Below are 114887 nucleotides of genomic sequence, written 5' to 3' on the forward strand. Positions count from 1 at the left end.
TGCTGATGAATATCCTCTACTTCCTCTCCGTCTACCCCATCCTGTTGGTGTACTCGGTAACCATCACCAACACGGTCAATTCCTTTTTGGAACACCAATTAGGCATCACCTCACCGGATCGGTGGCTTACCTCGCTGGTTCTCGTAGGCGGCCTCATCCTCGTCGTACGCATGGGCAAAAGCGTGGTCGTCCACGTCATGTCCTACTTGGTCTACCCGTTCATCGGCATCCTAGTCCTACTCTCGCTGTACCTCATCCCCAAGTGGAATACCGCACTCTTTGATAGCTTCGACCTCGACGTCGCGCGCGAAGCCTCCGGCCACGGCATGGGCATTACCTTGATGCTCCTAGTCCCAGTCATGGTCTTTTCCTTCAACCACTCGCCCATGATTTCTTCCTTCGCCGTTGACCGCCGCCAAACCTACGGCAAGTACGCGGAATACAAGTCCCGCAAGATATTGCTCCGCGCGGAAATCCTCATGGTCGCCGTCGTGATGTTCTTCGTCTTCTCCTGCGCGCTCAGCCTATCGCCTGCGGATATGGCCGAGGCCAAGGAACAAAACATCACCATCTTGTCTTACCTGGCCAACCACTTTGATAACCCCGTCATCCAGTGGATTGCCCCTATCATCGCCATGATTGCCGTAGCCAAGTCCTTCTTAGGTCACTACCTCGGCGCTGCAGAAGGCTTCGAGGGCCTCCTGGTCAAAGGCAGCAAGAATGCCAATAAAGATGACGCAGAATCCAGCCACAAGCTCGACACCATCACGCTTGTCTTCATGCTGGTAACCGCATGGCTCGTTGCCTGGGCAGATCCTTCCATCCTCGGCATGATTGAAACCCTCTGCGGCCCGACCATCGCCATCATGCTGTTCCTCATCCCGATGATTGCCATCCACAAGGTTCCAGCACTCGCCCGCTTTAAGGGCAAGGCCTCCAACTACTTCGTGTTCATCATGGGTCTTATTGCCCTCGCCACCATCATCTACTCCATCGTGCAGGCTTTCTAAGCAGCACTTGCTTCTCAGGATTTTCCAGGAGAAAACCATGTTCATCAGCATCTTCGATATGTTCAAGATCGGCATCGGCCCCTCAAGCTCACACACCCTTGGGCCAATGAAAGCCGGCAAGGCCTTCGTTGACGAGCTCAAAGAAAAAGACCTCATGGATAAGGTCACCCGCGTCCAAGCCAATGTCTACGGCTCCCTGTCTTTGACCGGTGTGGGCCACTCCACCGATAAAGCCATCCTGTTGGGACTGGCCGGCGAAGAACCAGAAACCGTCGATATCGACGGCATCTCCGCCTTCATGAAAGAGGTCAGCCAGAGCGAAACGCTGCTTCTCGGTGGTACGCACAAGGTGAGCTTCCCCAAAGACGGCGGATTATACTTCCACGATGAATACCTCCCCATGCACGAAAACGGCATGTGCCTTATCGCCTTTGCCGGCGAGGAAGACATCTTGCACAAGACCTACTACTCAGTGGGTGGCGGGTTCATCGTCAAGCAAGAAGACTTCGCCATGCGCACCCGAGATACCGTTGACATCCCATTCGCTTATGCCAGCGCGGAAGAATTACTGGCGCTGTGTGAAACCAATAATATGACGCTCCCGGAGCTCGGCAGGGCCAATGAAAAGGCGCTGCGCAGCGAGGGGGACATCGACGAGCACCTGCGCAAGGTCCGCGATGTCATGTACACCGGCATCAAGCGCGGCTCCACAACCGATGGCCCGCTGCCCGGTGCCCTGCTCGTACCGCGCCGCGCCGCAGCCCTGAAGCGCAGGCTGGAACAATCCGACCCCCACGATGGCCTCAACATTTTGAGTTGGGTACACATGTTTGCCCTGGCCATTTCGGAGGAAAATGCCGCCTGTGGCCGCGTCGTCACCGCACCTACTAACGGCGCATGCGGCGTCGTGCCTGCGGTACTGGCCTATTTCGATGAATTCGTCGAGCCAGTTACCCCGAGCATGTTCGCGGACTATATCTTCGCCTGCAACCACATCGCCGCGCTCTACAAGATGAACGCCTCCATTTCCGGTGCGGAAGTAGGCTGCCAAGGAGAAATTGGCGTCGCCTGCTCCATGGCAGCGGCCGGGCTGGCCCAACTGATGGGGGCAACACCGGAACAGGTCTGCGTCGCGGCTGAAATCGGCATGGAACACAAATTGGGCCTGACCTGCGACCCGGTCCTAGGCCAAGTGCAAGTCCCCTGCATCGAGCGCAATGCCGTGGCTGCGGTAGACGCCATTACCAGCGCACGCATGGCCTTGGACCGCGAAAGCAAGCCATGTGTCAGCCTCGATGAGGTCATCTGGACTATGTACAACACCGGTAAGGACATCAACGCCAAATACCGGGAAACCTCACAAGGCGGCCTCGCCCTAGCGGTGCACCCGCCCATTCCGGTATGTGGTTAATGTCGGCACCCTAGGCTCCGGAAAGAGCGCCATATAAGGAGGTGAGTACTTGGCCACGGCCGGTTACTCGCCTCCTTTTGTCGTTACTTTGTGGTACCTTATCAATAATCTGACAGGAATTATAAGGACATGCTTCAGCTAATGAACCTTTCTAGCAGCCATGCCCCCGAAGAAAACTTCCTCGAGCAGTACATACCACTCGTCGATTTCCTCGGTCAGGCCATGGGCCCTAACACCGAAATCGTGCTTCATGATCTCGATGTACCCGATAAATCCATCATCGCCATTGCCAACGGCCACATCTCTGGACGCGAACTAGGCGGCCCGGTCACAGACTTTGCCCTCTGGTTCATGAAACAGGGCGACGCGGCGGCCGTTCCAATGATGACGGGATACCGCGCGGTCAATGGCGAGGGGAAAGTGTGCCGCTCCTCAAGCTATTTCCTGCGCGATACCACCGGCCATATGCGCGGCATGCTTTGTATCAATGTGGAATTATCCGAGCTGATCCAAATCCGCGATGCCGCTAACGCGATGATCGGTGGCACCGAACCGGCCATCGATAAGGCGAAGGCCTTCGGTGGCTACCCCGACACCACCACACCGCCAAAAACTCCGGCATCTGAAGCGACGGCGAATAAAAAGCCGGAAGCGCCCTATAGCGAATCACTGCGTTCCAACGTCGAGCACCTTCTGGACTCCATGCTGGATTCCGCGATTTCCACGCACTCCACTCCGGTCGAGGCGATGCAGCGCAACGAACGGCTCGAAGTCATCGCTTCCCTTGAAGACGCTGGCTTCTTCCTGCTCAAGGGTGGCATCGCCGCCGCGGCCGCAAGGCTCGGCGTATCTGAACCCACGGTATATCGCTACCTCGTACAAGTCCGCGGCTAAAACTCCCCCGCCACGTGGACATGGCAAACTTCTTGCATCCACGTGGCGCATGCGCTTGCCGACGCCCCCAAAAAGGTGGAGCAAAGCGCCCGGCACGTCGCCGTTTTAAACATTTCAGGATCCGTGGGAACTAATTGCGTTCTCACACCGTTGTACTTCTTGAAACAGGCGACAATTTCAGGAGGCTGAAAAGATGACGAATCCATCTGCCAACACCGCCAATGGCACTTCGACTGCCACTACTGATGAGGAACAGGAAGTAGACCGCGGGTCTCGCCGCAATCAAACCAATGACAACCCCTCCGCTGACTTGGTACGTGTCTACCTCAACGGAATCGGCAAGACCGCCCTGCTCAGTGCTGAGGACGAGGTTGAACTCGCGCAAACCATTGAGGTGGGCCTGTATGCAGAGTACAAGCTCAATAACGCGGAGAAGCTGACCCGTGCAGAAAAGCGCGACCTGAAGATCTTGGCCCGCGAGGGCAAGAAGGCCCGCTCCCACCTGCTGGAGGCAAACCTGCGCCTCGTAGTCTCCTTGGCCAAGCGTTACACCGGCCGCGGAATGCCGCTATTGGACCTCATTCAAGAGGGCAACCTTGGCCTTATCCGCGCTATGGAAAAGTTCGATTACGCCAAGGGCTTTAAGTTTTCCACCTACGCCACGTGGTGGATCCGCCAGGCCATTACCCGCGGCATGGCAGATCAGTCGCGCACTATCCGCCTCCCAGTCCACCTTGTGGAACAGGTAAATAAGCTTTCCCGCATCAAGCGCGAGATGTATCAGTCCTTGGGCCGCGAGGCGACCAATGAGGAACTGTCCGAGGAATCTGGCATCGATGAGGACAAGATCGAGATGCTGCTGCGCCAGTCCCGCGATCCCGTCTCACTCGACATGCCTGTCGGCACTGACGAGGAAGCCCCATTGGGCGACTTCATCGAAGATGCTGAGGCTACCGATGCTGAGACCGCCGTCGTGGCCTCTATGCGCCACTCCGATATCCGCGGTGTCATCGATACGCTAGAAAAGCGCGAGCAGGACGTCATCCGCCTGCGCTACGGCTTGGATGACGGCGTGCCACGCACCCTTGACCAGATTGGTCGCCGGTTCGGGCTCTCCCGCGAACGCGTACGCCAAATCGAGCGTGAGGTCATGGCGAAGTTGCGCGATGGCAACCGCGCCGATCGCCTCCGCGAGTACGCGCAATAGAACTCTTCGCCTCCTGAACCTTCTTTAATCGCGACCTCGACTGTGCCGCCGAGAATTTTCCCAGTGCGCTTTCGAGGTCGCGTTCTCTATGCAAGCGGCGAGCGCAAACTCGTCTCCTTAAAATCTCTCCAGCAAACTTAGGGCAACTTAAGCTAGTCTGGATACAGAATGTAAAAAGCGCTGTCTGCTTTGCGCACGGCACGCATTACTGTTTTCAAAGAAAGGTATGCCCACGTGAGGGACCTCGTTGATACTACTGAGATGTACCTTCGGACCATTTATGAATTGGAAGAAGAAGGCATCACTCCCCTGCGCGCCCGGATTGCGGAACGCCTAGAGCAGTCCGGACCTACCGTATCCCAAACCGTTGCTCGCATGGAGCGCGATGGCCTCCTCCACGTTCGTTCGGACAGGAGCTTGGATCTAACCGAAAAGGGACGCGAATTGGCCACGGCGGTTATGCGCAAGCACCGACTCGCGGAGCGTTTGCTTACTGATGTCCTCGGGCTCGATATCAGCAAGGTCCACGATGAGGCCTGCCGCTGGGAGCACGTAATGAGCGAAGAGGTAGAAAAGCGCATGGTATCGGTCCTCGATGACCCCAGCCGCTCGCCTTTTGGTAACCCCATTCCGGCGCTGGCGCAACTGGGCTTCCAGGTCCCCGAACCAGCGATTGGGACGCGGGCTATCGATCTCCCGGATGGCGAAGAGAAGTCCGCCAAGATTATCCAGATCAATGAGATTCTGCAGGTAGATGAGGCTACCTTCCGGGACCTCGCAGAGGCTGGAATCCGCATCGGCACCGAAGTTACCGTGGTTAATAATGGCGGCACCATTTCGCTTACCACTCCCTCGGGTAAGGTCATCACCTTGGCAGATGATCTGGCGCACGCTGTGCGCGTGGAGGTCTAGGTCATGAAGCTTTTGGTTACTGGCGGCGCCGGCTATGTCGGCAGCGTGTGTTCCGCAGTCCTCGTTGAGCAAGGCCACGACGTCACCATCATCGATAACTTTTCTACGGGCAACCGCGATGCCGTACCGGACTCGGCCCGTGTGGTAGAAGGCGATGTGGCAGACAAGGCCGCAGAGGTACTGGGTGAAGGCGGCTTCGAGGGCGTTCTGCACTTCGCCGCCCGCTCTCTCGTCGGTGAATCCGTGGAAAAGCCGGACGAATACTGGCAGCACAACGTCGTGACCACGCTGCGCCTGCTCAACGCCATGCGCGATAACGATGTGAAAAGCCTCGTCTTTTCTTCCACCGCGGCCACCTACGGCGAACCGGCTCAGGTACCTATTACTGAGGACATGCCGACCCAGCCCACGAATCCCTATGGCGCTAGCAAACTAGCTATCGACTACATGATTTCGTCTTTTACCCAGGCGTTTGGGCTCGCCGCTACGTCCCTGCGCTATTTCAACGTCGCCGGCGCCTACGGTTCCATCGGAGAAAACCGCGAGATTGAAACCCACCTTATCCCCATTGTCCTGCAGGTTGCTCTGGGGCACCGCGATAAAATTTTCATGTTTGGCACGGATTGGGATACCCCGGATGGAACGCCGGTGCGCGACTACATCCATATCCGCGATCTTGCCGATGCCCACGTGCTCGCCCTGCACAGCAATACCCCTGGGACCCACCGAATCTATAACTTGGGTTCCGGCGAGGGATACTCGGTCAAGCAGGTCATCGAGATGTGCCGGAAAGTCACCGGCCACGAGATTCCAGCGGAGATTGCCCCACGCCGTGCCGGAGACCCAGCCACGCTCATTGCATCCTCAGAGAAGATCAAGCGGGAGCTGGATTGGAATCCTCAGCGCACGGACTTGGAAACTATCGTGACCGATGCGTGGAATTTCACTCGGCAGCTGGGAGACCGGGCGCATTCGGCACGGCGCTAAAACGCGGGGCTAAACAAAACCATCGGCATCAATCCCCGCTGCCTCCCGCGCGGCGTCGCACCCGCGGCTCAAGCTAGTAATGAGGCGCTCTCCCATGCCGCTGCGATAGGCCCGGGCGATGAGCTGGCTCAAATTGTGCCCCGGCGCCTCATCGATGGCGACGGTCAGCGCCGGGCCGGCGTAGAGTCCGAACCTCTGCGCCACCTGGGTCGCTGCGTATAACGCTAGGGCGTTATAGCGGATGGTTCCGCCAAAAGTGCGCGCCGTGGCCAAAAGCAAGGTGCCGGCCGCGTGCGGGGATTCGACGAGGTCCCGGATGACCAAGTCGCGCATCCACGTCGTCGACATCCACATTGCTCCGACGCAAAGTAATTCTTCGTTATCCAGGGTCTCTTCCAGGGTTTCTACCTCGCTTAATACATACTGCACATCCGCGATGAGATGCTGAACCACCCGGGTTGGATCCGTTGTTCCATACCCGTGGCCGGCGCGCATCTGCCGGGACAATTCCTCGGCGCAGCGCTGCATGGACACGATTTCTTCTTGGCCGAAGTTCGGGTTATGCGGGGCGAATTGCTGCACCAGTTCGTCTCGGGAAAGCTCCGGCAAAGTGCCGTTTTCTACGCAGGCGCGCATGGAAGAGCTGGTGGAAATAGCGGGAATGGTCCCTTCGGTCCAGGCTTTCATCGGGCCCTTCCCGTTCCCAGTGCTAAAGCCGAATACGAGGTCGTAGGCGGTGGATGTGGCGATTTCTTCCACCAGCCAGCAGGCATCAATTCCGGTGCCCCTGTCATCTTCGAAGTGGTAGAGCGCCTCGATCATCTCCCAGAGCTCTACTTCCTCGCGCTGAGAGATAATAAAGCCTAGAACGACTTCGGGATTACCGCAGTGAAAAGCGCTCATGATCTCTGCGAGGGCTGCGGGGACATCGGAAAGGTCTACGCGCGCGACTGGCCCCATGGTGCGGCCTTCTGAGGTTGGTTCGATGGAGATGAGGACGATTGATTCTGCTGGGAAGAATCCGAGGATTCCTGGAATATTGGCAAGGATATCGCCGGGTGTACGGATGGGCTTTTGTGGTGTTGTGATCTTCATGGCTTCTAGCTTCGGGGCCTGCGGCAAGTACCGAAAGCCCATCACAGGCAGAGGGCCGAAATCTGTGGATAAGGTGGGCGGAAAGGGGCATCGGCAAGCAGTTATGCACAGGCCCACCGCACCGGGCCTAGCGCGGGTTTCCTCGTTAGGGCATAATGGGTTATTTAACTACTCCGCGAACACTGAACTGAGTGCGTGTGGGAATAGTGCGGTCCTGGCGGTCGTTGATCTAGATTAAGAGACCAAGGAGGTAACACATCATGCACGAAGAAGAGCGCAGCATGTACGAATTGGAGTACCCCGCTCCGGTGGTTAAGGACAATTCCGGTGAAGGAAAAGGCCCCACCATGATTGTTGCCATGCACGGCTATGCCGATGCAGGCCAGGCCATTGAGTCGAGCGCCGATCATCTCAAGGCCGCGCTGGAAAACCGCCAGCTAGCCTCCTTTAACTCTGATGAGCTCATCGATTACCGCTCCCGCCGCCCCGCCATCACCATCGATAATGACCGGGCCCTAGAGGTAGAACCCATGGATTTGGGTTTGAAGGTCCTCCGGGATAATTCCGGCAAGTCTTTCCTTCTTCTGTCTGGCCCAGAGCCGGATATGCGCTGGGAAGCGTTTACCACGGCGGTAGTGAAGCTGGTGGAGAAATTCGATATTGAAGACACCATCATGCTCTACGCCGCGCCGATGCCCGTGCCGCACACCCGCCCCACCGTGGTCACCGCGCACGGTACTACCTCCCGCCTGACGGAAGGCATGGTCAAGATGGATTCGACGATGATGGTTCCTGGTGCCGCGGCGCTCTATATAGAAAAGGCCTTGGCGGATAAGGGCCGGACGGTAGCGGGCTATACCGCGCACGTGCCGCATTACTTGGCCGCGTCCCCGTACCCGCAGGCGACCCTGGAGCTCCTTGACTCCGTGGCTAAGGCCGCCCGGCTGAATATTCCGCTGGGCAGCATCGAGGCGGATATTTCCCGCGTCGAGGGCCAGCTGGATGAGCAGGTCAATGGCTCGGAAGAGATTGAGGGCGTGGTCCAGCAATTGGAGCAGCAGTACGATGCCTTCATGGAACGCTACCGTCAGGAGCACCCGCAGGCCATCATGCCGGGCGAGGAAGCCGTGCCCAGCGCTGAGGAAATCAGCGAAGAATTCGAGGCCTTCCTCGCCTCGCTCGATGAGGCCGATAGCGAAGAGATTATCCATACCGATATTGATGACCGCGAAGACTCTGCTGATGACGATGACAGAGACTTAGGCGACGATATCTAACGAACCCGCCCCCATCGCCGCTAAGGTGGTGGGGGTGAACTTATCTCAACAGCTGCCAGATTTAACGGAAGTCCCCGAGTCCCTCATCGATGAGGCCATTTGGGATACTTTTAACTCGTGGACCGCCAGCAAGGGAATCAATCTATATCCCGCGCAAGAGGAGGCCTCGCTCGGCATCCTGGCCGGAGATAATGTCATCCTCGCGACCCCTACGGGTTCGGGCAAGTCCATGGTGGCCAACGCCGCACATTTCATCGCCCTCGCCCGCGGGCAGCGGAGTTTTTATACCGCGCCCATTAAGGCGCTGGTAAGCGAGAAGTTCTTTGCGCTGTGTGAAATCTTCGGCGCAGAGAACGTGGGCATGATGACTGGCGATGCCACCGTAAACGGCAATGCCCCCATCATCGCCGCCACCGCTGAGATCGTTGCCAATATCGCGCTTCGCGATGGCGCCGAGGCCAACATCGACCAGGTGATCATGGATGAATTCCACTACTACTCCGATCCTGACCGCGGCTGGGCATGGCAGGTGCCGCTCTTGGAACTGCCCAAGGCGCAATTCCTCTTGATGTCGGCCACGCTCGGTGATACCGACTGGCTGCAAGAAGACCTCACCCGCCGCACGGGGCGCGAGACTAATCTGGTGGCCGGCTCTACCCGCCCGGTGCCGCTGGATTTTTCTTATGTTTTCAGCGCGGTACACGAAACTATCGAAGAGCTGCTCGCCGATAACAAGGCCCCCATTTACGTTGTGCACTTTTCCCAGCGCGAGGCGGCCGAGCGGGCCCAAGCCCTGACCTCGCTTTCTGGCATCATTAGCAAAGAGGAAAAAGCGGAAATCGCTGAAGAAATCGGCGGATTCAGGTTTACCACCGCCTTTGGCAAGGATCTCTCAAAGTTGCTTCGCAAGGGCATTGGCATCCACCATGCGGGAATGCTGCCCAAGTACCGGCGACTTGTGGAGCGCCTTGCACAACGCGGCCTCCTCAAGGTTATTTGCGGCACCGATACCTTGGGCGTGGGCATCAACGTGCCCATCCGCACCGTGTTGATGACCGGCCTGGCCAAGTTTGATGGGCAACGCCAGCGCATCTTGAAATCCCGCGAATTCCACCAGATTGCGGGGCGCGCTGGGCGTGCGGGCTATGACACGGAAGGCACCGTCGTCGTCGAGGCCCCCGAGCACGAGATTGAAAATGCCAAGGCCCGCAGGCGCATTGGCGATGACCCGAAGCGGCTGAAAAAACTCAAGAAGAAATCCGCACGCGAGGGCGAGGTCTCCTGGTCCGAGAAGACCTTTGCGCGGTTGACGGAAGCAGAACCGGAGCAATTGACCTCGCAATTCCGGGTCTCGAATTCGATGCTGCTCAATGTCTTAGCCCGCCACGGCGATGGTTATGCGCATATGCGCCACCTCTTGCGCGATAATCACGATCCCCGCAGCAAGCAGAACAAGGATATCCTCACCGCCCTCGACCTCTTCCGCGGATTGCTAGATTCCGGTGTGGTCCAAAAATCCACCAAGGGGCTGGATATCTACGGCCGCCCCTACCACCTCGTGCGGGAATTGCCGCGCGACTTTGCTCTGAACCAGCCCCTCGGCCCCTTTGCCTTGGCCGCGCTCTCCTTGTTGGATCCGGAGGCGGAGAGCTATCACCTTGATGTGATCTCGGTCTTTGAGGCGATCCTCGATGATCCCCGGCAGGTACTGCAAGCCCAGCAGAAGAAGCGGCGCGGGGAAGAAATTGCCGCCCTCAAGGCGGACGGGGTGGACTATACCGACCGCATGAATATCGTGGAAGATATTACCTGGCCCAAGCCTCTAGAGGAGCTACTCGAGCAGGCCTACGATACCTTCGCGGAGACCAATGCGTGGGTAAAGGAATTCGAGCTGCGGCCGAAATCCGTGGTGCGCGACATGGTGGAAAATGCCATGACCTTCTCGGACTTGGTGGCCACTTACGGCTTAGCCCGCTCTGAGGGCGTTATCCTCCGCTACCTTACCGATGCCTGGCGCACCCTTAAGCAGTCCATCCCCGATGAATATACGACGCCCCAAATTGAAGACATCATTGTCTGGTTGGGCGAGCTCATCCGCCAGGTGGATTCCTCGCTTGTCGATGAATGGGCGCAGATGGCCGGCGAAGACTCCCCCATTGATCAAGATACGCTCGACCGCGAGCTGGCCTTCGGCGTCGAAGATCCTACTGCCCTCACTGCTAACCGTCGCGCCTTTGGCATCATGGTGCGCAATTACATGTTCCGCCTCGCGCAGCTTTTCGCATTGGAGGAAGAAGACCGCCTGGCCGAGGTATTGGATTATCTGGACGAGGTCCCCGATTTTGGCGCCGTCTTGGATGACTACTTTGACGAATACGACGATATTGATACCGGCCCTGAGGCGCGCGGACCAGAGTACTTCCGGTTGGAAGAATCAAGCTCCCGCAGCTGGCCCGTGCGGCAAATTATCAAGGACCCAGCAGGCGATCGCGCCTATCAATTCGTCGCCACGGTCGATCTGGATGCCTCCGATGAAGCCGGTGAAGTCCGCTTGTCGGAGTTGCGCGTCGAGTATTAGGCACGCGCGAGTTGGGTAAAACGATAAAAGCCACCCCCTGCGCTGCAACCGGTATCCTATGGGAAACCGGGAGCAGCGCGCGGGGGTGGCTTATTCTAAAGGCTGATTAAGCAGCGCTTTTAGCGCGCAGCCTCAATCTGGACGGCCTGTGCGACTGCCTGAATGACAGAAGCAACCTTGATAGCCTCCCAGACCTGCTCCTTGGTCGCGCCAGTATCGTTGAGCTTCTGGGTATGTGCGCCCAAGCAGTGCTCGCAACCGTTGATGGCGGAAACTGCGATATTCCACAGCTCGAAGTTAGCGTCCTCCACGCCAGGCTTGGAGATGAAGTTCATCCGCAGGCCGAACTTAACCTGTGCGTAGTCATCGCCCAACCAACCCTTGGCTCGGTAGGCTACGTTGTTCATTGCCATGACGGTGGCAGCGCCGTAAGCGGCGTTGATAGCTTCCTCAGAGAGGTGCTCTTGTGCCTCTTCCGCGATTTCAGAAATCACGGTGTCATTGCGGGTAGCTGCCGCCGAAGCCAACAGGGTGCCCCACAGCTGCTCTTCATTAAGTTCAGTCGTGCGGGTCAGCGCGCCGAGATTGAGCTTCTGGTCCTTGGCGTACTCGGGTAGCGATGACTTCAAGTTCTCGATAGACACGGTCTTTCTCCTTCTAAATCTTTTCTCAGTAATTTAAATTGCAGGGCAAGTGCATGCCCCGCCAGAAAGCGGGGAAAGCACCTACTGATAACTAAGGCTTAAAGCTGGGACTGAACAACGTCCATCTTGTCGATGTTCTTGGTTGGGTCGTTCTTCTCCCAGTTGCAGGCGCAGACCTCTTCGGACTGCAGTGCGTCGAGGACGCGCAGAACCTCGTCAACGTTGCGGCCCACAGCATCCGGGGTAACGGAGACGAACTGAATAACTCCATCTGGGTCGATGATGAAGGTTGCGCGGTCAGCAACGCCGTCAGCGTTTTCTACGCCCAGTGCGCGGATCAGGTCGTGGCGCACGTCGGAGAACATCGGGAAAGGAACTTCCTTCAGGTCCGGGTGGGTTGCGCGCCAGTTGAAGTGAGCGAACTCGTTATCGGTGGAGCCGCCCAGCACCTGGGTATCGCGGTCTTGGAACTCTTCGTCCAACTTGCCAAAGGCAGCGATCTCGGTCGGGCAAACGAAGGTGAAGTCCTTGGGGTAGAAGAAGACGACCTTCCACTTGCCCTCGTACTTGTCTAAGGAAACCTGCTCGAAGTAGTCCTCTGGCTGGCTAGCGTTAACGTCGTGCAGGTCGCCGCCGGTCAGGGCGGTGAGGTCGAATTCTGGGAACTTTTCGCCAACGGTCATGATAGGCATGTTCTTCAACTCCTTCTTAAAAGGGTAATCTTTTTCAAGTTTCCGACAGTCCCGTACCGAGGACCACGGGCCGGACCCTCTCCGGCCCAACACCAAAGACAATACCATTAATTTCGGTCACGTCAATAGCTAATCCTATAGATAAATGTTAGAGTGATAGGCATGCATAATAAAGAGTATCGACCAACACTTGCCCAGCTGCGCACGTTTGTCACCGTGGCGGAAAACAAGCACTTCGGCACCGCTGCCGCCAAGCTGGAGATCTCTCAGCCTTCCCTCTCCCAGGGGCTGGTGGCGCTCGAGCAGGGGCTCGGCGTGCAACTCATCGAGCGCTCCACCCGCAAGGTCATCGTGACCTCGGCCGGCGAAACCCTACTGCCCTATGCCAAATCCACCCTCGAGGCCGCCGATACCTTCCTCGCACATGCCCGCGGCGCCCACGGCACCCTGTCCGGCCCGCTGACCATTGGCGTCATCCCAACCATCGCCCCGTATATCCTCCCGGACTTGCTGGCGAAGATTACGGAGACCTACCCGGAGCTTGAGCCGCGCTTTGTGGAGGAGCAAACCCAGCACCTCATCGCGCGCCTGCGCAACGGCAACCTCGATTTAGCCGTCCTCGCCTTGCCTTCAGAGGCCACGGGCATGGTCGACAGCCCGCTGTACACCGAGGACTTCGCCATCGTCAGCCCGCCCGATCACCCCATCGCCGGGCGTACGGACGTCCAGGTTGCGGAGTTGCGGGACTTGGATTTGCTGCTGCTTGACGATGGCCACTGTCTCCGCGACCAAATCGTCGATCTCTGCCGGCACGCCCACGTCAACCCGGCAGAGGCAACGAATTCCGTCACGCGCGCCTCATCACTGACCACCATTATGCAGTTGGTCATGGGCGGGCTCGGCTGCACCCTTATCCCCAAGTCCGCTTTGGCCACCGAATGCCACGGCAAGAACCTCGGCATAGCCTACTTTGACCCCGATGTCACCGCTGAGCGCGAAATCGGCCTCGTCTTCCGCTCCTCTGCCGCACGCAGTGAAGAGTTCCGCGAATTCGGCACCCTGATTACCGCTGCTTATGAAAATGCCCTCGCCCGCTCGCTGGAGGGCTAAAATCGCCACGCACGTTTAAGGCCACCGGAGCAATGCCTCGGTGGCCTTAAATAAGGGTAAAGCGCTTACGCAGCTTGGCTGGTCGCGCGGCCTGCGCACTGTCGGAACAAATAAGCCGTAGCCAGTAAGGTAACCGGTACGGCGACAATCAAGCCAACCAGGAGCAGGATGCCGCCGGCAATCACAATCAGCGCGTTGAGCACCGTCAGCAGCAAGAGCTGGCCGTAGTTTCCCTTACCGGCCTTAAATCCGTTCTTGATGGCTTGGCCAATCCCGTCACCGTCGGCAGCAAACCACTGCATCAGCATATAAAGCGGTTGGATGAATAGGCTGATGAGAGACACTACAGCTAAGACTCCGAAAAAGCTCGCTATGGCCTCTAACGCCTCTTCCTCGGTGGCGTCGGCGCCCGCGTCTGGGCCGAGGAAAATCGAGCCCCCAACGAAGATGAACATGACTACCGAGGTAATAATGCCGATGATGATCATAATCACCAGCGGCTGCCACCACCGCACGTCTTTGCCCACATAGCTCCATCCAGTGCGCGGATCATCAATCTGGAAGAGCGCCAGTCGCATCGCCAACAAGCTAACGACGACCGTGATGATGTAGGACACGATTTGCACAATGGATCCCGCACCGGAGGCATCCGCACCCTCTGAAGGAGCAACGGCCATACTCACGCCGGAGATAGCTACGACAATGACGCCAACGAGCAAGGCACCAAGGATCCATAGTTTCCAGTTCTTAAATACCGTGCGAAAGGCCCAAGAAATCGAATCAATGGCCGAGGGCTTTCCGGTAAAACCGCCAGGATTTACGGTATTGTCCTGTGCTTGGTAGCCCGCATATCCTTGGTTGCCGGAGCTTTCGTAGCTGCCACTCTCGTGGCTGCCGCCGTAGGAAGGCAGGCTTCCGTAGCTCGGCTGGTCTTCTGGGTGGTCAGTCGGTTCATAGCGCGGAAAATCGTCATTTCCACCGGATTTATCGCCGTTCATCAGCGGTGCCTTCCTTCTACATTCGGGTTGGGCGCAACGAAAAAGTATCTTTTAGACAAGTGTTTTCACAATAGCAACTTTTTCCACTCCACGTAACCGGGGTAAGCTCATAGACTAGCCATGACACAGCATGAAACAACGACGTCGCAGGCCCCTAGCCGCGATGAACTTTTTGCCGCATTAGACAACGTCACCATCGCCGAGGCCCGCAGCTTCCGCCGCCGCCTGTCGAAGACACGCGCCCCCAAGGCCCTGCGCGAAATCGGCCAGGATATCCAGGCTGCCACAGATCGCCTGGCGCTTGTCGATGCCGCCGTCCCCCAACTCACCTACCCCGATTCCCTGCCGGTCAGCGCCCGCAAGGACGATATCGCCGCCGCAATTGAAGAAAACCAGGTCATCATCATCGCCGGCGAAACCGGTTCTGGTAAGACCACGCAGATCCCTAAGATCTGCCTCGACATCGGCCGGGGCCGCCGCGGCCTTATCGGCCATACGCAGCCGCGCCGCATTGCCGCGCGGACCGTCGCCGAGCGCATCGCCTCCGAGCTGGACCAAAATATCGGGGAATCGGTAGGCTACGCCATCCGCTTCGACGACCAAGTCTCTGATACCACCGCCGTAAAGCTTATGACGGACGGCATCCTGCTAGCAGAAATGCAGCGCGATCGCTTCCTTAATAAATACGACACCATCATTATCGATGAGGCGCACGAGCGCTCGCTGAATATCGACTTCCTCTTGGGGTATCTGAAGCGGCTGCTGCCCAAGCGGCCCGATCTCAAGGTGATCATCACCTCCGCGACGATCGATCCGGAAAGTTTTGCCGAGCACTTCGCCCAGCCCGATGGCACCCCTGCACCCATCATCGAGGTATCCGGGCGCACCTATCCTGTGGAGATTCGCTACCGCCCTCTCGAATTCGAGGCAGGTGGAAAGCTGGTGGATCAAGACCCGCTCGATGGCTTAACCGAGGCCATCGAGGAGCTCATGGCAGAAGGCGAGGGCGATATCCTTTGCTTTTTCCCAGGCGAGCGCGATATCCGCGATGCCATGGAAGCAATCGAGGCCAAGAAGTGGAAAAACGTCGAGGTCGCTCCCCTCTTCGGGCGCCTGTCCAACCAGGAACAACACCGCGTATTTAGCAATCACCGCGGAAGGCGCATCGTTTTGGCCACCAATATCGCTGAAACCTCTCTAACCGTGCCTGGAATACGCTACGTCGTGGATACCGGCACCGCGCGTATCTCGCGCTATTCCACGCGTACCAAGGTGCAGCGCCTGCCCATCGAGCCTATTTCGCAGGCCTCTGCCAATCAGCGTTCGGGTAGGTGCGGCCGCGTGGCCGATGGCATCGCCATCCGCCTCTATAGCGAGAAAGACTTTCAAAGCCGCCCGGAGTTTACTGACCCGGAAATCCTGCGCACCAACCTGGCCAGCGTCATTTTGCAAATGGTCTCGCTCAAGCTCGGCGATATCGAGAAATTCCCCTTCCTCCAGCCCCCCGAGTTCAAGGCCATTCGCGATGGTCTCAACCTCCTCCACGAGCTCGGGGCGCTCCAGGATAAGCACGAGAAGCCTAAGCTAACAGAAACCGGCCGCAACTTGGCCCGCATCCCACTCGATCCACGCATGGCGCGCATGCTTATCGAGGCCCATACCAACGGCTGCCTCCACGATGTCATCGTCATCGTTGCCGCCATGACCATCCAAGATGTGCGCGAACGTCCGCTGGACTACCAAGCGCAAGCCGATCAGGCGCACGCGCGCTTTAAGGACAAGACCTCTGACTTTTTGTCCATGCTGAAGTTGTGGGATTACATCAAGCAGACCCGCAATGAGCAATCGGGCAATAAATTCCGCAAGCGCATGAAGCAGGAGTTCCTCCACTATATGCGCATCCGCGAGTGGTTCGACTTGGTCCGCCAACTCAAGGACGTCTCCAAGCAGCTGGGGTGGGATTACCAAGAAGGCACCGAACGCCGCTCCGACGATATTCATATCGCGCTGCTTTCTGGCCTGCTATCCAATATCGGCGCCCGCGACGGCAATTCCAAGGAGTTCCACGGCGCGCGCAATACCCGCTTCCTCGTCTTTCCAGGCTCCGCCTTGGCCAAAAAGCCGCCCGAATTCCTCATGGCGGCTGAGCTCGTCGAAACCTCTCGGCTCTGGGCCCGCGACGTTGCCGCCATCGATCCGGCGTGGGTGGAAAAGCTCGGCGCGGACCTGCTCAAGCACAACTATTCCGATCCCACGTGGTCCCGCAAGCGCGCGGCCGCCATCGCGCACCAAAAATCCACGCTCTACGGCGTGCCAATCGTTGCGGATCGCACCGTGCCCTACCACCGCGTGGATCCCGTCGCTGCGCGCGATATGTTCATCCGCAACGCCCTTATTGCCGGCGAGTGGAACGTGCACCACGACTTCCTCAAGGCAAATGCGCAGGCCCTTGATGAGGCCGCAGAATACGAGGAAAAGGCCCGCCGCCGCGGTCTCATCGTGGATGAGGATACCCTCTTTGATTTCTATGACCAGCGCATTCCAGACAAGGTCACCACGGGCCGGCATTTCGATTCTTGGTGGAAGAAAAAGCGCCGCCAGGAACCCGATCTGCTGAATTTCGATCCAGCCACGCTTGTCGATGACTCCCACGACGTCACCGAAGTCTCCTTTCCCGATCACTGGCGCAAGGGCTCCATCGATTACGAGCTGACTTATAAATTCGAACCCGGCGATCCCCTCGATGGCGTCACCGTCATGGTTCCCGTTCCCATGCTTGCCGGTCTCAATACCGAGGGCTTCGATTGGCTCGTCCCCGGCCTGCGGTTCGAGCTCGTCAACGAGCTTATTCGTTCCCTTCCCAAGGCTCTGCGGCGCACCGTCGTGCCCGCGCCGGAATTTGCCGAGCGCGCCATGGAACGCCTCATCCCCTTCGAAGGCCCCCTTACCCAGCAGCTTGCCGATGTCCTGCGCGAGCTCGGCGGCCACGGCATCAACGCCTCCGATTTCCAACCGGACAAGCTGCCGGAACATTTGCGGATGAACTACGCGGCCATCGATAAGCGTGGCACCATCATCGACTCTGATAGGGACCTTGCCGCCCTGCGCGAGCGCCAGGCCGGCCACATTAAATCATCCGTCTCGCGGGTAAGCCGCACCGCCGAATCCACCGCGGTCAGCGAGTGGACCGACGATACCCTCGGCACCGTTGACGAGACCGTCACCACCACCGTCGATGGCCACGAGGTCACCGCCTACCCAGCGTTGGTGGCCACCAAGGAAGGCGTTGAGCTTAAGGTTCACCCCACCAAGGCGGCTGCCGATGCCGCCATGGTCACCACCACCCTCACGCTTTTGATGCGCGAGATTTCCGTCTCGACCGCGCAAATGGTCAAGGGGCTTCCCTTGCAGCAACGCGTCGCCGTGGATTCTTATCCGCATGGCGGCGCCGACGGGCTGGTCAATGACGCCCGCGTAGCGGCAATCCGCGACCTCATGCTCGAGGCCGGCGGCCCCGTGCGCTCGCCAGAGGCGTTTTCCGAGCTCAAGGATACCGTGAAACCGCAGGTTCCCGGCCGCGTGCGACAATCAATCGTCTCGATCGCGCCAGGCCTAGCTGAGTACTCCAACCTCCGCGCCGAGCTTTCCCAGTGGGATGGTCCCGCCATCGACGATATGGAAAAGCAACTTAATTTCCTTCTTCCGCCGAATGCCATCACCGTGCACGGAGCCGCGCACCTGCGACATCTCCCCCGCTACATCCAGGCAATGCGCATCCGTCTAGAGGACATGTCGCTCGATCCGGATCGCGATGCGGACCGCCAAGCGGAAGTCGATAATGCCAAGGCCTACCTGGCCAATCGCCTACGAAACCTCCCCGCGGGCCGCGAAAAGACCCGCGAAGTCAAGGACATTCATTGGATGATCGAGGAACTGCGGGTCTCCCTATTTGCCCAGCGCCTCGGCACGGCGCACGCAGTGTCCCTGCGGAGAATCCAAAAGGCAGTGGATAAGCTGCGCTGACGTTCCTATCACCGCATTCCCGGCACTCGCCGGGAGCTCCGCTCCCACCATCGCTGGCTGGTTGGCCGGCCAAACCCCACCAGCTAGCCAAAGCTGCTGCCCAGCCACATCTGCTGCCCAAGCACTGCTAGCGCCCAAGCACCACTGTCGGCAAGAAACCGCTGCCAGTCACCAACAAGGAAATCTGTTCTCTCGGCCGCCAGTGACGTCAGAATTAGGCGGCCTCACCAAAATCATGGGCCCAAAACCCCAGTTAAAGCTGCTTCGAGCCTGCCCTAAACCCCCGCAGTTTAAAGGTCCCCGCGATCGCGTCGCCGCATCAGTCGAATCTCCGATTCAAAGTCATCCGCGCTCTCGAAAGATTTATATACCGAGGCGAAGCGCAGATATGCGACCTCGTCTAGGTCACGCAATGGCTCAAGGATCGCTAACCCGATTTCGTTGGCATTAACCTGTGAAGACCCATGCCCCCGCACGGTTTCCTCAACTTCTTGCGCCAACTTTTTAAGGGCGTCATCGCTAACATCTCGGCCTTGGCAAGCGCGCCTGACACCCCGAATGAGTTTATCCCGGCTAAATGGTTCTGCAAGGCCATTTCTCTTAACGACCAGCAGTACAGCTTTTTCCACAGTGGTAAAACGCCCTTTACACGAAGCACACTCGCGACGCCGCCGTATCGATGCGCCTGCATCTACCACGCGAGAGTCGATAACGCGGGATTGTTCGTTATGGCAAAACGGGCAGTACACACTAGTCCTTTCGCTAATTTAGCTTCTCGGCTTAGTTTACTCCCGAGGCCAAGCCAAGAATCGGACGCCGCTACTCCAGACTCGTGCTGCCCGCATGCCTGCCTCCTTAAGCGAGCAAGGTCACCCCTGCCCTAGGAGGCAAGCTGATGGCAGATAAGACGCCCAACCTAGAGCCTTCCCAGCGCCCGCTTAAGTACTAGATGCATTACTTAACGATCGCTGCTTCTACTTGCTGTACCGAAGTACCAGGTTCAGTCGGTGCCTCAGCGCTCGTGCCCATCAATCCACCGACGACCGTGCCAAAAAATACCGCAGCGCCGAACACAGCACCAAGCAGGTAGTTTTTGCGTGAACTCTGTGTATCGTCTTTTTCAATCGCGTTGTTTGCCACATTAAGCAGCGAATATTCGTCAGTCCACATATTCGAATCCTCTTTAGGATTCGTTCGATATTCAGAATCTAGCGTCCTAATTTTTTCTATTCCAGAGCGGGGATGCTGCGCACCCCACCTACGATCATCGATATCCCAGATGGCGGCTGAAGGTACGATCTGTGGACGTGCCGAGTGCTGTTTAACCATGTTATTGCGAGAGTTAAGTAGTTGAGACATTTTTTCCTTTCGACGACCGCAATAAGTCTAAAGCGGCCCCTTGACACGACAGGAGCACAATGTCGCTCCTGTGTTCGAGATTGATTCTATGTTCGATTTATAGCACCCTTTCGAAAACCTGTCCAGTTTTCGGCGCAAATCTCGAACGCCTGTACTTTTCGTGCTACAAATGGGTTATGGCACGCAGCTGCCACCCAGTCCCTTTTCAAGCTACGACCGCAGAATCTCAGACCCCTAGCTAGGAGCCGCACATGGGCCGCAAAAAAGCAAGCAATGCAAAGAACGATTACGCTTCCCTTTCCGAAAGGCAACGCCGCATCCTTAACGTCATCAGCGATGCGGTGATGCTACGCGGATACCCACCCAGCATCCGCGAAATCGGCGATGCCGCAGGCCTGCAATCCACTTCGTCCGTGGCCTATCAGCTCAAGCAGCTTGAAGAAAAGGGTTTCTTGCGCCGCGATCCTAATAAGCCACGCGCGGTCGATGTGCGTCACCTCAATACTGACGACGGCGAAAAGAAACCGGGGCGTAAATCTAAAGAGGCCACCGATACCTCTGCCCGCAGCGCTGAAGAGTCCGCTGCCGTAGCTTATATTCCCGTCGTGGGACGCATTGCTGCCGGTGCACCGATCACCGCAGAGGAAAATATCGACACGTATTTCCCCATGCCAGACGAGGTCGTCGGCGGAGGCGAGCTTTATATGTTGCAGGTTGTGGGCGATTCCATGCAGGATGCCGGCATCCTCAACGGCGACTGGGTCATCATCCGGTCACAGTCAGTGGCTGAGGAAGGCGAGTTTGTCGCCGCGCTTCTCGATGGCTCCGAGGCCACCGTCAAGGAATTCCACCGCGACTCCTCTGGCGTTTGGCTCCTTCCGCACAACGATGCCTATCCGCCCATCAACGGCGATGATGCAGAGATTATGGGAAAGGTGGTATCCGTGTTCCGCAAGCTCTAGGCCTCGGCAAGCTACTTTAACCAAGCCGCACGCGAGTTTTCGCCTGCAGTTCTTGTCGCCGCCTGCACTCTGCGCCCGCTTTCTTGAAACCCGCTCTTTGCACGTCGTACGCTGCCCTGTTCCCTTGCTTGGGGAGCAGGGCCGTTCGAGTTTTAACGCATTCCACGCCTTTCTGCCTCGCAAGCGCGCCCCAAAAAGCCAACTTAAGCGCGCGGGGCCTATTGATAAAGCACCCCCAAAATAACGGATCCGTAAGTAAAGCGCTAACAGGGCCGACTTTCATCTAGGGGAATTAGAACTTACTGACCAGCAATTTTTGTTCAAACCAGACAACGGAACAAATCTGGATTTTTGTTTTCGTCCGATTACCGCCGAATTTTGACACAATGGAGGGAGAAACCCCACATGATTTAGCTTTCACCGCGCGCGTGCATTCGCAAATAGAGTTCACGCTCGGCCGAAGGCGAGGAGCAAGGAGGATCCGTGTACGCAGAGGAGCGACGCCGCCAAATCGCGTCCCAAACTGCTGTCGAGGGTCGCGTCAACGTCACCGATTTATCAGAGCGTTTCGACGTGACTGCCGAAACCATCCGCCGCGACTTGGCCGTACTGGATCGAGAGGGCGTTGTCCACCGCGTTCACGGTGGCGCCGTTGCTTCGCAAGCGTTCCAGACCGCGGAGCTCACGCTTGATACCCGCCAGCGTTCCGCATCTGGGGCCAAGGCCGCCATCGCGCACGCCGCGCTCGACTTCCTTCCCCCTGGCGGCGGCAGCATATTCCTGGACGCCGGCACCACGATTAATACCTTTGCCGAGCTCATTAGCCAGCAATACCCGCAAGCGCAGTTCAATATCGTCTCCAATAGCCTGCCCATCGCACTGTCGCTAGCCAATAGCGGCGTCCCCGATGTCCAGCTCCTCGGCGGCACCGTACGCGCTATCACCCAGGCCGTCGTCGGCGATACCGCCCTGCGCACCATGGCGCTCATGCGTGCCGATGTCGCCTTCATCGGCACCAATGCCCTGACCCTCGATCACGGCTTGTCGACGGCCGATTCCCAAGAAGCAGCCATCAAATCCGCCTTCGTCACAAATGCCCACAAGGTCGTGGTCATGTGTGATTCCAGCAAATTGGGAAACGACTACTTGGTGAGCTTCGCCTCCATTGCCGATATCGATGTCGTCATCACCGATTCCGGCGCACCGGAATCCTTCGTCGATGCCCTGCGCGAGCGAGAAATCGATGTCGTGCTCGCCAGCGAATAGCTCCATTACGCGCACGACTTCGCCCTCCCTACCCCGGTGCCATTTCCAACCGAGGTAGGGAGGGCGAAACCTTATGCCGCTAGTTGAACTTTTCTATCTGCTCCATCGCTGCGGCACGGGCGGCGGAGGGGCCTTCGGAGTTGAGGGCGGCATCGGCAAGCTGCTGGCACTGATCGAAGGTCAGCTCGGCCAATTGGGCACCAACGCCGGCGACTGCGGTCGACGCCGCCGACAAGGAGTTGACGCCAAGGCCGGTCAATACGCAGGCCAATAGCGGATCGGCCGCGGCCTCACCACACACGCCAACCGGTACGTTGTATTCGTGTCCGGCGATGCAGGTGTGCTGGATAAGCCGCAGCACGGCCGGCTGCCACGGGTCGGTGAGGTACGCCAGCTGCGGCGACAGGCGGTCAGCGGCCATCGTGTACTGGGTGAGGTCATTGGTGCCGATGGAAACGAAGTCCAGATGCGGCATGATCTTATCTGCCATCAGCGCTGCTGCGGGCACCTCAATCATCGCGCCCGCGGTCAGGCCGCGCTCCCGGCACAGCTCCGCAAACCACTGGGCTTCCTTCGACGTCGCCACCATCGGTGCCATGACCCAAGTCTCGGCATCGCCGCCGCGGGACTCCGCGGCCTGGGCGATGGCGTCCAGCTGGCGGGTTAACAGGGACTCGTTATCGCGGGCAATGCGCAGACCGCGTACACCCAACGCCGGGTTCTCTTCCGAGGACAACGTGGCATAAGAAATCGGCTTATCGGAGCCAGCGTCCAAGGTGCGCACCACGACCTTGGAATCGGGGTAGGCGTTAAAGACCTTGCTGTAGATCTTTGCCTGCTCGTCAACGGAAGGCTCCTCGCTCGCGGACAGAAACGACAGCTCCGTGCGGTAGAGGCCAATCCCCTCTGCCTGCGAGTCGGAGGCAATGCGGGCGGCGTTGCCGTCGGCCACGTTGGCCAAAAGCTGCACGCGGTGGCCGTCCTTGGTTTGCGCTGGTCCAGTCCATTCGGCAACGCGGGCGGCGCGCTCGCGATATTCTTCGACCGCCTTGGTGGATTCTGCCTCGTCCGCGCCCAGCGTCACGGTTCCAAGCGCACCGTCGACGAAGACGAGCGTGCCGCTTTCAATCTCGCGCAGCTTGTTTCCCACGGCAACGATGCACGGAATATCGAGCTGGCGAGCGATGATCGCGGTATGGCTGGTGGGCCCGCCCAACTCGGTAACGAGCGCACGGATATGCGCGGTATCCAGGGTGGCTGTATCGGCAGGCGCGAGGTCATCGGCAAAAAGTACCGCTTGGCCCTCCACCATGGGCAAACCGGGCTCCTGCTCGCCGCGCAGCTGGGCGATGACGCGGTCGCGCACGTCCTTCAGATCGGTGGTGCGCTCAGCCATAACGCCGCCGGCCGCCTCAAACATGGTGACAAACTTGTCCGTGGCTCCCACCGTAGCGAACTCGGCATTCTTGCCGGAACGGATGTTTTTGCGCACGGCCTTGTGCCACCCGCGGTCCTTGACCATGCCGGCTGTCGCCGTCAATACTTCCGAGGCTTGGCCCTCGGCAGCTGCGGCACGGTTTTCCAAGCGGCTGGCAACGACATCGACTGCCTCGAGGAAGCGATCGTATTCGGCTTCGCTGCTGGCCTCCTGGTCAATACTTCCTTCAGTGGGCAGGTCTGGGCGAGGGCGCACCCAGATGGCTTCTGCATAGGCAACTCCAGCGACAACGCCGGTTCCTTTAACAGTAGACTGAAGCGTATTTTCCATGGCGATACTTCCTTCGAAGATAGCGGCTTATTTATTTCCAGATCATCACAAATCCAACAGAAATGCAATGTATGCCACACGGTTTCTATTGATTTTCCAACACAATCGGGCAAGAATAAACATTAACGGCGGGCTTAAGCGCGAGTTCCAATCGGACCGACTGCGTGTGGCCCCCAATATACGCACACTGCGAAAGGGATAAGTTCTCGATGCTCCTCACGCTCACCCCAAACCCAAGCATTGACGCCACCCTGGCGCTCAATCAGCAACTGACCTCAGGCGATGTCCACCGCGCCGCCAGTGTTACCCAGGTCGCCGGCGGCAAAGGCGTCAACGTCGCCCACGCGGTTCACCTCGCCGGGAAAGAAACCCTAGCCCTCTTCCCTGCCCGCGCGGCCGATCCGTTCATCAACCTCATCCACGACGTCGACCTCCCCTACGCCAACGTGGACATGGATGGCGGCGTGCGCGTCAATACCACCATCACCGAGCCAGATGGCACGACCACCAAGGTCAACGGCCCGGGCCCGCTGCTTTCCGATGCCACCCAAAACCACCTCATCGCCACCCTTACCCGTCATGCCCAATCCGCCGATTGGGTAGCCCTTGCCGGATCGCTGCCCAAGGGCGTAGACGCTGGCTGGTATACCGACCTCATCAAGGAGATCCGCAATGCCGCCCCGCAGGCGCGCATCGCCGTGGATACCTCCGATGCTCCGATGAAGGCCATCGCCATGCAGCTCGCTACCGCAGCCCCGGATCTCATCAAACCCAACGGCTTCGAATTAGGGCAGCTAACCGGCCAGGATGGCCTCGCCCTCGAGCGCGCCGCTGCGGCCGGGGATTATAGCCCGGTCGTGGAGGCCGCGAGGGATGTCGTGGGGCGCGGCATCAAGGAAGTGCTCGTCACCCTCGGCGGCGCCGGCGCCGTGCTGGTAAGCGCAAAAGGCGCATGGGCTGCCACCCCGCCTCCCGTCACGGTGAAATCGACCGTTGGCGCAGGTGATGCCGCATTGGCTGGATACCTACTGGGGCGCACGCAGGGGCAGGGGCCAGCAGATTCCCTCGCGCTCTCGGTGGCTTATGGCACCGCCGCGGCAGCAAAGCCCGGCACCCAATTCCCCCGCCCCGAAGAACTCGATACCGCCCGAACCTCCATCTCCGCTCTCTAGCTAAAGGAGCCTTCCATCATGGCATCCGATCTCATCACCACAGACCTCGTCGCGCTTGACGCCGACTTTGGCGATAGCGTCGACTCCGTTATCACCAACCTTGCCACCATGGTGCACGATACCGGGCGCGCGACCGAGGTCGCAGGCCTCGCCCAGCCCGCCATCGACCGCGAAGCCAAGGCCGGCACCGGCGTGCCAGGCGGCGTGGCCATCCCCCACTGCCGTTCCGAGGCCGTCACCGAGCCGACCCTGGCTTTCGCCCGCCTTACCCGCGGCGTGGATTTTTCCGGCCCCGACGGCGATGCCCAGTTGGTCTTTCTCATCGCTGCCCCCGCCGGCAGTGGCAAGGCCCACCTGCAGATTCTTTCTAAGCTCGCCCGCGCCCTCGTGCGCAAGGACTTCCTAGAGGCTCTGCGCACCGCGTCGACGAAGGAGGAAATCGTCCAGGAAATCCTCGCTGTCGTCAACGCGGAAAAGCCGAAGAAGAAAAAGCAGGACACCGCGGAGGCTGCAGCTGGGGCTGCGGAAGGGGCATCGGCAAGCGCAGGTGCTTCGGCGCAAGCTACCCGCATCGTTGCCATTACCGCCTGCCCAACCGGCATCGCACACACCTACATGGCTGCCGATGCCCTCACCCAAACCGCCGGCGAGCACGACGACGTCGATCTCACCGTCGAAACCCAGGGCTCGTCCAATAATGAATCGGTCTCGCAGTCCACCATCGACGCTGCCGACGCGGTCATCTTTGCCACGGACGTTGGCGTGCGCGACCGCGAACGCTTCGCGGGCAAACCCGTCATCGAATCCGGCGTCAAGCGGGCCATCAACGAGCCCGGCAAGATGCTCGATGAAGCCATCGCGGCGGCGAAGAACCCGAATGCCCGAAAGGTCTCTGGCACCGCCTCTTCCTCCTCCGCCGAAGAAGAAGGAAAATCGCTGGGTTGGGGCAAGCGCATCCAACAGGCGATTATGACCGGCGTGTCCTACATGGTGCCGCTCGTTGCCGCCGGCGGCCTGCTGCTCGCCCTCGGATTCCTCTTCGGCGGCGCCGATATGGCCAATGGCTGGCAAGCGCTTTCTACCGATTATTCCCTGTCCAACCTGCCGGGCAATGACATCGTCGTCGACGGTGAGACGATGTCGTTCGAACATTCCGGCTACTCGCTTTATATAGGCGCGGTGCTCTATGCGATTGGCCAGGCCGCGATGGGCTTTATCGTTGCCGCACTTTCTGGCTATATCGCCTACGCCCTGGCCGGACGCCCGGGTATTGCGCCGGGCTTTGTCGGCGGCGCTATCGCCGTAACGCTCGACGCGGGCTTTATCGGTGGCTTGGTTACCGGTTTGTTGGCCGGCTTTATCGCCCTGTGGATTGGCAATTGGAAGGTCCCGCGCTGGCTCGGTTCCCTCATGCCGGTGGTCATCATTCCGCTTTTGACCTCCCTGGTCGTTGGCTTGGCGATGTACCTGTTGCTGGGCGCCCCACTGGCCGCGCTGATGGAGGGCCTGCAAAATTGGCTGTCTTCCATGTCTGGCTCATCTGCCGTAGTGCTCGGCATCATCTTGGGCCTGATGATGTGCGTCGACTTGGGTGGCCCAGTCAACAAGGCCGCCTACCTCTTTGCCACCGCCGGATTGTCCACTGGCGACGCAGCCTCCATGCAAATCATGGCCGCTGTCATGGCCGCCGGCATGGTCCCGCCCATCGCGCTGTCCTTGGCAACCTTCATCCGCAAATCGCTATTTACCCCTGCTGAGCAGGAAAACGGTAAGTCCGCCTGGCTACTCGGCCTGTCCTTCGTCTCCGAAGGCGCCATCCCCTTCGCCGCGGCCGATCCGTTCCGCGTCATCCCTTCCATGATGGCCGGTGGTGCCGTAACGGGTGCTATCTCCATGGCGCTGTCGGTCGAGTCCCGTGCCCCGCACGGTGGTGTCTTCGTCGCCTTCGCCATCGATCCGTTCTGGGCCTACCTGGTCGCAATCCTTGCCGGCGTGGCGGTGTCCACCGTCGCGGTCTTGGCCATGAAGCAATTCTGGCCCAATAAAACCGTCCAGCAAGCTGCTCAAAAGGCTGCTCCAGAGTCCAAGACCGGTTCCCAGAACGTGGCGGCATAAACCAAACACTCGTACACTGGATCACGATAAATTAACCACAGAAAGGATAATTTCCATGGCTTCCAAGACTGTAAAGGTCGGCTCCTCCGTAGGACTGCACGCACGTCCTGCCTCCATCATTGCTGACGCTGCCGGCGAATTCGACGAGGATATCTTCCTGAACCTCGTTGGTGAAGATGACGATAACGAAACCGACGCCGCTTCTTCCCTGATGATCATGGCCCTCGGTGCCGAGCAGGGCGACGAAGTCACCGTTACCTCTGATAACGAAGAAGCCGTTGAGAAGATCGCCGGCCTCATCGAGCAGGATCTCGACGCTTCCTAAAGGCTGCTGCTTCTTACTAGCGCTTAAGCACGACTAGTACGCTCCTCGCCGTGATGGCGGGGAGCTTTTGCGATCCACAACCAGTTTCCCGTTGCTCTGTAGGCCGGCTCGTTGTCGAGTTAGTGCAGCGCTTGATTCCAGCCAGCGGTCGGCGGCCTGTCGATTCAGTTCCGGCTGCTAGGGGTCGTGGCCCACGGAGGAAGCCAGCGAACCTTTCCTTGTATTCGGGTCAATCGCCCGCGCCGCGGCGGTGCCTTCGGGTCATCATCGTTGACGCCGTTATGGTACGGGCAACACGTGGCGAGATTTGCGGCATTGGTATTGCCACCGTGCCGCCAGCTTTCTAGGTGGTGGATTTGGCACTCATCCGCAGGATAATTGCACTTTTCCCAGGGGCACACTGGGTTTACGGCGGCAGCCATCAATCGCTGCTTCGCGTTGGCGAACCGGGAAGTACGGTACAAATTAACCGGCCCTTCAACGGGATGTACTAGCGTGATGTACCCGTGATCGCTTAAGACTCGGCTCACGAGGTCTGCGCCGCTGATTCGCGAGCCGTTGGTGAGCTGCAGGGTTATTTCCTCGCCATCGCCATCGACGATGCGGTCGAGCTCGTCCAAAGTGATGACCACCTGCGTGCTCGCGGTGGTGCGCGCCCCAGATTTTCCGCCGAAGAAGATGGATTTAACCGACTCCAGTGGGCTCTGGTTATCAAGGGCGGCGTGCATATCGGCGACGTCGGCGGATTCCCCGGTAATGGTCAACGACCACGGTCCGCGCGGCCGGCCGGTGATCCGCACGCCTTTCTTGGGAGTGCGGGGCGGCTGTAGCTCCCGCAAGAGGTCGCGCGCCCGCTTACGCAAGGCAGTGGCGCTTCCGCGGAACTCACATAACTCGGAGCGTACGGCCCAAGCATCGCGTTGGGTGCGAGCGCGCAGCGCGAACTTTTCGATGAGGCTGAGCACGTCGAGCGGGTGCGTCGTCGAGCGCGCCGTGCGTTGCTTGGCGCTAAAGGCACAGCGGCCAAAATAGACATCGCAAAGATGCACCACCTCGCGCGCGGCGATGTCGCTGGCGCCGCGCTGCACCAAGTCGCGCTCGCTTAAGCCCCGGGCGGCGGCGATGATATCCATACCTTGGCCCAGCGCGGTTAAATAACGGTCGAGTGCGTTCATGCCGCCTAGTACAACGCACAATCCGGCGCAACGGCGACCGCACGCACGAAGGCCTGTGGATTACGCTGCGAACCTTACCGCCACGGCGCTATTTCGCGGCGGGGTCAACAAAGTTATCCACAGATTTTAGTATTTCGCGTCGTGGCCTTCGCCCACGGTTTCGTACAGCCGCCGCATGATCGGATAGGCAATGATGATGCCGACAGAGCCCCAGGCGATGCCCTCCAGGCTCACCCCGCCCACGGTCAGGGTCAGGTTGCCGATGCCCGCGATCAAGGCCACCGCGGCCGCCGTCAGGTTCACCGGGTTGTTGAAGTTGACCTCATTATCCATCCAAATGCGCACGCCCAACATGCCGATAAGACCGTAAAGCACGAGGGTGGCCCCGCCGAGCACGCCGGTGGGGATGGAGAAAATCAGCGCACCGAACTTCGGGACGAAGGCCAGCAGGATGGCGGTGAAGGCGGCGACCCAATACGCGGCGGTGGAATAGACGCGCGTGGCGGCCATAACGCCGATATTCTCTGCAAACGTTGCAACCCGATTCCACTACCAGTGGTTTCACAGTTCCGCAGGTCAGAACCGTCCGAGCATTCAGGTTATTCCGGCCATTCCAGGGGTTCCGGCGTGGCTTGCGGGATTTTTGCGGGATCCTGGGGGTGTCCCCCCCGCTACCCGCGTTGTGTTCTGCCTTGCGAGCTGGGCGGCTTAGGATACTTTCGTACCCCCTGTGACACGAGATACTGGGAGTTGAATTATGGCTGAGCAGCATAAACCGCCAACCTGGAAAACCGTCCTGGCCTGGGCCTCCATCATCCTCGGGGTGCTGTTGGTGCTCGGAGGTCTCCTCAGCATCGGGAAGGGCGGTGTTGGAACCTTCATCGGTGCGGTCATCATGGGGGTCGCGATCATCTTGCCTGGCGGCTGGTGGATGTACTGTGAGAAGCACGACAGGGACGCTCTGCGGAAGCCGCGAAGGGGGTTGAGAATTACACGTTCTTGTCCGAAGCGGATCGTACCTGCTTGGTAAGCCGCCCGCCGCTGAGAAGGTCAACCGGCGGTGGCCTGTCATTGCCATCGGGTCCATCGTGGGGCTGGTTGTGGGGTCTGCGATTGTCCCGGCGACAGAGAGCGACGTACCCGAGAAGGAGCCTGTGGTGGAGACTCCTACGGCGATGCAGACCTGCGTTGTGGAGGTGACCTCAGAGGGGGCTGTGACCGCAGAGGTCACCCTGACCGAGGTGGTCACCCAGGAGGAGGAGCCAGAGCAGGTTGAGGAGCCGGTGGAAACCGCTGTCGAGGAGAGCAACGACACAGCTGCGGGGGACGTGGAGGAGGCTAACGCTCCGGCCCCTGTGGCGGATCCTGCTCCCGCCTATGAAGCTCCTGTCGCCCCGCCCCTGCAGCATCCACCTACTACAAGAACTGCGCAGCCGTGCGTGCTGCCGGTGCTGCTCCGCTCTACACAGACAGCTCCGGTAACAGCCGCGATCTCGACAAAGACGGCGACGGCGTGGCCTGCGAGTAGCCCCACCTAGAAAGGAACCCATCATGCAGTGCACCACTATCCGGCCCCTGGGCGTCTTGATCCCCGCTGCCCTGCTCCTGTCCGCGTGCAGCAGCGCTAATGAGGCCAAGGAGGACATCACCACGACTGCGGAAGCCGCTCCTTCCACCGAGGTGGCTGCGTCCTCGGACCCCACACTGGACACCATCAATGAAGGAGAGCCTTTCACCATCACCTGCGATGGTGATCGGACCTGCGACATTGACGTCACTATCAGCAACGTGGCTCTACATGACCAGTGTCCCCGAGTCGCCAGCTACGTAGACGCCCCACCGAGGAGCAGACCTATCTCACCTTTGACGCGGAGATCGCCGTCAATGAGTACTCCTGGTCGGATAACTTCTCCTTCACCACCGGCGACGCGAAAGTGCTCACGAAGGACGGATATTCGGAGCCGCTGGGCATCGCATTCGATTGCGAATCTTTGTCCCCCACAGGGGATAGCCTCACCCGCGTGGGTGAAAACAGCGCACGCAGAACGTCTACGCGGTACCTGCGAACGCGGAAAATCTCACCATCTCACCCCGAGGTGCGACGAAGGCTTGGGTACTGGATCTTCCGGGGGCTCCGGCCCCTGCTCAAGGTGATGACAACACCTCAAAGCTACCCGCGCAACCCGCCCAGCCGGTCGATGACGCCACGGCACCGCCTGCCCCGCCCGTACAGGACACCGGGCAGACCACCTCCCACTGCCTCACCGACCACACCCTTTACCAGCGTGGCACCACGGTATTCACCGACGGCACCACCGGATGGACGAAACAGTGCGCAGCGAAGTTCGACGCCGCCCTGTAGCCCCCTGCAAAACTCCTTACCTGCCCCTGACCTCATGCAAGCCAGGGGCGCTTTCGTACATATCTGACGTGAGGGGAATCTCTTCTTCTCGGTTGTGAAACCTGCGGCGCTACCCTACCATGATTGATATCCCAGTCACACTAGTTAAGGAGGGGACATTAGAATCAAAAGACTACTTGCGGTCAGCCTTAGCGCAGCGGTATTCGGCCCACTCACTACGATCCCCGCGCAGGCTGTTGACATGCCAGATCCTGCGGTTTGGGGCGCTTGCCCACAAGACGGAGCAAAAGACATTGGCAAGGTGATCCGCACATGGCACGGTGGCCCCTACGGGCCGCCAGAAAACCAGCTTGGCGCTGGCGACATCACCCTGAAATGCGGAACTGAGAACGTCGGATTCCGCCACATTGTCAACCGCCACGGCCCGCAGTGGCAAACACTCGCCGACATCGAGGGATGTAACTGGCGCGACATCGCAGACATGGCGCTCACCAAGAACATCACTAATCCCGATCAAACTGCCCCGCAAGATGGTGGCAAATGGTGTGTCAGCTCAGAGATCTATCTCGTCAACAAGGACTCTGGAGAAGTCGTCAAGACAAAGCGAACAAGGACGATCCTGACCGACAAGCATGAAGTGCTCACCACTTTTCCGACGGATGACGGGTGCAACTGATGTCACCCCAGGCCAACTCCATCAAGGAGCAACTCGTGGCATACTTTGCTAACCACAAGCGGCTCCATCTTATGGAAGATGACGATGGGTTAAGGGTCAATATAGTCCGAGGTCACGCCAAGAACGTAGTCAGTTCCATTCCGATAGCACTAATCGATTCAGAGTGGATAGACTACTTTGAGAGATGCGCTAGGGATGACAACCATCCAATCTCTCTCATGGCTGTACATCTTGACGAAGCCGTATCCATAGCAGTTGAAGCGAAAATGAGTCCAGCAAAAATAGTGCTAGACGGAACCTTCGCTCCCATACCAAAAGAATAAACCCAGCACAGTGGGACACGGGAACATCACCCGTGGCCCTCCGTGCTATGCTTGGATCCCAATGAGAAAATCCCCGATGGCCTGCGCACCACCGGGGAAACAACGGGCCTGTCCCCCACCACGAGGATCAAACACCTCCAAGGAGCATAGCACGGCTATCCAACGCCGCGTCACCAAACCCCGCAAGAAGGCCGACAGCACCTACACCAAAGGCCGCACCCGCTGGGTAGCCCGCTACCGGAACAACATCGACCGGGAGCACTCCAAGACCTTCGACACCGAGAAGCAGGCCAAAGCCTGGCTCCAGGAGCAAGTGCGCGCGCTTCACCGCGAGGAGTGGATCGACCCCAGCCCGCAAGCGCACCGTCCAGCAGATCATGGAAGCCTGGGCTGCCCGGGCCGTGCGCAAGACCCCCGAGACCTCTACCGGATCACCATCAACAACCTTGGCCCTTGGCCTCTACAGGGTGTACCAGCGTGATGTACCCGTGGGAGCTTAGGACCCGGGTGACGAAGTCAGCGCCCCTGATTCGCGAGCCATTGGTGAGCTGCAAGGTTATTTCCTCGCCATCGCCATCGACGATGCGGTCGAGCTCGTCCAAGGTGATGATCACCTGGGTGGTAGCGGTAGTGCGCGCTCCGGACTTCCCGCCGAAGAAGATGGACTTGACCGATTCCAATGGGCGCTCGTTATCGAGGGCAGAGTGCATATCGGCGACGTCGGCGGATTCCCCGGTGATGGTCAACGACCACGGTCCGCGCGGCCGGCCGGTGATCCGCACGCCTTTCTTGGGAGTGCGGGGCGGCTGTAGCTCCCGCAAGAGGTCGCGCGCCCGCTTACGCAAGGCAGTGGCGCTTCCGCGGAACTCACATAACTCGGAGCGTACGGCCCAAGCATCGCGTTGGGTGCGAGCGCGCAGCGCGAACTTTTCGATGAGGCTGAGCACGTCGAGCGGGTGCGTCGTCGAGCGCGCCGTGCGTTGCTTGGCGCTAAAGGCACAGGTTGAGTCCACTAGTGTGGTGTATCTGTAACCCGTGGTAAGCCTCGTGCCGGTGCACAATAAGGCGACCATCACGGGTACCTTTCGAATCAACTTCTACTTATCCTCGAAAGGAATGTAACCGCGATGGCCGCTAACCCCCATCATATCGATCCCACTGCGTATCTGGAAGAATTGCTCACCCAAGCCTCCCCAGACTTGATGCGCCAGATGCTGACAGACTTCATTAACCAGATACTTTCGGCCCAGGCTGACACTGTCTGCGGCGCTGATTACGCCACGGTATCTCCACAACGGACTAATACCCGCAATGGCTACCGCCACCGTCCCTTAGACACCAGGGTAGGAAGCATTGACGTTGCTATCCCGAAGCTACGTCACGGCGCATTCTTTCCCGACTGGCTCTTAGAAAGGCGCACCCGCACCGAAAGAGCCCTGACTACCGTGATAGCCACGTGTTATCTCAAAGGGGTCTCCACTAGACGCATGAATGATTTGGTGGCCACGCTGGGCATTAACAATCTGTCGAAATCACAAGTGTCTGACATGGCCAAAGAACTCGACGAGATGGTCGCTGACTTTAGAACCCGCCCACTGGATTCAGGGCCGTATTACTACCTGTCCTGTGACGCATTGACAATGAAAGTCCGCGAAGGCGGGCGTGTCGTTAAAACCAGTGTGCTTATCGCTACCGGCGTTAACAAAGACGGCTACCGTGAACTACTAGGCATGCAGGTCGCAACATCAGAATCCGTGGAATCATGGACCGGATTCTTCCAAGACCTCAAAGCCCGTGGTCTTGGCGAAGTCTATCTCGTCACCAGCGATGCGCACCTAGGAATCCAAGCTGCTGTTGGTCAAGTACTACCTACAGCCAGCTGGCAACGCTGCCGGACACATTTTGCTAAGAACCTGTCCTCAAAAGTGTCAAAACGCCAGTGGACAACACTATCGGGAATGTTTCACTCCATCTTCCAGCAAACCGACGCGCAAGCTACCTGGGACCAAGCCCGCCAGGTCGTAGATTTCTGCACCGAGCGTTTTCCCGACGCAGCCGACTACCTGGAAGAATCATTAGATGAGATACTCGCGTTTACAGCCACGCCCAAAGCTGTATGGACGAAGGTATGGTCCAATAATCCAACAGAGGGACCTGACCCCCATTCGGTGGACACCTGATATCCAGCCCAGTCGAGCTGGGAAGAAAGGTAATCTACCACCATGTCCAGGTACTCCGAACAGTTCAAACGCGATGCCGTAGCCCTCTATGAGAACAACGAGGATCTCTCGCTGAACTCAGCATCAGCTGAGCTCGGTATCAACCGTGCCTCGCTACATTCTTGGGTCAAAAAGTACGGCACTGGCAAACGTGCCCGCACGAAGGCCGTGCACGATCAAGCCCAAGCGGCGAATGATTCTGCGCGAATCCGTCAGCTGGAAAAAGAAGTCTCTAAGCTGCGCGAAGAACGCGATATTCTGCGTAAGGCCGCGAAATATTTTGCCGAAGAGACTCACTGGTGATCCGCTTCCAGTTTGTCGATGACCACCGAACCGAGTACTCGGTCAAGCGGATGTGCCACGTGTTAAAGCTCAATCGCTCCTCGTTCTACAAATGGGTCAAAACCCGCGAAAAACGCAGGTTAAAGATGTATTCTGATGCCGTTATTGGTGCAAGGATCACAGCCATCTTTGATGATGAGCATGGTCTTTATGGGGCTAAACGCATCGCTGCAAGCCTTAAGGAGGACACGACGTATACCCCGATCAATCACAAGAAAGTTGCACGCATCATGAAATCCATGGGGCTAAAAGGCTTTACTAAACGGCGTCGATGCATTACTACCAGGCGTAAGCCTGGTCACCGTGTCATGCCAGATCTAGTAGGCCGCAAGTTCACAGCTGACGAGCCAAATCGTGTGTATGTCGGTGACATTACTTACCTGCCGTGTAGGGGAGGCAAAAACATGTACCTTGCCACAGTCATTGACACGTATTCACGCAAACTTGCAGGTTATGCACTCGCAGACCACATGCGGGTCTCACTAGTTATCGATGCTCTAGCCCACGCACATGGTGTGCGTGGCAGTCTTGACGGGACTATTTTCCATTCCGATCACGGCAGCGTGTACACCTCACAAGCCTTTAGGAACTACTGCTCGTCGTTAGGTGTGCGCCAGTCCATGGGCGCGGTTGGAACGAGTGCCGATAATGCCCTGGCAGAATCCTTTAACGCCACCTTAAAGCGGGAAGTGCTGCGTGATAGGAAACTCTTTGAAAGTCCAATCAGCTGCCGCCAGGAAGTCTTCCGGTGGTGCATGCGCTATAACACGCGCCGGCGGCACTCCTGGTGCAATCTCGTAGCTCCTGATGTCTTTGAAGCCGAGACTTCGGCTATACTGACCAAAGCAGCATAGCTAGCCCTCGATGTGTCCACTTTCCGGGGGTCGGGCCCGAGCGTTTGAACCGTGAAATCAGGCGGCGTACCGACGTTGTAGGAATATTTCCCAACCGCGCAGCAGTCATCCGCCTCGTCGGCGCCGTACTAGCTGAACAGCATGACGATTGGATTCAGCAGAAACGTTATATGTCACTAGCAAGCTTGGAACACACCCGACGAGCTACCAATACCATCCACGCCAACGACGCAGACACCATCAAGGCAGCCTCCTAATGAACCAACATCAACCCCGAGACGGACCCCAACACCGCCCCTGACACTGTCCCCCGATCCACCGATTCAGAAAGGACAGATACACCACTCCACCGGACTTGACCAAGGCACAGCGGCCAAAATAGACATCGCAAAGATGCACCACCTCGCGCGCGGCGATGTCGCTGGCGCCGCGCTGCACCAAGTCGCGCTCGCTTAAGCCCCGGGCGGCGGCGATGATATCCATACCTTGGCCCAGCGCGGTTAAATAACGGTCGAGTGCGTTCATGCCGCCTAGTACAACGCACAATCCGGCGCAACGGCGACCGCACGCACGAAGGCCTGTGGATTACGCTGCGAACCTTACCGCCACGGCGCTATTTCGCGGCGGGGTCAACAAAGTTATCCACAGATTTTAGTATTTCGCGTCGTGGCCTTCGCCCACGGTTTCGTACAGCCGCCGCATGATCGGATAGGCAATGATGATGCCGACAGAGCCCCAGGCGATGCCCTCCAGGCTCACCCCGCCCACGGTCAGGGTCAGGTTGCCGATGCCCGCGATCAAGGCCACCGCGGCCGCCGTCAGGTTCACCGGGTTGTTGAAGTTGACCTCATTATCCATCCAAATGCGCACGCCCAACATGCCGATAAGACCGTAAAGCACGAGGGTGGCCCCGCCGAGCACGCCGGTGGGGATGGAGAAAATCAGCGCACCGAACTTCGGGACGAAGGCCAGCAGGATGGCGGTGAAGGCGGCGACCCAATACGCGGCGGTGGAATAGACGCGCGTGGCGGCCATAACGCCGATATTTTCGGCATAGGTGGTAGTACCGGAGCCGCCGAAGCCGCCGGCGAGGGAGGAGGCGAGGCCATCGGCAATCAGCGCATCGCCGGCAAGATCGTCTAAGTCGCGATTGGTCATCTCGGAGACGGCCTTGACGTGCCCGACGTTTTCCGCAATCAGCACCACGAGCACCGGCAGGGCCACGGCGATGGCCGAAAGATGGAACTCTGGGACGTGGAATTCGGGCAGGCCTACCCACGGGGCTGCATCTATGGCATCCTTGGCGCCCTCGCCCAAGTTGCCGGTCAGGGCGGCGAAAACCCAACCGACGACCACGCCGATAAGGATGGACAGGCGCGAGACCATGCCGCGCCCGGCCACGGTGGCCAGGAGGATAACCAGCAGCGTAATGCCTGCTACCAAGGGCTGGCTGGCGAAGTTTTCGGCCGCATTCGGCGCCAAGTTGAGCCCGATGAGCGCGACGATGGCGCCGGTAACCGCCGGCGGCATCACCGCATCGAGTACCCGCTTGCCGGCAGCCTTGACCACGATTCCGACCGCCACCAGCACCAAACCGGTCACCAAAATGGATCCGGCCTGCGCCGCAATCCCGTATTGCTGCGAGGCGGTCAGCGGGGCGATGAAAGCAAACGACGACCCAAGGTAGGACGGCAGGCGATTGCGCGTAATCAGCAGGAATAGGATGGTGCCGATGCCGGAAAATAGCAGCGTGGTATTGACCGGAAATCCGGTCAGGGTGGGCACCAGCAGCGTGGCACCAAACATCGCCACCACATGCTGCATGCCGATGCCAATGGTTCGGCCCCAACTTAGTCGTTCCTCGGGCGCGACCACGGCGCCTGGTGCAATCTTCTTACCGTCGCCATGGACAGTCCAACCTAGTATGCTCACGAACCACCATTATGGGCTATGGAACACGAATTTTAAGAATCGTCATCCACGATGAATTCGGCGAGCTCGCGGGCGGTGGTGGCGGGCAGGCGGACATCGACAAGCGTGCCATTTTCGGTATATTCCTCGCTGCGCACGGTGCCCTCGGCGTGCACGCGGGAGACGACATCGCCCCGGGTGAAGGGAACCTGCAGCTTAACGTGGCTATCGCGGGAGTTGAGAAAGAGCTCCACGCGCGCGCTCAGCTCGTCGATGCCCTCCCCCGTGCGCGCCGAAACATAGACGACGTCCTCATGATCCAGGACGTGGCGCAGCTCCGCGAGCACGAGCGGGTCGGCCTGGTCGATCTTATTGATCACGATGATTTCCGGCGGGGCCTGCTCACCAGTCTCGCTGACGATATCGTAGATGACCTTATTGACCGCCTCGATTTGCTTGAGCGGGAACGGGTCCGATCCGTCCACGACATGCAGCATGATATCGGCGGCGAGCACTTCTTCCAGGGTGGATTTGAAGGCCTCCACCAGCTGGGTGGGCAGGTGGCGGACGAAGCCGACGGTATCGGTGAAGACGACCTGGCGGCCATCGGCAAGCGAGGCGCGCCGCGTGGTGGGATCCAGGGTGGCAAAAAGTGCGTCTTCCACAAGCACGCCCGCGTTCGTCATGGCGTTAATGAGCGAGGATTTGCCGGCGTTGGTGTAGCCGGCGATGGCGATCTGGGCGATCGTGGAGGACTGGCGCCTGGAGCGCTTGACCTCGCGGGCGGTTTTCATCCCGCGCAGTTCCTTGCGCAGGCGCGCCATTTCGGTGCGGATGCGCCGGCGGTCGGTCTCGATCTTGGTTTCACCGGGCCCGCGCAGGCCGACGCCGCCATTGGAACCGGCGCGGCCGCCGGCCTGGCGCGAAAGGTTGCCGCCCCAACCGCGGGTGTGGGTATAGAGGTATTCCAGCTGTGCTAGCGAGACCTGCGCCTTGCCCTCCTTGGACTTTGCGTGCTGGGCAAAGATGTCCAAGATGAGCATGGTGCGGTCGATGACCTTGGTATTTAGCGCGCGCTCGAGCGCCGTGAGCTGGCCGGGATTCAGCTCACCATCGCACACGACGGTATCGGCCCCGGTCGCCTCGACAATATCGTGGAGCTCTTTGACCTTGCCCGAACCGATGAAGGTGCCCGGGTCGGGTTTATCGCGCTTTTGGTAGATCATTTCGACGACGTCGGCGCCGGCGGTCTCGGTTAGGGCGGCCAGCTCGTCCATCGTGGCCTCGACCTCCGCTACGGTGCCTTCGGTCCACACACCCACGAGGATGACGCGCTCGAGGCGCAGTTTTCGGTATTCCACCTCGTAGCCATCGGTGGTGTCCTCGGCGCGGATGGAGGTTTCGCGGGTAACGCGGCGGAAGGCGTTGCGCTCGGCCAAATCTAGATCGCCGCTGGTCGGCGTGGTTTCCTGTGGGGTATCCGCGTGGTCGCGGAAGGCCTGGGCGAGAAGTTCGTCCTTGCTCGCGGAGCTATCAGAATTCTGCGGGGAAAATTTGTTCATATTGCAATCTATTTTGGCACGTTAGGCGGCAAAACGGGAATTGCGGTTTCCGGGCTTACTGGACAAAGCGATACAATGGTGCCTATGGAAACGACGCAGGCTAAGCCAACGACTACTACCCAGAAAAAGAATACCGAAATGCAGGCCATCGGCCTGGATTTCGAACGCTGGCAGGACGCGGTCGAGGCAGCCATCGCCACGGACCGCCTTGCTGTAACCGGTGAGGTGCGCGGCGGCCAGCTCATCCAATACGGCGATCCTTCGGGTGCCCAACTTAATATCTTGGCGGTTGAGCCCTACGCCACCTTTATCGGTTTCGATGCGGTTACGCAGGGTTTTGCCCACGTGGAGATGTTTAATGACGTGCTGGCGATCATGGATATCATCGATCCGTTCGGCACGCCGCTGGCGCAGGTCACGGCGAACCTCGCGCAGGGACCGTTGTTGGCAGAAGAACCGCGGCAGGAATGGCAGCAGGTATCGCTGACCGCCATGGGTCTTGATATCACCACCTACGAGTCCCCGGCCGCATTCGAAGCCGAAACCGGCGAGTACCCCGCCCTTTTTGAATCCGAAGGCGCCCGCGTCATCGCTTCGGGCTCGGGCGCACAGGCCCCCACTCCTGCGGCCACCTTTGCCGCCCGGGTGATGGAAGCCGAATGGCGCACCAATGAACTCACCGGCGAAAAGTTCGCGCACCTCGTCATGGACGGGCTATTCCCCTTCGATCTCTGCCTGCCAGCGGACCGTGGCGAATTGCCGGCCAAGGATACCGTGATTTCCGGTACGGCCCTGCTCACCGCCGCTATTGACATGCCGTCCGGCGGCTGCGGTGATGGCGGATGCGGATCCGGCGGTTGCGGCTGCGGTGGGCACTAAATTTTTAGGCCATGGCATTCCATAACGATCCGCAAAACCGGAGGACACTTGTCTTTATCCTCTTGGTCCTTTGCGCGATCGCGATTGTTGCCACGTTAAAACTGCCCGGCCTCATCATCGCCGCCATGCTGGTGGGCGCAGGGTGGTTTATGCTGCGCACGCGCCCCGATACCGCGGAACGAAGGGCCTTGCGCAGTTCTATTTCCCTCTCGGCGGACGATATCCAGGACGTCATCGCCGAATTCGAGGAATTCGAAACCTCTACAGAGGCGGAGCCACTGGCGGATCGCACGCTGTATCGGCCGGCACTGCTCGACCTCGACTGCTCCCACCCCGCCATCGATGCGTTCCACTACGAATTAGCCGGGGCGCGCCGCTTCCTCCGCCGCCTCAATGTCAGAATCCACGCCCACGGCATGCGCACGCAGGACTTAGAAGCCCTCCTCCGCGTCACCGATGAACGTGCCCGCGAGCTGAAAGAATCCTGGCTGGCGGCCCGCCGCGCGGCCTTCCAGCTCGGCCCGGATTACCGCACGCGACAGATCGACGACGGAAACTAACGCCTCTACAAGCTCGTTTCGCCCGTAGCCACGATGGCGGACGGGCCCGTCAACCGCGTGCCGTTGTCATAAACCTCGACGGTGACCTCGCCGCCAGGAACGTGGACATGGACGGTGCCGAGGGCTTGGGCGGCATCGGCAAGCGCGGCGGTAGCTGCCGCAACCGTGCCCGTGCCACAAGACTGCGTCTCCCCAACCCCGCGCTCGAAGACGCGCATATGCACGTGTCCCTCCCGCAGCGGGGTAACCAGCTCAAAGTTCACGCCACCCGGGAAGAAGGACTCATCGTAGACCGGCGCCGTGAGTTCCTTGGTAGCCAAAGCTTCCGGTTCCAGGCCTGGAATGACGGCCGCAAGGTGCGGGTTGCCCATATCCACCCCGAGGCCGGCGTAGGACTCACCGCCTACGGAGGCCGTGGACACCCCGGTCACGCGCGCGGGCCCCATCTCCACAGTGACGCTAGCGGCAGTGGCATCGCAGGAATGCACCGTTACCTGCTTGGCGCCCGCCCGGGTGCCGATGGTGAATGCGTCCTCGCCAACCAAGTCGTGCGAGCGCAACCAATGGGCAAAGACGCGGGTGCCGTTGCCGCACATTTCCGCCACGGAGCCATCGGCGTTGCGGTAATCCATGAACCAATCGGCAGCATCCACCCCGTCCGGCAAGGCCGCCAGCTCGCCCGCGTCCACGAGGGCGCCGGCGCGAACCACCCGCAGCAGGCCATCGCCGCCGATTCCTGCCCGGCGGTCACACAGCGCCGCCACGCGATCCGGTGAGAGCGGCGTTTTGGCGTCGAAGTCTTCTACGATGACGAAGTCATTTTCAGTTCCATGGCCTTTGGCAAATTTCATACCCTCTACCCTAGCGCCGCAGCACATACAAAGCCTCGGCGGTAGTATCGCCCGCGGCATCGAGCCAGGTAATGCGCTTATCGCGGTTGAACCAGGAACGCTGGCGGCGCACGTACCGGCGGGTGCCAGTAATAGTGCGCTCTACCGCATCCTCCCACGTCAGCTCGCCGCGCTGGGCTTGTAGCACCTGTGCATAGCCAATGGCGCGGCCGGCGGTGGAATCGGCCACAAGCCCCTTGTCCTGCAGGCGCTCGACTTCCTCGACGAGGCCTTGCTCAAACATGAGGCGCGTGCGCTTTTCGATGCGCGGGTTTAACCACTCGCTATCGGTGCGCAGCCCCAGCAGCTTGGTTCCCCACCGGGGCGGGCCATTTTTCGGCGGCTGGCTGGCCTTGAAGGGCTTGCCGGTCAGCTCGATGACCTCGAGTGCTCTGACGGTGCGGCGGGGGTCTTTGTCCTCAATGATTGCGGCTGCGGCTGGGTCGACGCGCGCCAACTCGGCGTGGAGGGCGTCGGTTCCGATATCGGCGCGGCGGGCCTCGTATTTGGCCCGCACCTGCGGATCGGTGGGCGGGAATTGCCAATCATCCACCAACGCCTGGGCATAGAGCATGGATCCACCGACGAGGATGGGCGTCTTACCGCGGGACATGATGTCCTCGATATCGCGCAAGGCCGCCTGCTGATAGCGCGCCACGGAAGCGGTCTCCGTCACGTCCCAGACATCGAGCTGGTGGTGCGGAATTCCTTCGCGCTCTGCGGGGGAAAGCTTCGCGGTGCCGATATCCATGCCGCGGTATAGCTGCATGGAATCGACATTGACCACTTCCCCATCCAGTTCATGGGCTAGGGCCAGCCCGAGGGCGGATTTGCCTGAGGCGGTGGGGCCAACTACTGCGATGGGGCGCATGTTACCTCCCAGCCAGCTACGTAGCGTCCGACCCCGAGGGTGGCATCTGTCGCCCGCACCTGCGCGCGCTTAGGTGCGCAACCGGAAAGCTCCAACCAGAGCTCCGGCTCTTCCACGCCGCGTTGCTTAAGCCACTCGGCATCGCTGCTTGCCGATGCCCCCATCAACACCTCCTCGCACCACCGGTGCGCCTCCTGCGCGCCGGGGATAAGGGCCAGCGGTGCCCTCTCGGTAAGGCCCGCGCTGCCGTCTGCGACCACGATGGTAAGGACCTTTGGGGCTGGTGTACCCAGGTAATCGCGGCTATCGCGAACCGTTATCTGTGGGACCGTGGATAAGACGTAGTGGGCCATGATCTCTGGCAGGTAGTTTCCGGCGCCCACGTGCACTTGGTCGGCTCCCCAGGCGCGCAGGCTTCCGGTATGGCGGGTATGCCACCGTAGGGAGCGGGATCCAATAATTTCTGCCTCGCTAATGCCGGCGGCAGCGGCTTCGACCGCGAGCGTGCGCGCCGCCGCGAGCAGTGCCCGCGAGGCGGCGTCGTTGGGGGCTAGCTCGACTGCCAGCGCCGGCGAGGCGGGCATAACCATGAGATTGAACATTATTCCTCTATACTATCTACCCAAGAGGAGGTAATTAAATAGATTCTAGGCACACGGCGATTTTTCGCGGTAATGTAACCAGTGATTTCATCCGGCAGCCGTGACGCGCGGCGATATATGTCTAGGAGGGCTTTCCATGTCTCCCACCCCTACCCCAGGTTCCATGCCCAAGAAGGGCCCCCGCCCCACAGCCAAGCCCGTGCCCGTGCAATCACCGAGCAAAAACGATCCGGCCAAGTGGGGGCGCGTCGATGCCGATGGGTCCGTCTTCGTGTCCGCCCCCGAGGGCGAGCGCAAGATTGGAGAATGGCAGGCAGGCTCTGCGCAGGAGGGCCTCGAGCACTTCGGCGCCCGGTATGATGACCTAGCCACCGAGATCGAGCTCCTGGAGGCTCGCCTGCGCGCCAATCCCAGCGAGGCCACAGGAATCAAGCAGACCGCCGCCGAACTCCGCGAGACCCTGCCTACCGCTGCGGTCATTGGCGATATCGCGGCGCTGGATCGCCGCCTCGCGGCGGTTATTGATCACTCGGTCGTGGCCGGTGAACAGGCACAGGCGGAGCGGGAAAAGCGCCGTCAGGACGCGATTGCGGCGAAGGAAAAGCTCGCCGCCGAGGCCGAAGAGATCGCCGAAAATTCCACGGAATGGAAGGCCGCCGGCGACCGCATCCGCGCCATTTTGGAAGAGTGGAAGCAGATTAAGGGCATCGATAAGAAGACCGATGACGGCCTGTGGAAGCGCTATTCGCGCGCCCGCGATTCCTTTAATAGGCGCCGCGGGTCGCACTTTGCGGATCTCGACCGCGCCCGCGCGGCGGCGCGAAAGAAGAAGGAAGAGCTCGTCGAGCGCGCTGAAGCCATCCAGGACTCCACCGATTGGGGCCCCACCGCACGCGCTTACCGCGATCTGATGGCGGAGTGGAAGGCTGCCGGCCGCGCCCCGCGCGAGGTCGATGACCAGCTGTGGGCGAAGTTCCGCGCCGCACAGGACCGCTTCTTTGATGCCCGCAATGCGGTCAACGACGAGCGGGACCGCGAGTTCGCCGAAAACGCCAAGGCGAAGGATGCGCTGCTTGCGGAATACGATAGCCTGATCGATCCGTCGCAAAGCATGGACAAGGCCAAGGCTAAGCTGCGCGAGCTGCAGGAAAAGTGGGAGGAAATCGGCTTCGTGCCCCGCAACCAGGTGCGCGAGTACGAATCCAAGATTGAGCAGCTAGAAAAGCGCGTCACCCAAGCAGAAGAATCCGAATGGCGGCGCACCGACCCTGAAGCGCAGGCTCGCGTGGCCCAATTCCAGGCCAAGGTGGAAGACTTCAAGGCCCAGTCCGCGGCCGCGGAGGCTAAGGGCAAGGAGAAGAAGGCCGCGGAGCTGCGCGCGCAGGCGGAGCAATGGCAGGAATTTGCCGATGCCGCTGCCAATGCCGTCAACGATAAATAGTGCACCTCGTTCAGATTGCGCGCCCGACCCAGGTAGCCGAGGCTGAACCGGCGGATTGCATCCGATCCTTTGTTTTCTGGGCAAACCTGGCGGCGCAGGAAGCAAGCGGCGATGCGGCGGCCTCGACCTCACCTAGCCGCGTGGTGCACCGCCTGCAGGGTTCGGGCGAATCGCAGACCTACCTTTTCGCGGTGGTCGATGGCCCGGCGACGCTCGGGCCCGTCTCCGAGCTCGGTCTGCCCCAGATCCCCGCCACCGCACCGAGCCCCGAGCTGGACTACGTGGGATTTATCCACATCAGCCTGCCACTTTTAGAAGAGCGCAATGCCGCGGAAATCGAGTGCGTCCTGTGCGATCTGCCGCTGCCAGGTGAACCCCTTGATGCCGAGGGGCAAAAGGTGGCTACCTGGATGGGAGATACCGCCTTAAAAATCACCCAGCAGCTTGGCCGCAGCGTCGCGCACGTGGGCTTGCTGCACCCGCCGGAGACAGCGCCGGAATATGACGCAATGGCGGAGGTCTACCAATCCCTGGGCTTTACGCAGCGCCATAGCGAGCGGCAATTAGCCATCGATATTCCCGAGCACCCAGCTGCCGCTCTCTTTCCGCCCGGGCTTTCGGCCGCGGTCTGGCAGGACTATGCCATTCCGGAAGAACATATCGACGATGTCATGCGCCTTTTAACGGTTGCCTCCGCGGATGCCGATACCGGCACTTTATCCACCGAGCCCATCGTGTGGTCCCGGCAGCGGTTGGAGGAGGCTCACCAACGCCTGCGCTCGCGGCGCGGGCATACGCTGCTCGTAGCACTCGTCGATGATGCTGGGGACGTCGTAGCGCTCACGGAGCTGGCGCGGCACGAGGCCGCAGATCCGGAGGTCTGCGAATGGGCCCTCACCGTCACCGACCGCGACCACCGCCGGCAAGGACTGGCGCAATTGGCAAAACTCACCGCCCTGCACGAGGTCAACCAAGCGTGGCCACAGGTGCGCCGCTGCTATTGTTCCGTCGCAGCCGGCGACGCCGCCATGAACGCGCTGTATGCGCGGCTCGGGGCGCGGGAAATCTCCCAGTCTTCTGCCTGGGAGCTCCACCTTTAGCCTTCGTGTTGGTGGCGGTGGCGCTCGGCGGCCTTTTTCCGGCGGTCATCGACAAGCATCTCCTGCGGCTGCGGGGACGCAATATCGGACTGGAATTTGCCTACCTCATCCAGCTGGCCCGCCGAGGCGCGAACCTTTTCTTCTGCCGCGCGCTGCTCTGGGCTGCGGCGCAGGGCGACGAGGCTAAAGCCTAAGAAGGCCAAGAAGGTCGCCAGCATGCCCACCCACATGCCAATGGCCGGGGCATCCGCAGTAGAGCCGCGGTACCAAAAGCCCCACAGGTTAACGAAGAAAGAAACCGTCACCATCATCCACGCAATCAGCCCGAGCGTGGCGCGGCGGGTCAGCAGGGTTGCCGTCGTCAGCACGCCCACGCCAAGTAGCGCGAGCCACGCGGAGACGGTCTCCATCAACGAGATCTTCACCCCGTCCTCGGTGGTGCCAAAGCTTAAGGCCTGCCACCCGTGGGCGGAGCCGGCATAAGGAACGATGAGGTAGACAATATAGGCCGCCACAGCGATCCACAGCGTCACCTTCTGCCCACGCAAATCCATGGTTTGTGCTGCTCGGCGTTCCGCCTGTGCCGCCTCCTGGGCGGCGTTGGTGGTATTTCGCTCTCTCATGGCACCCTAGCCTACTCCCCGGTTAGCAGCCGCAAGAATCCGCTGCAGCAGCGCCAGCAGGCTTGCCGATGCCCGGCAGTCCCAAGCCCACCCCAATCGGAGCGGTAGTGGGGGTTTGGCCTGCTGCCGACATGTCGCCGGCCTTGGTGCGGGTGTGGGCAGCTACTGCGGCATCGGCAAGCAGGAAGAACGAGCCTGCACCCGTGACCTTGGTGCGCACGACGTCGCCGGGGCGAATCTCGGCGGAGATGTCCGCGCCGTTGTCATCAATGGGGCTAAAGTGCACGAGGCGCCCATCGCGGGCTCGACCCGACATGCGGTGGGTCTCATCGTTCTTGCGTCCGCCCTCTGCCTGGACCAAGAGCTCCACCTCAGTGCCCACGAGCTTCTGGTTCTCTTCCGCCTGGATGCTATCTTGCAACGCAACGAGCCGCTCGAAGCGATCCTGGACGACTTCCTTAGGGATCTGGTTGTCCATCTCCGCCGCAGGGGTGCCAGGGCGCGCGGAGTACTGGAAGGTAAATGCCGAGGCGAAGCGGGCGCGGCGGACCAAGTCCATGGTAGCCTGGAAATCCTCTTCGGTCTCGCCCGGGAAACCAACGATGATATCGGTGGTAATCGCCGCGTTCGGAATCTTCTCACGGACCTCATCGAGGATGCGCAGGAACTTCTTCGTGCGGTAGGAACGGCGCATGTCCTTCAAGACCTTATCCGAGCCGGACTGCAGCGGCATGTGCAACTGCGGGCACACCGCCGGGGTTTCCGCCATGGCATCGATGACATCCGAGGTAAATTCCGCCGGGTGCGGGGAGGTAAACCGCAGGCGCTCGAGGCCATCGATCTTGCCCACTTCGCGCAGCAGCTTCGAGAAAGCAAAGCGGTCGCGTGGCATTTCTGGATCGGCGAAATTCACGCCATAGGCGTTGACGTTTTGGCCCAAGAGGGTGACCTCAGAAACTCCCTGATCCACCAGTGCCTGTACCTCGGCCAGAATATCGCCCGGCCGGCGGTCCTCTTCCTTGCCGCGCAGGGAGGGAACGATGCAGAAGGTACAGGTGTTATTGCAACCCACGGATACCGATACCCAACCCGCGTAGGCGGATTCGCGCTTAGCGGGCAATACGGAGGGGAACGCCTCTAGCGAATCGACGATCTCGACCTGAGCTTCCTCGTTATGGCGGGCGCGCTCAAGGAGGGTGGGCAATGCTGCCATATTGTGGGTTCCGAAGACGGCATCCACCCACGGTGCATTGTCGAGGACGGTGTCCTTATCCTTTTGTGCAAGGCAACCGCCCACGGCGATTTGCATGCCGGGATGGTTCTCCTTTGTCTTCTTCAATGCACCCAGCGTGCCGTAGAGGCGCTTGTCGGCATTTTCACGGACAGCGCACGTGTTAAAGACGATGAGATCCGGCTCCGTGGCCTCGTCTGCGGCCGCGTAGCCAGCTTCCTCCAGCAGGCCAGAAATGCGCTCGGAATCGTGCACATTCATCTGGCAGCCGAAGGTTCGGACTTCATAGGTACGGGTTTCAGGAATTGTCTGCTCCACGTCGGCATAGTCTAGCCATCACCCAGAACAACTCATAACCGTCGCGACTCGGCGCCCGTGCAGGCGGGCAGGCGGAATCGGGCGCATAGTGCGGCGCGTCGGGGCGCGGGTCAGCGATGGGTGGGGCGCGTGTGCGAGTCACTAGGATGGAGCCAACAAGGCACTAAGCCCCATTCGCCGGATTTAAGGAGACGACAGCTCCTCGCACCGTTCCTCGAGGGCACTAATGGCAATGTTTAAGGACATCCCCTCGTTGAACCCGCGGCGCGCCAATACGCCCACGATCCTGCGCAGGGCCTTATCCCGTTCCTTCCTATCTACAGGAACGGATTTCACGCTGCGCGCCTTCTTTTCCGCCAAGGCTCGGGCCATTGCCGCTTCATCGGCGGCGTCAATTTGGGCAAGGGCTTCGTCTCTGTCTTCTTGACTTACGCCCTTTTCCCGGAGCTCGCGGTCGAGGACGCTGCGCGATTTCCCTCGCCGCTTATGCCGCTGCCGCACCCATTCGGCGGCAAAGGCGGCATCGTTAATGAGGCCCGCATGCGCTAAGTCATCGAGGACCTCGTCAACCACCTCAGGGTCGAATTCGGCTTGTACTAAGCGGTCGCACAATTCCTGGCGGGACCGCGAACGCTGGTCAAGCAAGCCCAATGCGCGGGACCGAACCTTTGATTTAGCCTCTTCGGCCTCCCGATCAAAAAGCCCGCCCCCGGCTTCTCCTTTTTCATAGGCTTCAAGGGCCTGGCGGAGTTGCTCTAGTTTTTCAGGGGCGGGTTGATTCATAGCGCGGGTTTTAAGCGGTGGGAGTGTTGGTGGACAGGACTAGTCGTCATCGAAGTCGACGTTCGGGACCAAATCTACGGATTCATCCGTCAATGGGTCATCGGAGCCGGGGACATCCATGGCGGTAGCTTCTTCACCATTTGCCGCCTCTTCCCCAATGCCGAGCTTCTGGAAGATCTTCTTTTCGATCTCATTGGCAAGGTCAGGGTTGTCCTTCAAGAAGGAACGCGCCTTTTCCTTACCTTGGCCCAGCTGATCGCCTTCGTAGGTAAACCAAGAACCGGACTTGCGGATGAAACCGTTTTCTACGCCGAGATCGATGATGGAGGACTCGCGAGAAATGCCCTCGCCGTACATGATGTCGAACTCGGCGATCTTGAACGGCGGGGAAACCTTATTCTTTACCACCTTGAGCTTCGTGCGGTTACCGATGGCGTCTTGGCCATCCTTCAGCGTCTGGATACGGCGGATATCGCAGCGCACGGAGGAGTAGAACTTCAGCGCTTTACCACCGGTGGTGGTCTCCGGGGAGCCGAACATCACACCGATCTTCTCGCGCAGCTGGTTAATGAAGATTGCGGTGGTGCCGGAGTTATATAGCGCACCGGTCATCTTGCGCAAGGCTTGGGACATCAGGCGGGCCTGCAGGCCGACGTGGCTATCGCCCATCTCGCCTTCGATTTCCGCCTTAGGGGTCAATGCCGCCACGGAGTCCACGACGATAATGTCGATGGCGCCGGAGCGCACCAGCATATCCGCGATTTCCAGGGCCTGCTCACCGGTATCTGGCTGGGACACAAGGAGGTTATCGGTGTCGACGCCTAGCAGACGTGCATATTGGGGGTCGAGGGCGTGCTCGGCATCGATAAACGCTGCAATGCCGCCATCTTTTTGCGCTGAGGCAATGGCATGCAACGCCACCGTCGTCTTACCGGAAGACTCTGGGCCATAGATTTCCACAATTCGCCCGCGCGGAAAGCCGCCGATGCCCAGCGCCACGTCGATTGCTGTGTTGCCAGAAGAAATGGCCTTGATGGGGGGGCGGTCATCATCGCCCAAGCGCATGACGGCGCCCTTGCCATAATCCTTTTCGATCATGGCCATCGCGGCATCTAGCGCCTTCTTGCGGTCATCTCCCTTGGTTGCGGCGGAGGATGATTTCTTTTTTGTTGCCATTGTTATAAATCCTTATCTCGTACGACGCTGCGTGAACACTTAATTAGACTGCTGCAGAACCCTAAATGGTTCCGCCCTCATCGCGATCCCACTGTAGTCGCCCACACCGACACCCCAACTAGAGTACATACATCTGTTCGAATGTCGAAAATAACACGCCTTTTCGGCTTCTCTGAGTCCTTATAAGGTTGGGTAATCTACGCCGAGACGGCGTTCTTGGGGAACATCGAAGTCATTGCACAGCCCTATCCAAACACGACGGGGATCGACGCCACGTTCGATAAGCTCATCCGGCGTTCCATTAAGCTCTGATAAAACATGCGAATGGCTAATCCACGCCCCTTTTGATTCGCCAAATTCATCCACAACCAGTTGGTGGTACTCCGTCAATCGCATGCGCGCAATCCTACCCACCACCACGGAAATATTTCCAAAACTTTTACCAGGACTCCAGAATTAGCCTCCTTGAACGTCGTTCAAATTGGTGTGTCTACAGCGTTTTTCTCCAAGGTGCTAATCTTTTTCCATGCAGAAGAACTCCGTGGCAACCACCATTGCCTATGTAGCGGTATTTACCGCCCTCGTTATCGTTTTAGCCTTCGTTTCTATCCCCGTAGGCACCGCCGGCGTGCCCATCGTCTTGCAAAACGCCGCGCTCATTTTGTCCGGCCTCATCTTGGGCGGAAAACGCGGCGGCTACGTTGGCTTGCTATTCCTCTTTATCGGTTTGGCATTGCCCGTTTTGGCAGGCGGTGGCACCACGCTCCGCGCGCTTGCCGGCCCCACCGTGGGATATATCATCGGTTATGTGCTCTCCCCCATCGCCGCCGGCGCCATTGCCTACCGCGCCCCGCGCGGAAAGGGCGGCATGACCGTGGTTTTCGCTATCGCCGCCATCGTAGGCCTTCTCGTGCAATACACCTGTGGCGCGATCGGCTTGATGCTTCGCTCCGGGTTGGAGGTCGGCCCGGCCATCGCGGCGCAAGGCCCGTTCATCCTCGTTGACACCGCAAAGCTCATCGTGGCGGTTATCATCGCCGTTGGCGTTCACTCCGCATTCCCTGACCTGATGGGTAGGAAGGCCTCCTAGTGCCCACCATCGACTTTTCCTCGGTCACGGTAGCCTTTGATGAGACGGTGGTCCTCGATGACATCAACCTCTCATTAAGCGAGCAGCGGATCGGCGTCATCGGTCAAAATGGCGGCGGAAAATCCACGCTGACCCGGCTTATCAATGGCCTGGGTGAGCCCACCGCGGGCACCGTCACTGTCGACGGCATAAATCCCAGCGAGCAGGGCAAAAAGGTGCGCGAAAAGGTGGGGTTCGTCTTTTCTGATGCCGAAAATCAGATCGTTATGCCCAATGTGCGCGATGACATCGCTTTTTCCCTGCGCCGCTTCAAGCTATCTAAGGACGAGCGCACTGCCCGAGTAGACGCCGCCTTGGAACGATTCGGGCTTTTAGAATTTGCCGAGCGCTCCCCACACACTCTTTCTGGTGGACAAAAGCAATTGCTCGCCTTAGCCGCAGTGCTGGTCATCGACCCGGTTCTCATCATCGCCGATGAACCAACGACGCTGCTTGATCTCCGCAATCGCGACCGCATCAAGCGCGAGTTCGCGCAGCTTGACCAGCAGCTCATCGTCGTTACTCACGATCTGGAGTTCCTCACGGATTTCGACCGTGTCATCTGCATCGATGACCACAAGGTTGCCGCCGATGGCGCTCCCCAAGAAGTCATCGATTTTTACAGAGATCTCATGGCGCAGCGGCCACTTTAGAAAGCCACCTCTAATGACCCGACGCAGAACCAATATTCCGCTTTCCGTGTACGTTCCGGGCACGACGGTAATCCACCGGATGAAGCCCAGCTGGAAGATACTCATCTTGCTGGTATTTATCCTAGTTACCAGCATATTTTTCAACTCTCTGCCGTGGGCAGGCGGTTCGGTGATCGCCGCAGCGCTAACCTATGTCATCGCCCGCATCCCCCCACGAATTGCCTGGAGCCAACTCTGGCCACCCCTGGTCATCCTCATCCCCCTCGCCGGTTTCCAATGGTGGGCCAAGGATTTTGACTACGCCGCGGTGATGTTCCTCAACATCTTGGCGGCCATGATTCTGGCCTTTTTACTAACGCTCACCTCGACCGTCGACGCCATCATGGAGTCGCTGGAAGAATCCCTCCAGCCGCTGAATCGTTTCGGCGTCCCAGTAGAAAACATCAGCTTGGCGATGTCCTTGACTATCCGCCTCATCCCCCTCATGTTCGAAACGGTCTACGAGGTTCTCGATGCCCGGAAGGCTCGCGGCGCTGGCTTCTCCCCCTCAGCCTTTGTCACGCCCGTCATCATTCGCTCCATTCGGCGTGCTCGGGCCATTGGCGAAGCCCTCCAGGCCCGCGGCGTCGGTGACTAAGACGACTAAGGCACATACCCGGCTTGCGCTACAAAACCTCCGACTTTCCCCACCGCTCAACGCGGCAAAGGAAAGATCGGAGGCTATTTTTCAATTAGCGCTATGAAGAGCGCGGGATGAGAGAGTTACTCTCCGCGCAGCTCTCGCAAGCGAGCTTGGACGGCATCATCATTCGAGGTCGGCTGCGTCGGCTGCGCTGCCTGGTCTGCAGCGGACCCAGAGGCCTTATTGCCCTCGATGGCCTGGGTGCGGTTTCCTTCCACCGACTTCGTGGAGTTCATCTCGCTTCGGATCTGCTCCAAGCGGGAGTGGCCGGCCATCTGGACGCCCGCCTGCTGCACCTCGGCCATGCGATTTTCGACAGAATTTTCCGCCAACTCCGCCTGACCCAAAGCCTTGGAATAGCGGCGCTCAATCTTATCGCGCACGGAATCGAGCGAAGGCGTGTTGCCGCCGGCCGAAAGCTCGTTCATGGAGTTCAAAGACTCAGAAACCTTTTCCTGCATCTTTGCCTGCTCCAGCTGCGATAGCAACTTCGAACGCTCATCAACCTTCTGGCGCAGGGCGGCATTATTGCGTTCTACAGCGCGCTTAGCCTGCTCTGCCTGTTGCAACGCCTGGTCGTGGAGCTTCTTCGTGTCCTCCACAGACTCTTCTGCGGTCACCAACTGAGCGGCAAAGGCCTCGGCGGCGTTTTCGTACTCCACGGCCTTGTTTTCATCACCATTGGAGCGTGCCTTATCCGCAAGCTCGAGCGCCTGGCGGGTATTGCCCTGCAGCTTTTCGACCTCGGCTAAGCGACGGTTAAGTTGCATCTCCAGCTGGCGCTGATTGCCAATGACCGCCGCCGCTTGCTGCGAAAGCTCTTGGTGCTGACGTTGGGCATCTTCGATGGCCTGCTCAATCTGCACCTTCGGATCGGCGTTCTCTTCGATTTTATTATCGAACAGTGCCATCAGGTACTTCCAACCCTTAACAAATGGATTCGCCATTATGCTCTAGACCTTTCTAGGGAATGTGGTAATGCGTCGCGTTGTCGTGTTCATAGTAACCCAACGCCTAGGGCTCTGCCGCCACTAATCGCAGGTATCCACCGCGGCAATTCTTCTCAGAATCGCGCACGCGTTAAAGCTCAGAAGCAGCCGGCGCGGTATGCGCGAGCTCTTCATCCATCGAGGGCAACGCCATATAACCGGCAGCCTCAATCAGGACGTCCGACACAGACGCGTCAAGTGCGTGGCACACGGAGGCCAGTAGCTCAGAAGAAACTTCCTTGCGGCCCCGCTCAAGCTCCGACAAGTAGCCCGGTGACACGCGGGCAACGCTAGCCAATTCGCGCAGGGTAACTGACTTATCCGCGCGGAATGCACGCAGGGTCAAGCCCAAAGCTTCACGCAAAAGTGGCTCGGGGGCGCGGGCAGGTTGTGGCGCCGATGGTGCCGCTGCCGCAGGTTCCGCGGCAGTCTGCGCCGAGTGGTCGAGGACTGCTGTAGAAATGTTCATCGTAAGTTTTAACGCTCCTTCGATGAAATTTGTTCCCCACTGATAGGAAAATTTTTGATGACCGCACCAAGTTGGGCGATGGCTGCTCCTACCGTGGCCTTTCTGATGCCGTTGCGTTCAGTGCCCAAGTCGCGCAAACAATAAGACTGCGCTATGCGGCCGGCGGAATAAATTCCTAAAAATACCGTGCCGGGGTCTTTTCCTTCTTGTTTATCCGGCCCGGCAACGCCGGTAAGCCCTATCCCCCAATCGGCCTCGGTTTCCGCGGCGGCGGCGCGAGCCATATCAACTGCAGTTTCGCCAGAGACGACGCCCACGCGCTCGATCTCGGAAACTGGTTTATCCAAAAAATGGGACTTGATCTCTGTGGCATAGGTTACAAGACCACCGCGCAGGACGGCCGATGCTCCAGGCACCGAAGCGATGGTAGCGCTGGCTAGGCCGGCAGTCAGCGACTCGCAGAAGGCCAAGGTTTCGTGGCGCTCTGTTAATAAGGCAACGAGGTCAGATTCTGTAAAGGTCATTGCGTTTAGCTATTTTGCTTCTGTCCATCGATGAGATACTGCACGCCGGTAACGACCGTTACCACGACGGCCATCCACATGATGAAGGAGGTAGGAATATCCATCCACGCGGGAAGCGGCCACAAGTATAGGCCCACGGCGAAAGACTGCAGGACGGTCTTTAGCTTGCCGCCTTTAGAGGCTGGGACGACTTTTCCGCGGCGCAGCAGGGCCATGCGCCAGATGGTGATGCCGAATTCGCGAATCAGAATAATGACGGTGACCCAGACCGAAAGCTGATCGACGATATTGAGGCAGACAAGCGCTGTGGTCATGAGCGCTTTATCAGCAATGGGGTCGGCAATCTTGCCAAAATCGGTAATCAACCCGCGGGCGCGGGCAATATCGCCATCGAGCTTATCCGTGAGCATTAAGGCGGCAAAGACGCCAAAAGACCACCACTGGTGGCCACCGATGACCAGCCATGCAAAGACCGGAATGAAAACGATACGCAGGCAGGTAAGGACATTCGGCAGATTCCAATTAGAGACCTGCGGATTCACATCCGAGGACTGCGCTGACTGTGCTCCGGGTTGATTCACCCTATACATACTACCCGCTAAGGTTATGGTCTCGCGGCACACTCCCCCGAGAATTTATACTGTCCGGTATGAAATATTTTGCAGTCAATTACGAATACAACCCGGCCAACCCAGAGATAGCGAAGGTCCGCCCGGCCCACCGCGAGTTCACTGGGAAGCTGTTTGATGAGGGCACCATCGTGGCCTCAGGACCGTTCACGGATTCCCAAGGAGGCGCGCTCATCATCGTGCGCTTTGACAATGATGACACCCAAGTGACCGATGTCATCCAGCTGATGAACGAAGATCCCTTCTATCAAGAAGGCTGCCTCCAGGGCCGCAGCTTCCGCGAGTGGAATCCGGTTAAAGCCCGCTTCTAGGCTCCCCACTAGTTGGGTAGGTCTTCCTTGGACAGATCCTCGGCCCTGCCCAGGTAATCGCCGCGCGTATTGCGCACGATCTTATTTCCTTCCTCATCCCAGTCGTAGTGGTTGTGGGATACAGCCACTGCGCCTTGGGTTTTATCGCGCATGTTCTTGATAACCGATGCAACAACCGTGATGACCAAGACTCCAACGATGACCACCAGCGAGCCGATGGTGGAGATTTCCGGCACAGATTCGATATTGTCGCCACCATTGATAAACGGCAGGTTATTCTCGTGCAAAGCGTGGAAAAGCAGCTTGACGCCGATGAAGCCCAGGATGATGCCCAGGCCGTAAGGCAGGTAGACAAGGCGGTCCAAGAGGCCATCGATAAGAAAGTACATTTGGCGCAGACCCATCAGCGCGAAAGCGTTGGTGGTAAAGACCAAAAACGCCTCCGAGGTGATGCCATAGATTGCCGGAATGGAATCGAAAGCAAACATGACATCGATTAGCCCAATGGACACCAGCGCCACAAACAGCGGTGTGAAAGCAAACTTGCCCTTCTTTGAGCCATCGTCCATGCGGTGGGTGAGCTTATCCCCGTGGTACTGCGGGGTAACATCTACGGCCTTGCGCACGAGCTTGATGATGGCCATATCGTTCGGGTTGGTCTCCGGCGCGTCCCGAATCTCATCGATGACCAACTTGATGGCGGTGTAGAGCAAGAAGATGGCAAAGAGGTAGAAAATATCGGACCACGCCGCGATAACCGCCGCGCCCAGCAAGATGAATACCAAGCGGAATACGAGGGCGATGATGATGCCGATGAGCAGCACCTTTTGCTGGTACTTGCGTGGGATTTTAAAGGACCCCATGATGAGCGCGAATACGAAGAGGTTATCCACGGAAAGCGCTTGCTCTGTGACATAACCGGTAAAGAATTGAATGCCGTGCTCATGGCCCCACACGGCCCAAACGACGCCGCCAAAAACTAGGGCGACGGCAATGTAGAAAAGGGTCCACAGGCCCGACTCTTTCAAAGTGGGCTCATGTGGACTGCGCACGTGAGAATAAAAGTCGAATATAAAAAAGGCTAGAATCACCGCACCGGTGACCAGCCACACCCACAATGGGACGTTCATCCGAGATCCCTCCGGTCGAATTTACTTTAAGAAAGTGACCGGAGGTCTCCCCCGCCCAGCGGCTATTCCTCGCTGGGCCGACACGACCGGGAGCGCACAGCTACCGTGTTGACGATCTATGCCGAATGTGGGGTACTCCCCTCCAAGACCGTGACCATCTTACACTACTTAGAATGCCCCGGACGATGGGTTATAGGTCGCTTGCACCGTCCGCGTATCGGAATTGGGCGCATCGGAGGAATCGGAAGTAGCAGACTCTGCAGAATCGCCCGCATCATCGTCTGCTTCTTCCTGGTTCAACTCGTCCTGGATTTCCTTGGGAGCCTCGGCAGGATCGGCGCCCTTAATCATCCACAGGATGGTATCGAGCTCTTCCGGTTTGACCAGCACCTCGCGCGCCTTGGAGCCTTCCGATGGCCCGACGACGCCGCGCGATTCCATCAGGTCCATCAGGCGGCCCGCCTTGGCAAAACCGATGCGCAGCTTGCGCTGCAGCATTGAGGTGGAACCCAGCTGAGCGGTGACCACCAGCTCGACGGCCTCGAGGAGGTCATCCATGTCCTTGCCGATGTCATCGTCGATTTCCTTCTTCGCCTCGGACTGCTTCTCCTCGGTCACACCCTCGGTGTAGTTCGGGGCGGCCTGGGATTTGGCGGCCTCGACAACATCCATGACCTCATCATCGGAAACGAATGCACCCTGCATGCGCACTGGGCGCTTGCCCTGCGGGATAAATAGACCATCACCCATGCCGATGAGCTTTTCCGCACCGCCTTGGTCCAAGATAACGCGGGAGTCGGTCAAGGACGAGGTGGCAAAGGCCAAGCGGGAAGGCACGTTGGTCTTGATGAGGCCGGTGACCACATCGACGGATGGGCGCTGGGTGGCAAGCACCAAGTGGATGCCGGCCGCGCGGGCCTTCTGGGTGATGCGGACGATGGAGTCCTCGATTTCCTTTGGGGCGGTCATCATCAAGTCCGCCAGCTCGTCTACCACGCAGACGATATAAGGATAAGGACGAACCTCGCGCTCGGACCCCGCCGGTGCCTGGTACTCGCCGGAGACTACCTTGCGGTTATAGTCCTCGATCTTGCGCACGCGCGCGGCCTTCATATCCATGTACCGCTGCTCCATCTCTTCCACTAGCCACTGGAGTGCCGCAGCGGCCTTCTTCGGCTGGGTGATGATGGGCGTAATCAGGTGCGGGATGCCTTCATACGGCGTGAGCTCGACCATCTTTGGATCGACGAGGATCAGGCGCACCTGCTCCGGGGTGGCGCGGGTAAGCAGCGAGACCAGCATGGAGTTCACAAACGCGGACTTACCGGAACCAGTAGCGCCGGCAACCAACAGGTGCGGCATCTTCTGCACAGAAAAGGACGTATATTCGCCCTCAATATCCTTGCCCAAGCCAATCAACATTGGGTCCGGGGAAGACGTCATGCTGGGCGCGTCCAAGACCTCGCGCAGGTGGACCATTTCGCGGTCCGGGTTAGGAACCTCAATACCCACCGCGGACTTGCCCGGAATCGGCGTGAGCAAGCGCAGGTTATCGGTAGCCACGGCATAAGCCAGGTTGGACTGCAGGTTCGTGATTTTCGAAACCTTCACGCCTGGTCCAAGCTCAATCTCATAGCGAGTCACCGTAGGGCCACGGCTAAAGCCAGTTACCTGAGCATTGACGTTGAACTCTTCGAAGACATCGGTAATGGCCTCAATGATGCGGTCATTGATCTCGGTGCGTTCCTTCGCAGGCGTGCCTGGGGTCAGCAGATCGGTAGAGGGCACCGCATAGTTGTCGTTGCCAAATTGCGCAGGCGCGGGCGCTTGGGGCTGTGCGGCAGGCTGTTCCGCCGCCGCGGTGGATTCCACCTGTGCGCCGGTGGCCGCATCGCGCCCAGAGCGCTCGCGGAATAGGCGCCGGGCTTCCTTGTGCGCCGAAGACACGGCATCGGAACCGGCCTTGGCGGCACCAGCGGCAGCGGCTCCGGCGGCAGCTCCAGCAGCACCGGCAGCAGCGCCCTTGGCCTTGCCGGCTGCGCCCGCGGCACCAGCCGCACCAGAAGCAGCGGCAGCACCGGCGCCAGCGGCTCCAGTGGCTCCAGCACCAGCGGCGCGGGCAGCCCGCGACTTGCGGCCGACGGAAGACCCAACGCTGGCAGAACCCAAGACGCGGGTGGGCTCGCTTTCTGGCAGGGCCGGTTGGGTGGATTCGGAGCCCTCTGCGTAGTCAGCGCCATCTACTGCCGGGAAGGCATCGGTATCCCCCACCTGGGAGTCCGCGCCGTATCCCAACTCTTCGTCGCTGCGGTCTACGGGCTCATAACCCGCACGGACTGGGGTGTTGAAGGCGACGGTGTGGTCGTCCTCGGGGGCATCGGCAAGCGACTGCACTGGATAAGAGCTGCCAGTCTTGCGCGGAGTAGACGTGCTGCGGCGCTTCGGGGCGGGGCGCTCGGAACGCTCGCGGCCGTGCGCAATATCGTCGATATCGCCAGACACGTGGCCGTAGAGATCGTCCTCGTCCGCATCATCGTATTCTGCATCGCTGCCGCCAAAGCGGGAAAATGCCGAGCGCAGCGAATCCGCCACGAGCTCGTAGGCCTCGCGGATGGTAATACCCGTAACCAGCAGCGCGCCGTAAATGATGACCAAGAAGAGCAGGGGTACTGCGACATACGAGGTAAACGCGGCATCGAGGATCCCACCGATGGCAAAGCCGACGACACCGCCGGCCCCGCCCGCAGTATCGGTGGTAAACCCAAGCGGCGGATTGCCGGCAAAGATGTGGATGAGGCTCAGCATCGCCAGCACGATGATCGTCGTGCCGCCCGCAATGCGCGGATTAATGCGCCCGGATGGACCATCCATTTCCATCATGAGCGAAATGGCCAGCGCGACGAGCGCAATGGGAAGTACCCACGCGCCGGCGCCGATGACGTAGCGCACCAGGTTTCCCACCCAGGCACCCACCTGGCCGGCGACGCCAAACCACACGGTGGCGGCGAGGACGATGGCTACGCCGATGAGCACCAGGGCAACCGCATCTGGATTATTGACTCGCAACCCGCCCTGCGAGGAAGCCGCTGCCTCCTCGGCAGCCTGTGCCTCCTCTTCGGCTGCGATATCGCGCGCGCGAGTTACCTTACTTTTCTTCTTTTTCCCGGCGCTATCAGAAATTTCCTGTGGCTCCCTTGTTCTCTCGAAATCCTCCGTGCCGTCAGCAGTTACATCCTGGCTCGGCTTCAGGCCCGCAAGGCCATTGCCTAGGCCGCGGGCAACATTGCCCATTCCGCGCGCGGTGGCACCAAAAGCGGAGCCAAGCCCCTTGCCGACGGCCCGGAATGCACTCCCCGTACGCTCTTGCGTCGTTCCTGCCGCGCGCCCAGACGAGGTCATCTCCAGCGTCTCTGGCACACCGGCGCTGGACTGGCTGCGGCCAGACGGCCGCGACCGATTCGCTTTCCGGCCAGGCGCGCTTTTCGATGCTCGCGTCTGGTTCCGGCGCGATCCGCGAGAGGAGGCATTTTTGACAGACATGTCATTTACCTTAACCGGAAAACCCCACAAATCACATACGCCACACGCGTGGCAGAGCTAGTTAACCGAGAAATGTCCCGAGTTCGGGCTAAAAAGGTGCAGCACGGGCCGCAAAAGCGGCTTTTTCTAGTCTACAGGGTTGACATCTTGATAGCTGACTCGTCGCCATTGATGGTGACTTGTACGACATCGCGCCCGTATGCCCACAGGAGGAGTTCGCCAACCTCCCCGCTTACGCGGACCACGCGGTCGCCGCGATCGGCTACCCCGTGCTTATCCGCCACGACGATGCGCGGCATCCCGTCCGGCTGCAGGATCACCGGCTGGGTGGATTTACGCAGGCTCAATTTGGCCCAGATCTTCAAAAAGCGGTGCAGCTTCTTCTGCACGGCCACAGAGAAATCGCGGGGTTCGGTCTGGCCATTGGCGCGGCGGATATCCTCGTGGTGGATGAAATGTTCGCCCAAATTTTGCTGGGCATCGAGAAAACGTGCGGGGTTGAACTTTGCCGGCCCCCTCCCCCAGGCATCGACAAGCTCATCGAAATCGCGGCGGGCGACCTTAGCGGATTCCTTTTCCAAGTGGGGCTGCAGGACCGAAAGGAACATGCCCGCTGCGGCATCGGGACGGTTTTCGCGCACCCACAAGTGGGCAACTAAGTCGCGCGTGGTCCAGCCCTCACACAGCGTGGGGGCGTCTGGACCTAGCTGATGCAAAAGCGCGACCATCTTGGCGCGTTCGGAAGATGGAAAAGACATGTGCCCCAGCATACCGAGGTCCTCGAAATGCTGGGGCACAGAAACTATGCCGGAATTAAATCCTTTTGTAGGAGAACCTACAGGGACTCGCGGCTGGCGTCGACATCGGCGTCATCGGCAAGCAGCATGCCTGAATTCGTCGGCACGATGGTGGGCAAAATAACCGGCTCGCGCTTGTACTTGGAATCCATAAGCTTGGAGACCTTGCGGCGCAGCTTTTGCACCATCCGGTAGGTGTCATTCTCGCCCTCTGCGGCGAGATCGTTCATGGTGTTTTCCACCATCTCCGCCACCTCGGGCACAACACCGCGGTCATCATCGGAGAAACCGGTGGTTGCCACAGTCGGGTGCTCGAGCAGGCGGGAGGTGCGGTTATCAATCACACAGGTAATGGATACCACGCCGCCCGCACCCAAGTTGGTGCGGTCTGCCAAGGTATCGGCATCGACATCGCCCATGGACACACCATCGACGTAGAGGTGGCCAACCTGCAGCTGGCCGACGACCTCCGCGCGGCCCTTGCGCAGATCCACCACGACGCCGTTTTGCGCCAAGACCGTCCGGTCGCGAGCCACGCCGGTGGAAATCGCCAATTCCTTATTGGCGCGCAGGTGGCGCCACTCACCGTGGACCGGCATGGCATTGCGCGGGCGCGCCGCGTTGTACAGGAAGAGCAGCTCGCCGGAGTAACCGTGGCCGGAAGCGTGGACCTTGACGTCCTGGTTGGTGATGACGTTGGCACCAATCTGGGACAGCATATTGATAACGCCGAAGACGGCCTCTTCGTTGCCCGGAATGAGCGAGGAAGAGAAGATGATGGTATCGCCATCGCGCACCGTGATCTGCCGGTGCTCGCGGCGGGCCATGCGGGACAGCGCGGCCATCGGCTCACCCTGCGTACCAGTGGTAATGAGCATGGTCTTGTGCGGGGCCATCTTCGCAGCCTCATCGATGGGGATAATGGTGCCGCGCGGGACCTTCAAAAAGCCCATCTTTTCCGCAATTTCCATATTGCGCATCATCGAACGGCCATTAAAGGCCACCTTGCGGCCATTGGCCACAGCGGCGTCGATGGCGGCCTGCACGCGGTAGACGTTCGAGGCGAAGGAAGCCAAGATGACGCGCTGCTTCGCGTTAGCTACCAAGCGCTTGAAGTTGGCCGGGATATCGCCCTCCGAGGCGGATACACCCGGCACGGTGGCGTTGGTGGAATCGCACAGCATGAGGTCGACGCCCTCGTCGCCGTAACGAGACAACGCCGGAAGGTCCGTCGGGCGATTGTCCAACGGGGTTTGGTCCAGCTTGATATCACCGGTGTGGATGATATTGCCTGCCGGGGTGCCCAGCATGATGCCGAGCGCATCCGGCACGGAGTGGTTGACCGCCCAGAAGCGAACGCGGAAGCAGCCGTAGGTCACGTCGGACTTTTCGTTGACCTCAACAAACTTCGGCTTCTGGCGGTGTTCCTTACACTTCGCCGCAATAAGCGCGATGGTGAAACGGGAGGCCACAATGGGGATATCCGGGCGCAGCTTCAGCAGCCACGGGATGGCACCGATGTGGTCTTCGTGGGCGTGGGTGACCACGAGGGCCTTGACCTTGTCGATCTTCTTTTCAATCGGCCCGAAGTCCGGCAGGATAAGGTCCACGCCGGGCTCGCCAGACGATGGGAAGAGCACGCCGCAGTCAATGATGAGCAGCTCATCGCCGTACTCAAAGACGGTCATGTTGCGGCCGATTTCGGAAATACCGCCCAAGGCGTAAATGCGCAGGGTATCCTTCGCCTGCTTTGGCGGTTCCGGCAGGCGCTTGGTCAGATCCGCACCCTGCATCGACTTCGGCACATTGCGGCGGCCGCGATTATTGTTATTGCGGCCACGGCCCTTGCCGTTGCCGTTCTTTCCGTTGCCACCGTTGTTGATCTTGTTATTGCCGCCGTGGTTATTTCCCTGGCCATTGCCATTATTGCCGTTTCCACCACGGCCACGGCCGCGGCCGCCACGGGAACGCGAGCGGCGGCCGTTGTTATCGCCGTCGTTCTTGTTATCGGCAGAGTTATTCTTGCCAGAGTTGCCCTGCTCCTCATTTCCGGCAGTGCCGGCGTTATTGGCAGGGGCCTGAAATACGGGCGAAGCCGCCTCATTGGAGGCGGTCTCAGTTTCCGAAGGTGGACCCGCCTTACGGGTGACCTTGCGGGAACGGTTACGGGGTTCAGTCATTCTTAAAGGACTCCAGATTGTTCCAAATCACGGCGAAGTACCTCGCGTTCCTCCTCGCTTGCGGCGGTAACAGGAAGGCGGGGATCGCCAACTTCAAAGCCCTGCAGGCGCAGAGCTTCCTTTGCAAATGTCGCTCCGCCCAACCGCGCCTGAGCGCGGGTCAGTGGAAGAAGCGTTGAATAATTTATTTCTTGCGCGCGGGCCAAATCGCCCGCATCGAAAGCTTCATAGAGTTCTACCAAGGCTCGCGGTTCAGCGTGGCCGATGACGGAGATGAAACCCGAAGCGCCGAGGGATAGCCACGGCAGATTTATCGGATCATCACCGGAATACCACGCCAAGTCGGTTTCTTGGATGAGTTCTGCGGCCGCGGAAAGATCGCCCTTGGCGTCTTTCACGGCTTGGATAGTCGGCAATTCCGCAAGGCGGCGGAGCGTATCCGACGCCACTGGGATGCCCGAGCGGCCAGGGATGTCATAGACGCAAATCGGCAGATCCGTAGAATCAGCAACTGCGGCAAAATGCTCGTAGACGCCCTTTTGGGAGGGCTTGGAGTAATACGGGGTCACCACGAGCAAGCTATCGGCTCCTGCGGCGGCGGAAGCTTGGGCAACCTCAATCGAGGTTGCGGTGTTATTCGTTCCGGCGCCCGCACAAATCCGGACGCGGTCTCCCACTTCCTCTTTTACGGCCTTGAGCAGCTCCAACTTTTCGTCCAAGGACGTGGTAGGAGACTCGCCCGTCGTTCCACCCAAGATGAGTGAATCCACGCCGTTGTCTACGAGATGAGCTGCCAGGCGGCGACCCGCTTCTACATCCAGCGCACCGTCACGATCAAACGGAGTGACCATGGCGACGCCAATGCGACCGAAGGTGTCAACGCCAGTCTTTGCTGTCATACCTGTGCTCATAGCCGTCAAGGTTACCCGCTAGGGCACCTTTTGGCCGCATCGGGGTGGCGCGTGTTAAGCGTAAGGGCTTGCGGCCATCTGCGTTCCATCGGCCAACGTGGTGATATGGAAGTCATCGAAAAGCGCTGGTGCTTGCTCCTGCAAATGCTTCAAGCACTCCACCGCCACTTCGCGCAATTCCGTATCAGCGTGCTCGGCCGCCCGCGCCCCAATGAAGTGGCGCCACGCGCGGTAATTGCCGGTAACGACGAGCCTGGTTTCCGTCGCATTGGGCAATACCGCGCGCGCCGCCTGCCGCGCCTGCTTCTTTCGCAGCAGCGCATTCGGTTCATCCAGCTTTTCTTCCAAGGCCTCTAGCAGCTCATCGTAGACAAAACGGGTTTCATCCACGGCTTGCATGACCAACCGGCGCAATTGTTCATCTTCTTCCACCAGCTTGGGCAGCGCTACGTGCATCTCATTAGGGTGCACAAAGCGCTGGGATAGCTGTGAAAAGGAAAAATGCCGGTGGCGAACCAATTCATGGCTGGCTGAGCGCGAGAGCCCCGTGATGTACATCGTCGCCGTGGCGTGTTCCAATAGCGCCGTATGGCCTACCTCCATGATGTGGTGCAGGTAGGCGGAATTCGTCGCGGTCCGTGGGTTGGGCTTGTCAAAAGACTCATAACACGCTCGCCCCGCGAATTCGACGAGGGCCTCGCCATCGGTCGCCGTCTCATCGGCACGCCACTGCGTTCCCTGAGGCGGGTGAAACTCGGTGGCGGCAATGAGCTGGATATTTAGCTCACTCGCAGTGGCCATACCGCTACAGCCCCAGGTACTTGTCTAGCCCGACAACCAATCCCGAGTGCTGCGCAATCTCCCGCACGCCGACCAAAACGCCGGGAGTGAAGGAGGAACGATCGTAGGAATCCTGGCGGATGGTCAGGGATTGCCCCTGCGCACCGAAAATAACCTCTTCGTGGGCCACCATGCCGCGGGTACGCACGGCATGCACTGGGATTCCGTCTACATTCGCGCCGCGCGCGCCCTCGAGGGACTTTTCCGTCGCATCCGGCATCTCGCCCAACTCGGCGTCGCGGCGCGCCTGAGCAATGGCCTCTGCGGTGTGGATGGCGGTACCGGAAGGCGCATCCAGCTTGGTGGGGTGGTGAAATTCCACGACCTCTGCGGTCTCGAAGAACTTCGCCGCCTGCTTAGCAAGCACCATGGTCATCACGGCAGAGATGGCGAAATTCGGAGCGATCAGCACGTTTCCAGCGCCCTCTTGGCGGGTCCACTGCTCCACCTGGTCCAAGCGCTCTTTATCAAAGCCAGTGGTACCCACCACGCAGTGAATGCCGTTCGCGATGCAAAACTCCAGGTTTCCCATCACCGAATCAGGCTGGGTGAAGTCCACGATGACCTCTGCGTGATTATCAACCAATTGCTGCAGGTCATCCCCGCGGCTAATTTCCGCTACAAGCTCTAGATCATCTTCGGCATTAACGCCTTCAACAATCGCCTTGCCGACGCGCCCTTGCGCTCCCAAGACTCCTACTTTGATCGCCATTGCGGGCCTCACTTTCTTAACAACTTTGAGTTAAACCTTTGTTTCCTTCCCATCCTATCGCGCTCGCCCATCCGCGGCGGGCGAGCCTCCGAACGGCAAAAATACCACTGCTAGACTGGGCGGCATGCAGATTTATATTGCCTCCGTTCCAGTAGATGACGTTGCTCGCGCCCACGATTTTTATGTCAATGTCCTTGGCTTCCGGGTCAAAGATGACGTCACGCACGGCGATTTCCGGTGGCTTACGGTCGCCAACGCGGACGGCGATGGCAGCGTTGAATTGCTCCTTGAGCCCAAGGGACATCCGGCCGCCAAGACGTACACCGAGGCGCTGAAGGCGGATAATATCCCGGTCACCCAATTCTTATCGCAGGATGTGGAGAAAGAATACGCCGAACTCAAGGACAAGGGCGTGGACTTTACCATGGAGCCCACCGACGTTGGCCCCTCCATCATTGCGGTCTTTGACGATACCGTGGGTAACCTCATCCAGCTCGTCCAATTGAAGCGTTAGGCCCACGCCTTCGCTACTTTCCCTTGTACAACAATTGCATCACTTCCCCAGTTGGGCCACTTGTGTACCGGTAGAATTGAAAGAGACAACAAGGTAGACAACCTAGGAAGTGGTCAGAATGTCTCGATCTACTCTCACCCGCGTTATCGCTGCTGGCGCCGGCATGAGCTGCATGCTCTCGCTGGCTGCTTGCGCTAGCCCCAGCGATGACGAGGCCGCCGATGCCTCATTCGCTACGCAGGAGGAATCAACCAGTTCCACGGCGGAATCGACCACGTCTGCGGCAAAGAAATCAGAGCCTTCCACCACGACCACTGCCGATGACCCAACCAAGACGGTAGAAGACACCGCCCCTTTAAGCCACCATCAGCAACAAGCGCAGGGTAATGATCCAAAACCTGCTTTCGGCGGCATGGGCACGCCCTCCCTCGAGGATCAGCGCCACCTGCCTCCTGGCCTGGGTGGCCTCGTTCCCACCGGGATCCGCGTAGCCTCGCATGACTCTTTTACCCGCGTCGTGGTTGATCTTGAAGGCGACGGAGAAGCAGGGTGGTTTACTACCTATACGGATCAACCCGCCCACCAAGCATCGGGGCTTCCGGTCGAGGTCAAAGGCACCACTTTCCTCAACCTTGGCATCGAGGGCACCCCGTGGCCATCGACGCCGGAGTTAGAACAAAGGTTTATGGATACTGGCATCACCCCAGGTGCCGGTGTCGTACAAGAGATCAACTACACCACCACCTTCGAGGCGCAAACGCAGTTGATCATCGGGCTAAAGAAACAAACGCCTTATTCCGTGACCTTCCTGCAAAACCCCAAACGCCTCGTGCTCGATTTCCAAAATTAGGTGATTATAGCGAAGGCATAGAAAATGGCCCTGTTTCCCCACCATCTTCGGGAAACAGGGCCATTGCTCTGAAGAGCGCCTGAGGGATTAGTCCTCAACGGGCACCAGGGAGATCTTGCCGCGGTTATCAATATCCGCGATTTCTACCTGTACCTTATCGCCAACATTGACTACATCTTCGACCTTCTCGATGCGCTCGTCCCCACCCAGGTTGGAGATGTGGATCAATCCATCGCGGCCTGGGGTCAAGGAAACGAAGGCGCCGAATGGAACGGTCTTGACCACCGTGCCGAGGAAGCGCTCGCCCACCTTGGGCAACTGCGGGTTGGCAATGGAGTTAACCTTTTCAATCGCAGCGTCTGCGGCTTCGCCGGTGACCGCAGAGATGTAGACCGTGCCATCGTCTTCGATCGAGACATCAGCACCGGTATCTTCGGTGATCTGGTTGATAGTCTTGCCCTTAGGTCCGATGAGCTCACCGATCTTGTTGACGGGAATCTTCACCGAGGTGATCTTCGGGGCCAGGCCAGACATCTCATCTGGGGAATCGATGACCTCTGCCATGGTTTCCAGAATGGTGGCGCGAGCATCGCGGGCCTGCTCGAGTGCCTGAGCCAAGACCTTAGAAGGAATGCCGTCGAGCTTCGTGTCCAGCTGCAGCGCGGTAATAAATTCGGAGGTACCCGCAACCTTGAAGTCCATGTCGCCGAAGGCGTCTTCGGCACCGAGGATATCCGTCAGCGCCACGAACTTTTCCTTGCCCTTAACCTCACCGGAGACCAAGCCCATGGCGATGCCGGCTACCGGCGCCTTAAGCGGAACACCCGCGTTGTAGAGGGACAGGGTGGACGCGCAGACAGAACCCATGGAGGTGGAACCATTGGAGCCGAGCGCCTCAGAGACCTGGCGGATGGCATACGGGAAATCCTCGCGCGACGGGATGACCGGAAGCAGGGCGCGCTCTGCTAGAGCACCGTGGCCGATTTCGCGGCGCTTAGGCGATCCAACGCGGCCGGTCTCACCGGTAGAAAATGGCGGGAAGTTGTAGTGGTGCATGTAGCGCTTGGACTCAATGGGAGTAAGAGAATCGATCTGCTGCTCCATCTTCAACATATCCAGGGTGGTGACACCGAGGATCTGCGTCTCACCGCGCTCGAACAAGGAAGAACCATGTACGCGTGGGACCAAGTCAACTTCAACGGACAGGTCGCGGATATCGGTCAGACCGCGGCCGTCGATGCGGAAGCCATCAGTCAAGATCTTGCGGCGCACGATCTTCTTCATAACCTCGTTATACGCAGCGCGAATCTGCTTGGAGGCCACTGCCTCTTCCAGGTCAGCAAACTGCGGCAGCAGGTCTTGTTCGACCTGCTCCATGTGTTCATTCGTAGCCTCGTCGCGCTCCTGCTTGCCCGGGATCGTCAGCAAGCTCTCCAACTTCTTGGAAGCAGCTTTTTCCACGGCGGCGAAGACATCGTCTTCATAGGCCGGGAAGAGCGAGAACTCCTGGGTCTCCTTGGCGGTGCGCTCTGCCAGGCCGTTCTGGGCCTCGCACAGGGTCTTAATGAACGGCTTAGCCGCCTCAAGGCCCTCGGCGACGGCGGCTTCTTGCGGTGCCGGAGCGCCATCGGCAATGCGTTCTGCAACGTTGGTGCCAGCGCCGGCCTCGACCATCATGATGGCGACGTCTTCTTTGCCGCCCTTAGTAACGATGCGGCCGGCCACGACCATCTCAAAGAGCGCGCGCTCGTGCTGCTCGTGGTTCGGGAAGGCCACCCACTGGCCTTCTGGGTGCTTGTCATCGGCGATGAGCGCCATGCGCACGCCGCCGACGGCGCCGGAGACCGGCAGGCCGGAAAGCTGGGTTGCCGCAGACGCACCATTGATGGCTACGACGTCGTAGTACTCTTCTGGGTCCTGAGATAGGACGGTGATGACCACCTGCACTTCATTGCGCAGGCCCTTGACAAAGGTGGGGCGCAGCGGGCGGTCGATGAGGCGGCAGGCCAAGATGGCCTCGGTGGAGGGACGCCCCTCGCGGCGGAAGAAGGAGCCGGGGATCTTGCCGGCTGCGTACATGCGCTCTTCCACGTCCACGGTGAGTGGGAAGAAGTCAAAGTTCTCGCGCGGTTGGTTCGAGGCGGTCGTGGTGGCCAGCAGCATCGTGTCATCGTCGAGGTACGTGGTTACGGAACCATCTGCCTGACGGGCCAACTGGCCGGTTTCGAAACGAACGGTGCGGGTGCCAAAATCCCCATTGTCGAGGACGGCGATAGCTTCGGTAATACCGAATTCCTCATCGATATTGAACTCTACGGAGTTCTGAACGCTCATCTAGTAATTCTCCTTGAGTGCTTTAGGCGATCGTCGGTGCCGCCTTTTCCACATTGTTTTTGACAACGGTGAAAATTCTAACAGAGATTCCATACTTTTGAGCTACGGTAACCGCAATCGCCCCTGCTCCCTACAAGGATTAAGAGGGCATAAAACCACTAATTCCCCTTGCCGCAGAGCAAGGGGAAAAATTCGGCCGCAGCCGCGTCGCAATTAGCGGCGCAGGCCCAGACGGGAAATCAGATCACGGTAACGATCCACGTTGTTTTCTGCCAAGTACTTCAGCAGGCCACGACGACGACCAACCATCAGCAGCAGACCACGACGGGAGTGGTGATCGTGCTTGTGAAACTTCAGGTGCTCCGTCAAAGTATTGATGCGGGAGGTCAGCAGGGCAACCTGTGCCTCGGGGGAACCGGTGTCGGTCTCGTGCAGGCCGTACTCCTTGAGGATTTCGGCCTTCTTCTCAGTGGTCAATGCCATGAGTATTTCTCCTTTATTTCAGTCCACACTATTCTTCAACGCGCAGCGCCGCCGTGGCGAGCTCCGCGTGCCGCAACTGTCGTGAACCACAGTCGCTAAGCCAACTGGTCATCTTACAGCCAATTAGCACGGCAAATCAAAACGCTGCGCTACTTGGCGCCCACCGTGCGGAAAAGCTCTTCGAGGCGGTCTACAAATGCACTCACAAACCGCTCGTTATCCACGCCCACGGCGACCTTCGCGGTCGGTTCCTGGCTCAGCCTAGTTTCATCCGCGATGGTGCGCCCGCGGGTGGGGCCTTCGGTATCGGTTTTCATATTGGTCTCGATGACTTCCACCAACGACGGATCGGCGGCTACCGCCACGGCCAGCGGATCGTGCAGGCCGCAGCCGCCCAGGTGAGGAGCCGTGGTGGCATAAGCGCGAATATAGTAATCCACCATATCGGCGAAAACCTCGCCCGCGGCCGTTCCGGTTGCCCGCCAGCGCGCGGTTTCCTTTTCCGTCAAGAGGGTGCGCAATGTGACATCAAGGCCCACCATGGTGACATCCTGGCTGTGGCGGAAGAGGTAATCGGTGGCATCCGGGTCCTGGGAAATATTGGCCTCTGCCCACGCGGATACGTTGCCGGGAACGGTCAGCGCCCCGCCCATCATGACGATGTGGGCGTTGGTGGCAAAGGTGGCATCGGCAAGCATAGCCTGGGCGATGGTCGTGGACGGGCCCGTGGGGATAATGACGAGGTCATCACCGTAATCGCGCACGGCCTGCACGAGGAAATCCGTGGCCGGCTGATTTTCCTCAGGCTTATCGGACGGGGTAAGAAGCACCTCACCCACGCCATTGTGGCCGTGGATGAAGGCCGAAATCTCGCTGGGCTGGAAACCGTCCGGGCTGGGGCCGGCAAAGACCGGGATATCGGGCCTATCCAACAAGTCCAGCAGCGCCAGGGTATTGCGCACCGCAAGCGGAACCGTGACGTTACCATAAGTGCAGGTCACGCCGATGAGCTCAAGATCGGGGTGGGCCAGGGCATACGCCAAGGCCAAAGCATCATCAATGCCGGTATCAAGATCGAGGATGGCCTTCATTTACTTCTCCTTTAAGAAATAGTCTTCGCTATTGCAGCCCTGCGCGCGGGCATCGGCAGCCAGCACCTTGCGGGCGGCAGCGACGTCTTGGGCCATGGCGTCCAAAAGCTCATCGACGGAATGGAATTTCACCATATCGCGCAGGTGGCCCACGAATTTCACGGTTGCCTCATAGCCATAAAGATCGGCATCGCGGTCCAAGACAAAAGACTCCACGGATCGCTCTTCATCACCAAAGGTGGGATTCGTGCCAACAGAAATCGCCGCGGCGTAGGCCACTTCGGGCTGCATATCCCCATCGAGGGGCGAATCAGAATGCACAATGAACCATCCCGCATACACCCCATCTGCGGGAATGGCTACAGTATCTGGAAAGTACTGGTTGGCCGTGGGAAAGCCCAGCTCTTTACCGCCGCGCCCCGCGCCGCGCACCACGGGACCGGTCACCGTAAAGTGCCGGCCAAGCGCCCAATTCGCCGATTCTATTGCGCCCTGGGACAGGCTCTGGCGAATATAGGTGGAACAAATCTGCACGCCATCTTCATCCAGCAGCGGGATGATATCGACGCTAAACCCAAACTCTTCCCCCAGCTGCCGCATGGCTTCTGCGGTGCCGCTGGCCCCAGCGCCGAAGGTGAAGTTCTCCCCCACCACCACGTGCTGCGCATGGAGTTTGCCCACCAAGAGGTCGCGCACATAGGGGCGCGGCTCCACGCCATCGAGTTCTTTGGTGAAGTCAATGACAAGCACCATCTCGATGCCCATTTCTTCCGCGAGCTCTAGCCGGCGCTCGAAGCTCACCACGGACAGCGGCGCGCGTTCCGGCAAGAAAACCGAGACCGGGTGCGGGTCAAAGGTCACCATGACGGGGACCTGATTATTCGCCCGCGCATGCTCCACGCAAGCAGAAACGAGCTGCTGATGGCCGCGGTGCAAGCCATCGAAGACGCCAATGGTTACCGAGGTCGGCCCCACATCCGCGGGGATGTCATCGATTCCGTAACAAATATCCACGGAATCCATCGTAGAGCATAGACTTGTACCCTATGACTGATGCGCTCGCACATTCCGGACTTGTCATCGTTGATAAGCCTGCCGGCATGACCTCCCACGATGTTGTTAGCCGCTTACGCAGGTATTTTCACACCAAAAAGGTCGGCCATGCCGGCACCTTGGATCCCATGGCGACAGGGGTGCTGGTCCTCGGCATCGAACGCGGCACCAAATTCCTCGCGCACATGGTCGCCTCCACCAAGTCTTATTCAGCCACCATTCGCCTCGGCGCTTCTACCACCACCGATGATGCCGAGGGCGAATTTAGCTGGGGCAAGCCTGCGGCCGCGCTGCACCGTTCCGCCATCGAGGCCGAAGTTGCCACATTGACCGGTGAGATTATGCAAAAGCCCGCCGCGGTTTCCGCCATCAAGATCAAGGGCAAAAGAGCGCATGAATTGGTGCGCGAGGGCAAAGAGGTAGATATCCCCGCCCGCCCGGTCACCGTGCACAGCTTTGACATTCATAGCATGCGCACCGAGGGCGATTTTATTGACCTCGATGTATCCGTGGAGTGTTCCTCCGGCACCTATATCCGCTCCTTGGCGCGCGATATGGGCGAAGCACTTGGCGTCGGCGGGCATTTAACCGCCCTGCGCCGGACTACGGTGGGGCCCTTTGCGCTTGCCGATGCCCACCTGCTCGACGATCTTGCCGAAGACCCCCGCCTGTCCTTAAGCCTTGACGAGGCGCTCAAGCGCAGTTTCCCCGTCCTGCCCGTCACCGAGGACGAGGCCGCCGCTTTAGCGATGGGCAAATGGTTAGAGCCGCGCGGGCTGTCCGGGGTTCATGCGGCGGTAGCCCCCAATGGCCAGGCCATCGCGCTCATTAAGGAGAAGGGCAAAAGGCTGGCCACGGTCTTTGTGGCGCGGCCGTCCACCCTCTAAGTCGGTGGCTGAGGGCATTGCTCGAGGAGATCTGAGCGGGTTTCTGTTCAGGCTGAAAAATCAAGGGCCGGAACCAGCGTAGAGACCACGACGTAACCGCCTTCTAGAATCCACTTGCCGGTGATAAACGGCACGGGCGTGGGGCGGGCCAGGATATAGGAAATGAAGGTGCCATCCTCGCGGATATCGATCTCTGCTTGATCGAAATCCAGCCACCGATGCGTCATGGGAAACCACGCCTTATAGGTGGCCTCCTTGGCGCAAAACAGCAGGCGGTCTGGGCAGTGCACCCCAGCCTTTTCTAGGCGGGGCAGCTGCGGCATTTCCCCGGCCCGAGCGATCATGGTCAAGACGTGATCGGGCAGGCGCTGCGCCGGCTCCGCATCAAGGCCAATGGAGCGAAAATCCGTGGTGGAGGCCACCACCGCTGCGCGAAGGCCCTCCGTATGCGTCATGGATCCAATGAAACCTTCGGGCCACAGCGGCATGCCCCGCTCCCCACGCAGGATCGGGTTCGAGCCTGTAAAGCCCAGCTCGCACAGGGCCTGGTGCGCACACCAGCGGGCATCGCCAAATTCGGATTTCCGGATATCGACCGCGTGCGAGACTATGGACTGTTCTTTGGGATCGAGGTGCTCATAGTTGAGCAGATCGGACTCGCGGGTGTCCGTACGCACATAGCAATACCGGGTAGTTTCTGGGAATAGGTCGGGATAATGCATTAATCCACCTCCCCAAAGGTTGAGGTAACTGGGTATGGCCAGGCAATACGGTGCGGCTGATTACGCCATTCGCGCGGGTAACCTAGAGAGACTTCGATGTGGTCTACCCCATCCACATTCATCTTGGAAGGCATGTGCAAGTGGCCGTAAATGACAGCTTCTGCCTTGTATCGTCGCGGCCACGAGCGCGTATGGCGCGAGCCGCTCCACAGGGCGATTTCCGGGAAGCGCAGCACCATCGTGGGCTCCTGCACCAGCGGCCAGTGGTTGACCAAGATGGTTGGTCCCTGCACTCTGGATAAACGCTTAATGGAATACGCCAAGCGGTCCCAACACCAGGCGCGCACGTCTACAAAAGGGGCGATAGCTACCTCATCGGTCATGACAAGCTTTTTGGAGCGTGCCTGCTGCACCGCCTCTTCTACCGAGGTCCCCGATGGGCGGAAACTATAGTCATACAGGGTAAAAAGCGGCACAATCGTTATCCCATTAAAAACCGGATAGGGATCCTCCGGCGTGATAACGCCGATTTCCCGGCAGGCGGCAACGAGGTAATCGTATTTTTCGCGCCCCTTGTATTGGTCTTGGGAACGAGAAAATAACTCGTGGTTGCCCGGCGCCCAAATGACGGTGTCATAGCGTGCGGCTAAATCCCGCAAGATGCGCACGATAAGTTCGCTGCGCTCTGCGATATCGCCCGCCACAATGAGCCAATCGGCGGGATCTGGTGGAACTAATTCTGCAATGCGCGCAAAATTATCACTAATCGCGCCGTGCAAGTCTGCTACCGCCCACAACGTTGGCATTACCGCTCCGACCCGCCTTCTTCATCATCGTACGGAGCCCACTCTAGCTAAAATCTGGAGTGCGCTTTTAATCGTTACAGTCACTGTAGCGCAGGTACTACTCTGCTACTACAGCCCATTTCATGGAATAAAAGCGGTAGACCACGCCAATGAGGCGGAAAGTAATGAATGCGGCCAAACCGCACCACACCCCGGTCAATCCCGTACCCATGGCATGCGCCAAAAGCACCCCGGGTAAAAATCCTAAAAGCACCGAGGCAATGGTCAGGCTGCGCAGGAATGCCGCATCCCCTGCCCCCAATAAGACGCCATCGAGGGCGAAGACCACGCCGCCCGCGATGACCATGCCAACAAGGATCCACCACGGTTGGCTCATGGCATCGATGACTTCCTGTGAGGACGTAAAGACGCGCGGAATAAACCCGGCCCCGGCAGCGAAAACCACGGCGAGGAAGGCAGAAAAAATAGTGGAGTACATCACTACCTTGCTTCCTACGCTGCGTGCGTGGCGCGCCGAACCAGCGCCCAAGGCGGCCCCAGTCAAGGCTTGGGCGGCGATAGCCAAGGAATCCAAAATCAGCGACATGAAATTCCACAGCTGCATCATGATTTGGTGGCCACCCAACGCCGCAGTGCCCACGCGGGAAACAACGGCCGTTGCGGTAAGAAAGGCCACCTGAAAGCTAGCGGAGCGCAGGATGAGATCGCGGCCCAAGACCAGCTGGTGGCGCACGATATCCCACCGAAATGCCCAGGAGCCGTGGTGCTGTTTATACAGCTCGCGCACGAATAGGCTCGCGATAATGCTCATGCCGAATACGGTGGCGATGGCAGATCCAGCAAGGCCCCACCAGTACACGAACGCAGGAACGGCAATGGCGCCAGGAATCATTCCGGCGAGGGTGAAATAGAGAGGCTTCTTCGTGTTTTGTACGCCGCGCATCCACCCATTTCCAGCCATTTCCACCAGCGTCACGGGGATGGCCAGAGCAGCGAACCGCAGCCACAGCGCGGTTCCTGCCGCGGTTGTGGGATCCCCGGTAAGCCACTGGGCAAAAACGCCACCGAAAATCCACATGATGACGGCCAAAATGCCGCCAACCCCCAGAGCCACGTACGTGGCTTGCACGCCTTCTGCTACGGCCTCGTCGCGTTTTCCAGCGCCAAAAAGGCGGGATGAACGAGCCGTGGTGCCATAAGACAGGAAAGTCAACTGTGTGGTCACCACGGTATGAATCGTGGTTGCTGCAGCAAGCGAAGCCAGCTCTTGGGCACCAAGGCGCCCCACCACTGCGGTATCGAGCAAGAGGTAGAGCGGCATCGCGGCCAAGACTCCAAGCGCAGGAAACGCGAGGCCAAAGACCTCGCGTGCGCTTACTGTCGTAGGTGTTGACTGCCTAGTGCTCATCGATGGCACTCACCAGCTCCGCGACAATGCTTTCTTCGCTTCCCGATGTCATGTACCCGGCAGCGGGAACGTGTCCGCCGCCGCCAAAAGTTGCTGCTAGGGCTGCGCAATTGATCGTCGTCGAACGCAACGATACTGCCCATATCCCGGGCGACTGTTCTTTAAAAACAACGCCCAATTCCGTGCCCTCAAGGGCGCGCACGAAATCCACCAGGGACTCGACTGCGGAGTCTGAATGACCTTCGATATCGGCTAAGCCCGCAACGAGGATGCCCACGCCCAATTCACCGGCATGTTCAATGCGAAGTCCTGCGAGCACACGGCCGACCATCTGCAGATCATCAGGGGTCGTGGCATCGAGCAGATCCGTGGCAATCTGTTTGGTATCCAGCCCATAGTGCATCAAACGCGTAGCCACGTCGTGCATGGCGGGCCTGCCCCAACGGAAGCTGCCCGTATCGGTCAAAAGCCCAGCGTACAGGCAGTGCGCGATGCTGCTTTCGATTTGTACCGACAGCATATCCAGGATGGTCAAAATGGCCACCGTGGTGGACTCACACGCTGGGTCCACCAAATTTACAGAGCCAAATCCGAGATTGGACGAGTGGTGGTCGATGCACAGCACGCGCCCTGCCGTCGCCAGCTGGGCGATATCTGCGGAAAATAGACCGGTGCGATCGATCGACCCGCAATCCACGGTGACATAAAGGTCATAGCCCTGCGGTAGCTCCCGCATGACCTCGACCTGGTCTGCGCCGGGAATGGAGTAAAGATTAGGCGCAAAATCCTTATCCTGGCCAATGACCGCGCAGGCTTCTTTCCCACTTTGTTGTACGGCTAAGAGCAAAGCCGTAGCCGAACCAATGGCATCAGCATCCGGGCGCAAGTGGGTGATAATACAGATGCTCTGCGCGCCAGAAATGGCGTCGACGGCGCCCTGATATTCCTTGCGGGTCACTTAAGCCTCGTCTTCATCGGAGGTCTTATACGGATTCGCCTCGCCCGCGGGCTGAGCGTTTTCCTTCAACTTTGCTAGCTCTTCATCGCGAGCACGAGCGCGCGCCAAGAGTTCTTCCATGTGCGCGGAGGCCTCTGGGACAGTATCGAGCTCAAACGTCAGGGTTGGGGTAAAGCGGACGGAGAGCTGATCGCCAACGATCTTGCGCAACTGCCCCTTCGCGCGCTTAAGTGCTTCCTCAGCCTGGTCATAATCGGGTTCTGCATCGATTTCGTGACCGCGCACCGTGTAAAAAACGGTAGCGTCGTGCAAGTCACCGGTGACGCGGGCATCGGTCACGGTGACCATCTCCAGGCGGCGATCCTTAATCTGCAGCTCAATGGCACTAGCCACGATTTCCTGAATTCGTTTTGCTAGCCGCGCCGCGCGTGCGTGATCGACCATGAGAACCTCCAAGCTAAAGGGGAAAATTTATTCCTAAATTACCGTGTCGCGGTATCAGAAACTACCAGTTTAGTTACTCACCGCACCCAATGGAAACCGCTTGAAAGCCTCACCGCGAAAACGCTAAACGGCCCGCCCTACCTACCGCACCTCGTGGCCTAACTCCAAGGAGAAAGGCCCTCAAGGTGGGCACGTACAGCGGGCCGACACTAGCAGCGACTAGTCGCGCGGAACCTCGACTTCTTCATAAGCCTGGATGATATCGCCTACCTGGATATCCGGGTAGGACAGCACCATACCGCACTCATAGCCGGCCTTGATCTCGGTCGCGTCGTCCTTCTCGTGACGCAGGGACTCGATCTTGGCATCGGTAGTAATGACGTTGTTATCGCGGAGCAAGCGAACCTTGCCGTTGCGGACAACCTTGCCATCGGTGACCATACAGCCTGCGATGGTACCCACCGAGGAGGACTTGAACAGTGCGCGGATTTCGGCCGCACCGGTGTCGCGTTCCTCGTAAATCGGCTTGAGCATGCCCTTGAGAGCGGCCTCGACTTCCTCGATGGCCTTGTAGATAACCGTGTAGTAGCGGATATCCACGCCCTCTTGGGTAGCAATCTCCGTGGCCTTGCCTTCCGAGCGCACATTGAACGCAATGATTACGGCATCGGAAGCGGCGGCCAAGGAAATATTGGTCTCCGTTACGGCACCAACACCGCGGTCGATGATGTTGAGCTCGACTTCGTCCTCGGTCTTGATATCCAGCAGGGCATCTTCCAGCGCCTCGACGGAGCCGGCGTTGTCGCCCTTGAGGATGAGGTTGAGGGTCGAGGTCTCCTGCAATACCTTGTCCAGATCTTCCAGGGACACGCGCTTGCGCTGCTTTGCCTGCAAGGCAGAACGCTTACGAGCATCGCGCTGGTTGGCAATCTGGCGGGCAACGCGGTCATCATCGACCACGAGCAGGTTATCGCCAGCACCCGGCACGCCGGACAGGCCTTGTACCTGTACCGGGCGGGAAGGCCCGGCTTCCTTAACGTCCTCACCAAATTCATCGAGCATGCGGCGCACGCGACCGTGCGCATCGCCTACCACGATGGAATCGCCGACGTGCAGGGTACCGCGCTGGACGATAACCGTAGCCACAGGGCCGCGACCGCGGTCCAGGTGGGCCTCGATGGCCACGCCCTGGGCGTCCATCTCTGGGTTAGCCGTGAGCTCAAGGGCGGCATCGGCAGTCAGGATGACAGACTCCAGCAACTGGTCGATGTTCTGGCCCTGCTTAGCAGAGATATCAACGAACATCGTGTCGCCGCCGTACTCTTCAGGCACCAGGCCGTACTCCGTGAGCTGGCCACGGATCTTCTCCGGCTGGGCTTCCGGCTTATCCACCTTGTTCACAGCCACGACAACCGGGATATCGGCAGCCTTGGCGTGGTTGATGGCCTCAACCGTCTGTGGCATGACGCCGTCATCGGCGGCGACAACCAAGATGGCCAGGTCGGTGGACTTCGCACCACGGGCACGCATGGCGGTAAACGCCTCGTGGCCAGGGGTATCCAGGAAGGTAATGGTGCGTTCGCCATCCACGTCAACCGTGGTCTGGTAAGCACCGATTCCCTGGGTAATACCGCCGGCCTCGCCGGCTGCCTCATTGGTCTTACGGATGGTATCCAACAGGCGGGTCTTACCGTGGTCAACGTGACCCATGACGGAGACGACTGGAGGGCGGTGTTCGAGGGCTTCTTCGCCGCCTTCGTCCTCGCCGAATTGCAGGTCGAAGGACTCGAGCAGCTCGCGGTCCTCGTCTTCTGGGGAGACGACTTCTACCTTGTAGTTGATCTCGTCACCGAGCAGCTGCAGCGTATCTTCCGATACGGATGCGGTTGCGGTGACCATTTCACCAAGGTTGAACAGTGCCTGCACCAATGCTGCTGGATCGGCACCGATCTTCTCCGCGAAGTCAGACAGCGAAGCTCCGCGGCGCAGGCGGACGGTCTGCCCCTTGCCATCTGGCAAGCGGACGCCGCCTACGACGTGCTTCTGCTGCTCTTCAAACTCATGGCGCTTTTGCCGCTTCGACTTCTTGCCCTTGCGTGGTGCGCCACCTGGACGGCCGAATGCGCCAGCGGTACCGCCGCGACGTCCACCGCGTCCACCGCGGAAGCCGCCGGGACGACCGCCGCCTGGGCCACCTGGGCCTCCTGGTCCACCGTGGCCACCGCGACCGCGGCCACCGCGTCCGCCACCGCTCGGTGCCTTGGACGGCATCGAGGCTGGGTTCGGATGCGAAGGCATCATGGCAGGCGATGGACGACGTCCGCCGCCGCCACCCTGGCCTTGGTTCTGATCCTGGCCCTGACGGTTATTGCCGCCTTCATTGCGGCCGCCGCGCTTTCCACCGCGGTTATCGCCGGGGCGGTTGCCGCGCTGGCCCTTGGAGCCACCGGGGCGTGGGCCTGGGCGGTTGTCTCCCCCACCCGTGGAAAATGGGTTATTGGCCACGCGGCGGGATCCGCCGGGCTTAGGCATCGGTCGCGGCATGGCGTTGCCTGGGGTCGGGCGCTCGCCCGACTTCTTGGCATCGCCTTGACCTGCGTTCTGGCCTGGCTTCGGTGCACCTTGGCCGGGCTTAGGTGCTGGCTTGGAAGCAGCGGCGCCTGGCTTTGGTGCTGCCTGACCTGGCTTGGGGGCAGCCTTAGCGGACCCTGCGCCTGGCTTCGGCGCCTGTGCACCTGGCTTAGGGGCGCCGGGCTTCGGCGCAGCGGATTTCGCACCGCCCTGTGCACCTTGACCTGGCTTCGGCGCAGGCGATGCCGGCTTCTTGGCGTTGCCCTGGCCGGGCTTAGCGGGCTTGGCAGTCTTCTCAGTCTTGTCTGCCTTGCCTTCGGTGGCATCGCCACCGGACTGTGCTTCATAGTGAGCACGCATTTTCTTGACCACCGGTGGTTCGATGGTCGAGGATGCGGTTTTGACGAACTCGCCTTGTTCCTTCAGGGTGGCGAGCAGTTCCTTGCTGGTTACTCCGAGCTGTTTTGCCAACTCGTGAACACGTAGCTTTCCGGGCACTTGTCTCCTCTTGGTATCGCCTAGGAGCCAAGGCCGCGAAAAACTGGCCTGACTCCTAGTTAAACGTTCTGGACTTTCATCGCTGATGCTTCATCGTTGTGCGCTCATCAGTGTTCGGTCTTCCTTTTTAACTCTGGTGTGTACGAATCTTGTACGGCTTGTTCCGCACACGGTACTTTTTCGCACTGTGCTTCCAAGTACCTACGTACCTGACCTGTGTCCACGGATGCGGACGTGCGGAGCGCGCGTTTGAAAGCATGTTTGCGCTCAGCTAGCTCGAGTGCAGAAAGCGTGGGGCTAATCCATGCGCCACGGCCAGGAAGCCGCCGGAATGGATCCGCCACCGCGCGGCTGCCTTGAGGATCATTGGCATCAATGACCACCCGCAGCAGCTCCGTATCGGGCATGCGGCGACGCGTAGCGATGCAAGTACGAAGCCGTTGAGTCTGCGACATCGAACTCCTTAACTTTCGCTGCGTCTACATGTCCCTTTCTGCATCTGGGCCGTTTACTAGCCTACGCTATATATCCGCAATTCCTTAATTCGCGTCCGCGTCTGAATGAATATCGATCTTCCATCCGGTCAAACGGGCGGCTAGGCGCGCGTTCTGGCCTTCCTTACCGATGGCAAGGGACAGCTGGTAGTCAGGGACGATGACGCGCGCCACCTGCTCCTCGCTATCCAGCACGGTCACCTTGATCACCTTTGAAGGAGCCAGGGCATTGCCCACATACACGGTGGGATCCTCGCTGTAATCGATGATGTCGATCTTTTCGCCACCCAGCTGGCGCATGATGTTATTCACGCGCTGACCGCGCGGGCCGATGCACGCCCCCTTGGCGTTGAGGCCTTTAGCGTGGCCAATAACAGCGACCTTTGAACGATGCCCAGCTTCGCGCGCGATGGCAATCATTTCCACGCTGCCATCCGCAACTTCCGGAACCTCCAGTTCAAAAAGCCCGCGCACCAACTCCGGGTGGGTCCTGGACAAGTTGATCTGCACATTGGCGCCATTGCGGTTTACTCCCACCACATAAGCCTTGATGCGGTCACCGTGCTGCAGCTTTTCCCCAGGGATTTGTTCTGCGGGAAGCAAGATTCCGTCCTGCGATTCCAACTCGGAACCGAGCTGGACCACAACGATGCCGCGGGCGTTGGCGCGCGCATCGCGCTGGACGATGCCACTGACAACGCGCCCGCTCAGCTCCGAATAGGAATCAAAAGTGCGCTCAGCTTCGGCCTCGCGCAGCTTGCGTAAAATGGCTTCGCGCACGGCACGTGCACCCACGCGGCCAAAGTTATCCGGGGTGTCATCGTACTCACTGGTTACTTCCCCGGTTTCGGGGTCGCGCTCGGTAACGATGACGCTGACGGCACCGGTGGTGGTATCGATGTCTACCCGGGACTTGGCGCCTTCGGCCTTGCCCTCCGCGGTGGATTCGCGGTAATCCAGGTAGGAATACAACAAGGCACTTGCAATCGACTCCAACAGGTCATTGACTGGGACCTGCCGTTCGGATTCGATGGTGCGAAGTGCCTCAAGATCAATATTCACTTGTCTATCCTCTCGATTGCCGGTTAGCTCTCGGCTTCTGCAAATGGCTGGTGCACGGCGTCTAGCTCACTCTGTGATGGCTGTGCAAACTCAATTTCTACCACTGCGCGGGCAATGTTTTCCAATCGCTCCACTTCTGTATGCACCTCGTTTTTCTCAGAGGTGATAAGGACAACGGCATCTTCGTCCGCGTTGAGCGCGCCGATGCGTGCGGTGTGGCTCGTGTCGTCGCCGCGATTAAAGGTCACCTTCCGCCCCTTGTTGCGGCGCCAGTGGCGCGGTGCGGTCAACGGCAAATCCACACCGGGGGTGGAGACCTCCAAGGTATATCCGGCGCCAAAATTCAGCTCGCCCGCAGCCTCTAGTTCATCGAAGAAGTCCGAAATATCGTCGGAGACTTCCTCTAATACGTCGGAGCTCGGACGCCTATCGCCATCGATGCGGATGATGACCTGTGATTTCTTCCCCGCCTTAGTGGTTTTAATATCCTCCACGTCGAGCCCGCGGGCTTCTAGGCGAGGTTGGAGCAAATCAGTTAATTGTTGTGCATCTGGGAAAGCCATGCCCACTAGCCTACGTCCTTCAAGGTACAGTCTTTTGGGTGAACCGCCGACGTATTGCTTTAACCTGTGTAGCCTCGACTGCCGCCCTGCCCGCACTCGCGGGCTGTTCCGCGGTCGATTCCGTCGTCGACTATTTTGGCCCGCGCCCAGAAGACGCGCTCGAGCGCCTTGCCGTGGCCGCCGCGAGCGATAGCCTCGCCCTCCAGGGCGTCGATGATGCGGCCGCGGATATGCGCAGCTCCCAAGCCGATGCGCTGTATGAGGAGATTGCGCGCCTCTGCGGCACCGATGACCAAGGAAACGTCCCGCACAGCTGTGAGGTGGAACGGCCCACGCAGGCACCGCCGGCCCCAGATTCCTCCCAGGTACTAGAAGAAGCCGCCTCGGCCACCACGGAAGCCGCCGATGAGGTCAATTCTGAATCCCGGCCCATAATCACGCAACAGGCCATCACGCTTAATGCTTGGCTGCCTGGCGATGCCCCCGATATCCCCACGCTCTCCCAGCCCCAGCGCGAAAGCGCCACCGATTTGCTGCAGTGGGAATACGAGCAGGTCTTTGGGCTGGATTTCGCTCGGGCTTATAGCGATCCTGCTGCCGAAGGGCGCATCGATAAGCTCTTAAGCCTCCATCACCGCCGCATCGACCAACTGCAAGAGGCGCTGAGCCAAAACGGCGAAGTTCCGCAACCGGAGCCTGCCTATTCCTCCGGTGGAACAACGCTTCCCAGCGATGCGGACTCCGCTGCCGCCTTCCTCGATACCTTGGTTGAACAAGAAGCCGACAAATGGCACGCGGCCGCAGTGGCTGCCGCACAACAAGAAAGCCCAAACCAGGAGTGGCTGAACTGGTTAATCGGCACCGCCGCCGAAGCCAAGGCAGCATAGTTCTCGGTTTTCCCACCGCGCCTACCTGAACATTCACTGTCCGGTGGGCAGCGAAAAACAGCGAGTTATAGGCCGATATTCATTGATAATTCGTCCGACCCCTACGTAACTTGGTGGATTACGTGCTTGGTGGAGATTCCACAAGCCCAAAAACACAATGAGAAGGAGTGCTTTCTCAATGCGTACTAAGAAGACTTTGCTCACTATGGCCGCAGCTACGCTGGGCATCGTCGGCATTGCCGCACCAGCCGCCAATGCAGCCCCCGCGAGCGCCTGGGACCAAGTCGCCGCGTGCGAGTCCGGCGGTGACTGGCACATCAACACCGGCAATGGCTACCACGGCGGACTGCAGTTCTCCCAGCAAACCTGGGCCGGTAGCGGCGGCACCCAGTACGCGGCTACCGCTGACCAAGCCACAAAGGAGCAGCAGATTGATATCGCTGAAAATGTTCTTGCAAACCAAGGAGCTGGCGCATGGCCTAATTGCGGCGGCCCCGTGGCTGGCTAAACCTCTTCTGCCCGCAGCGGTCGCGTGATGCTGCGCTAGCGGCGGCATCACGCAAGTTACCGACCCCCGATTTCCTCTGGGTATCTATTTTCTTGGAAAATTGGGTGTCGGTTCTTTTTGGTTTTATTCCCTACCCTGCGCAATTTTCCATGCGTAGCGAATCAACGGAATCTGCAGCGGCAGCCGAATGATGTGATACAGCTTCTTCGGCCATCGCGCATCGCGCTCGATCCAGGCGTGGTACATATTCGCCGGCCACACGGCAAGAAATAGCGCCGCGGCTGACGCGCCACCGGATTCGCGAGTGGCACGATCGGTGAGCAAACAGCCGGTAGCTATTTCCCAGGCGCCGGAAGCAAAGTTGTACAACCGCGGCGAGCCCGGCAGCTGCGGCGGCACGATAGATTCAAAATTTTTAGCGCGCAGGAAATGCAGCGTGCCCATCGTGATAAGGGCCGTGGGGAGCACGTTTTTATTAAGTCTCATGCTTCCCCAGGCTACCTTGCCCTGCTTATGAGCGCTGGACCTTGGCGCGGTGCTTTAAGTTAAGCCCGCACCAGCTCAAGGAGTTTATCCACGATTTTCTCCGCCGGAACTTCCAGAGTTTCCTGCCCGCGGATGCGCAGCTCAATGATGCCGTCTTTAAAGGCGCGTCCCAAGATGGCCACAAACGGCATGCCGAGTAGCTCTGCGTCCTTGAACTTCACGCCCGGGGAGACCTTGGGGCGGTCATCGAAAAGCACCTCAAGGCCCGCCTGCGACAGCTCTTCAACCAACTTATCGCCGGCCTCCATGGCCGCTGCATCCTTATTCGCCACCGCCACGTGTACCTGGTACGGCGCCACTGCCACCGGCCAATTCAGGCCCTTATCATCGTGGCGCTGCTCTGCCAGCACGGCCAGCATGCGGGAGATGCCGATGCCATAAGAGCCCATCGTGGGGATGGCGCGCTTGCCGTTTTCATCGAGAATCTGCACATCGAAGGCTTCGGTGTACTTGCGGCCCAACTGGAAGATGTGGCCCAGCTCGATGCCGCGCTGCAAAGCCAAGGTGCCCTGGTTATCCGGTGCGGGATCGCCCTCTTTCACCTCGGCCGCTTCCACAAACTCATCGACGTGGAAATCGCGGCCGGCCACGCAGCCCACGACGTAGCAGCTTTGTGCATCGGCGCCGGTGATCCAGGAAGATCCCTTGACCACACGGGGATCGGCAAAGACCTTCACGCCATTGGAGTTCAGCGCGCGCGGGCCCACAAAGCCCTGCTCCAAGAAATCGTATTGCGCATAGATCTTATCGCTTGCCAGGGTGAATTCTGCCGGTTCTAAGGCCGCTTCAAGGCGCTTGGGATCTAGTTCGCGGTCGCCCGGAATCAGCACGGCCGCTAGTTCCTTCTTCTCTTCAGCATCCTCTAGCGCCGGGTGGGTTACCTCCACTATGACGCACTTGAGGATATCCGCGGCCCGAACCTCATGGCCGTCGACCGCAATGTTCTCGGTCTTCGCCCAGTGCACCAGCGCTTCAATGGTGGCGGCATCCGGGGTCCGATATTCCTTTGCCGCGGGCTGGCCCGCAATGTCCTTTTCTGGGGGCGCTTGGGTCACGACCGCCTCTACATTGGCCGCATAATCGCCTTCGGTGGAGCGAACAAAAAGGTCTTCGCCCACCTCAGAAAGCGCCAAGAACTCCTCGGAGGCGGATCCGCCCATCGCGCCAGAAGTGGCCTTACAAATGGCGTAATCGATTTCCAAGCGGTCAAAAATATTCTGATATGCCTTGCGGTGACGGGCGTAGGAGGAGTCTAAGCCCTCATCGTTCATATCGAAGGAGTAGGAATCCTTCATCACGAACTCGCGCCCGCGCAGCACCCCGGCGCGAGGGCGTTCCTCATCGCGGTACTTCGTCTGAATCTGATACAGGGTGACCGGGAAATCCTTGTACGAGGAGTACATGTCCTTTACGGCATTGGCAAACATTTCCTCGTGTGTTGGCCCCAGCAGCAGGTCCGCATTCTTGCGGTCCTGCAGCCGGAATAGGTTGGGACCGTATTCCACCCACCGGTTGGTCTTTTCATAGGGCTCGCGCGGTAGCAGCGCTGGGAAAAGCATCTCTTGCCCGCCAATGGCATCCATTTCTTGGCGTACTACGTCTTCAATCTTGCGCAGGGTGCGCAGCCCTAATGGCAGCCAGGTATAAATGCCCGGCGCGACGCGGCGCACGTAACCGGCACGCACCAGCAGCTTGTGGCTGGGGACCTCGGCATCGGCTGGGTCCTCGCGAAGGGTGCGGAGAAATAGTTCAGAAAGGCGGGTAATCATGGTCAAAATATACATCGCTACCCTATCTATATGCTCATTGTCCTCCCTCCTTCAGAAACCAAGGCCCATGGCGGCACAGGAAAGCCGCTTGATTTTGCCAACCTATCTTTTCCAGAGCTAAGCGATACGCGGCGCGAAATCGCCGCTGAGCTGCAGTCTCTTCCTATAGATGAGGCAATGGTCGTGCTTAAGCTCTCGGAGAAGCTGCGCGGTGAGGCCGAATCGAATAGCCAGCTTTATACCACCCCCACCATGCCGGCGGTCGAGCGCTATACTGGCGTGCTTTTTGATGCACTTTCGGCGTCCTCCCTTCCCTCGTGGGGGCGCCTTGCTATTGGCGATGCCCTCTTCGGCCTCCTGCGCGCGGACGACCCTATCCCCCATTACCGCTTATCGGGCGGAACTAAGCTGGGCGGTCGCACCATGAAGTCTTTTTGGGGCAAGCAGATAACGCAGGCACTAGAAAACATCGACGAGCTGGTTGTGGATCTGCGATCGGGCACCTACCAGCAATTGGGCCGGCTGCCTTCGGCGGTGACGGTGCGGGTAGAAAGCGTGCAACCGGATGGCTCGCGCAAGGTGGTCAGCCACTTTAATAAGCACTATAAGGGCCTGTTGGCCAGGCAGCTGGCGCTTTCGCCTGCCGATGCCTTCAGCGCCGCCGATGTCGCCGCTATTGCGCGCGCTGCCGGCATGACGGTGGAGGAGCCACCGCACGGCTCACGGGAGCTTACCCTCGTCGTATCCCCGTAGGGTGTGAGTGCCTGGCAGGAGCTTAGACCACGGCGCGGCGGCGCTGGACGGCCGCTGCCCCACCGAGGACAGCGACCACCATGGCTAGGACGATAACGCCGGATACCCACTGCGGGGCCATGAGCCCGAAGGTGTCTTGGCCTTGGAAGAAGGTGCGCAGGTTGGCATCGGGCAAAATCTGCAGGATGATTTTGGCCCAGCCCATGTCCATCGAGGTCAGTACGCTTTCGATGACGAAGTACTCAATAATGAGCAGCATGGCCGCGAAAGTGCCGCTGCGCAGGATATATGCCAAGCCGGTAGCGAGCAGGGTGTATACGATGTATTCCACAAAGGTAAATAGGAACACGGCGTTATCTGGGTAGTGCACGAAGCTGGAGAAGTCATACGAGCTGCCGAGCGCAGCGTTAAACAACATTCCGAGGATGCCTGCCAAGGCCGCGGCGGCAACGTTAGCCACGGTAATGACGAGGATCTGGCTCGAAAGCACTTGTAAACGCCGGTTGGTAGATAGGTAGCTCCAGGCTACGGTGCCTTTCTGTAAGTCGCCACCGACGAGCGTGGCCGAAGAAAAGATCATGATGACCACGGCGAAGATGGCGCCGATAGCTAGGTCGGAGGATTGGAGGGCGCTGTCGTCATTGCGGATAGCTCCCATCAGCACGTTGGCGGCTGTCAGCCCGACGGTGATGATAGAGAGGTAGACCCACGTTGAGCGCAGGGAAAATATCTTGCGGGATTCGGAAACGATGGTATTCATGGCTCGTCATCTGCCTTTCGATAGTGGATAACGGGGTTATGCGGAGCGGTAGTCCAGGTGGTCTGCGGTAGCGCCGAGGAAGGCGTCTTCTAAGGAGGGATGCTTGACCTCAAGGCTGCTGATGCGGATGCGGTGGTCAAAGCACAATTGGCCGACCTCATCGCGGTCTAGGCCGGTAATGCGCAGAACCTCCCCATCAAAGGAGGTCTCCGCCTGCGAATCGTGCAGCAGCCGGGCCAGCTTTTCTGGCTGGTCCACCACGACCTCCACGGTGGTAGCACCGGAGGCATTGACGAATTCTTCTACTGTGCCTTCGCCGACGAGCTTGCCCTTGCCGATGACCACTAGGCGGTCCGCCGTGAGCTGCATTTCTGAGAGCAGGTGGGAAGACACCAGCACGGAGCATCCCCCGGCGGCGAACTCGCGGATGCGGTCGCGCATCCAGTGCACGCCTTCAGGGTCGAGGCCGTTGACGGGCTCATCGAGTAGCAGATGCTTGGGCTGTCCGACCATGGCGCAGGCGAGGCCCAGGCGCTGCTTCATGCCAAGCGAATAGCCCCCGATGCGCTTTTTCGCCACCTTTCCGAGCCCGACGCGCTCCAGGGTGTCATCGACGTGATCCATCGATACCCCCTGCAGCGCCGCCATATAGCCCAGGTGCGCGCGAGCGCTGCGGCCGGGGTGGAACCAGTTGGCATCGAGCAGGGTTCCCACCGTGGAGGCGGGATCGGGTAGTTCGCGAAATGGGGTGCCATCGAAAGTGGCGGTGCCGGAAGTGGGATTTTCTAGACCGACGCACATGCGCATCGTGGTGGATTTGCCGGAACCATTGGGTCCGAGGAACCCGGTGACCTGGCCATCGGGAACCTCGAAGGAGAGGTTGTCTACTGCTGTAAAGGAACCGTATTTCTTGGAAAGCTGTGTGACTGTGAGCATGGTTTTATCCTGGCGCTTTCCCGGCGCGAAGTAACCATCCTCGAGGCGGATTTAATCGTTCATCCCTGGGGATGAGAAAGCAGCTCCTCTACGGTGACCACCCCATGGGTATAGGCATACAGCACGGCTTGGACGCGGTCGCGGGACCCGGTCTTGGTCAGCACGTGGCGCACGTGGGTCTTGACCGTAGCCATGGAGACAAATTCCTCTTCGGATATTTCGGTATTGGAATACCCCAGCGCCATGAGCCTTAAAATATCCATCTCGCGCGGGGTGAGCTCCGCAGAAGGCGGGGTGGTCGCGGCACCGGCGCCGGGCTGTACCGCCGCGGCGGTTTGCGAAGCCGAGTGCTCCTTCCCGCTATCCCCACCCTCCTCGCTGCGGACTTGTTGGAGCACCTGGGCGGTAATGCGCGGCGAGAGCACGGCCTCGCCTGAGTGCACGGTGCGAATGGCTGAGAGCAGCTCCTCGGGCTCGACGTCTTTGAGCAAGAATCCAGATGCCCCAGCAGAGATTGCACCGTGGACAAAGTTGTGATCATCAAAGGTGGTCAGCATGATGACCTTGGTCTCCGGGAATTCTGGGAGAACTTCCTCCGTGGCCGCAATGCCGTTGACCCGCGCCATTTGCACGTCCATGAGGATGATATCGACGGGCTCTTGCCGCGCAAGGTCCAGTACCTCATCGCCGTCGGAGGCCTGCCAGACCACGCTCATATCCTCCTGCGAGCCGATCAGCATGGCGAACCCGGCGCGCAGGAGCGGTTGGTCATCGACAAGCGCAATGCGAATGGGCTCAGGTTCCTGTTCCGGATTAGACATGCGGTACCTCCACGGTGATTGCAAACGTTCCATCCTCGGCCTTGGTGGACACACTGCCACCATAGGCCTTTACGCGCTCTTTCATCCCGATGAGCCCGTAGCCGGGACTGTGGTCCTCGTCCGGCTGTGCCATGGGGTTGTGCCCCTCGATAACAAGCGCCGACCTATCGCTGCGAAAGCGCAGGGTTCCCCTATTTTGGCTGGAGTATTTGAGCATATTGGTCAGCATCTCCTGCACGATGCGGTAGATGGTGAATTGATAGAGCTCGTCGCTATCAGCGGGTAGCTTTTCCATGCCGTAGACGGTGATATCGAAGCCGGCGCGCCGGGCCTCCGAAAACAGCCCGGCGATGTCTGAGGTGCCTGGGGCCTTGGTCTCCCCGCGCGAATCCTCTTCGCGCAAGACGGAGAGCAGGCTGCGCATCTGTTTTAAAGACTCGCGCGAGGTGGAGGCGATGGTATCGAGCGCCTCCGTGGCTACCTTGGGGTCTTTGGCGGCGGCGAACCGGGCGCCATCGGCAAGCGCAATGACGCCAGCGAGGTTGTGGGCGACGATGTCATGCATCTCGCGGGCGATGCGGTTGCGCTCGACGGCACCGGCCATCTCCGCGCGCTCGATGAGCAGCTGTTGGCCCTCCCGGCGCTTCCGATTATTGGTGCCGAGCAGGTAGAAAAAGCCCAAGACCGGCCAGCCGAGCAGGACCGTGCCGGCATAGGCAAGCAGCGGGCTCATGGTCGCATCGCCCAGGCCGATGTCGCTACCCGCGAAGAACTTTTCCCCAAATAGGCTTGCGGTCGTTCCGGCCAAGGAGCCGAGGGCAATCCAGGCAAGCCAGATATAGCGCAAGCGCTTGCGCGAGTGCGTGCCGATGAGAAATGCCGTGTAGGCAAAAATCGGAGCGTGAAAGTTTGCCAGGGAGGCCAAGGGCGTGAAAATGCACAGCGTCATGGTGCCGGCAACGAAGAAAATGGACTTTTCTTGCAGCTTGGGATGCAGCCACAGCGCCAGCGGGATGCCGACGGTGTACAAGACCGCGACGATGGCCTGGAAGGGCGAATCGGTGTGTAAAAAGTTCGCGGCATTGGGCAAAAGTACGCCAAAGAACACGGGAATGATGATTCGCCACGGCGGGCCAATCCAGTCGCGCACACGATCCGGCCAAAGCTTAGACATAAGGGCAAGGCTAGCGCAGAAACTAACCAGCCGGCGTCATCCCCCGGGCTGACTAGACTGGCGGGCATGCAGCTCCAGTTCTTTGAAGTCGATGTCTTTGCCACCTCGGCGTTTTCCGGTAACCCGCTCGCCGTCGTGGCCCATGCCGATGGGCTCTCGACGCAGCAGATGCAAGCCATCGCGCACTGGACCAATTTTTCTGAAACTACGTTCTTGCTCGAGCCCACCGATCCCGCGGCGGACTATCGCGTGCGCATTTTTACCCCGCACGAAGAATTTGATTTCGCCGGCCACCCCACCTTGGGTAGCGCCGCCGTCTGGCGGGCGCTCGGCAATGAACCGCAGAAGGAGGGCACCATAGTGCAGGAATGCGGGGTGGGAATGATCTCCGTGCGCGAAAGCGCAGTAATTTATTCTTTTGCCACACCTCCCCTGCGTGCGAGCGGGCCGCTGAGCAGTGCCGAACTTGCAGAGGCTTGCGCGGGATTGAATATCGCAGAAGCAGATGTCATCGATTCCGCTTGGGTGGATAATGGGCCCGGTTGGCGGCTTATACAGCTGCGCGATGCGGCGGCCGTGCGCGCGGTTCAGCCCGCCGCAACCCGCCCCAAGGTGGGCGTGGTGGGCACGTGTAATAGCGGCGCGGGTACTGATTCCGCTGCTTATGAAGTGCGCGCGTTTACCGCAGAATTCGAGGATCCGGTCACCGGTTCCTTCAACGGCGGTGCCGCACAATTCATGCGCTCGCGCGGGTTGGTCCCTACCCGCTACACCGCCCGCCAGGGCAGCCAGCTGGGAAGAGACGGTGAGGTCTTTATCCACGATGACGGCGCCGATATTTGGGTTGGCGGCCGCATCCACATCCGCGTGCAAGGACAATTGGAGGTCTAAAATGAACCTACACCACGACTATGCAAAGCACCTGCCGGACTTAGTGGCGGCAACGCAGGGCGAGCAACAACCGGATCCTAAGCTCGTAGTCCTCAATGGGGAGCTGGCCCGACAGCTGGGCCTCGATACGGACTGGCTGCGCTCTGCAGACGGCCTGGATTTCCTCTTGGGCCGCGGCGGCGGGCATGCCATGGCTTATTCCGGTTTCCAATTCGGCTCCTTCAACCCGCAGATGGGCGATGGCCGGGCCATGCTCTTGGGCGAGGTGGAAAAAGACGGCACACTGTGGGATCTCCACGCCAAGGGCACGGGGCTAACCCCCTATTCCCGCCTGGGTGCTGATGGCCGCGGCACCCTCTCGTCCATGCTGCGCGAATACCTGATTTCTGAGGCCATGCATGCTCTCGGCGTGCCCACCACGCGTTCCCTCGCCGTGATTTCTACCGGCCGGCCCATCCAGCGCGGCCATGTGCAGCCGGCGGGCGTCCTGGTCCGCGTGGCGGCCAGCCATATCCGGGTCGGTACTTTTCACTATGCTGCTCAGTCCGGCCACCTCCGGGATCTCGCGGACTACACCATCGCGCGCCACTATCCTGGGGCAGATTACCGGAAATTCTTCCAGGGGGTGATGGACCGCCAGATAGCCACCGTGTCTTCGTGGATGCGCTTGGGTTTTATCCACGGGGTGATGAATACGGATAACACCACCATCTCCGGCGAAACCATTGATTATGGCCCTTGTGCCTTTATGGAGTCCTACTCTCCCGATACGGTATTTTCCAGCATTGACCAGCAGGGACGCTATGCCTTTGGCAATCAACCAGCAATCTTGGGCTGGAACCTCGCCCGGCTCGCGGAATCGCTGGTGCCGCTTTTCGATGCCGATATCAATGCCGGGGTCGACTTCGCGCAGGAGACCATCAATGGGTTCCAGGAGAAATTCGCCACCCAGCGCCGCGCCGATATGGCCGCCGCCCTCGATTCCACCACCGAGGTCGCCTCGGCCTACCTTACTGCGATGCAGCTATCTCGCCCGGATATCACGTTGGCGCACCGTGCGCTTGCCGATGCCGCCCGCGGCCACACCCGCCCCGCCCGTGAGCTCTTCCCAGATTCGGACTTCCTGGATAGCTACCTAGCCACTCACCCCGCCCCGGATGCCGTGGATGCTGCCATGCCCCGGGTCATTCCCCGCAACATGGCCGTCGAAGCCGCGCTGCGCGCCGCCGAGGCTGGCGATATTAAGCCCTTTACTGAGCTCCTCCACGCCGTGACCCACCCGTGGGAGCCGCATCCGCCCTACGAACAGCCCGACCCGAATGGGCTTGCAGGTTTTCTCACCTACTGCGGTACCTAATTTTCTGGTACCCCGAATTCAGGGGGTCGCAGCACAAAGCCCTCCGCGCAATACGTTCTGCGCGGAGGGCTTGCGGCCGAGGACTTAGCCTCAAGCCGAAGGCGTTTTAGCGCTCCAGCTTCAGCGTCTTCTGGGTGTATTCCCACATCTCGTTGTAGAAGTCCTCATCATTGGCTAGCTTCATGCCGTAGGACGGGACCATCTCGCGAATCTTATCGCTCCAGTCAATCATGCGCTCGCCAAAGCAACGCTCCAACAGCTCCAGCATGACGGCTGGGGCAATGGAAGCACCCGGAGAGGCACCGAGCAGACCGGCAATATTGCCTTCCTGGTTATTGACCAATGCGGTACCAAACTCGAGGGAACCGAAACGCGGTGCACCTGCAGGCTTGATGACCTGTACGCGCTGGCCGGCAATCACGGTCTCCCAGTCGCTTTCCTTCGCATTCGGAACGTATTCGCGGAGGGAATCAACGCGGTCAGAGAAGTCCTTGCGCACCTCATCAATGAGGTACTTTGTCAGGCCGAATTCCTGCACGGCAACGCCCAGGTAGGAGGTGATGTTATCCGGGCGGATGGACTTGAAGAGATCCAGGTAGGAACCCTTCTTCAAGAACTTCGGGCTCCAGCCGCCGTACGGGCCAAAGAGCAGGCCCTTCTCGCCGTCGATAACGCGAGTATCCAAGTGCGGCACGGACATCGGAGGAGCACCCACCGCAGCCTTACCGTAAACCTTGGCTTGATGCTGCTCAATGAGCTCCGGGTTCTTGGCACGCAACCACAGACCGGAAATGGGGAATCCGGCGTAGCCTGCGACTTCCTTCACCTTTGCCTTGCGGAGCAAGTCCAGGGCGTAGCCGCCGGCACCGACGAAGACGAACTTCGCCTTCACCACGGTGATATCGCCGGTGTGCTTATTCTTGGAATAAACCTTCCAGTCATTTCCGTCGCGGTCGATATCGAAGACCTCGTGGCCGTAACGGATCTCCGTGCCAGATGCGCGCGCCGCGGTCAGGAACTGCTTGGCCAGGGCGCCGAAGTTCACGTCGGTGCCGACTTCGGTCCAAGAGATAGCGACCTTATTGGAAAAGTCGCGGCCTTCTGCCATGAGCGGCAGCTTCTCCGCAAAGGTGGATTCATCATCAGAGAACTGCATGCCGGGGAACATGTGCTTTTCACTCAGCACCTCGTAGCGGCGCTTCAAGTAGTCCGCCTGGATTTCACCTTGCGCGAAGGACACGTGCGGGACTGGGTTGATGAACTCGCTGGGTTCAGTCAGGATGCCATTGTTGAGCTGGTGGGACCAGAACTGGCGCGACTTCTGGAACTTCTCGTTAGTTGCAATCGCCTTAGAGATATCGATGCGGCCGTTCTTCTCTGGTGTGTAGTTGAGCTCGCACAGAGCGGAGTGACCGGTACCGGCGTTATTCCATGGGGAGGAGGATTCCAGGGCGGGGCCATCAAGGCGCTCAAAGATCATCTGGGTCCAGCTCGGCTCCAACTCGCGGAGCATAGCGCCCAGGGTGGCGCTCATGATGCCGGCACCGACCAGTGCGACATCGACCTCATCTACAACTTGTGCTGTCTTCTTTGCTGAGGACACTGTGTTATAACCTCTTCGAATTGAAAATTTATATACATCGGCGCATTCTGCACCATATATTTTAAGCGCTTTGCGCCCCACACCGCGACTGTTTTGCACAGACAACCTGCCGATGTGTCACGCATTAACGCCTTACCTTACGCTTTTCTCCACTCGATTGGTTTTTCTCCCCCACCCTGGCCACCACAATATAGGACGTCGTGTAATACACTTCACATTGTGTGGAAATAATGGCAGGTCACGCAGCTCCCGTAGCGAGCCCCTAGAGTTGACTAGACTCGTGTCATGGCTACAGCAACTCCGTCATGGGGGCCCGATATGCTCGGCCCCGATTTTCAATCAGCCACCCTCGACCTTGGCCCCGATCCCGATGGCGAGGGGGAAGTTGTCACCACCCTCGTCCGCTATATGCCAGGCTCGGCTGAAGGCTCCGCGGCGGCGGGCTCTGCCGATTCTTCCTCGCCTTCCCGCACTTCCCGCCCGGCCTTGGTATGGCTGCACGGGATGACTGACTACTTCTTCCAAACGCACGTCGCACAGCACTTTGCGGCACAAGGCTACGATTTCTACGCGGTCGATCTCCGCAAATGCGGCCGCTCGCACCGCCCGGGCCAGTCCTGGCACTACGTTTCGGATTTGTCCTTATATAACGCGGATCTTTCCGCGGCCCTCGATGCCATCGCAAACGACAAAGTATTCGTTATGGCCCACTCCACCGGTGGCTTAATTGCGCCGCTGTGGATGGACTTTTTACGCCGCCATGATCCGGAACGTTTCTCCCGCCTGAAGGGTCTGATACTCAATAGCCCTTGGCTGGACATGATGGGTGTTCCCGGCTGGGCGGTGTCCGCGCTGAAGCCAGCGATATATTCCACCGCCAAAATCGCACCCAAGACCGCCTTGCCTGGGGGCAATCTCACCGCCTATGGCGAATCGGTGCACAGTGATTTCTACGGCGAGTGGGACTATGACCTCGGCATGAAACCTCTAGCCGGGCATAAGAAATATATCGGCTGGCTGGCCGCCATCTTCCACGGTTTCGATGCCATACACAGCGGGCGCATTAATGCCGGGGTCCCCGTATTGACGCTGCAATCTACCCGCTCGCTATTAGGCACGCCCTACTGCGATGCGGTCAATCATGCCGATTGCATCATCGATGTTACACAGACCCGACGGTGGGCAAAAGAGCTCAATGCGCATTACACGCTGCGTTCCATCGAAGGTGCGCGCCACGATGTCTTTTTATCCCTCCCCCGCCCCCTAGAGGAGGCCTTCGCAGCGTGCGATGCGTGGCTTCCCACCATCGTGGAAGCGTCCACACCAGCATAAATACCCAAATTGGACACATGGATTAAGGTACAGATATGACCACAATTGATACAGCAAATACTCCGGCCGCTGAGGAACACTACGACCTCATCATCATCGGCACCGGTTCCGGCAACTCCATTGCCAACCGCGACTTTCACGATAAGAAGATTGCCATTATTGAAAAGGGCCGATTCGGTGGCACCTGCCTGAATGTCGGCTGCATCCCCACCAAGATGTACGTCTACGCGGCCGATGTCGCCCTCGCAGCCCGCGAAGGCGAGCGCCTTAGCATCGATGCCCAGGTCAACAACGTGGAGTGGAACTCGATTGTGGAGCGCGTTTTCCACAACCGCATCGACCAGATCGCCCAAAGCGGCGAAGACTACCGCCGGGGCGACAAGACCCCGAATATCACCGTCTACGATGAGCACGCTCGCTTCGTTGGGCCTAAAACCCTCCAGACCGGCGATCACGTCATCAGCGCCGACCAGATCGTTGTTGCTACCGGCTCCCGCCCGGTAATCCCTGAGGTCTACGCCAATTCCGGTGTGAAGTACTACACCAACGAAGACATCATGCGGATGGACCGCCAACCAGAAAGCCTCATCATCGTGGGCGGCGGCTATATCGCTATGGAATTTGCCCACGTCTTCGATGGCCTCGGCACCAAGGTCACCGTGGTCAACCGCAGCGAGACCTTGCTGCGCCACCTCGATTCCGATATCTCCTCGCGCTTCAACGAGCTTGCCCGCGAGCGTTTCGATGTGCGGATTGCTAATGGCACCAAGCTGGAAGAAACCGACAAGGGCGTAAAGCTGGAGCTCGATAATGGCGAGAGCCTCGAGGCAGACGCCATCCTGGTAGCCACCGGCCGCAAGCCAAATGGCGATCTCATGGATGTGGACAAGGCCGGCATCAAGCTGCTGGACAATGGCCGCGTTTCCACCGATGCTCATGGCCTCACGGATGCAGAAGGCGTATGGGCGCTTGGCGATGTCTCTTCGCCCTACATGCTCAAGCACGTCGCCAATGCCGAAGCTCGCACCATCCAGCACAACCTGCTCCACCCAGAGGACCTGCAGGAGCTTCCGCATGACAACGTTCCTGCCGCCATCTTCACCCACCCGCAGATCGCCGCTGTGGGCTTGAAGGAAGAAGAAGCGCGGGAGCAGGGCTTCGATGTCACCGTAAAGATTCAGAACTTCGGCGACGTGGCCTACGGCTGGGCCATGGAAGATACCACGGGTATTTGCAAGCTGATTGCGGACCGCAAGACGGGCCAGCTCCTCGGCGCCCACTTGATGGGCCCGCAGGCTTCCACCCTGATCCAGCAGCTGATCACCGTGATGACCTACGAGATCGACCTGCGGGACTTTGCCCGCAAGCAGTACTGGATCCACCCAGCCCTGCCTGAGGTCGTAGAAAACGCCATCTTGGGTCTCGAGTGGGACTAAGCCCCCAAAAGTCCCATAGCTAAAGCCGCCTCCCTAAGCTACGCGCAGTCATTCACGCGAGTGGTAAAGGAGGCGGCTTTCGCCGTGTCTAGAGCCTTTTTAAGAAAGACCCTGGCGATTAATCCTCATCTGGGATGGTCAGGATTTCATTGCCATCATCGGTGATGACCAAGGTGTGCTCGAACTGGGCGGTGAACTTACCGTCCCGGTTCTGCACGGTCCAGTCATCATCCCAAATATCGTAATCCAGCGAACCCAGGTTGATCATCGGCTCTACCGTCAAGGTCATGCCCGGTTCCAAGATGTCGCGGTACGTGGTGGAATCGTGGTGTAAAACCACTAGCCCATTGTGGAAGGTGGGTCCTACACCGTGACCGGTGAAATCGCGTACAACGTTGTAGCCAAAGCGCTTGGCATATGACTCGATAACGCGGCCGATAACGTTAATCTCGCGGCCAGGCTTTGCGGCCTTAATGCCGCGCATCGTTGCCTCTTTGGTGCGCTCTACTAATAGGCGGTGCTCCTCTGATACGTCACCGGCCAAGAAGGTGGCGTTATTATCGCCGTGCACGCCGTTTTTATAAGCGGTGACATCGATATTGACGATGTCACCTTCTTCAATCACGGTGGTATCCGGAATGCCGTGGCAGACGATTTCATTAAGCGATACACAGGTGCCCTTGGTAAATCCCCGGTATCCCAGGGTGGACGGGTACGCACCGTGGTCACACATATACTCGTGCGCCACGCGGTCGACCTCATCCGTCGTTACGCCAGGCTTTACGGCCTTGCCGGCTTCCTTCAGCGCGTTGGCCGCAATCTTGCAGGCCACCCGCATCTTCTCAATCACTTCAGGGGACTGTACAAAAGGCTCACCAATGGCCTCTTGTACCTCATCTTTCCACACATATTCCGGGCGCTCGATGTCGTCTGGCACGGGCCGGATGGGGGTTGGCTTACCTGGCTTCAATTTTCCACGAGTACTCATAATTGCCCATGGTAGTCCTCATACCGCGTAGCGCAGTATCCGGGTATCGCGTCCGAGGCTGCGGATTATTCGACCATCGGCGCTGGGCCATCATTGGGACGCGAGCGGTAATCATCCAGCTTCCGCAAGAAGTTATCCGTAATGGCTACCGAGGATTCAGAGCCACCGCCCAGCACGACGAGCGTGGCGAAGGCGATATCGTCTTCTTCCCGGTAGCCCGTAAACCACGCGTGCGAGCCTTCATTGATCTCGGCCTCACCAGTCTTGCCGTAAATGGTTCCGCCTGCTTGTATTCCGCGAGCGGTACCGCTGGTGACCACCTGGCGCATCATGCCGCGCACGTTATTCAACACGTCCTCAGAAATCTGCGCCGGCTTATCCGAGGCCTTGGTCTCGCGGCCCTCAATAAGCTTCGGCGTTGGGGTCTTTCCCGCCGCCACAGAGGCAGAAACCATAGCCATGCCGAACGGGCTGGCAAGGTCGTGGCCCTGACCATAACCGGCTTCGGTGCGCTCCAGTACTTCCTTGCCCTCCGGAATCGAGCCGGTCGTAGTGGTGAGCCCGGGGATTTCATAATCCACCCCGAAGCCAAACTTCTTGCCGGTTTCCTTCAACTCACCGGGTGCCAGCTTGGTAGAAATATCCGCGAAGGTGGTATTGCACGATTGGGCGAAGGCCCGGCTTAACGGCACATTGCCGAGCGAGAACGCGTTGTAGTTGGTCACCACGCGGCCATAGATATCCATCGTGCCAGGGCACGGAACGATGGTATCCGTGTTCAGGTCTTGCTTTTCCACGCCCGCAGCGGCGGTAAGGATCTTGAAAACCGAGCCGGGCGGGTATTGGCCTTGCAAGGCGACGTCGCCGTCTTCGTCTGCCTTTTCGGTCTGCGCTACAGCCAGGATATCGCCATTGGAAGGCCGGATGGCCACCAGCATGGCCTGGGCGTCCGAGCGCTGATCCACTGCCTCTTGGGCCGCGCGTTGGACGTCATAATCCAAGCCAACCTTGATGGAAGGGGCGGCCTCGGGCGCATGCTTTTCGACATCGGAAAGCGCCGCACCGTTCTCATTGACGACGGCAATGGACCAGCCGGTCTCGCCGTCGAGCTCGTCATTGACGGCCGAGCGCACGCGCGATAAGAGATCGGGTGCGAGGCCGCGGTCCCGGGTCACCAGCGCGGGTTCTTCATTAATGCGGACGCCGTCCATCCCCTCCATCTTGGCGCGGATGACGGACTCCTGCTCTTCTGTATAAAGGCCCACCGAATAGGCAGAATCTGCCTTTTCCAGCTTTTCGGCGAGCTCTTTGGCGTCCACCTCCGCGATCGAGTCGTCCTCGCGGTGCGCCGCAGCAAGGGCGCTGCTGACCTTGGAGGCAGTGGGGCGGACATCGGAAAGCGAGCTCGTATCCACGATGACGCGGTAATTCAACCCGGGGCTCATCAGCTCCACCCCGTTGGAGGAGACGACGCTGGCGCGCGTGGCTTCCAAGGCGCGCAGCTCCAAGTGCTGGTGCGCGCCCAAGTCCGGGTGAATAATGCTGGGCTTCCACCGCACCGTCCACTCATCTTCGGCCTTGGTCAAGGTCATCTGCGTGGTATAGCTCAGGCTGCGGTCCTTAGGCAGATCCCACGTGACCTTATAATCCGCCGTGGCCACGGTTTCGTCCTGCTTTACCCCCTCGAGTTCAATATCGAGGCCCTCTGCCTGCAAGCCCGAATAAGTATCATCGAGGGCCTGCGTGGCGTCATCGGGGGAATCCGTAAGCTCCTCCAAGCCCTCGTTATTTCGGCTCTCCATGCCTTCAATGAACTCTTCTGCCACCGGCTGTGCAGATACGGGCTTAGGGGTACAAGCAACCACACCAGTTGCAGCAAGCGAGACTGTAGCAACCAGTGCGAATAACTTCTTCATGCTTTGGCACATTAGCAGCGCATGCAGCAAAAAAGACTGCCCCACACCGAGGTGCGGGGCAGTCCATTAAAAATTAGCGCGTTGAAGAATGCGGCTTACTGCGTCACGCGGACATCGGCCTTAGCGCCGTCCACGGCTTCGAGACCTTGCTCATCTGCAATGCGCATTGCCTCTTCAATGAGGGTTTCCACGATCTTGTCTTCCGGCACGGTGCGCACCACTTCGCCCTTGACGAAGATCTGGCCCTTGCCGTTGCCGGACGCCACGCCCAAGTCTGCGTCACGGGCCTCGCCTGGGCCGTTGACGACGCAACCCATGACGGCAACGCGAATGGGAAATTCCATGCCCTCGAGGCCGGCGGTAACTTCTTCCGCCAGCTTGTACACGTCCACCTGCGCGCGGCCGCACGACGGGCAGGACACGATTTCCAGCTTGCGCGGCCGCAAGTTGAAGGACTGGAGAATCTGGTCTCCCACCTTGACCTCTTCTTCCGGCGGGGCGGACAGCGAGACGCGAATCGTATCGCCGATGCCTTCTGCCAAAAGGGCGCCGAAAGCGACGGAGGACTTAATGGTGCCCATGAACTTCGGGCCCGCTTCCGTCACACCCAAGTGCAGTGGGTAATCGGTCTGCGCAGCCAGCTGGCGGTAGGCCTCCACCATCAGGACTGGGTCAGAGTGCTTAACGGAGATGGCGATATCGCCAAAGCCGTGCTCCTCAAACAGGCCCGCCTCCCAGATAGCGGACTCCACGAGCGCCTCTGGGGTGGCTTTGCCGTACTTTTCCAACAGGCGCTTATCCAGCGAACCGCCATTGACGCCGATGCGGATGGGAATTCCCGCATCGCCAGCGGCCTTCGCCACTTCCTTAACGCGGCCATCAAATTCACGAATGTTGCCGGGGTTGACGCGGATTGCCGCGCAGCCAGCATCGATAGCCTGGAAGATGTACTTGGGCTGGAAGTGGATATCCGCGATGACCGGGATCGGGGATTTCTTGGCGATGGCCGGCAGCGCCTCCGCATCCACCGGCTTTGGGCAGGCCACGCGCACGATATCGCAGCCAGAGGCAGTAAGCTGTGCGATTTGCTGCAGGGTGCCGTTGATGTCATGGGTCTTGGTATTAGTCATCGACTGCACCGAAATTGGGTAGTCAGAACCAACGCCCACTGGGCCTACGTGCAATTGCCGCGTTTTCCGGCGCGGGTGCAATACTGGCGGAGGCCCGTCAGGAATTCCTAGACCAATAGGACTAGACATGAATGCTCCTTATTTCTAGCTCGTGGCTCGTTGCTAAATGTTATTGCACAATAAGTGTTGAACGTCCCCACTCTAGCACTAGATGGTTAAGCGCTAAAGTGCGCGCTCGCGCTGCACACGTGCGCTAAGCGTTGGGCGCTCTACTCACGCCGCGCGGCGGGCACAGGGGCTAACGAACCTAGCCAAATAGCCTGATCGGATTGACCACATCCGCGATGATTATCACTACGCCCAGCGCCATAAGTAAGGCCGCCATGACATAGGTGATGGGCATAAGCTTGGTGTAATCGGCCGGACCCAGCGGCTGCTTGCCCATCAGTTTCCGAATGCCATCGCGGATCTTCTCATACAAGATGACCGCGATATGGCCGCCGTCAAAGGGCGGCAGCGGAATGAGATTAAACAGAGCAAGGAAGAAGTTCAGCGTCGCCAGCATCATGAAGAACGATGCCCACAGGGAACGCTCCACGAGTTCGCCACCAACCCGCGATGCACCGACGACAGACATCGGCCCGTTGACATCCCGCTCGTGGCCAAAGATGGAGGCCACCACGCCCGGTACCTTAGCGGGGAATTGTTTGATTCCCTCCACCGTGGCCTCGAGCGAATAGGTGGTGAAATGCCACGTTGCGGGAACCGCCTGCGTTGCTGAATACTTCTCGACGATGTCGAGGACCTCATTGCTCAGCCCGATCGAACCGGCGTCGACCAAGTCGCCCTGCTGATTCAGGCGCTTGACCGTTTCCAATTCGATGGAGAAGTCTTTTTCCTCACCGTCTCGCTCTACGGTAAGCGTCACGGTCTCGCCGGGGCGCTGCATGACCTCATCGCGCAATTGCGTAAAGGAATCAAGGTGCTCGCCATCGAGCGCGAGAATGATATCGCCTTCCTGGACACCGGCCTTACCAGCGGGCCCGTTCCCGGTGCACGATTCCAGCTCCTGGTTTTCTTTTTGGTCAGCGGTGCAGGTTACATCCCCTACCCGCGGGCGTACATCGGCATCTGGGTTGGGTAGCCCCGCAGTCATCGCCACGAAATACAAGATGACAAAGCCGAGGATGAGGTTAACCCCAATACCGCCTGCAAGAACGATGATGCGTTGCCACCATGGCTTTTTATACATTGCATAGGGCTTTTCTTCCTCCGTAAGGAATTCATCCTGCGCGGTCATCCCGGCGATATCGCAAAATCCACCCACCGGGAACGCGGCAAGGCCGTATTCGGTATGCCCCTTGCGGAAGGAGAAAACGCGCGGGCCAAAGCCAATGAAATACCGCCGCACCCGCATGCCAAAGGCGCGGGCAGTAAACATATGCCCTGCCTCATGGAGTGCCACGGTCAGCCCGATGCCAAGGGCGAAAAACACTATGCCCAGCAAATTTGCCATTAAAGAAAGCTTTCTAGTCAGCTAAACGGTCAATGCGCGCATTCGCGCGCCTGCGAGCCTCACCCTCTACGGCGAGGATTTCATCGAGGGTAGAGACTACACCAGCAAACTGGGAAGACTCCCCGAGGATCTCGCCTACAACATCAACAATCTCTGGGAAGTGGATACGCCCGGCCAAAAAGGCCGCCGCGGCCTCTTCATTGGCAGCGTTATAAATCACTCCAGTTCCCTGCGCCGCAGCCTCGCGGGCGAGGGATACGGCGGGAAAAGAGACATCATCAAGCGGCTCAAAATGCCACGTATGCGCTTGTGAAAAATCGAGCGCCGGCTGCGCCCCCGGCACACGCTGGGGCCAATTCAGCGCCAGGGAGATGGGCAGCTTCATCGATGGCGGAGAGGCCTGGGCGATAGTGCAGCCATCTTTAAAAGTGGCCATCGAGTGAATGACCGACTGCGGGTGAACCGTGACATCGATGCGCTCTGGCTCGATATCAAAAAGCAGCGTGGCCTCAATGAGCTCGAGCCCCTTATTGATCAAGGTGGCTGAATTCAGCGTATTCATCTGCCCCATGGACCATGTAGGGTGCTGCGCGGCTTGCTGCGGGGTAACGTCCCACATCTGCTCACGCGTCTGACCGCGGAAGGGGCCGCCCGAGGCCGTGAGAACGAGCTTGGCTAGCTCGCCCTCTTCGCCCGCGCGCAGGCATTGCGCCATCGCAGAGTGCTCCGAATCCACGGGGATGATCTGGCCTGGCCGCGCGGATTTCGTGACCAGCGTGCCGCCGGCAACCAAGGACTCCTTATTCGCTAGCGCGAGGCACTCGCCGATTTCCAGCGTAGCCAGCGTGGCCTTGAGCCCGAGGGAGCCCACTAGGGCATTGAGCACGGTATCGGCGGGAACCGAGCGCACCAGCTCTTCGGCTGCACCGGCGCCGGAAAGTACTGTGCCGCCTAAATCAGCAGAAACCTCCGCAGCCGCCGCAGTCTGTGCCACGGCAATGTGGTCAAACGAAAGGTTGAAGGCGCGGGCCTGCTCAATGATCTGCTGCGGGTTAGAACCGCCCGCAGCAATGCCCACGACCTCAAACTTATCGGGGTTATCTGCAATCACTTCTAATGCTTGCGTGCCAATAGAGCCGGTGGAGCCGAGAATAAGTATTCGCTGAGTAGTCACCCCTCTACCCTAGCGGTCATTTACGCCGCCCGGCTATGGGGTGGATCCGGGCAAGAAGGCGGGGGTGTTTAATCGCCTTTGCAGCCACGATGTTTTAAAATAGTAGGCAGTCAAATGGCATTGGTGTGCCCTCGATAAAAGGACACACGCGATAGCGAAGGAGAGCAAGTGTCTTCCCACAAGCCGGTACCGCAGGTTTATGACGGTGTTTCTACCGAAGATGTTCCATCCGCAGGCTTCGGTTGGTCCCGCATCAGCCGCTCTGGTGTGCAAATCGCGGGTTGGATCTCCGTGATTTTCATGATTGGTTTCAACTTTGGTAACCACAAGGGCCACGTGGAGACCGTCTGGCTCGTCGCCCTGACCGTCCTTTTGGTTGTGGGCCTGCTCATCTTCACCTTCGAGCCGAAGCTCAACCAGGTGCGCACCATCACCTCTAATAATAAGCCGGCCGACCACCAAGAACGGGACTGGACTTATGACCAGAAGACCGTATCCGGTGCCTACACCGAGTTGACCGACTCCCAGCTGCGCGCGTTGAATATCGAGCCTTCCCGCGTAGCCCACCTGCGTGTTGACTCCGCGTCCGACGCTGCCGAGGTAAGCTCCGGCAAGCACGCGCTGTAATCCTAGCTACGGAAAATCGCCGGGCCGCCTTAATGCGAGGGGCTCGGCGGTTTTGTGGTTTTACCGGGTACGTAGCCGTACTGCGTTTGACTGCACCGCACGTGTAAACGCAGAATACAACGAGAAAACCACCTAAGCACTTATCCAAAAATGCCTAGGTGGCTGTGACAGCGGGCTCTTAGGCCGACATGCCTTCTCGTTCATCGGCGGCAAGTTGGCCACAGGCTGCCGCGATTTCATCGCCCTTAGTATCGCGCACAGTGCACGGCACTCCCTGTGCCTGGACGCGGCGCACGAATTCATCAAGCCGCGTCTTAGGAGCTGCGTCCCACTCCGAGCCAGGGGTCGGGTTAAGAGGGATCACGTTAACGTGCACCTTGGAGCCAAGCTTCTGGTGCAACTTGCGGCCTAGCATATCGGCGCGGAAATCCTGGTCATTCTTATCCCGAATAAGGGCGTACTCGATTGACACGCGGCGGGCGGATTTATCGGCGTAGTACCGTGCGGCATCGAGGACCTCATCAACGGACCAGCGGTTATTTACCGGAACCAAGCTATCGCGCAGCTCATCATCCGGCGTGTGCAGCGACACCGCAAGCGTGCAGGCAAGGTCTTCGTCCGCGAGCTTGCGGATGGCAGGTGCCAAACCCACGGTGGATACGGTCACATTGCGCTGCGAGAGCCCAAAGCCCGTTCCATCCTGGCCGGTAATCTGGCGCACCGCCTGGACCACGCGCTTGTAGTTTGCCAGCGGCTCTCCCATGCCCATGAAGACCACATTGGACAAGCGTCCGCCTTCGGCCGCCATTGCTGCGGCTGCGTGGCGGAACTGTTCGACGATTTCGCCTGTAGAAAGGTTGCGGTCTAGTCCGCCCTGGCCGGTAGCACAGAACGGGCAGGCCATTCCGCAGCCAGCCTGGGAAGAAATGCACAAGGTAGCACGGCCGGGGTACCGCATCAGGACGGACTCCAATAGGGTGCCGTCGTGCAAGCGCCACAGGGACTTAGTGGTCTCCCCATCATCAGTAGAAATCGTACGAATAGGCTTCATGAGCTCAGGGAAGAATGCCTCCTTCACCTCCTCGCGCTTGCCGGCGGGGATATCCGTCATCTCTTCGACGTCGTCAGTAAGATGCTCGTAGTAGTGCTTGGCAATTTGCTTAGCACGGAATTTAGGTAGGCCGATGTCTGCGAGCTTATCGATGCGCTCGCTTTCAGAGAGATCCGCAAAGTGCTTGGGTGGCAGACCGCGCCGCGGCGCGGAGAAGTTAAGTTTTACTGGTTGAGCCATAATGATGCCCATCTTTCCACGGTTTACCGGTACTTTTCCAATTGGGAACGCCTCAATTTATAGCCAAGTGGAATTTTGGAAGGGTTTACAGAAATAATGGATATATGACCAATCCGAAATACCCCGAAGATGACTTTTCCACCTCCGATGATGAGGCCACCGCGGCAGAAGATCAAGCTGCTCTGGCCGAATCTGGAAGCAAGGAAGTCTCCACCGGCGCCGGCACCACCGAACCCGCTGCCGCACCACAAAAAGCCCAAGGCTCGTTCGCCGCTAGCACCTGGGCAGCTCTCATCGTAGGCTTCCTCTTGCTGATCGTGTTGATCATCTTCATTCTGCAAAACCAGCAAGAAGTTCCTATGAACTTCCTCGGCTGGTCGGGTCAGTTCCCAGCAGGCATTGCCTACCTGATGTTTACCATTGGCGGCGCTCTCATCATGGCGCTTGTGGGTGTGTGGCGCATGCTCGAATTGCGCCGCCAATTGCGCAAGCAGGCCCAAGGCTAAATAGCCCTACCGCCGCTCTCCTCCCTGCCCATTACGTTGTTAGCAGTTCCACCCCAGGGCACCGAAGATTCATAGCCTGTCCACCCGAGTGGGCGGGCTATGTTTATGTCCGTTCCCGCCGTCCGAAAGGACAGTGGAACTAGTCGCTGGCTTCGGTATGGCTTATTCCTGTCCCTGTCTGAAATGATCCGGGGGGTGATGCCGCCGAAGACAGTGACATACTCAAACTGCTTATAGGAACCTGACCCGGCCCAGGAGGCACGAGGTCTCACAGTAATGTGGATGCCAGCGCAAGTATGTCCGACCACCCCAGCGATGAAGCGTAAATAATCCAACTTTCTACTCATCGCTAGGAGGCACCAACTCATGGCCTATGACTTCGTCATTGGAATGGACGTCGGCAAATACTTCCACCACGCCTGCGTCCTCGATCCCCAGGGCAGACAAGTCCTATCCAAACGCATCAACCAGCACGAAGACTCGCTACGCAAGCTCTTCGGCAAATTCCTGGCCAGCGACGCCGAGGTCCTTGTCGTCGTTGATCAGCCCAACAACATCGGCAGGCTAACCGTCGCAGTCGCCCAAGCAATGGGAGCCGACGTTCGCTACCTCCCCGGGCTTGCCATGCGACAGCTTTCACGTATCCACGTCGGCAACTCCAAGACCGATGTACGCGACGCCTACGTCATCGCCCATGCCGGCCTTAACCTGCCGGATGCTCTGCGTAGTGTTGACCGCGTTGAGGAAGTCTTCCTTCAGCTGAAAGTTCTCAACGGTATCGACGAAGACCTCGCCCGCGCCTACACACGCCTGATCAACCAGATGCGATCCGCGCTCGTGGGAACCTACCCCGCATTCGAACATGTCCTGCGTGGACAGATGATTCACCGCAAGTGGATCCTCCACCTTCTGGCGAAATACGGTGGCCCCACCAAGATTCGACGCGTCGGCAAAGCACGGCTGGCAGCTTTCGCACGTGGTCACAGGGCACGTAATCCTGAGCCAGTTATCGATGCCATGCTTGCTGCCATCCACGGCCAGACGGTATCCATCGCCGGTGCAGAATACGCGGAACTTGGCGTAGCAATGTCCGCCAAAGATGCACTAGCCAAGCTGGAGCACCGTAAAGAGATTGAAGCCCAGGTACTCGAGCTAATCCAGGACATTCCTCAGACCGAGATTCTCTTGTCAATGCCCGGCATCGGCCCACGTAGCGCCGCGCAAATCCTTATGACAGTCGGCGATATGTCCGACTTTCCCGATGCAGCGCACCTAGCTTCCTACGCAGGCCTGTCGCCACGGACAAACCAGTCGGGAACGTCCATCATGTCGAATTCACCCAACCGGGCCGGCAACAAAAAATTGAAGAACGCCCTATGGCAATCGTCCTTTGCATCGATCAGATTCCACGAGCGTTCCCGGCAATTCTACGAACGAAAACGCAACGAAGGCAAAAGACACAACGCCGCAGTCGTCGCGCTCGCACGCCGACGCCTCAACGTCCTCTTCGCCATGATGCGCAGCGGAGAACTCTACCGAGACATCCCCACAGCCCAGGAGGCCGCAGCAGCCTAGCCACTCCAAACCCCGAAGCCGATTGCGCAAGAAGCCCAATCGGCTCTTCAGCATGCCCGAAAACAACATCCGCAGCGTGAAGCAGAAACCCTTCACACCCCCAGCAACCTCACCCACGGAGTTGACAACCTATATAGGAACACCCCCCGAAATGTTATTTCGGTGACGCAGCGGGAAGCGGCGGTTTTATATTCAGCACCCTCTGACACGCGGTGGCCCCAGCTCGGATTAGACCGCAATGTTTGCCATAAAACTCATGGCCACCCAAGTAACCATGGCAGAGGGAAGCATGCCATCAAGGCGGTCCATAAGGCCGCCGTGTCCAGGGAGAATGTGGGACATGTCTTTAATGCCCAGCTCTCGTTTAAATTGCGATTCCACCAAGTCACCCAGCGAGGCGCAAATAACAAGGCCAAGGCCCATCAAGGCACCTACCCACGCCGAGTGGTGCAAGAGGAAGTGGACGGAAAGCGCCCCAACGATGATGCCGAAGGCGATGGAGCCGCAAAATCCCTCCCAGGATTTCTTCGGGCTCACGGCCGGTGCCATGGGGTGGGAACCAAACATGACGCCGACGACGTAGCCGCCTGTATCGGAGGCGACCACGCACAACATAAAGACCACGATGGAAGCGGCGCCGCTGGCCACCGGGGAAGAAATCAGCGACAGCATCGCTGCAAAGGTCGCAAACAGCGGAATCCACGTCAGCACGAAGATACCGACGGACATGTCCCGCAGGTAATTGATGGGTGGGCGATGCCGCCCGTTATGAAAAAGCCTGCCGAACATCAAAATGAGCACGGCGGTGACGTAGACGGCCACGAGGCCGGGCGCGCCAAGCGGCCAAGAAATCCACACCATGGCTTGGCCCAAAATGATTAACAGGGTGCGCGGGATATAGTACGAGTTCTCCCGCAAGCGGGTAAGGACTTCCCACATTGCCCCGCCGACCGCGACGGCTACCACCGCATACCAGGCCAAGGGGCCAGCCCAGACAGCGAGGACGACGAGGGCGCCAAGTCCCACGCCTACTCCAATAGCCGCCGGCAAGTCACGGCCGGGACCATTTTTCGGCTGCGGCAATCGGCGGTTCAAGGCGTCACTCACCGTGACCGGCTCCTTTCACTTGGCGTTGTATGCGCGTCGCGGGGCTTATCTATTTCCTATACAAAAATACTACGTATAGAAAAGCGCCGCCGGCCGATGTGGGCGCGGCGGCAGCGGAAAAGGCCTAGACCTCCATCAATTCGGATTCCTTGTTTTCCACTAGCTTGTCAACCTGATCGACGTAACCAGCGGTAATCTTTTCCATTTCCTTTTCTGCGGCAAGGACCTCATCCTCGCCCTCTTCGCCATCCTTTTGGAGCTTCTTCAGCTGCTCCATGGCCTTGCGGCGGATATTACGGATGGCAATCTTGCCGTCTTCGCCCTTGCTCTTGGCCAGCTTGACCATTTCCTTACGGCGCTCCTCGGTCAACTGCGGAACGGTCACACGCAGTACGTGGCCATCGTTGGTGGGGTTAACGCCCAGGTCCGAGTTGCGGATGGAGTTTTCAATCTCTTGGATCATGGACTGCTCGTATGGCTTGATGAGCAACATGCGCGGCTCTGGCACGGAGATGGTAGCCATCTGAGTAATCGGGGTCGGCGCACCGTAGTACTCCGCGATGAGCCCGTTGAACATCGCCGGGTTCGCGCGTCCGGTACGAATGGTCACCAGCTGCTCGCGGGTGTGCTCGACGGAAGCGGTCATGTGCTCTTCTGCTTCGAGCTGAATGTCATCGATCATGAGGCTGAATCATCCTTCAACGTTGAGGGGTAGCTGTATAAAAGGTAGCAGGTTCTGTGCCGTTTTAGAATTAGGACTGCACCAGCGTGCCGATAACCTGACCGCTGGCCGCGCGGGCGATATTCCCCTCTTCCAAGAGGTTGAAGACCAAAATCGGCATGTCATTGTCCATGCACAGGCTGAAGGCGGTTGCATCGGCGACCTTGAGGCCCTTTTCAATGACCTCGCGCGGAGTGATTTGGGTGTAGAGCTCCGCATCGGGGTTCGTGCGTGGGTCGTCGGAGTACACGCCATCAACGCCCTTGGCCAAGAAGAGGACATCGGCGCCAATTTCTAGTGCGCGCTGCGCGGCCGTAGTATCCGTGGAGAAGTACGGCATGCCCATGCCGGCACCGAAGATAACGACGCGGCCCTTCTCTAGGTGGCGGTCAGCGCGCAATGGCAGGTACGGCTCGGCGATTTGCGCCATGTTGATAGACGTTTGCACGCGGCAATCAACGCCCTTTTGCTTCAGGAAGTCCTGCAGGGCCAACGAGTTCATGACCGTGCCCAGCATTCCCATGTAGTCAGAGCGGGCGCGGTCCATGCCACGCTGCGAGAGCTCTGCACCGCGGAAGAAGTTGCCGCCGCCGATCACCACAGCGATTTCGATCCCCTGCTCAGCCACTTCGGCGATTTGGCGAGCTACGTTGTCGACAACGTCCGGATCAATTCCGACTTTGCCTCCGCCAAACATTTCGCCGCCGAGTTTCAGCATTACTCGTTTGTATCCGGTTCGCTTTTCGTCTGCAGAAGTCACGCCTTCATCGTCTCCTTTTGCGCGGGCTGATTTTATTTCTTTTCCATCTTACCCACACAGCCGCCGCTTCCCCACACCGCACCACAGGCCAGCAGCCACCCCTTCCCCACTGCCCCTAGACAGCAGAAAAGCCCACTGAGAGGGCGTACCTCCCGTGGGCTTTAAAGGCTAAAAAGCGGGCTTAGACTTAAGCGCCAACCTCGTAACGGACGAAGCCAGTAATGGTGGTGCCGGCCTCTTCTGCGACCTGCTTGACGGTCTTCTTGTTATCGGACAAGGAAGCCTGCTCCAGCAGAACAACGGACTTGTAGAAGCCGTTCAGGCGGCCTTCCACGATCTTTGGAAGCGCAGCCTCAGGCTTTCCCTCCTCGCGAGTGGTGGCCTCAGCGATGGAGCGCTCCTTCTCGACGATCTCTGCAGGAACGTCTTCGCGCTTCAGGTACTCAGCGTTCATTGCTGCAATCTGCAGTGCGGCAGCGTGTGCGCCTTCCTTGTTACCTTCGTAGGAAACCAAGACACCGACTGCAGGAGGCAGGTCAGCGGAGCGCTGGTGCAGGTAGACAGCAACGTTGTCGCCATCGACGGTGACTGCACGACGAGCCTGCAGCTTCTCACCGGTCTTTGCGGACTCCTGGTCAACGAACTCGGAGACCTTCTGGCCGTCGATCTCTACGTTGTTGAGTTCCTCCGGGGAATTAGCCTTGGCTGCGGCTGCAGCTTCAACAATCTTGTTGGCGAAGGACTGGAAGCCCTCGTTCTTTGCCACGAAGTCGGTCTCGCAGTTGATCTCAACCATGGTGTTGCCGGATACGGCAACGAGGCCCTCGGTAGCCTCACGGTCAGCGCGCTTGGACACGTTCTTCGCACCCTTGATGCGCAGGAATTCAACGGCCTTGTCGTAGTCGCCGCCGTTTTCTTCCAGGGCCTTCTTGCAATCGAGCATGCCGGAGCCAGTTGCTTCGCGCAGTGCCTTCACGTCTGCAGCAGTGTAGTTCGCCATAGTTAGGGCGATCCTCCTTGAAAATCAATCAGTGTTCGTTGAGACAGCGTAGCCGAAGAAGCGTTCTCGCGCCGTCTTTGGGTGGGGATATCTACCCCATTTTGCCTTCATCAATGCGGTCGTACGGAGGCTAATTTTAGCCGCCTCCAGCATAGATAAAAGTAACCCCCTACCGCCGTAGCACACGGTGGTAGGGGTTAGGTAAACAGCCTTGTACAGGAATTATTCCCTAGCTGCCCCACACCAAAATGTGCGTGGGGTATTCAATTAAGTGCAGTTAAGAAAGTATCCTCACAAGAGGCAGGCCTACTGTGCAGGCTTGTCTGCGGGTGCTTCCTCAGCCTTTTCTGCAGAAGCAGGATCGGATGCGGCCGCAGCAGCCTCAGCATCGCGCTGTTCCTTCTCTGCGGAATCGCCGGCAGCTTCCTTAGCAGCTGCAAGCTGGCGCTCCTCGCGAGCCTTCTTGCCCTCTTCGACGGCAGAAGCCACGATGCCGGACAGCAGCTTGGTGGAGCGGATTGCGTCATCGTTGCCCGGGATCGGGAAGTCAACGTCATCCGGGTCGCAGTTGGTGTCCAGAATGGCAACAACCGGGATGTTCAGCTTGTGAGCTTCCTTAACCGCGATGTGCTCCTTGTTGGTGTCAACAATCCACAGTGCGGACGGGGTCTTGGCCATCTCGGAGATGCCGCCCAGAACGCGCTCAAGCTTGGCGCGCTCGCGGTTGAGCATCAGAACTTCCTTCTTGGTGCGGCCCTTGTAGCCGTCCTCGCGCTCATCCATAGCCTGAAGTTCCTTCATGCGCTTCAGACGCTTAGACACGGTCTGGAAGTTGGTGAGCATGCCGCCCAACCAGCGGTGGTTGACATAGGGCATGCCGACGCGGGTTGCTTCTTCAGCAACTGCTTCCTGCGCCTGCTTCTTGGTGCCAACGAAAAGGATGGTGCCACCGTGAGCGACGGTTTCCTTAACGAACTCGTATGCCTCATCGATGTAGGTCAGCGTCTGCTGCAGGTCGATGATGTAAATACCGTTACGGTCGGTGAAGATGAAACGACGCATCTTCGGGTTCCAGCGACGGGTCTGGTGGCCAAAGTGCACACCAGCGTCGAGGAGCTCGCGCATGGTTACAACTGCCATGATTCGCTCGCTTTCTTTTAATTGTCTTTCGGTTTTCCAAATGTGCGGTGTTTTATTCCGCACCCTAGCAACGAAGGCCCTGCTAACACCTTGTTTCCAAGGACCACGTCAGCTGCCGGGCCGCCACACCCTTGATGCAGGATGCGACAACTTCGTCGCGCGTAGTCAATGCCTCCGTGATGATTACCACCCAGCGGACACACTGCTATAGAAGACAATAATCCCAGCCAGCTGGATTTTCCAAACCGAACGAGCACTTTTCCACAAGTTTCTCTGGGCGTTTCACCTCGATTGTCACTCGAGTTTCTTCCGCCCCACCGCTGCTAGTTTATCCACAGCCGGTCCACCCTTCGCCGGGCATTATTGACCGCAGCGCTCCACACTGTGCCCCATGCACCTATTGCCACGACCACGAAACACCGCCGCTTGCCGATGCCCCCTTATCCCCACCCTCGCCACCATCCTCACAGGTGCGCTGGTTCTACTGTGCGCGGCGCCCGCTGCCGCATACGTCGATCCCGCCTCGGGTAAACCGCGCCCGGTGCGAGTGCTGCGCGGGTTTGATAAGCCCGAGCATAAGTGGAGCGCGGGCCACCGAGGCGTCGATATGGCCCTAAGAATTGGCAGCCCAGTCGTCGCCGCCGAATCCGGCACCGTGGCTTTTGTCGGCACCGTTGCAGGAACTCCGGTGGTGTCGATTGACCATGCCGATGGCATTCGCACCACGTATCAACCCGTGCACGCGAGCGTTGCCCAAGGCCAAGCGGTGCACGAGGGCCAAACCATAGGCAAACTCGGCCACCCAGTAGACGGCACACCAGGGCTGCATTGGGGCGCGCGGATTGCCAAAGACAGCTACATCGACCCCTTAAGCCTGCTGGATATGCCGGTCATCCGGCTCAAGCCTTTATAAGAATCACTCAGGCCCGCGGGTGGGCCTGGGAATAGACCTGCTTTAGCCGCTTTGCGGAAACATGCGTATAAATCTGTGTGGTACTCAAAGACGAGTGACCCAGTAACTCTTGGACCACGCGCAAATCCGCGCCGCCTTCTAAGAGGTGTGTAGCCGCAAGGTGGCGCACCCCGTGAGGTGTTAGGCCGCTTGTGCCGGTAATCGTGGCAGCTTTGTCCACGATGCGCCGCACCTGGCGCTGGTCAATGCGCGCTCCCCTGCTGCCTACAAAGATGGCGCGGGTATCTCCTCGCGCCATTTCTTTGCGCCCGCCGTCTAACCACTGCTGCAGGGCATCGGTTGCGGCAGCGCCGAAGGGCACGACCCTTTGCTTATTTCCCTTACCGGTTACACGTGCGGTGGACCGCTTTAAGTCCACGTCTTCTATATCGAGGCGGACCAATTCCGCCACGCGCATTCCGGTGGCATAGAGCAACTCCAAAATGGCGCTATCGCGCTGAAAATGCGCTTCATCGACAGAAACCGCATTGCCCACAAGCTCTCCCGCCTGCTGCGGTGCCATCACCGTCGGGAGATGCTGGCCCACCTTCGGTGTTACCAATCGTGCCGCAACATCGCGGGTGAGGTAGCCTTCCCTTTCCGCCCAGGTAGAAAAGGCTTTAACTGAGGCAGTCCTGCGCGCCAGCGTTGCGCGCGCCTTTCCTTCTGCGACCGCGTTTCCTAGCCACTGGCGCAGGTTATTGAGGTTAAAATCCGCAAATGTATCGATGTCTTGGGCCAGGTTTTTTAAGTCCGCGCGGTAGCCACGCACCGTGGCCTCCGCACGGCCTTTGACATGGAGTTGGAAGTCCGCAAAGTCCTCGATTGCCTCGTCCATTTGCCTGACCGGGCCATGGGTTACTGCGGTCTTCCGTTTATCACTCATACCCCACGAGTTTACTTGCTTTTCAGCCCATCTCTAAGCGAACCCAGTTATTTCCTTCCCGTACGATCACACACATTTTCTCTAGGGCAAGCAATAAGTGGACGGTGAGGGGCAGGCGGAACCCCGCGTCCCGCGCAATATCTTCAGCAGTAGCCGGAGGGCTGCCCGGCGGCGGGGTCGCGTCAAAGACCCGTAGCTCATTCCGCGATAATCGCTGCGTTAAAGACGCCGCAAAATTCATTTCATACTGCGCCTCCGGATCAACCGTCCCGGCGCGGCCCACCAGGGCGCGGACTTCATCAGCGCTGGCGACCAACTGGGCCCGCCCGTCCTGGATGCGCTGGTGGCACCCGAGCGAACCGCTCGTCGTAATTGGTCCCGGCACCGCCATGGCAACGCGCCCCAAGGCTTCTGCCCAGTTGAGGGTATTAAGCGCGCCCGAGCGATATGCCGCTTCCATGACCACGATTCCTTGGCTTAGCGCCGCAACAAGGCGGTTGCGAATGAGGAAGCGATGCCGCTTGGGTGCAGTTTCTGGAGCGAATTCTGAGACGATGCAGCCATTATCGGCTATCTGGTCAAAGAGTCCGCCGTTGCGGGCCGGATAATTCTTATCGATCCCGCATGCGGCGACAGCAATAGTGCGACCCGCGTTGTGCAAGGCGGTCTCATGCGCCACGGTATCTACGCCCAAGGCGCCGCCGGAGACGATAGTCCATTCATGATTCACTAGGCCCGAGACCACGCTTTGGGTTGCTTGCCACCCGTAGCGCGAAATGGCGCGCGTGCCCACGATTCCAACGGCCTGCCCTACCTCGGGTTTCAGCGCTGAGCCGCGTACCCACAAGCTATGCGGAGGCACCGCTTGCTCATCGAACGTGGCCGGCG

General features: G+C 59.2%; 107 protein-coding genes and 3 pseudogenes (2 of these 110 only partly in view). 44 read left to right on the plus strand and 66 right to left on the minus strand.

Annotated elements, in window-relative coordinates; translation table 11 throughout:
* The 6 genes from ACLI1T_RS06840 to galE form a co-directional block, all read left to right on the plus strand.
* Positions 1 to 1010: the 3' portion of an HAAAP family serine/threonine permease gene (locus ACLI1T_RS06840; RefSeq protein ID WP_349887740.1), read on the plus strand. Its footprint begins 385 nt before the window's first position; the window shows 1010 of its 1395 coding nt (coding positions 386–1395); its start codon lies off the left edge, out of view; its stop codon occupies positions 1008 to 1010.
* Between the two features lie 37 nt (positions 1011 to 1047).
* On the plus strand, positions 1048 to 2421 hold the full coding sequence (locus ACLI1T_RS06845; protein ID WP_411702264.1) for an L-serine ammonia-lyase: 1374 nt from the start codon (positions 1048 to 1050) through the stop codon (positions 2419 to 2421).
* Between the two features lie 129 nt (positions 2422 to 2550).
* The gene (locus ACLI1T_RS06850; RefSeq protein WP_411702265.1) at positions 2551 to 3315 is read left to right on the plus strand and encodes a transcriptional regulator; all 765 of its coding nucleotides are present in this window, start codon (positions 2551 to 2553) and stop codon (positions 3313 to 3315) included.
* Positions 3316 to 3508: 193 nt separating this feature from the next.
* Positions 3509 to 4522 (plus strand): sigma-70 family RNA polymerase sigma factor, encoded by a 1014-nt coding sequence (locus ACLI1T_RS06855; RefSeq protein WP_023022683.1) that lies wholly within the window; start codon positions 3509 to 3511, stop codon positions 4520 to 4522.
* A 234-nt stretch (positions 4523 to 4756) separates the two neighbouring features.
* A complete protein-coding gene (locus tag ACLI1T_RS06860; RefSeq protein ID WP_349887743.1) occupies positions 4757 to 5434 on the plus strand; it encodes a metal-dependent transcriptional regulator in 678 nt (225 codons plus the stop codon).
* A 3-nt stretch (positions 5435 to 5437) separates the two neighbouring features.
* The gene (gene galE / locus ACLI1T_RS06865; protein WP_411702266.1) at positions 5438 to 6421 is read left to right on the plus strand and encodes a UDP-glucose 4-epimerase GalE; all 984 of its coding nucleotides are present in this window, start codon (positions 5438 to 5440) and stop codon (positions 6419 to 6421) included.
* Between the two features lie 9 nt (positions 6422 to 6430).
* On the opposite strand, the gene ACLI1T_RS06870 is transcribed toward galE, so the two are convergent.
* A complete protein-coding gene (locus tag ACLI1T_RS06870) occupies positions 6431 to 7516 on the minus strand; it encodes a DUF4192 domain-containing protein (protein WP_411702267.1) in 1086 nt (361 codons plus the stop codon).
* A 260-nt stretch (positions 7517 to 7776) separates the two neighbouring features.
* Between ACLI1T_RS06870 and ACLI1T_RS06875 the strand changes: the two genes are divergently transcribed.
* Together ACLI1T_RS06875 and ACLI1T_RS06880 are read left to right on the plus strand one after the other, a co-directional pair.
* On the plus strand, positions 7777 to 8793 hold the full coding sequence (locus ACLI1T_RS06875; protein WP_349853676.1) for a PAC2 family protein: 1017 nt from the start codon (positions 7777 to 7779) through the stop codon (positions 8791 to 8793).
* A 34-nt stretch (positions 8794 to 8827) separates the two neighbouring features.
* Positions 8828 to 11371, plus strand: a complete 2544-nt coding sequence (locus tag ACLI1T_RS06880) for a DEAD/DEAH box helicase (RefSeq protein WP_411702268.1) — start codon at positions 8828 to 8830, stop codon at positions 11369 to 11371.
* Between the two features lie 119 nt (positions 11372 to 11490).
* Here ACLI1T_RS06880 and ACLI1T_RS06885 read toward each other — a convergent pair whose 3' ends face one another.
* Both ACLI1T_RS06885 and ACLI1T_RS06890 read right to left on the minus strand, forming a co-directional pair.
* Positions 11491 to 12015: a carboxymuconolactone decarboxylase family protein gene (locus ACLI1T_RS06885; RefSeq protein ID WP_023022695.1), complete on the minus strand. Its 525-nt coding sequence runs from the start codon at positions 12013 to 12015 to the stop codon at positions 11491 to 11493.
* A 98-nt stretch (positions 12016 to 12113) separates the two neighbouring features.
* The gene (locus ACLI1T_RS06890; RefSeq protein ID WP_349853674.1) at positions 12114 to 12707 is read right to left on the minus strand and encodes a peroxiredoxin; all 594 of its coding nucleotides are present in this window, start codon (positions 12705 to 12707) and stop codon (positions 12114 to 12116) included.
* Positions 12708 to 12869: 162 nt separating this feature from the next.
* Between ACLI1T_RS06890 and ACLI1T_RS06895 the strand changes: the two genes are divergently transcribed.
* A complete protein-coding gene (locus ACLI1T_RS06895; RefSeq protein ID WP_284782100.1) occupies positions 12870 to 13817 on the plus strand; it encodes a LysR substrate-binding domain-containing protein in 948 nt (315 codons plus the stop codon).
* A gap of 65 nt (positions 13818 to 13882) precedes the next feature.
* Here the strand turns inward: ACLI1T_RS06895 and ACLI1T_RS06900 are convergent, their stop codons facing one another.
* Positions 13883 to 14815: a hypothetical protein gene (locus ACLI1T_RS06900; RefSeq protein ID WP_349868264.1), complete on the minus strand. Its 933-nt coding sequence runs from the start codon at positions 14813 to 14815 to the stop codon at positions 13883 to 13885.
* A gap of 120 nt (positions 14816 to 14935) precedes the next feature.
* Here ACLI1T_RS06900 and hrpA point away from each other — a divergent pair, with 120 nt between their 5' ends.
* The gene (hrpA, locus tag ACLI1T_RS06905) at positions 14936 to 18838 is read left to right on the plus strand and encodes an ATP-dependent RNA helicase HrpA (RefSeq protein WP_411702269.1); all 3903 of its coding nucleotides are present in this window, start codon (positions 14936 to 14938) and stop codon (positions 18836 to 18838) included.
* A gap of 290 nt (positions 18839 to 19128) precedes the next feature.
* Here hrpA and nrdR read toward each other — a convergent pair whose 3' ends face one another.
* On the minus strand, positions 19129 to 19587 hold the full coding sequence (gene nrdR / locus ACLI1T_RS06910) for a transcriptional regulator NrdR (RefSeq protein ID WP_023017363.1): 459 nt from the start codon (positions 19585 to 19587) through the stop codon (positions 19129 to 19131).
* 205 nt (positions 19588 to 19792) lie between these two features.
* Positions 19793 to 20197 carry a hypothetical protein gene (locus ACLI1T_RS06915; protein ID WP_156904616.1) on the minus strand — a complete coding sequence of 135 codons (405 nt, stop codon included), beginning with the start codon at positions 20195 to 20197 and terminating at the stop codon, positions 19793 to 19795.
* Positions 20198 to 20448: 251 nt separating this feature from the next.
* Between ACLI1T_RS06915 and lexA the strand changes: the two genes are divergently transcribed.
* Positions 20449 to 21159 (plus strand): transcriptional repressor LexA, encoded by a 711-nt coding sequence (lexA, locus tag ACLI1T_RS06920; protein WP_023022709.1) that lies wholly within the window; start codon positions 20449 to 20451, stop codon positions 21157 to 21159.
* 483 nt (positions 21160 to 21642) lie between these two features.
* Complete coding sequence (locus ACLI1T_RS06925; RefSeq protein ID WP_023022711.1) at positions 21643 to 22425, plus strand: DeoR/GlpR family DNA-binding transcription regulator; 783 nt, start codon at positions 21643 to 21645, stop codon at positions 22423 to 22425.
* Positions 22426 to 22504: 79 nt separating this feature from the next.
* On the opposite strand, the gene ptsP is transcribed toward ACLI1T_RS06925, so the two are convergent.
* Positions 22505 to 24193: a phosphoenolpyruvate--protein phosphotransferase gene (gene ptsP / locus ACLI1T_RS06930; protein WP_411702270.1), complete on the minus strand. Its 1689-nt coding sequence runs from the start codon at positions 24191 to 24193 to the stop codon at positions 22505 to 22507.
* Positions 24194 to 24402: 209 nt separating this feature from the next.
* Here ptsP and ACLI1T_RS06935 point away from each other — a divergent pair, with 209 nt between their 5' ends.
* Genes ACLI1T_RS06935 through ACLI1T_RS06945 form a run of 3 tightly spaced genes read left to right on the plus strand, consistent with a single transcriptional unit; the run spans position 24403 to position 27805 of the window.
* The gene (locus ACLI1T_RS06935) at positions 24403 to 25365 is read left to right on the plus strand and encodes a 1-phosphofructokinase family hexose kinase (protein ID WP_411702271.1); all 963 of its coding nucleotides are present in this window, start codon (positions 24403 to 24405) and stop codon (positions 25363 to 25365) included.
* A gap of 18 nt (positions 25366 to 25383) precedes the next feature.
* On the plus strand, positions 25384 to 27480 hold the full coding sequence (locus tag ACLI1T_RS06940; RefSeq protein ID WP_411702272.1) for a fructose-specific PTS transporter subunit EIIC: 2097 nt from the start codon (positions 25384 to 25386) through the stop codon (positions 27478 to 27480).
* 55 nt (positions 27481 to 27535) lie between these two features.
* Positions 27536 to 27805, plus strand: a complete 270-nt coding sequence (locus tag ACLI1T_RS06945; RefSeq protein ID WP_023022720.1) for an HPr family phosphocarrier protein — start codon at positions 27536 to 27538, stop codon at positions 27803 to 27805.
* Between the two features lie 164 nt (positions 27806 to 27969).
* Here the strand turns inward: ACLI1T_RS06945 and ACLI1T_RS06950 are convergent, their stop codons facing one another.
* Positions 27970 to 28980 (minus strand): HNH endonuclease signature motif containing protein, encoded by a 1011-nt coding sequence (locus ACLI1T_RS06950; protein ID WP_411702273.1) that lies wholly within the window; start codon positions 28978 to 28980, stop codon positions 27970 to 27972.
* Between the two features lie 126 nt (positions 28981 to 29106).
* Positions 29107 to 29514: pseudogene (locus ACLI1T_RS06955) on the minus strand (solute carrier family 23 protein); the annotation flags it as partial.
* Between the two features lie 223 nt (positions 29515 to 29737).
* On the opposite strand from ACLI1T_RS06955, the gene ACLI1T_RS06960 reads away from it, so the two are divergent.
* The 4 genes from ACLI1T_RS06960 (at position 29738) to ACLI1T_RS06975 (ending at position 32341) form a co-directional block, all read left to right on the plus strand.
* Positions 29738 to 30010 carry a hypothetical protein gene (locus ACLI1T_RS06960; protein ID WP_023022726.1) on the plus strand — a complete coding sequence of 91 codons (273 nt, stop codon included), beginning with the start codon at positions 29738 to 29740 and terminating at the stop codon, positions 30008 to 30010.
* 405 nt (positions 30011 to 30415) lie between these two features.
* On the plus strand, positions 30416 to 30508 hold the full coding sequence (locus ACLI1T_RS06965) for an excalibur calcium-binding domain-containing protein (protein WP_156904617.1): 93 nt from the start codon (positions 30416 to 30418) through the stop codon (positions 30506 to 30508).
* Positions 30509 to 31583: 1075 nt separating this feature from the next.
* Positions 31584 to 32018, plus strand: coding sequence for a hypothetical protein (locus ACLI1T_RS06970; RefSeq protein ID WP_411702274.1), 435 nt, complete (start codon positions 31584 to 31586; stop codon positions 32016 to 32018).
* A gap of 35 nt (positions 32019 to 32053) precedes the next feature.
* The gene (locus ACLI1T_RS06975; RefSeq protein ID WP_411702275.1) at positions 32054 to 32341 is read left to right on the plus strand and encodes a hypothetical protein; all 288 of its coding nucleotides are present in this window, start codon (positions 32054 to 32056) and stop codon (positions 32339 to 32341) included.
* A gap of 127 nt (positions 32342 to 32468) precedes the next feature.
* Here the strand turns inward: ACLI1T_RS06975 and ACLI1T_RS06980 are convergent, their stop codons facing one another.
* Positions 32469 to 32750, minus strand: a complete 282-nt coding sequence (locus ACLI1T_RS06980; protein WP_023022733.1) for a hypothetical protein — start codon at positions 32748 to 32750, stop codon at positions 32469 to 32471.
* Between the two features lie 28 nt (positions 32751 to 32778).
* Positions 32779 to 33354 (minus strand): hypothetical protein, encoded by a 576-nt coding sequence (locus ACLI1T_RS06985; RefSeq protein WP_411702276.1) that lies wholly within the window; start codon positions 33352 to 33354, stop codon positions 32779 to 32781.
* Positions 33355 to 33468: 114 nt separating this feature from the next.
* On the opposite strand from ACLI1T_RS06985, the pseudogene ACLI1T_RS06990 reads away from it, so the two are divergent.
* The 3 genes and pseudogenes from ACLI1T_RS06990 to ACLI1T_RS07000 form a co-directional block, all read left to right on the plus strand.
* A pseudogene (locus tag ACLI1T_RS06990) lies at positions 33469 to 34491 on the plus strand (IS256 family transposase); the annotation flags it as partial.
* A gap of 72 nt (positions 34492 to 34563) precedes the next feature.
* Positions 34564 to 35756, plus strand: a protein-coding gene (locus tag ACLI1T_RS06995) for an IS3 family transposase (RefSeq protein WP_411702277.1) whose coding sequence is annotated in 2 segments (ribosomal slippage) — positions 34564 to 34843 and positions 34843 to 35756 — 1194 coding nt in all. Because the reading frame shifts where the segments join, the coding sequence is not laid out codon by codon here.
* A 38-nt stretch (positions 35757 to 35794) separates the two neighbouring features.
* Positions 35795 to 36013: pseudogene (locus tag ACLI1T_RS07000) on the plus strand (transposase); the annotation flags it as partial.
* A 10-nt stretch (positions 36014 to 36023) separates the two neighbouring features.
* On the opposite strand, the gene ACLI1T_RS07005 reads toward ACLI1T_RS07000, so the two are convergent.
* The 3 genes from ACLI1T_RS07005 to hflX form a co-directional block, all read right to left on the minus strand.
* Positions 36024 to 36281, minus strand: coding sequence for a hypothetical protein (locus ACLI1T_RS07005; RefSeq protein ID WP_349852780.1), 258 nt, complete (start codon positions 36279 to 36281; stop codon positions 36024 to 36026).
* 126 nt (positions 36282 to 36407) lie between these two features.
* Entirely contained in the window at positions 36408 to 37688 is a 1281-nt protein-coding gene (locus ACLI1T_RS07010) for a uracil-xanthine permease family protein (protein WP_349852779.1), read from the minus strand.
* 32 nt (positions 37689 to 37720) lie between these two features.
* Positions 37721 to 39229, minus strand: coding sequence for a GTPase HflX (gene hflX, locus ACLI1T_RS07015; protein ID WP_023022772.1), 1509 nt, complete (start codon positions 39227 to 39229; stop codon positions 37721 to 37723).
* Positions 39230 to 39304: 75 nt separating this feature from the next.
* Here hflX and ACLI1T_RS07020 point away from each other — a divergent pair, with 75 nt between their 5' ends.
* Together ACLI1T_RS07020 and ACLI1T_RS07025 are read left to right on the plus strand one after the other, a co-directional pair.
* Positions 39305 to 40108, plus strand: coding sequence for a hypothetical protein (locus tag ACLI1T_RS07020; RefSeq protein WP_349852778.1), 804 nt, complete (start codon positions 39305 to 39307; stop codon positions 40106 to 40108).
* 11 nt (positions 40109 to 40119) lie between these two features.
* Complete coding sequence (locus ACLI1T_RS07025) at positions 40120 to 40668, plus strand: hypothetical protein (protein WP_349852777.1); 549 nt, start codon at positions 40120 to 40122, stop codon at positions 40666 to 40668.
* A gap of 5 nt (positions 40669 to 40673) precedes the next feature.
* Here ACLI1T_RS07025 and dapF read toward each other — a convergent pair whose 3' ends face one another.
* The 3 genes from dapF to ACLI1T_RS07040 are packed head-to-tail and all read right to left on the minus strand — an operon-like array spanning position 40674 to position 43031.
* Positions 40674 to 41519, minus strand: coding sequence for a diaminopimelate epimerase (gene dapF, locus ACLI1T_RS07030; protein ID WP_349863900.1), 846 nt, complete (start codon positions 41517 to 41519; stop codon positions 40674 to 40676).
* Between the two features lie 10 nt (positions 41520 to 41529).
* Positions 41530 to 42429 carry a tRNA (adenosine(37)-N6)-dimethylallyltransferase MiaA gene (gene miaA / locus ACLI1T_RS07035; RefSeq protein ID WP_349852775.1) on the minus strand — a complete coding sequence of 300 codons (900 nt, stop codon included), beginning with the start codon at positions 42427 to 42429 and terminating at the stop codon, positions 41530 to 41532.
* On the minus strand, positions 42411 to 43031 hold the full coding sequence (locus ACLI1T_RS07040; protein WP_349852774.1) for a hypothetical protein: 621 nt from the start codon (positions 43029 to 43031) through the stop codon (positions 42411 to 42413). The genes miaA and ACLI1T_RS07040 overlap by 19 nt, the downstream gene beginning before the upstream one ends.
* 136 nt (positions 43032 to 43167) lie before the next feature.
* On the opposite strand from ACLI1T_RS07040, the gene ACLI1T_RS07045 reads away from it, so the two are divergent.
* Entirely contained in the window at positions 43168 to 44472 is a 1305-nt protein-coding gene (locus ACLI1T_RS07045) for a DUF349 domain-containing protein (RefSeq protein WP_411702278.1), read from the plus strand.
* Complete coding sequence (locus ACLI1T_RS07050) at positions 44472 to 45572, plus strand: GNAT family N-acetyltransferase (protein ID WP_411702279.1); 1101 nt, start codon at positions 44472 to 44474, stop codon at positions 45570 to 45572. Before ACLI1T_RS07045 ends, ACLI1T_RS07050 begins: the two co-directional genes overlap by 1 nt.
* On the opposite strand, the gene ACLI1T_RS07055 is transcribed toward ACLI1T_RS07050, so the two are convergent.
* The 5 genes from ACLI1T_RS07055 to ACLI1T_RS07075 form a co-directional block, all read right to left on the minus strand.
* Positions 45569 to 46195 carry a hypothetical protein gene (locus tag ACLI1T_RS07055; RefSeq protein ID WP_411702280.1) on the minus strand — a complete coding sequence of 209 codons (627 nt, stop codon included), beginning with the start codon at positions 46193 to 46195 and terminating at the stop codon, positions 45569 to 45571. The genes ACLI1T_RS07050 and ACLI1T_RS07055 overlap by 4 nt on opposite strands.
* Positions 46196 to 46217: 22 nt before the next feature.
* On the minus strand, positions 46218 to 47744 hold the full coding sequence (gene miaB / locus ACLI1T_RS07060; protein ID WP_349867707.1) for a tRNA (N6-isopentenyl adenosine(37)-C2)-methylthiotransferase MiaB: 1527 nt from the start codon (positions 47742 to 47744) through the stop codon (positions 46218 to 46220).
* A 183-nt stretch (positions 47745 to 47927) separates the two neighbouring features.
* Positions 47928 to 48527 (minus strand): recombination regulator RecX, encoded by a 600-nt coding sequence (gene recX, locus ACLI1T_RS07065; protein ID WP_411702281.1) that lies wholly within the window; start codon positions 48525 to 48527, stop codon positions 47928 to 47930.
* 39 nt (positions 48528 to 48566) lie between these two features.
* Complete coding sequence (gene recA / locus ACLI1T_RS07070) at positions 48567 to 49703, minus strand: recombinase RecA (protein ID WP_023030598.1); 1137 nt, start codon at positions 49701 to 49703, stop codon at positions 48567 to 48569.
* A 180-nt stretch (positions 49704 to 49883) separates the two neighbouring features.
* Entirely contained in the window at positions 49884 to 50099 is a 216-nt protein-coding gene (locus ACLI1T_RS07075) for a DUF3046 domain-containing protein (protein ID WP_023028888.1), read from the minus strand.
* A gap of 130 nt (positions 50100 to 50229) precedes the next feature.
* Between ACLI1T_RS07075 and ACLI1T_RS07080 the strand changes: the two genes are divergently transcribed.
* The 3 genes from ACLI1T_RS07080 to ACLI1T_RS07090 are packed head-to-tail and all read left to right on the plus strand — an operon-like array spanning position 50230 to position 52122.
* Positions 50230 to 50793, plus strand: coding sequence for a biotin transporter BioY (locus ACLI1T_RS07080; RefSeq protein WP_411702282.1), 564 nt, complete (start codon positions 50230 to 50232; stop codon positions 50791 to 50793).
* The gene (locus tag ACLI1T_RS07085; protein WP_411702283.1) at positions 50793 to 51485 is read left to right on the plus strand and encodes an energy-coupling factor ABC transporter ATP-binding protein; all 693 of its coding nucleotides are present in this window, start codon (positions 50793 to 50795) and stop codon (positions 51483 to 51485) included. Before ACLI1T_RS07080 ends, ACLI1T_RS07085 begins: the two co-directional genes overlap by 1 nt.
* 13 nt (positions 51486 to 51498) lie before the next feature.
* Complete coding sequence (locus ACLI1T_RS07090) at positions 51499 to 52122, plus strand: energy-coupling factor transporter transmembrane component T family protein (protein WP_411702284.1); 624 nt, start codon at positions 51499 to 51501, stop codon at positions 52120 to 52122.
* Between the two features lie 125 nt (positions 52123 to 52247).
* Here the strand turns inward: ACLI1T_RS07090 and ACLI1T_RS07095 are convergent, their stop codons facing one another.
* The 4 genes from ACLI1T_RS07095 to pgsA form a co-directional block, all read right to left on the minus strand.
* Positions 52248 to 53114 carry a PspA/IM30 family protein gene (locus tag ACLI1T_RS07095; RefSeq protein WP_349867697.1) on the minus strand — a complete coding sequence of 289 codons (867 nt, stop codon included), beginning with the start codon at positions 53112 to 53114 and terminating at the stop codon, positions 52248 to 52250.
* Positions 53115 to 53247: 133 nt separating this feature from the next.
* Positions 53248 to 53625 carry a helix-turn-helix domain-containing protein gene (locus ACLI1T_RS07100; RefSeq protein ID WP_005278839.1) on the minus strand — a complete coding sequence of 126 codons (378 nt, stop codon included), beginning with the start codon at positions 53623 to 53625 and terminating at the stop codon, positions 53248 to 53250.
* 8 nt (positions 53626 to 53633) lie between these two features.
* Positions 53634 to 54149 (minus strand): nicotinamide-nucleotide amidohydrolase family protein, encoded by a 516-nt coding sequence (locus ACLI1T_RS07105; RefSeq protein WP_349852766.1) that lies wholly within the window; start codon positions 54147 to 54149, stop codon positions 53634 to 53636.
* A gap of 5 nt (positions 54150 to 54154) precedes the next feature.
* The gene (gene pgsA / locus ACLI1T_RS07110) at positions 54155 to 54739 is read right to left on the minus strand and encodes a CDP-diacylglycerol--glycerol-3-phosphate 3-phosphatidyltransferase (protein WP_349867693.1); all 585 of its coding nucleotides are present in this window, start codon (positions 54737 to 54739) and stop codon (positions 54155 to 54157) included.
* 59 nt (positions 54740 to 54798) lie between these two features.
* Here pgsA and ACLI1T_RS07115 point away from each other — a divergent pair, with 59 nt between their 5' ends.
* A complete protein-coding gene (locus tag ACLI1T_RS07115) occupies positions 54799 to 55089 on the plus strand; it encodes a YciI family protein (protein WP_411702285.1) in 291 nt (96 codons plus the stop codon).
* An 8-nt stretch (positions 55090 to 55097) separates the two neighbouring features.
* On the opposite strand, the gene ACLI1T_RS07120 is transcribed toward ACLI1T_RS07115, so the two are convergent.
* The 7 genes from ACLI1T_RS07120 to dapB all read right to left on the minus strand — a co-directional run bounded on the left by ACLI1T_RS07120 (position 55098) and on the right by dapB (position 65199).
* Positions 55098 to 56219: a TerC family protein gene (locus tag ACLI1T_RS07120; protein ID WP_411702286.1), complete on the minus strand. Its 1122-nt coding sequence runs from the start codon at positions 56217 to 56219 to the stop codon at positions 55098 to 55100.
* Positions 56220 to 56387: 168 nt separating this feature from the next.
* Complete coding sequence (locus tag ACLI1T_RS07125) at positions 56388 to 59618, minus strand: DNA translocase FtsK 4TM domain-containing protein (RefSeq protein WP_411703302.1); 3231 nt, start codon at positions 59616 to 59618, stop codon at positions 56388 to 56390.
* 272 nt (positions 59619 to 59890) lie between these two features.
* Positions 59891 to 60529 carry a TIGR03085 family metal-binding protein gene (locus tag ACLI1T_RS07130; RefSeq protein ID WP_411703303.1) on the minus strand — a complete coding sequence of 213 codons (639 nt, stop codon included), beginning with the start codon at positions 60527 to 60529 and terminating at the stop codon, positions 59891 to 59893.
* A gap of 65 nt (positions 60530 to 60594) precedes the next feature.
* The gene (locus ACLI1T_RS07135) at positions 60595 to 62736 is read right to left on the minus strand and encodes a ribonuclease J (RefSeq protein ID WP_349867685.1); all 2142 of its coding nucleotides are present in this window, start codon (positions 62734 to 62736) and stop codon (positions 60595 to 60597) included.
* A gap of 2 nt (positions 62737 to 62738) precedes the next feature.
* Positions 62739 to 63647: a 4-hydroxy-tetrahydrodipicolinate synthase gene (gene dapA / locus ACLI1T_RS07140; RefSeq protein WP_411702287.1), complete on the minus strand. Its 909-nt coding sequence runs from the start codon at positions 63645 to 63647 to the stop codon at positions 62739 to 62741.
* A 54-nt stretch (positions 63648 to 63701) separates the two neighbouring features.
* The gene (thyX, locus tag ACLI1T_RS07145) at positions 63702 to 64448 is read right to left on the minus strand and encodes an FAD-dependent thymidylate synthase (protein ID WP_239269515.1); all 747 of its coding nucleotides are present in this window, start codon (positions 64446 to 64448) and stop codon (positions 63702 to 63704) included.
* Between the two features lie 4 nt (positions 64449 to 64452).
* Complete coding sequence (dapB, locus tag ACLI1T_RS07150) at positions 64453 to 65199, minus strand: 4-hydroxy-tetrahydrodipicolinate reductase (protein WP_349852760.1); 747 nt, start codon at positions 65197 to 65199, stop codon at positions 64453 to 64455.
* Positions 65200 to 65323: 124 nt separating this feature from the next.
* Between dapB and ACLI1T_RS07155 the strand changes: the two genes are divergently transcribed.
* Together ACLI1T_RS07155 and ACLI1T_RS07160 are read left to right on the plus strand one after the other, a co-directional pair.
* Positions 65324 to 65713, plus strand: a complete 390-nt coding sequence (locus ACLI1T_RS07155; protein ID WP_349852759.1) for a VOC family protein — start codon at positions 65324 to 65326, stop codon at positions 65711 to 65713.
* A 118-nt stretch (positions 65714 to 65831) separates the two neighbouring features.
* Positions 65832 to 66563, plus strand: a complete 732-nt coding sequence (locus ACLI1T_RS07160) for a hypothetical protein (RefSeq protein ID WP_411702288.1) — start codon at positions 65832 to 65834, stop codon at positions 66561 to 66563.
* Between the two features lie 87 nt (positions 66564 to 66650).
* Here ACLI1T_RS07160 and ACLI1T_RS07165 read toward each other — a convergent pair whose 3' ends face one another.
* From ACLI1T_RS07165 to ACLI1T_RS07180, 4 genes are all read right to left on the minus strand, one after another.
* Positions 66651 to 68897, minus strand: coding sequence for a polyribonucleotide nucleotidyltransferase (locus tag ACLI1T_RS07165; protein WP_411702289.1), 2247 nt, complete (start codon positions 68895 to 68897; stop codon positions 66651 to 66653).
* Between the two features lie 213 nt (positions 68898 to 69110).
* On the minus strand, positions 69111 to 69380 hold the full coding sequence (gene rpsO / locus ACLI1T_RS07170; RefSeq protein ID WP_005278802.1) for a 30S ribosomal protein S15: 270 nt from the start codon (positions 69378 to 69380) through the stop codon (positions 69111 to 69113).
* Between the two features lie 149 nt (positions 69381 to 69529).
* Positions 69530 to 70471 (minus strand): nucleoside hydrolase, encoded by a 942-nt coding sequence (locus tag ACLI1T_RS07175; protein ID WP_411702290.1) that lies wholly within the window; start codon positions 70469 to 70471, stop codon positions 69530 to 69532.
* Positions 70472 to 71494, minus strand: coding sequence for a bifunctional riboflavin kinase/FAD synthetase (locus tag ACLI1T_RS07180; protein ID WP_349852755.1), 1023 nt, complete (start codon positions 71492 to 71494; stop codon positions 70472 to 70474).
* Positions 71495 to 71517: 23 nt separating this feature from the next.
* Here ACLI1T_RS07180 and truB point away from each other — a divergent pair, with 23 nt between their 5' ends.
* Positions 71518 to 72411, plus strand: a complete 894-nt coding sequence (gene truB, locus ACLI1T_RS07185; protein WP_411702291.1) for a tRNA pseudouridine(55) synthase TruB — start codon at positions 71518 to 71520, stop codon at positions 72409 to 72411.
* Positions 72412 to 72458: 47 nt separating this feature from the next.
* On the opposite strand, the gene ACLI1T_RS07190 is transcribed toward truB, so the two are convergent.
* The 9 genes from ACLI1T_RS07190 to rimP form a co-directional block, all read right to left on the minus strand.
* On the minus strand, positions 72459 to 73133 hold the full coding sequence (locus ACLI1T_RS07190) for a 4'-phosphopantetheinyl transferase family protein (protein ID WP_411702292.1): 675 nt from the start codon (positions 73131 to 73133) through the stop codon (positions 72459 to 72461).
* Positions 73133 to 73939: a metallophosphoesterase family protein gene (locus ACLI1T_RS07195; protein ID WP_411702293.1), complete on the minus strand. Its 807-nt coding sequence runs from the start codon at positions 73937 to 73939 to the stop codon at positions 73133 to 73135. The genes ACLI1T_RS07190 and ACLI1T_RS07195 overlap by 1 nt, the downstream gene beginning before the upstream one ends.
* A gap of 97 nt (positions 73940 to 74036) precedes the next feature.
* Positions 74037 to 75347: an MATE family efflux transporter gene (locus ACLI1T_RS07200; protein ID WP_411702294.1), complete on the minus strand. Its 1311-nt coding sequence runs from the start codon at positions 75345 to 75347 to the stop codon at positions 74037 to 74039.
* Positions 75337 to 76305: a DHH family phosphoesterase gene (locus ACLI1T_RS07205; RefSeq protein WP_411702295.1), complete on the minus strand. Its 969-nt coding sequence runs from the start codon at positions 76303 to 76305 to the stop codon at positions 75337 to 75339. Before ACLI1T_RS07205 ends, ACLI1T_RS07200 begins: the two co-directional genes overlap by 11 nt.
* Positions 76306 to 76749, minus strand: a complete 444-nt coding sequence (rbfA, locus tag ACLI1T_RS07210; RefSeq protein WP_349852749.1) for a 30S ribosome-binding factor RbfA — start codon at positions 76747 to 76749, stop codon at positions 76306 to 76308. It abuts the gene before it with no gap.
* A gap of 219 nt (positions 76750 to 76968) precedes the next feature.
* Positions 76969 to 79818, minus strand: coding sequence for a translation initiation factor IF-2 (gene infB / locus ACLI1T_RS07215; protein ID WP_349852748.1), 2850 nt, complete (start codon positions 79816 to 79818; stop codon positions 76969 to 76971).
* A 107-nt stretch (positions 79819 to 79925) separates the two neighbouring features.
* The gene (locus ACLI1T_RS07220) at positions 79926 to 80273 is read right to left on the minus strand and encodes a YlxR family protein (protein WP_349852747.1); all 348 of its coding nucleotides are present in this window, start codon (positions 80271 to 80273) and stop codon (positions 79926 to 79928) included.
* Between the two features lie 84 nt (positions 80274 to 80357).
* A complete protein-coding gene (nusA, locus tag ACLI1T_RS07225) occupies positions 80358 to 81374 on the minus strand; it encodes a transcription termination factor NusA (protein WP_023022837.1) in 1017 nt (338 codons plus the stop codon).
* A gap of 23 nt (positions 81375 to 81397) precedes the next feature.
* Complete coding sequence (gene rimP / locus ACLI1T_RS07230) at positions 81398 to 81937, minus strand: ribosome maturation factor RimP (protein WP_349852746.1); 540 nt, start codon at positions 81935 to 81937, stop codon at positions 81398 to 81400.
* A gap of 38 nt (positions 81938 to 81975) precedes the next feature.
* Here rimP and ACLI1T_RS07235 point away from each other — a divergent pair, with 38 nt between their 5' ends.
* On the plus strand, positions 81976 to 82824 hold the full coding sequence (locus tag ACLI1T_RS07235) for a DUF4439 domain-containing protein (RefSeq protein ID WP_349852745.1): 849 nt from the start codon (positions 81976 to 81978) through the stop codon (positions 82822 to 82824).
* Between the two features lie 178 nt (positions 82825 to 83002).
* Positions 83003 to 83332, plus strand: coding sequence for a transglycosylase family protein (locus ACLI1T_RS07240; protein WP_411702296.1), 330 nt, complete (start codon positions 83003 to 83005; stop codon positions 83330 to 83332).
* 123 nt (positions 83333 to 83455) lie between these two features.
* Here ACLI1T_RS07240 and ACLI1T_RS07245 read toward each other — a convergent pair whose 3' ends face one another.
* Together ACLI1T_RS07245 and ACLI1T_RS07250 are read right to left on the minus strand one after the other, a co-directional pair.
* Positions 83456 to 83818 (minus strand): hypothetical protein, encoded by a 363-nt coding sequence (locus ACLI1T_RS07245; protein ID WP_284630978.1) that lies wholly within the window; start codon positions 83816 to 83818, stop codon positions 83456 to 83458.
* 59 nt (positions 83819 to 83877) lie between these two features.
* The gene (locus tag ACLI1T_RS07250) at positions 83878 to 85647 is read right to left on the minus strand and encodes a proline--tRNA ligase (protein WP_411703304.1); all 1770 of its coding nucleotides are present in this window, start codon (positions 85645 to 85647) and stop codon (positions 83878 to 83880) included.
* A 30-nt stretch (positions 85648 to 85677) separates the two neighbouring features.
* Between ACLI1T_RS07250 and yaaA the strand changes: the two genes are divergently transcribed.
* On the plus strand, positions 85678 to 86400 hold the full coding sequence (yaaA, locus tag ACLI1T_RS07255) for a peroxide stress protein YaaA (RefSeq protein ID WP_411702297.1): 723 nt from the start codon (positions 85678 to 85680) through the stop codon (positions 86398 to 86400).
* Positions 86401 to 86422: 22 nt separating this feature from the next.
* Here the strand turns inward: yaaA and ACLI1T_RS07260 are convergent, their stop codons facing one another.
* From ACLI1T_RS07260 to ACLI1T_RS07275, 4 genes are read right to left on the minus strand one after another with little or no spacing between them, the layout of a single operon-like run.
* The gene (locus ACLI1T_RS07260) at positions 86423 to 87160 is read right to left on the minus strand and encodes an ABC transporter permease (protein ID WP_349852740.1); all 738 of its coding nucleotides are present in this window, start codon (positions 87158 to 87160) and stop codon (positions 86423 to 86425) included.
* 36 nt (positions 87161 to 87196) lie between these two features.
* A complete protein-coding gene (locus ACLI1T_RS07265; protein ID WP_411702298.1) occupies positions 87197 to 88096 on the minus strand; it encodes an ABC transporter ATP-binding protein in 900 nt (299 codons plus the stop codon).
* 59 nt (positions 88097 to 88155) lie between these two features.
* Positions 88156 to 88917 carry a response regulator gene (locus ACLI1T_RS07270; RefSeq protein WP_411702299.1) on the minus strand — a complete coding sequence of 254 codons (762 nt, stop codon included), beginning with the start codon at positions 88915 to 88917 and terminating at the stop codon, positions 88156 to 88158.
* Entirely contained in the window at positions 88910 to 90091 is a 1182-nt protein-coding gene (locus tag ACLI1T_RS07275) for a sensor histidine kinase (protein ID WP_284630972.1), read from the minus strand. Before ACLI1T_RS07275 ends, ACLI1T_RS07270 begins: the two co-directional genes overlap by 8 nt.
* A gap of 66 nt (positions 90092 to 90157) precedes the next feature.
* Here ACLI1T_RS07275 and ACLI1T_RS07280 point away from each other — a divergent pair, with 66 nt between their 5' ends.
* On the plus strand, positions 90158 to 90982 hold the full coding sequence (locus tag ACLI1T_RS07280; RefSeq protein WP_411702300.1) for a PhzF family phenazine biosynthesis protein: 825 nt from the start codon (positions 90158 to 90160) through the stop codon (positions 90980 to 90982).
* A gap of 1 nt (position 90983) precedes the next feature.
* Complete coding sequence (locus ACLI1T_RS07285; protein WP_411702301.1) at positions 90984 to 92339, plus strand: protein adenylyltransferase SelO; 1356 nt, start codon at positions 90984 to 90986, stop codon at positions 92337 to 92339.
* Between the two features lie 106 nt (positions 92340 to 92445).
* Here ACLI1T_RS07285 and mqo read toward each other — a convergent pair whose 3' ends face one another.
* Complete coding sequence (gene mqo / locus ACLI1T_RS07290) at positions 92446 to 93942, minus strand: malate dehydrogenase (quinone) (protein ID WP_023022865.1); 1497 nt, start codon at positions 93940 to 93942, stop codon at positions 92446 to 92448.
* Positions 93943 to 94227: 285 nt separating this feature from the next.
* Here mqo and ACLI1T_RS07295 point away from each other — a divergent pair, with 285 nt between their 5' ends.
* Both ACLI1T_RS07295 and mtr read left to right on the plus strand, forming a co-directional pair.
* Entirely contained in the window at positions 94228 to 95274 is a 1047-nt protein-coding gene (locus ACLI1T_RS07295; protein WP_411702302.1) for an alpha/beta hydrolase, read from the plus strand.
* A 35-nt stretch (positions 95275 to 95309) separates the two neighbouring features.
* Complete coding sequence (mtr, locus tag ACLI1T_RS07300; protein WP_411702303.1) at positions 95310 to 96710, plus strand: mycothione reductase; 1401 nt, start codon at positions 95310 to 95312, stop codon at positions 96708 to 96710.
* Positions 96711 to 96828: 118 nt separating this feature from the next.
* On the opposite strand, the gene map is transcribed toward mtr, so the two are convergent.
* The 5 genes from map to dxr form a co-directional block, all read right to left on the minus strand.
* A complete protein-coding gene (gene map / locus ACLI1T_RS07305) occupies positions 96829 to 97698 on the minus strand; it encodes a type I methionyl aminopeptidase (protein WP_411702304.1) in 870 nt (289 codons plus the stop codon).
* 65 nt (positions 97699 to 97763) lie between these two features.
* Positions 97764 to 99614, minus strand: coding sequence for a penicillin-binding transpeptidase domain-containing protein (locus tag ACLI1T_RS07310; protein ID WP_349852733.1), 1851 nt, complete (start codon positions 99612 to 99614; stop codon positions 97764 to 97766).
* Positions 99615 to 99709: 95 nt separating this feature from the next.
* Positions 99710 to 100873 (minus strand): flavodoxin-dependent (E)-4-hydroxy-3-methylbut-2-enyl-diphosphate synthase, encoded by a 1164-nt coding sequence (gene ispG, locus ACLI1T_RS07315; RefSeq protein WP_023022875.1) that lies wholly within the window; start codon positions 100871 to 100873, stop codon positions 99710 to 99712.
* 178 nt (positions 100874 to 101051) lie between these two features.
* Positions 101052 to 102260: a M50 family metallopeptidase gene (locus tag ACLI1T_RS07320; protein WP_411702305.1), complete on the minus strand. Its 1209-nt coding sequence runs from the start codon at positions 102258 to 102260 to the stop codon at positions 101052 to 101054.
* Positions 102261 to 102273: 13 nt separating this feature from the next.
* Positions 102274 to 103434, minus strand: a complete 1161-nt coding sequence (gene dxr, locus ACLI1T_RS07325; protein WP_411702306.1) for a 1-deoxy-D-xylulose-5-phosphate reductoisomerase — start codon at positions 103432 to 103434, stop codon at positions 102274 to 102276.
* Between the two features lie 168 nt (positions 103435 to 103602).
* Here dxr and ACLI1T_RS07330 point away from each other — a divergent pair, with 168 nt between their 5' ends.
* Positions 103603 to 104061: a DUF2631 domain-containing protein gene (locus ACLI1T_RS07330; RefSeq protein ID WP_023027917.1), complete on the plus strand. Its 459-nt coding sequence runs from the start codon at positions 103603 to 103605 to the stop codon at positions 104059 to 104061.
* Positions 104062 to 104239: 178 nt separating this feature from the next.
* On the opposite strand, the gene rlmN is transcribed toward ACLI1T_RS07330, so the two are convergent.
* Positions 104240 to 105352 carry a 23S rRNA (adenine(2503)-C(2))-methyltransferase RlmN gene (rlmN, locus tag ACLI1T_RS07335; protein WP_411702307.1) on the minus strand — a complete coding sequence of 371 codons (1113 nt, stop codon included), beginning with the start codon at positions 105350 to 105352 and terminating at the stop codon, positions 104240 to 104242.
* Between the two features lie 104 nt (positions 105353 to 105456).
* Here rlmN and ACLI1T_RS07340 point away from each other — a divergent pair, with 104 nt between their 5' ends.
* Positions 105457 to 105858, plus strand: coding sequence for a lipopolysaccharide assembly LapA domain-containing protein (locus ACLI1T_RS07340; protein WP_023022884.1), 402 nt, complete (start codon positions 105457 to 105459; stop codon positions 105856 to 105858).
* A 366-nt stretch (positions 105859 to 106224) separates the two neighbouring features.
* Positions 106225 to 107433 carry an IS110 family transposase gene (locus ACLI1T_RS07345; protein ID WP_411702308.1) on the plus strand — a complete coding sequence of 403 codons (1209 nt, stop codon included), beginning with the start codon at positions 106225 to 106227 and terminating at the stop codon, positions 107431 to 107433.
* 228 nt (positions 107434 to 107661) lie between these two features.
* Here the strand turns inward: ACLI1T_RS07345 and ACLI1T_RS07350 are convergent, their stop codons facing one another.
* The 5 genes from ACLI1T_RS07350 to rpsB all read right to left on the minus strand — a co-directional run bounded on the left by ACLI1T_RS07350 (position 107662) and on the right by rpsB (position 112161).
* Complete coding sequence (locus tag ACLI1T_RS07350; protein WP_411702309.1) at positions 107662 to 108540, minus strand: phosphatidate cytidylyltransferase; 879 nt, start codon at positions 108538 to 108540, stop codon at positions 107662 to 107664.
* Positions 108541 to 108664: 124 nt separating this feature from the next.
* Positions 108665 to 109222: a ribosome recycling factor gene (frr, locus tag ACLI1T_RS07355; RefSeq protein ID WP_023022888.1), complete on the minus strand. Its 558-nt coding sequence runs from the start codon at positions 109220 to 109222 to the stop codon at positions 108665 to 108667.
* Between the two features lie 70 nt (positions 109223 to 109292).
* Positions 109293 to 109979 carry a UMP kinase gene (gene pyrH, locus ACLI1T_RS07360; RefSeq protein ID WP_051138368.1) on the minus strand — a complete coding sequence of 229 codons (687 nt, stop codon included), beginning with the start codon at positions 109977 to 109979 and terminating at the stop codon, positions 109293 to 109295.
* A gap of 229 nt (positions 109980 to 110208) precedes the next feature.
* Entirely contained in the window at positions 110209 to 111021 is an 813-nt protein-coding gene (gene tsf, locus ACLI1T_RS07365) for a translation elongation factor Ts (protein ID WP_284769594.1), read from the minus strand.
* Positions 111022 to 111327: 306 nt separating this feature from the next.
* The gene (gene rpsB / locus ACLI1T_RS07370) at positions 111328 to 112161 is read right to left on the minus strand and encodes a 30S ribosomal protein S2 (RefSeq protein ID WP_005278684.1); all 834 of its coding nucleotides are present in this window, start codon (positions 112159 to 112161) and stop codon (positions 111328 to 111330) included.
* A 391-nt stretch (positions 112162 to 112552) separates the two neighbouring features.
* Here rpsB and ACLI1T_RS07375 point away from each other — a divergent pair, with 391 nt between their 5' ends.
* Positions 112553 to 113074, plus strand: coding sequence for a M23 family metallopeptidase (locus ACLI1T_RS07375; protein ID WP_411702310.1), 522 nt, complete (start codon positions 112553 to 112555; stop codon positions 113072 to 113074).
* Positions 113075 to 113081: 7 nt separating this feature from the next.
* On the opposite strand, the gene ACLI1T_RS07380 is transcribed toward ACLI1T_RS07375, so the two are convergent.
* Positions 113082 to 113999, minus strand: a complete 918-nt coding sequence (locus ACLI1T_RS07380; protein ID WP_023022897.1) for a tyrosine recombinase XerC — start codon at positions 113997 to 113999, stop codon at positions 113082 to 113084.
* A gap of 22 nt (positions 114000 to 114021) precedes the next feature.
* On the minus strand, positions 114022 to 114887 hold the 3' portion of the coding sequence (gene dprA / locus ACLI1T_RS07385) for a DNA-processing protein DprA (RefSeq protein ID WP_349852731.1). Its footprint extends 316 nt past the window's final position; the window shows 866 of its 1182 coding nt (coding positions 317–1182); its start codon lies beyond the right edge, outside the window; its stop codon occupies positions 114022 to 114024.

Source organism: Corynebacterium tuingiense, assembly GCF_046718165.1.
GTDB lineage: Bacteria > Actinomycetota > Actinomycetes > Mycobacteriales > Mycobacteriaceae > Corynebacterium.

Coding starts and splice junctions, on each gene's coding strand:
- rpsB (WP_005278684.1), bottom strand. CDS start 112,161: ATGGCAGTTGTAACCATGCGCGAGCTCCTCGACGCTGGTGTGCACTTT.
- ACLI1T_RS07375 (WP_411702310.1), top strand. CDS start 112,553: ATGCACCTATTGCCACGACCACGAAACACCGCCGCTTGCCGATGCCCC.
- ACLI1T_RS07190 (WP_411702292.1), bottom strand. CDS start 73,133: ATGCATTATCCCGACCTATTCCCAGAAACTACCCGGTATTGCTATGTG.
- ACLI1T_RS07045 (WP_411702278.1), top strand. CDS start 43,168: ATGTCTCCCACCCCTACCCCAGGTTCCATGCCCAAGAAGGGCCCCCGC.
- ptsP (WP_411702270.1), bottom strand. CDS start 24,193: ATGGAAAATACGCTTCAGTCTACTGTTAAAGGAACCGGCGTTGTCGCT.
- ACLI1T_RS06890 (WP_349853674.1), bottom strand. CDS start 12,707: ATGCCTATCATGACCGTTGGCGAAAAGTTCCCAGAATTCGACCTCACC.
- ACLI1T_RS07115 (WP_411702285.1), top strand. CDS start 54,799: ATGAAATATTTTGCAGTCAATTACGAATACAACCCGGCCAACCCAGAG.
- ACLI1T_RS07320 (WP_411702305.1), bottom strand. CDS start 102,260: ATGGCAAATTTGCTGGGCATAGTGTTTTTCGCCCTTGGCATCGGGCTG.
- ACLI1T_RS06845 (WP_411702264.1), top strand. CDS start 1,048: ATGTTCATCAGCATCTTCGATATGTTCAAGATCGGCATCGGCCCCTCA.
- ACLI1T_RS07220 (WP_349852747.1), bottom strand. CDS start 80,273: ATGTCGCAGACTCAACGGCTTCGTACTTGCATCGCTACGCGTCGCCGC.
- ACLI1T_RS07270 (WP_411702299.1), bottom strand. CDS start 88,917: ATGTCTAATCCGGAACAGGAACCTGAGCCCATTCGCATTGCGCTTGTC.
- ACLI1T_RS07080 (WP_411702282.1), top strand. CDS start 50,230: ATGCAGAAGAACTCCGTGGCAACCACCATTGCCTATGTAGCGGTATTT.
- pgsA (WP_349867693.1), bottom strand. CDS start 54,739: ATGTATAGGGTGAATCAACCCGGAGCACAGTCAGCGCAGTCCTCGGAT.
- ACLI1T_RS07005 (WP_349852780.1), bottom strand. CDS start 36,281: ATGAACGCACTCGACCGTTATTTAACCGCGCTGGGCCAAGGTATGGAT.
- ACLI1T_RS07200 (WP_411702294.1), bottom strand. CDS start 75,347: ATGAGCACTAGGCAGTCAACACCTACGACAGTAAGCGCACGCGAGGTC.
- ACLI1T_RS07155 (WP_349852759.1), top strand. CDS start 65,324: ATGCAGATTTATATTGCCTCCGTTCCAGTAGATGACGTTGCTCGCGCC.
- recX (WP_411702281.1), bottom strand. CDS start 48,527: ATGAATCAACCCGCCCCTGAAAAACTAGAGCAACTCCGCCAGGCCCTT.
- ACLI1T_RS07130 (WP_411703303.1), bottom strand. CDS start 60,529: ATGCTGGGGCACATGTCTTTTCCATCTTCCGAACGCGCCAAGATGGTC.
- rbfA (WP_349852749.1), bottom strand. CDS start 76,749: ATGGTCGATCACGCACGCGCGGCGCGGCTAGCAAAACGAATTCAGGAA.
- ACLI1T_RS06940 (WP_411702272.1), top strand. CDS start 25,384: ATGGCATCCGATCTCATCACCACAGACCTCGTCGCGCTTGACGCCGAC.
- ACLI1T_RS07135 (WP_349867685.1), bottom strand. CDS start 62,736: ATGACTGAACCCCGTAACCGTTCCCGCAAGGTCACCCGTAAGGCGGGT.
- ACLI1T_RS06875 (WP_349853676.1), top strand. CDS start 7,777: ATGCACGAAGAAGAGCGCAGCATGTACGAATTGGAGTACCCCGCTCCG.
- ACLI1T_RS07195 (WP_411702293.1), bottom strand. CDS start 73,939: ATGCCAACGTTGTGGGCGGTAGCAGACTTGCACGGCGCGATTAGTGAT.
- ACLI1T_RS06945 (WP_023022720.1), top strand. CDS start 27,536: ATGGCTTCCAAGACTGTAAAGGTCGGCTCCTCCGTAGGACTGCACGCA.
- ACLI1T_RS06895 (WP_284782100.1), top strand. CDS start 12,870: ATGCATAATAAAGAGTATCGACCAACACTTGCCCAGCTGCGCACGTTT.
- ACLI1T_RS06970 (WP_411702274.1), top strand. CDS start 31,584: ATGCCAGATCCTGCGGTTTGGGGCGCTTGCCCACAAGACGGAGCAAAA.
- ACLI1T_RS07240 (WP_411702296.1), top strand. CDS start 83,003: ATGCGTACTAAGAAGACTTTGCTCACTATGGCCGCAGCTACGCTGGGC.
- ACLI1T_RS07095 (WP_349867697.1), bottom strand. CDS start 53,114: ATGGCGAATCCATTTGTTAAGGGTTGGAAGTACCTGATGGCACTGTTC.
- ACLI1T_RS07280 (WP_411702300.1), top strand. CDS start 90,158: ATGCAGCTCCAGTTCTTTGAAGTCGATGTCTTTGCCACCTCGGCGTTT.
- ACLI1T_RS07075 (WP_023028888.1), bottom strand. CDS start 50,099: ATGCGATTGACGGAGTACCACCAACTGGTTGTGGATGAATTTGGCGAA.
- hflX (WP_023022772.1), bottom strand. CDS start 39,229: ATGAACAAATTTTCCCCGCAGAATTCTGATAGCTCCGCGAGCAAGGAC.
- ACLI1T_RS07310 (WP_349852733.1), bottom strand. CDS start 99,614: ATGAAGAAGTTATTCGCACTGGTTGCTACAGTCTCGCTTGCTGCAACT.
- ACLI1T_RS07020 (WP_349852778.1), top strand. CDS start 39,305: ATGGTGCCTATGGAAACGACGCAGGCTAAGCCAACGACTACTACCCAG.
- ACLI1T_RS07340 (WP_023022884.1), top strand. CDS start 105,457: ATGACCAATCCGAAATACCCCGAAGATGACTTTTCCACCTCCGATGAT.
- ACLI1T_RS07380 (WP_023022897.1), bottom strand. CDS start 113,999: ATGAGTGATAAACGGAAGACCGCAGTAACCCATGGCCCGGTCAGGCAA.
- ACLI1T_RS06960 (WP_023022726.1), top strand. CDS start 29,738: ATGGCTGAGCAGCATAAACCGCCAACCTGGAAAACCGTCCTGGCCTGG.
- miaA (WP_349852775.1), bottom strand. CDS start 42,429: ATGCGCCCCATCGCAGTAGTTGGCCCCACCGCCTCAGGCAAATCCGCC.
- ACLI1T_RS07175 (WP_411702290.1), bottom strand. CDS start 70,471: ATGAAGGCCATCCTCGATCTTGATACCGGCATTGATGATGCTTTGGCC.
- hrpA (WP_411702269.1), top strand. CDS start 14,936: ATGACACAGCATGAAACAACGACGTCGCAGGCCCCTAGCCGCGATGAA.
- ACLI1T_RS07090 (WP_411702284.1), top strand. CDS start 51,499: ATGACCCGACGCAGAACCAATATTCCGCTTTCCGTGTACGTTCCGGGC.
- yaaA (WP_411702297.1), top strand. CDS start 85,678: ATGCTCATTGTCCTCCCTCCTTCAGAAACCAAGGCCCATGGCGGCACA.
- ACLI1T_RS06855 (WP_023022683.1), top strand. CDS start 3,509: ATGACGAATCCATCTGCCAACACCGCCAATGGCACTTCGACTGCCACT.
- ACLI1T_RS06850 (WP_411702265.1), top strand. CDS start 2,551: ATGCTTCAGCTAATGAACCTTTCTAGCAGCCATGCCCCCGAAGAAAAC.
- recA (WP_023030598.1), bottom strand. CDS start 49,703: ATGGCAACAAAAAAGAAATCATCCTCCGCCGCAACCAAGGGAGATGAC.
- pyrH (WP_051138368.1), bottom strand. CDS start 109,979: ATGCTGAAACTCGGCGGCGAAATGTTTGGCGGAGGCAAAGTCGGAATT.
- ACLI1T_RS07245 (WP_284630978.1), bottom strand. CDS start 83,818: ATGAGACTTAATAAAAACGTGCTCCCCACGGCCCTTATCACGATGGGC.
- dapA (WP_411702287.1), bottom strand. CDS start 63,647: ATGAGCACAGGTATGACAGCAAAGACTGGCGTTGACACCTTCGGTCGC.
- ACLI1T_RS06900 (WP_349868264.1), bottom strand. CDS start 14,815: ATGAACGGCGATAAATCCGGTGGAAATGACGATTTTCCGCGCTATGAA.
- ACLI1T_RS07120 (WP_411702286.1), bottom strand. CDS start 56,219: ATGAACGTCCCATTGTGGGTGTGGCTGGTCACCGGTGCGGTGATTCTA.
- ACLI1T_RS07040 (WP_349852774.1), bottom strand. CDS start 43,031: ATGTTCAATCTCATGGTTATGCCCGCCTCGCCGGCGCTGGCAGTCGAG.
- ACLI1T_RS07055 (WP_411702280.1), bottom strand. CDS start 46,195: ATGAGAGAGCGAAATACCACCAACGCCGCCCAGGAGGCGGCACAGGCG.
- mtr (WP_411702303.1), top strand. CDS start 95,310: ATGACCACAATTGATACAGCAAATACTCCGGCCGCTGAGGAACACTAC.
- ACLI1T_RS06915 (WP_156904616.1), bottom strand. CDS start 20,197: ATGTCTCAACTACTTAACTCTCGCAATAACATGGTTAAACAGCACTCG.
- dapB (WP_349852760.1), bottom strand. CDS start 65,199: ATGGCGATCAAAGTAGGAGTCTTGGGAGCGCAAGGGCGCGTCGGCAAG.
- ACLI1T_RS07260 (WP_349852740.1), bottom strand. CDS start 87,160: ATGAATACCATCGTTTCCGAATCCCGCAAGATATTTTCCCTGCGCTCA.
- ACLI1T_RS07025 (WP_349852777.1), top strand. CDS start 40,120: ATGGCATTCCATAACGATCCGCAAAACCGGAGGACACTTGTCTTTATC.
- ACLI1T_RS07180 (WP_349852755.1), bottom strand. CDS start 71,494: ATGGATTCCGTGGATATTTGTTACGGAATCGATGACATCCCCGCGGAT.
- ACLI1T_RS06935 (WP_411702271.1), top strand. CDS start 24,403: ATGCTCCTCACGCTCACCCCAAACCCAAGCATTGACGCCACCCTGGCG.
- map (WP_411702304.1), bottom strand. CDS start 97,698: ATGAGTACTCGTGGAAAATTGAAGCCAGGTAAGCCAACCCCCATCCGG.
- galE (WP_411702266.1), top strand. CDS start 5,438: ATGAAGCTTTTGGTTACTGGCGGCGCCGGCTATGTCGGCAGCGTGTGT.
- ACLI1T_RS07165 (WP_411702289.1), bottom strand. CDS start 68,897: ATGAGCGTTCAGAACTCCGTAGAGTTCAATATCGATGAGGAATTCGGT.
- rlmN (WP_411702307.1), bottom strand. CDS start 105,352: ATGGCTCAACCAGTAAAACTTAACTTCTCCGCGCCGCGGCGCGGTCTG.
- ispG (WP_023022875.1), bottom strand. CDS start 100,873: ATGTCTAGTCCTATTGGTCTAGGAATTCCTGACGGGCCTCCGCCAGTA.
- ACLI1T_RS07125 (WP_411703302.1), bottom strand. CDS start 59,618: ATGACCTCGTCTGGGCGCGCGGCAGGAACGACGCAAGAGCGTACGGGG.
- dapF (WP_349863900.1), bottom strand. CDS start 41,519: ATGAAATTTGCCAAAGGCCATGGAACTGAAAATGACTTCGTCATCGTA.
- ACLI1T_RS07345 (WP_411702308.1), top strand. CDS start 106,225: ATGGCCTATGACTTCGTCATTGGAATGGACGTCGGCAAATACTTCCAC.
- truB (WP_411702291.1), top strand. CDS start 71,518: ATGACTGATGCGCTCGCACATTCCGGACTTGTCATCGTTGATAAGCCT.
- lexA (WP_023022709.1), top strand. CDS start 20,449: ATGGGCCGCAAAAAAGCAAGCAATGCAAAGAACGATTACGCTTCCCTT.
- tsf (WP_284769594.1), bottom strand. CDS start 111,021: ATGGCGAACTACACTGCTGCAGACGTGAAGGCACTGCGCGAAGCAACT.
- ACLI1T_RS06870 (WP_411702267.1), bottom strand. CDS start 7,516: ATGAAGATCACAACACCACAAAAGCCCATCCGTACACCCGGCGATATC.
- rimP (WP_349852746.1), bottom strand. CDS start 81,937: ATGGCTTTCCCAGATGCACAACAATTAACTGATTTGCTCCAACCTCGC.
- rpsO (WP_005278802.1), bottom strand. CDS start 69,380: ATGGCATTGACCACTGAGAAGAAGGCCGAAATCCTCAAGGAGTACGGC.
- ACLI1T_RS07265 (WP_411702298.1), bottom strand. CDS start 88,096: ATGCTCACAGTCACACAGCTTTCCAAGAAATACGGTTCCTTTACAGCA.
- ACLI1T_RS06950 (WP_411702273.1), bottom strand. CDS start 28,980: ATGAACGCACTCGACCGTTATTTAACCGCGCTGGGCCAAGGTATGGAT.
- ACLI1T_RS07105 (WP_349852766.1), bottom strand. CDS start 54,149: ATGACCTTTACAGAATCTGACCTCGTTGCCTTATTAACAGAGCGCCAC.
- ACLI1T_RS07295 (WP_411702302.1), top strand. CDS start 94,228: ATGGCTACAGCAACTCCGTCATGGGGGCCCGATATGCTCGGCCCCGAT.
- thyX (WP_239269515.1), bottom strand. CDS start 64,448: ATGGCCACTGCGAGTGAGCTAAATATCCAGCTCATTGCCGCCACCGAG.
- ACLI1T_RS07100 (WP_005278839.1), bottom strand. CDS start 53,625: ATGAACATTTCTACAGCAGTCCTCGACCACTCGGCGCAGACTGCCGCG.
- ACLI1T_RS07160 (WP_411702288.1), top strand. CDS start 65,832: ATGTCTCGATCTACTCTCACCCGCGTTATCGCTGCTGGCGCCGGCATG.
- ACLI1T_RS07275 (WP_284630972.1), bottom strand. CDS start 90,091: ATGTCTAAGCTTTGGCCGGATCGTGTGCGCGACTGGATTGGCCCGCCG.
- frr (WP_023022888.1), bottom strand. CDS start 109,222: ATGATCGATGACATTCAGCTCGAAGCAGAAGAGCACATGACCGCTTCC.
- ACLI1T_RS07285 (WP_411702301.1), top strand. CDS start 90,984: ATGAACCTACACCACGACTATGCAAAGCACCTGCCGGACTTAGTGGCG.
- ACLI1T_RS07250 (WP_411703304.1), bottom strand. CDS start 85,647: ATGATTACCCGCCTTTCTGAACTATTTCTCCGCACCCTTCGCGAGGAC.